The 115,343-nt window shown below is 58.5% G+C and carries 82 protein-coding genes, 1 pseudogene and 1 riboswitch (2 of these 84 cut by a window edge); of the genes and pseudogenes, 34 read left to right on the forward strand and 49 right to left on the reverse strand.

The window, feature by feature from the left end:
• The 6 genes from aspS to pgeF form a co-directional block, all read right to left on the reverse strand.
• Window positions 1–1,264, reverse strand: the 5' portion of a protein-coding gene (aspS, locus tag PYK22_RS08830; protein WP_041976294.1) for an aspartate--tRNA ligase. The gene continues 542 nt to the left of window position 1, outside the view; only the first 1,264 of its 1,806 coding nucleotides appear in the window; its start codon is at window positions 1,262–1,264; its stop codon lies beyond the left edge, outside the window.
• Between the two features lie 104 nt (window positions 1,265–1,368).
• The gene (gene hisS / locus PYK22_RS08835; protein ID WP_041976296.1) at window positions 1,369–2,727 is read right to left on the reverse strand and encodes a histidine--tRNA ligase; all 1,359 of its coding nucleotides are present in this window, start codon (window positions 2,725–2,727) and stop codon (window positions 1,369–1,371) included.
• Window positions 2,728–2,779: 52 nt separating this feature from the next.
• Entirely contained in the window at window positions 2,780–3,295 is a 516-nt protein-coding gene (locus PYK22_RS08840) for a gamma carbonic anhydrase family protein (protein WP_041976300.1), read from the reverse strand.
• A 34-nt stretch (window positions 3,296–3,329) separates the two neighbouring features.
• On the reverse strand, window positions 3,330–3,920 hold the full coding sequence (dcd, locus tag PYK22_RS08845) for a dCTP deaminase (RefSeq protein ID WP_041976302.1): 591 nt from the start codon (window positions 3,918–3,920) through the stop codon (window positions 3,330–3,332).
• Between the two features lie 178 nt (window positions 3,921–4,098).
• Window positions 4,099–4,644 carry a 3D domain-containing protein gene (locus tag PYK22_RS17255; RefSeq protein ID WP_162199824.1) on the reverse strand — a complete coding sequence of 182 codons (546 nt, stop codon included), beginning with the start codon at window positions 4,642–4,644 and terminating at the stop codon, window positions 4,099–4,101.
• A gap of 445 nt (window positions 4,645–5,089) precedes the next feature.
• Window positions 5,090–5,938: a peptidoglycan editing factor PgeF gene (gene pgeF / locus PYK22_RS08855; protein ID WP_060635499.1), complete on the reverse strand. Its 849-nt coding sequence runs from the start codon at window positions 5,936–5,938 to the stop codon at window positions 5,090–5,092.
• On the opposite strand from pgeF, the gene PYK22_RS08860 reads away from it, so the two are divergent.
• On the forward strand, window positions 5,919–6,299 hold the full coding sequence (locus PYK22_RS08860) for a holo-ACP synthase (RefSeq protein ID WP_041976305.1): 381 nt from the start codon (window positions 5,919–5,921) through the stop codon (window positions 6,297–6,299). The genes pgeF and PYK22_RS08860 overlap by 20 nt on opposite strands.
• Window positions 6,300–6,567: 268 nt before the next feature.
• Here the strand turns inward: PYK22_RS08860 and PYK22_RS08865 are convergent, their stop codons facing one another.
• The 12 genes from PYK22_RS08865 to PYK22_RS08920 form a co-directional block, all read right to left on the reverse strand.
• Complete coding sequence (locus PYK22_RS08865) at window positions 6,568–7,443, reverse strand: patatin-like phospholipase family protein (RefSeq protein WP_060635500.1); 876 nt, start codon at window positions 7,441–7,443, stop codon at window positions 6,568–6,570.
• A gap of 123 nt (window positions 7,444–7,566) precedes the next feature.
• Window positions 7,567–8,367, reverse strand: coding sequence for a SurA N-terminal domain-containing protein (locus PYK22_RS08870; RefSeq protein ID WP_157770778.1), 801 nt, complete (start codon window positions 8,365–8,367; stop codon window positions 7,567–7,569).
• 22 nt (window positions 8,368–8,389) lie between these two features.
• A complete protein-coding gene (locus PYK22_RS08875; protein ID WP_041976310.1) occupies window positions 8,390–11,686 on the reverse strand; it encodes an outer membrane protein assembly factor in 3,297 nt (1,098 codons plus the stop codon).
• A gap of 6 nt (window positions 11,687–11,692) precedes the next feature.
• Window positions 11,693–16,534 (reverse strand): translocation/assembly module TamB domain-containing protein, encoded by a 4,842-nt coding sequence (locus PYK22_RS08880; RefSeq protein WP_041976313.1) that lies wholly within the window; start codon window positions 16,532–16,534, stop codon window positions 11,693–11,695.
• A gap of 108 nt (window positions 16,535–16,642) precedes the next feature.
• Window positions 16,643–17,809, reverse strand: a complete 1,167-nt coding sequence (gene ribB / locus PYK22_RS08885) for a 3,4-dihydroxy-2-butanone-4-phosphate synthase (protein WP_041976315.1) — start codon at window positions 17,807–17,809, stop codon at window positions 16,643–16,645.
• Between the two features lie 48 nt (window positions 17,810–17,857).
• On the reverse strand, window positions 17,858–18,478 hold the full coding sequence (locus tag PYK22_RS08890; RefSeq protein WP_041976318.1) for a riboflavin synthase: 621 nt from the start codon (window positions 18,476–18,478) through the stop codon (window positions 17,858–17,860).
• Between the two features lie 22 nt (window positions 18,479–18,500).
• Window positions 18,501–19,199, reverse strand: coding sequence for a (d)CMP kinase (gene cmk / locus PYK22_RS08895; RefSeq protein WP_041976320.1), 699 nt, complete (start codon window positions 19,197–19,199; stop codon window positions 18,501–18,503).
• A 9-nt stretch (window positions 19,200–19,208) separates the two neighbouring features.
• The gene (locus PYK22_RS08900; RefSeq protein ID WP_041976323.1) at window positions 19,209–20,240 is read right to left on the reverse strand and encodes a threonine aldolase family protein; all 1,032 of its coding nucleotides are present in this window, start codon (window positions 20,238–20,240) and stop codon (window positions 19,209–19,211) included.
• Window positions 20,241–20,274: 34 nt separating this feature from the next.
• Window positions 20,275–20,688, reverse strand: coding sequence for a gamma-glutamylcyclotransferase family protein (locus tag PYK22_RS08905; protein ID WP_060635501.1), 414 nt, complete (start codon window positions 20,686–20,688; stop codon window positions 20,275–20,277).
• Between the two features lie 34 nt (window positions 20,689–20,722).
• Complete coding sequence (gene hemW, locus PYK22_RS08910; protein ID WP_041976325.1) at window positions 20,723–21,856, reverse strand: radical SAM family heme chaperone HemW; 1,134 nt, start codon at window positions 21,854–21,856, stop codon at window positions 20,723–20,725.
• Window positions 21,857–21,917: 61 nt separating this feature from the next.
• On the reverse strand, window positions 21,918–23,210 hold the full coding sequence (locus tag PYK22_RS08915; protein ID WP_060635502.1) for a membrane dipeptidase: 1,293 nt from the start codon (window positions 23,208–23,210) through the stop codon (window positions 21,918–21,920).
• A 375-nt stretch (window positions 23,211–23,585) separates the two neighbouring features.
• Window positions 23,586–26,831, reverse strand: coding sequence for a TonB-dependent receptor (locus tag PYK22_RS08920; protein WP_328286921.1), 3,246 nt, complete (start codon window positions 26,829–26,831; stop codon window positions 23,586–23,588).
• A gap of 442 nt (window positions 26,832–27,273) precedes the next feature.
• Between PYK22_RS08920 and uvrA the strand changes: the two genes are divergently transcribed.
• Complete coding sequence (gene uvrA / locus PYK22_RS08925; RefSeq protein WP_041976329.1) at window positions 27,274–30,186, forward strand: excinuclease ABC subunit UvrA; 2,913 nt, start codon at window positions 27,274–27,276, stop codon at window positions 30,184–30,186.
• Complete coding sequence (locus tag PYK22_RS08930) at window positions 30,158–30,604, forward strand: GatB/YqeY domain-containing protein (protein ID WP_041976331.1); 447 nt, start codon at window positions 30,158–30,160, stop codon at window positions 30,602–30,604. Before uvrA ends, PYK22_RS08930 begins: the two co-directional genes overlap by 29 nt.
• A gap of 192 nt (window positions 30,605–30,796) precedes the next feature.
• On the opposite strand, the gene PYK22_RS08935 is transcribed toward PYK22_RS08930, so the two are convergent.
• Together PYK22_RS08935 and PYK22_RS08940 are read right to left on the reverse strand one after the other, a co-directional pair.
• Window positions 30,797–31,615 carry a CheR family methyltransferase gene (locus tag PYK22_RS08935; RefSeq protein WP_162199825.1) on the reverse strand — a complete coding sequence of 273 codons (819 nt, stop codon included), beginning with the start codon at window positions 31,613–31,615 and terminating at the stop codon, window positions 30,797–30,799.
• A gap of 174 nt (window positions 31,616–31,789) precedes the next feature.
• Window positions 31,790–32,266: a chemotaxis protein CheW gene (locus tag PYK22_RS08940; RefSeq protein ID WP_041976335.1), complete on the reverse strand. Its 477-nt coding sequence runs from the start codon at window positions 32,264–32,266 to the stop codon at window positions 31,790–31,792.
• A 165-nt stretch (window positions 32,267–32,431) separates the two neighbouring features.
• On the opposite strand from PYK22_RS08940, the gene PYK22_RS08945 reads away from it, so the two are divergent.
• From PYK22_RS08945 to PYK22_RS08975, 7 genes are all read left to right on the forward strand, one after another.
• Entirely contained in the window at window positions 32,432–32,809 is a 378-nt protein-coding gene (locus tag PYK22_RS08945) for a carboxymuconolactone decarboxylase family protein (RefSeq protein ID WP_041976338.1), read from the forward strand.
• A 13-nt stretch (window positions 32,810–32,822) separates the two neighbouring features.
• Complete coding sequence (locus tag PYK22_RS08950) at window positions 32,823–34,886, forward strand: thioredoxin-like domain-containing protein (protein WP_211197654.1); 2,064 nt, start codon at window positions 32,823–32,825, stop codon at window positions 34,884–34,886.
• Window positions 34,887–35,020: 134 nt separating this feature from the next.
• A complete protein-coding gene (locus PYK22_RS16645) occupies window positions 35,021–36,307 on the forward strand; it encodes a rhomboid family intramembrane serine protease (protein WP_157770779.1) in 1,287 nt (428 codons plus the stop codon).
• Between the two features lie 150 nt (window positions 36,308–36,457).
• A complete protein-coding gene (locus tag PYK22_RS08960) occupies window positions 36,458–37,357 on the forward strand; it encodes a 3-hydroxyacyl-CoA dehydrogenase family protein (RefSeq protein ID WP_041976341.1) in 900 nt (299 codons plus the stop codon).
• Window positions 37,358–37,533: 176 nt separating this feature from the next.
• Entirely contained in the window at window positions 37,534–37,998 is a 465-nt protein-coding gene (gene ribH, locus PYK22_RS08965; RefSeq protein ID WP_041976620.1) for a 6,7-dimethyl-8-ribityllumazine synthase, read from the forward strand.
• A gap of 68 nt (window positions 37,999–38,066) precedes the next feature.
• Complete coding sequence (gene nusB, locus PYK22_RS08970; protein WP_041976344.1) at window positions 38,067–38,516, forward strand: transcription antitermination factor NusB; 450 nt, start codon at window positions 38,067–38,069, stop codon at window positions 38,514–38,516.
• A gap of 31 nt (window positions 38,517–38,547) precedes the next feature.
• Window positions 38,548–40,551: a chemotaxis protein CheA gene (locus tag PYK22_RS08975; protein ID WP_041976346.1), complete on the forward strand. Its 2,004-nt coding sequence runs from the start codon at window positions 38,548–38,550 to the stop codon at window positions 40,549–40,551.
• Between the two features lie 190 nt (window positions 40,552–40,741).
• Here PYK22_RS08975 and PYK22_RS16650 read toward each other — a convergent pair whose 3' ends face one another.
• From PYK22_RS16650 to PYK22_RS08995, 5 genes are all read right to left on the reverse strand, one after another.
• The gene (locus tag PYK22_RS16650; protein ID WP_060635504.1) at window positions 40,742–41,260 is read right to left on the reverse strand and encodes a hypothetical protein; all 519 of its coding nucleotides are present in this window, start codon (window positions 41,258–41,260) and stop codon (window positions 40,742–40,744) included.
• A gap of 137 nt (window positions 41,261–41,397) precedes the next feature.
• Entirely contained in the window at window positions 41,398–42,807 is a 1,410-nt protein-coding gene (locus PYK22_RS08980; RefSeq protein ID WP_041976622.1) for an amidase, read from the reverse strand.
• A gap of 8 nt (window positions 42,808–42,815) precedes the next feature.
• The gene (locus tag PYK22_RS08985) at window positions 42,816–43,376 is read right to left on the reverse strand and encodes a Uma2 family endonuclease (protein ID WP_041976347.1); all 561 of its coding nucleotides are present in this window, start codon (window positions 43,374–43,376) and stop codon (window positions 42,816–42,818) included.
• A gap of 96 nt (window positions 43,377–43,472) precedes the next feature.
• Window positions 43,473–44,030: a Uma2 family endonuclease gene (locus tag PYK22_RS08990; protein WP_041976348.1), complete on the reverse strand. Its 558-nt coding sequence runs from the start codon at window positions 44,028–44,030 to the stop codon at window positions 43,473–43,475.
• Window positions 44,031–44,086: 56 nt separating this feature from the next.
• Window positions 44,087–44,428 carry a hypothetical protein gene (locus PYK22_RS08995; protein WP_041976351.1) on the reverse strand — a complete coding sequence of 114 codons (342 nt, stop codon included), beginning with the start codon at window positions 44,426–44,428 and terminating at the stop codon, window positions 44,087–44,089.
• 260 nt (window positions 44,429–44,688) lie between these two features.
• Here PYK22_RS08995 and PYK22_RS09000 point away from each other — a divergent pair, with 260 nt between their 5' ends.
• On the forward strand, window positions 44,689–48,405 hold the full coding sequence (locus PYK22_RS09000) for a multifunctional oxoglutarate decarboxylase/oxoglutarate dehydrogenase thiamine pyrophosphate-binding subunit/dihydrolipoyllysine-residue succinyltransferase subunit (protein ID WP_083437759.1): 3,717 nt from the start codon (window positions 44,689–44,691) through the stop codon (window positions 48,403–48,405).
• 1,661 nt (window positions 48,406–50,066) lie between these two features.
• Here PYK22_RS09000 and PYK22_RS09005 read toward each other — a convergent pair.
• The 3 genes from PYK22_RS09005 to PYK22_RS09015 all read right to left on the reverse strand — a co-directional run bounded on the left by PYK22_RS09005 (window position 50,067) and on the right by PYK22_RS09015 (window position 54,345).
• Window positions 50,067–50,795, reverse strand: coding sequence for a sulfite exporter TauE/SafE family protein (locus PYK22_RS09005; RefSeq protein WP_041976626.1), 729 nt, complete (start codon window positions 50,793–50,795; stop codon window positions 50,067–50,069).
• A 180-nt stretch (window positions 50,796–50,975) separates the two neighbouring features.
• On the reverse strand, window positions 50,976–52,466 hold the full coding sequence (locus PYK22_RS09010; RefSeq protein ID WP_211197655.1) for a formimidoylglutamate deiminase: 1,491 nt from the start codon (window positions 52,464–52,466) through the stop codon (window positions 50,976–50,978).
• A gap of 112 nt (window positions 52,467–52,578) precedes the next feature.
• Window positions 52,579–54,345, reverse strand: a complete 1,767-nt coding sequence (locus PYK22_RS09015; RefSeq protein ID WP_060635505.1) for a DUF885 domain-containing protein — start codon at window positions 54,343–54,345, stop codon at window positions 52,579–52,581.
• Between the two features lie 324 nt (window positions 54,346–54,669).
• On the opposite strand from PYK22_RS09015, the gene PYK22_RS09020 reads away from it, so the two are divergent.
• The 3 genes from PYK22_RS09020 to PYK22_RS09035 all read left to right on the forward strand — a co-directional run bounded on the left by PYK22_RS09020 (window position 54,670) and on the right by PYK22_RS09035 (window position 60,951).
• On the forward strand, window positions 54,670–55,677 hold the full coding sequence (locus PYK22_RS09020; protein ID WP_041976354.1) for a VWA domain-containing protein: 1,008 nt from the start codon (window positions 54,670–54,672) through the stop codon (window positions 55,675–55,677).
• 11 nt (window positions 55,678–55,688) lie between these two features.
• Window positions 55,689–56,900, forward strand: coding sequence for a VWA domain-containing protein (locus PYK22_RS09025; protein WP_083437738.1), 1,212 nt, complete (start codon window positions 55,689–55,691; stop codon window positions 56,898–56,900).
• Window positions 56,901–57,282: 382 nt separating this feature from the next.
• The gene (locus PYK22_RS09035) at window positions 57,283–60,951 is read left to right on the forward strand and encodes a response regulator (RefSeq protein ID WP_041976361.1); all 3,669 of its coding nucleotides are present in this window, start codon (window positions 57,283–57,285) and stop codon (window positions 60,949–60,951) included.
• A gap of 111 nt (window positions 60,952–61,062) precedes the next feature.
• On the opposite strand, the gene PYK22_RS09040 is transcribed toward PYK22_RS09035, so the two are convergent.
• The 3 genes from PYK22_RS09040 to PYK22_RS09050 are packed head-to-tail and all read right to left on the reverse strand — an operon-like array spanning window position 61,063 to window position 63,412.
• On the reverse strand, window positions 61,063–62,001 hold the full coding sequence (locus tag PYK22_RS09040) for a hypothetical protein (RefSeq protein WP_157770780.1): 939 nt from the start codon (window positions 61,999–62,001) through the stop codon (window positions 61,063–61,065).
• Window positions 62,002–62,033: 32 nt separating this feature from the next.
• Window positions 62,034–62,837 carry a hypothetical protein gene (locus PYK22_RS09045; RefSeq protein WP_157770781.1) on the reverse strand — a complete coding sequence of 268 codons (804 nt, stop codon included), beginning with the start codon at window positions 62,835–62,837 and terminating at the stop codon, window positions 62,034–62,036.
• Window positions 62,825–63,412 (reverse strand): RNA polymerase sigma factor, encoded by a 588-nt coding sequence (locus tag PYK22_RS09050; protein ID WP_041976369.1) that lies wholly within the window; start codon window positions 63,410–63,412, stop codon window positions 62,825–62,827. Before PYK22_RS09050 ends, PYK22_RS09045 begins: the two co-directional genes overlap by 13 nt.
• A gap of 103 nt (window positions 63,413–63,515) precedes the next feature.
• Between PYK22_RS09050 and queG the strand changes: the two genes are divergently transcribed.
• The 5 genes and pseudogenes from queG (at window position 63,516) to PYK22_RS09070 (ending at window position 69,402) form a co-directional block, all read left to right on the forward strand.
• Window positions 63,516–64,484, forward strand: coding sequence for a tRNA epoxyqueuosine(34) reductase QueG (gene queG, locus PYK22_RS09055; protein WP_041976372.1), 969 nt, complete (start codon window positions 63,516–63,518; stop codon window positions 64,482–64,484).
• A 156-nt stretch (window positions 64,485–64,640) separates the two neighbouring features.
• Window positions 64,641–64,721: pseudogene (locus PYK22_RS18035) on the forward strand (30S ribosomal protein THX); the annotation flags it as partial.
• Between the two features lie 293 nt (window positions 64,722–65,014).
• On the forward strand, window positions 65,015–65,869 hold the full coding sequence (locus PYK22_RS09060; RefSeq protein ID WP_041976376.1) for a LolA-like protein: 855 nt from the start codon (window positions 65,015–65,017) through the stop codon (window positions 65,867–65,869).
• A gap of 118 nt (window positions 65,870–65,987) precedes the next feature.
• Window positions 65,988–66,722, forward strand: a complete 735-nt coding sequence (locus tag PYK22_RS09065) for a hypothetical protein (RefSeq protein ID WP_041976378.1) — start codon at window positions 65,988–65,990, stop codon at window positions 66,720–66,722.
• Between the two features lie 46 nt (window positions 66,723–66,768).
• A complete protein-coding gene (locus tag PYK22_RS09070; RefSeq protein WP_041976381.1) occupies window positions 66,769–69,402 on the forward strand; it encodes a M1 family metallopeptidase in 2,634 nt (877 codons plus the stop codon).
• A 45-nt stretch (window positions 69,403–69,447) separates the two neighbouring features.
• Here PYK22_RS09070 and PYK22_RS09075 read toward each other — a convergent pair whose 3' ends face one another.
• The 3 genes from PYK22_RS09075 to PYK22_RS09085 all read right to left on the reverse strand — a co-directional run bounded on the left by PYK22_RS09075 (window position 69,448) and on the right by PYK22_RS09085 (window position 73,062).
• On the reverse strand, window positions 69,448–70,212 hold the full coding sequence (locus PYK22_RS09075; RefSeq protein ID WP_041976384.1) for an inositol monophosphatase family protein: 765 nt from the start codon (window positions 70,210–70,212) through the stop codon (window positions 69,448–69,450).
• A gap of 192 nt (window positions 70,213–70,404) precedes the next feature.
• On the reverse strand, window positions 70,405–72,051 hold the full coding sequence (gene hutU / locus PYK22_RS09080; RefSeq protein ID WP_041976632.1) for a urocanate hydratase: 1,647 nt from the start codon (window positions 72,049–72,051) through the stop codon (window positions 70,405–70,407).
• Window positions 72,052–72,111: 60 nt separating this feature from the next.
• Window positions 72,112–73,062: a tetratricopeptide repeat protein gene (locus tag PYK22_RS09085; protein WP_041976386.1), complete on the reverse strand. Its 951-nt coding sequence runs from the start codon at window positions 73,060–73,062 to the stop codon at window positions 72,112–72,114.
• Window positions 73,063–73,227: 165 nt separating this feature from the next.
• A riboswitch (cobalamin riboswitch) is annotated at window positions 73,228–73,440 on the forward strand.
• 212 nt (window positions 73,441–73,652) lie between these two features.
• Here PYK22_RS09085 and PYK22_RS09090 point away from each other — a divergent pair.
• From PYK22_RS09090 to metE, 4 genes are all read left to right on the forward strand, one after another.
• Window positions 73,653–74,093 carry an acyl-CoA thioesterase gene (locus PYK22_RS09090; protein WP_041976389.1) on the forward strand — a complete coding sequence of 147 codons (441 nt, stop codon included), beginning with the start codon at window positions 73,653–73,655 and terminating at the stop codon, window positions 74,091–74,093.
• 11 nt (window positions 74,094–74,104) lie between these two features.
• A complete protein-coding gene (locus PYK22_RS09095; RefSeq protein WP_060635507.1) occupies window positions 74,105–76,855 on the forward strand; it encodes a ribonucleoside-diphosphate reductase subunit alpha in 2,751 nt (916 codons plus the stop codon).
• A 29-nt stretch (window positions 76,856–76,884) separates the two neighbouring features.
• Window positions 76,885–77,892 carry a ribonucleotide-diphosphate reductase subunit beta gene (locus PYK22_RS09100; protein WP_041976633.1) on the forward strand — a complete coding sequence of 336 codons (1,008 nt, stop codon included), beginning with the start codon at window positions 76,885–76,887 and terminating at the stop codon, window positions 77,890–77,892.
• Window positions 77,893–77,986: 94 nt separating this feature from the next.
• On the forward strand, window positions 77,987–80,287 hold the full coding sequence (metE, locus tag PYK22_RS09105) for a 5-methyltetrahydropteroyltriglutamate--homocysteine S-methyltransferase (RefSeq protein ID WP_041976393.1): 2,301 nt from the start codon (window positions 77,987–77,989) through the stop codon (window positions 80,285–80,287).
• A gap of 9 nt (window positions 80,288–80,296) precedes the next feature.
• Here the strand turns inward: metE and PYK22_RS09110 are convergent, their stop codons facing one another.
• Together PYK22_RS09110 and PYK22_RS16660 are read right to left on the reverse strand one after the other, a co-directional pair.
• The gene (locus PYK22_RS09110; protein WP_041976396.1) at window positions 80,297–82,603 is read right to left on the reverse strand and encodes a lytic transglycosylase domain-containing protein; all 2,307 of its coding nucleotides are present in this window, start codon (window positions 82,601–82,603) and stop codon (window positions 80,297–80,299) included.
• 154 nt (window positions 82,604–82,757) lie between these two features.
• On the reverse strand, window positions 82,758–84,038 hold the full coding sequence (locus tag PYK22_RS16660; RefSeq protein ID WP_157770782.1) for a coiled-coil domain-containing protein: 1,281 nt from the start codon (window positions 84,036–84,038) through the stop codon (window positions 82,758–82,760).
• A gap of 371 nt (window positions 84,039–84,409) precedes the next feature.
• Between PYK22_RS16660 and PYK22_RS09120 the strand changes: the two genes are divergently transcribed.
• On the forward strand, window positions 84,410–84,694 hold the full coding sequence (locus PYK22_RS09120) for a hypothetical protein (RefSeq protein ID WP_041976398.1): 285 nt from the start codon (window positions 84,410–84,412) through the stop codon (window positions 84,692–84,694).
• A 29-nt stretch (window positions 84,695–84,723) separates the two neighbouring features.
• Here PYK22_RS09120 and PYK22_RS09125 read toward each other — a convergent pair whose 3' ends face one another.
• From PYK22_RS09125 to eno, 5 genes are all read right to left on the reverse strand, one after another.
• Window positions 84,724–85,674, reverse strand: coding sequence for a TonB family protein (locus PYK22_RS09125; protein ID WP_041976400.1), 951 nt, complete (start codon window positions 85,672–85,674; stop codon window positions 84,724–84,726).
• A 28-nt stretch (window positions 85,675–85,702) separates the two neighbouring features.
• Window positions 85,703–86,818, reverse strand: a complete 1,116-nt coding sequence (locus tag PYK22_RS16665; RefSeq protein ID WP_157770783.1) for a TonB family protein — start codon at window positions 86,816–86,818, stop codon at window positions 85,703–85,705.
• A 311-nt stretch (window positions 86,819–87,129) separates the two neighbouring features.
• Entirely contained in the window at window positions 87,130–88,155 is a 1,026-nt protein-coding gene (locus tag PYK22_RS09135; protein ID WP_235789160.1) for a glycosyltransferase family 9 protein, read from the reverse strand.
• Window positions 88,156–88,188: 33 nt separating this feature from the next.
• Complete coding sequence (gpmI, locus tag PYK22_RS09140) at window positions 88,189–89,736, reverse strand: 2,3-bisphosphoglycerate-independent phosphoglycerate mutase (RefSeq protein ID WP_041976405.1); 1,548 nt, start codon at window positions 89,734–89,736, stop codon at window positions 88,189–88,191.
• Between the two features lie 74 nt (window positions 89,737–89,810).
• Window positions 89,811–91,184, reverse strand: a complete 1,374-nt coding sequence (gene eno, locus PYK22_RS09145; RefSeq protein ID WP_041976639.1) for a phosphopyruvate hydratase — start codon at window positions 91,182–91,184, stop codon at window positions 89,811–89,813.
• A 377-nt stretch (window positions 91,185–91,561) separates the two neighbouring features.
• On the opposite strand from eno, the gene PYK22_RS09150 reads away from it, so the two are divergent.
• On the forward strand, window positions 91,562–91,816 hold the full coding sequence (locus tag PYK22_RS09150; protein WP_041976407.1) for a hypothetical protein: 255 nt from the start codon (window positions 91,562–91,564) through the stop codon (window positions 91,814–91,816).
• Between the two features lie 78 nt (window positions 91,817–91,894).
• On the opposite strand, the gene PYK22_RS09155 is transcribed toward PYK22_RS09150, so the two are convergent.
• From PYK22_RS09155 to PYK22_RS09175, 5 genes are all read right to left on the reverse strand, one after another.
• A complete protein-coding gene (locus PYK22_RS09155) occupies window positions 91,895–93,286 on the reverse strand; it encodes a deoxyribodipyrimidine photo-lyase (RefSeq protein WP_060635510.1) in 1,392 nt (463 codons plus the stop codon).
• Between the two features lie 104 nt (window positions 93,287–93,390).
• Window positions 93,391–95,820, reverse strand: coding sequence for a TonB-dependent receptor (locus PYK22_RS09160; RefSeq protein WP_041976410.1), 2,430 nt, complete (start codon window positions 95,818–95,820; stop codon window positions 93,391–93,393).
• Window positions 95,821–95,917: 97 nt separating this feature from the next.
• Window positions 95,918–96,355 carry a nickel-responsive transcriptional regulator NikR gene (gene nikR, locus PYK22_RS09165; RefSeq protein WP_041976413.1) on the reverse strand — a complete coding sequence of 146 codons (438 nt, stop codon included), beginning with the start codon at window positions 96,353–96,355 and terminating at the stop codon, window positions 95,918–95,920.
• Window positions 96,356–96,624: 269 nt separating this feature from the next.
• Window positions 96,625–97,170 (reverse strand): CarD family transcriptional regulator, encoded by a 546-nt coding sequence (locus PYK22_RS09170; RefSeq protein ID WP_060635511.1) that lies wholly within the window; start codon window positions 97,168–97,170, stop codon window positions 96,625–96,627.
• A 169-nt stretch (window positions 97,171–97,339) separates the two neighbouring features.
• A complete protein-coding gene (locus PYK22_RS09175; protein WP_041976418.1) occupies window positions 97,340–98,173 on the reverse strand; it encodes an ABC transporter permease in 834 nt (277 codons plus the stop codon).
• Window positions 98,174–98,362: 189 nt separating this feature from the next.
• Between PYK22_RS09175 and PYK22_RS17555 the strand changes: the two genes are divergently transcribed.
• The 5 genes from PYK22_RS17555 (at window position 98,363) to PYK22_RS09200 (ending at window position 104,872) form a co-directional block, all read left to right on the forward strand.
• Window positions 98,363–99,667 (forward strand): ABC transporter ATP-binding protein, encoded by a 1,305-nt coding sequence (locus PYK22_RS17555; RefSeq protein WP_041976420.1) that lies wholly within the window; start codon window positions 98,363–98,365, stop codon window positions 99,665–99,667.
• Window positions 99,649–100,257 carry a hypothetical protein gene (locus tag PYK22_RS09185; RefSeq protein WP_157770784.1) on the forward strand — a complete coding sequence of 203 codons (609 nt, stop codon included), beginning with the start codon at window positions 99,649–99,651 and terminating at the stop codon, window positions 100,255–100,257. Before PYK22_RS17555 ends, PYK22_RS09185 begins: the two co-directional genes overlap by 19 nt.
• Entirely contained in the window at window positions 100,254–101,564 is a 1,311-nt protein-coding gene (locus PYK22_RS16670) for a class I SAM-dependent methyltransferase (RefSeq protein ID WP_060635512.1), read from the forward strand. The genes PYK22_RS09185 and PYK22_RS16670 overlap by 4 nt, the downstream gene beginning before the upstream one ends.
• Before the next feature lie 294 nt (window positions 101,565–101,858).
• The gene (locus PYK22_RS09195; protein ID WP_162199826.1) at window positions 101,859–103,862 is read left to right on the forward strand and encodes a hypothetical protein; all 2,004 of its coding nucleotides are present in this window, start codon (window positions 101,859–101,861) and stop codon (window positions 103,860–103,862) included.
• Between the two features lie 38 nt (window positions 103,863–103,900).
• Entirely contained in the window at window positions 103,901–104,872 is a 972-nt protein-coding gene (locus PYK22_RS09200) for a glycosyltransferase family 2 protein (RefSeq protein ID WP_041976645.1), read from the forward strand.
• 195 nt (window positions 104,873–105,067) lie between these two features.
• Here the strand turns inward: PYK22_RS09200 and PYK22_RS16675 are convergent, their stop codons facing one another.
• Window positions 105,068–106,261, reverse strand: coding sequence for a class I SAM-dependent methyltransferase (locus PYK22_RS16675; protein WP_157770786.1), 1,194 nt, complete (start codon window positions 106,259–106,261; stop codon window positions 105,068–105,070).
• Between the two features lie 719 nt (window positions 106,262–106,980).
• Between PYK22_RS16675 and PYK22_RS17560 the strand changes: the two genes are divergently transcribed.
• Window positions 106,981–107,514, forward strand: coding sequence for a DUF4214 domain-containing protein (locus tag PYK22_RS17560; protein ID WP_157770787.1), 534 nt, complete (start codon window positions 106,981–106,983; stop codon window positions 107,512–107,514).
• A gap of 101 nt (window positions 107,515–107,615) precedes the next feature.
• Here PYK22_RS17560 and PYK22_RS16680 read toward each other — a convergent pair whose 3' ends face one another.
• Complete coding sequence (locus PYK22_RS16680) at window positions 107,616–108,791, reverse strand: glycosyltransferase family 4 protein (protein ID WP_060635514.1); 1,176 nt, start codon at window positions 108,789–108,791, stop codon at window positions 107,616–107,618.
• Between the two features lie 105 nt (window positions 108,792–108,896).
• On the opposite strand from PYK22_RS16680, the gene PYK22_RS16685 reads away from it, so the two are divergent.
• The 3 genes from PYK22_RS16685 to PYK22_RS09230 all read left to right on the forward strand — a co-directional run bounded on the left by PYK22_RS16685 (window position 108,897) and on the right by PYK22_RS09230 (window position 112,915).
• Window positions 108,897–110,543 carry a class I SAM-dependent methyltransferase gene (locus tag PYK22_RS16685; protein WP_157770789.1) on the forward strand — a complete coding sequence of 549 codons (1,647 nt, stop codon included), beginning with the start codon at window positions 108,897–108,899 and terminating at the stop codon, window positions 110,541–110,543.
• Between the two features lie 3 nt (window positions 110,544–110,546).
• Window positions 110,547–111,593: a glycosyltransferase family 4 protein gene (locus PYK22_RS09225; protein WP_041976431.1), complete on the forward strand. Its 1,047-nt coding sequence runs from the start codon at window positions 110,547–110,549 to the stop codon at window positions 111,591–111,593.
• A 215-nt stretch (window positions 111,594–111,808) separates the two neighbouring features.
• Complete coding sequence (locus PYK22_RS09230; RefSeq protein WP_060635516.1) at window positions 111,809–112,915, forward strand: glycosyltransferase; 1,107 nt, start codon at window positions 111,809–111,811, stop codon at window positions 112,913–112,915.
• Between the two features lie 116 nt (window positions 112,916–113,031).
• Here PYK22_RS09230 and PYK22_RS09235 read toward each other — a convergent pair whose 3' ends face one another.
• A protein-coding gene (locus tag PYK22_RS09235; RefSeq protein WP_041976433.1) for a S8 family serine peptidase crosses the window boundary here: on the reverse strand, window positions 113,032–115,343 show its 3' portion. 886 nt of this gene lie beyond the right edge of the window; the window shows 2,312 of its 3,198 coding nt (coding positions 887–3,198); its start codon lies beyond the right edge, outside the window; the stop codon is at window positions 113,032–113,034.

The following is a 115,343-nucleotide window of genomic DNA, read 5'->3' on the forward strand; positions in this document are numbered from 1 at the left end:
GGGCGATCTCATTACGCAAAGCGCCTAAACTCGCTGCGACCGTCTTCGCTTTACCCGCGACGAGCAGGACCAGATCGCCCCTTTCCGCGCGCGCGCAGTCCGCGATTCGCACCACCGCCTCCTGTCCCAAAGCCTTCAGGAGCGACGAAGAGAGATCATCTCCGAGCTTGATCCACGCCAGCGCTGAAGCGCCATACCGCTTGGCGAACTCTTGTAATTCGTCGAGCGTCTTGCGCGAATAGCCAGCGCCACCTTTGACGACGATCCCCTTTATCTCACCTCCATCCTCGAGCGTTCTAGCGAATGGAGCGAAGCTAGTCCCGGCAACGGCGCTTCGCAAATCGCACAACTCCATCCCGAAGCGAAGATCCGGTTTATCCGTCCCGAAACGGCTCATCACCTCAGCGTAGGAGAAGCGCGGGAACGGGACGGGAAGCTCGACATCGATCAGGCGAAAGATGCGCTGGAACAAGCCTTCGATCAGACTGTAGATCTCTTCCGGCGTGATGAAACTCATCTCGATGTCGAGCTGTGTGAATTCCGGTTGCCGGTCGGCGCGCAAATCTTCGTCGCGGAAACAGCGCGCGATCTGGTAGTACCTGTCGAGCCCAGCGATCATGCAAAGCTGCTTGAAAAGCTGCGGCGATTGCGGCAAAGCGTAGAACTTGCCGGGATGCAAGCGCGAAGGGACGATGAAATCGCGCGCACCTTCGGGAGTAGATTTGATGAGGATCGGCGTCTCTATCTCGGTGAACCCCTGTTCATCCATGTAACGCCTGATTTCAGCGATCACGCGATGGCGCAACCGCAAGTTAGCTTGTAGTTGCGGGCGGCGCAGATCGAGATAGCGATAGCGCAGGCGTAAATCTTCACCCGCCAACGGCTCGCCCGGCGCAGGTTCGATCTGAAATGGTGGCGTGCGCGCATCGTTCAAAATCCTTATCTCACGCGCATGGACTTCGACATCACCGGTCGCGATCTTCGGATTGCGCTGCGATGCGGCGCGGGCGACGACCGGACCACGCACGGCGATGACATATTCGCTGCGCACCTCTTTAGCGCGCATGTGCGCTTCCGGCGATCTTTCCGCATCGCAGACGACCTGCGTTACGCCATCGCGATCGCGCAGATCGATGAAGGTGAGTGGGCCGAAATCGCGCCGCCGCGCCGCCCATCCCATCAATGTCACAGTTTGACCGACATGATCGAGACGCAATTCTCCGCAAGAATGCGTGCGTCGCCAATCTCCTAGATTATCGAGCATAAGATCCAAAACGCGCTTTCACCTCACCTTCTCGAGGAGATTCCCGAAGCTCAAAACCTAATTCAACCGCCCCTCGATCTTTTCGAAAAGATCTCACCGCGCTCTCAAAAGGTCACGAGCGATTCTTTTATCGCTTCCGCGAGAGCCTCACGGCGCACAGCTCGTTGTTCGCCCGTGCGCATATCCTTGACCGAAACCTCGCCGCGCTCCTTCTCATCCGGCCCCAACACGACGACGAATGGGATGCCGCGCGCCGCCGCATATTTGAACTGTTTGCCGAGCTTGTGCGCTTCAGGATAGAGATCGACGCGCAAACCGCGCTGGCGCAAAGCGCGCGCCAACGCGAGCGCTTCTGCGACGCTCGCCTCATCCCAAATCGTGACCAACGCATCGACCGACGCGCGATCCAACTCCGGCGGGAACATCCCCCGCTCGCTCATGACGACGATGATGCGCTCCAACCCCAAAGAGAAACCGCACGCCGGCACATCGCGCCCCAAGAACATGCCGATCAGGTTATCATAGCGCCCGCCGCCGCCTAAGCTGCCCGACAGATCGGGCACGTTTATCTCCATGATCGCCCCCGTGTAATAGGAGAGGCCGCGCGCTAGATTGGGATCGAGTTCGAGACGCGAGCTGACGCCGCTCGCTTCCGCATAACAGAGGATCTGTTGCAACTCAGCGACGCCGCGCTTCCCGCCCTCATGTTCGCCGATGAACTCGCTCAATCGGGCGAGGATCGCGTGATTCGCCCGTTCATCCCCTCTCAATCCGCTTATCTCTTCAAAGAATCCGAGCAGGCGATGCGCCGCTTCATCCGAGATCCCGCGCGCCGCGAGTTCGCGCGCGACCCCTTCGACGCCTATTTTATCCAGTTTATCGAGCGCGACGAGCGCCGATTCGTGCTGTTCGACAGAGATCCCGGCGCGCTCCAGAATGGCCGTCAAGGTCTGACGATGATTCAACCGAATGCGGAAGTCACTGAACCCTAACCGTTCGAGCGCGTCGCTCGCGGCAGCGCACAACTCAGCCTCAACAGCCATCGAACGGCTGCCGGTCACATCCACGTCGCACTGGTAGAATTCGCGGAAACGCCCGCGCGCCGGACGATCGGCGCGCCACACCGGTTGAATCTGGTACCGCTTGAAGAATGGCGGCAATTGATTCTGGTATTCGGCGACGACACGCGCAAGCGGCACCGTTAGATCATATCTCAAGGCGAGATCGGCTTCACCGCTCCTTTCATGCTCGCCGCGCTTTAAAATCTTGAAGATGAGCTGATTGCCCTCCTCGCCATACTTCCCAAGCAACGTCTCGATATTCTCCACCGCCGGAGTTTCAAGCGGTTCGAACCCGTAACTTTCGTAGACCTCCTTAATGACGCGAATGACATACTCGCGCCGCCGCACATCGGCGGGCAGAAAGTCGCGCATCCCGCGCGCTGGTTGAGTCCTACTAGCCATAACGCCCCTCGTTCACAACCGATCGGCAACGCGATCCGGTCACGGATCTGCGTCACGATCGCTCACCTTTGTACGCCTTTGCGTAATCAATGTAATTTCGCCAAAACCTTTCCAGAGTCGCCAGCTCTTCGTCGTCCAACGCGCGCGCCACTCGCGCCGGCATGCCCATCACGAGCGAGCCCGCAGGGACGATCGTCCCCGGCGTTACAAGCGCGCCCGCGGCGATTAGAGATCGCGCGCCGATCCTCGCTCCATCCAACACGATCGCCCCGATCCCGATCAAACTCCCGCGCTCGATGTGACAACCATGGATCGTCGCCCGATGCCCGATCGTCACTTCATCCTCGATGATCGTCGGATGCTTCTCCCGCGTCACATGCACGATCGCTCCGTCCTGGATGTTGACGCGCGCGCCGATCCGTATGAAGTTGACATCGCCGCGCACAATAGCTCCGAACCAGACGGAAGATTCCTCGCCGATCACGACATCGCCGATGACGCAAGCGTTTTCGGCGATGTATGCCGTCGGATGAATCTGCGGACGTTTGTCGCGAAAATCCCGGATCATCCTCCACCCAAGAGCTGTGCGAAACGCTCCTCCATCAAACTCGCGAATAGGTCAATCCGGTCTGATTCTGATACTTGCCGGCTCGATCTTCGTAAGAGACGTCGCACTCTTCATCTGACTCGAAGAAGATAACCTGCCCGATCCCCTCGCCTATGTACACGCGCAACGGCAAGTCGGCTAAATTCGCCAATTCGATCACCAGCCGCCCACACCAACCGGCTTCAAGCGGAGTGGTGTTGACCAGCAATCCGGCGCGCGCGTATGTGCTTTTGCCCATGCATATGCCAGTCACATTACGCGGCAGGCGAAAGGTTTCAACCGAAACGCCCAAGCCGTAGGAATGCGGCGGCAACAGGTAGTAACGCGATCCATCCTCGGCTTCCCTTACTGGCGGCTCTATCAAAGATCCCTCGTCGAATCTTTTGGGATCGATCTCGCGCCCATGGATAGGCGAAAAGACGCGAAAGCCATCATCGGCTAAACGCATGTCATACCCATAGGACGATGCGCCGCAGGAGATGATGCGCCGCCCATCGACTTCGCGCAGCAATTTCGGGTCGAAAGGCGTGATCAATCCATACTCTTCAGCCATGCGGCGAATCCAACGATCTGATTTGATAGTCATCGCTCGTCCTCGCGCAAAACCTCTCTCGGCAGTTCGGGATCAAACGGACTGTGCAGAATAATGCGAGTTCGCAGGCCTAGTCCAGCGGTGAGACCGCTTTTCACCTTCAGCCAAAGAAAAGAGCCCGCCAGATGAGGCAAGCTCTTCATCGCATTGAAGATAAAGCGTTCGCTTCAGCTCAACGGCTCATCTTCACTCGCGGCGCCCTCTTCGCCGGGCGTTGCAGCACGATCAGTTTCACACGTCGCCGCCCGAATCGCACAGCCTCGCTTTCGCTCGGCACCCAAATGTCAATCTCACGCCCGCGAACTGCGCTGCCCGTATCAGCGACGACATATTCGCCAGTGTACGGCCCAGCTTCGAGCCGCACTCGTGTGCCCAAAGGCAATACGCGATGATCCGCAGCAATCACGCCATGACCCGCACGTCTGCCGCTCGCCGTGCGCCCACGCAGACTGTAAGCTGTCGCCATGAAGTGATGTGCCAGCTCTTCAACGGCTGGAGGCTGACCGAGTTGTTCGAGATTTACGGGGTTGTCTTTCGAACGGTCAATCGAGAGGGAATGGCCAGTTAACGGCGGGACGGCGCTCGGCGGCTGAAGTCCAACTTGATCCGGCTGCGCCGTGGATTGTGTCTGGTAGGATTCAGCCAATGATTGTCTATTGAGAAGCACCCCCAAACATAAGGCGCTCACGAGAATTCCACCAACCAAAGGGTTTTTCATCATCGGGTCTCCTATCCGACTCGTTTTTTGCCCTTCAACGCCGCGCGGACCCTCATAGCAGAGCCCCCTCGACTCAAGGAGATGAACGGTCAGTCGAGGCCAAAGACCTCAGCTTTTGAACGAGACGTTGAAAAAGCGGTAACAAAAAAATCAAGCGGAACTAACCATTCCGCTTGATTCGGGTGAAAAAGCTAACACATTTCGGGTTCTTTGTCCAGCGCTGGGAAAGGAAGCAGTTTCAACCTGAGCGGCGAAGCTCGATGGCCGAGTGCTGTTAGCCGCCGCAACTATTGACCTCCCCTCAGGTAGCTGAGCGGCGAAGCTCAATAGCCGAGTGCTTCCCAGTTTAGCGTACCGTCACTTTCCGCCGTTCAAGTAATTTGGACGATCTCAAAGGTGAAGGGAGCGAAATCCATATCCACCTGGCTAAACTCGAGTGACAATCTTAGCGGTCTTTTCGGCGTCCGATGACCGCCATCGATCTTCCGACGCGACCATGGATCGCCTTTTCACGGCGGTAGGAGAAGAACAGGTCCGTGCGGCACATCGTGCACAGCGGAGCGATATGTATCTTTTCGGGCAAGACGCCCTCTGCCATCAACTGTTCAGCATTTGCGCGTTGAAGATCTATGCGCGCGAAGTCGGGACGGGTCGGAGTCAATAAATGCTCGATTTCACTGAACTCTTGGCGAAAAGCGGCGAGAACATCGGGGCCGACTTCATAGCAGCAGGCGCGGGCAGCGGGGCCGATGCTCACGCGCAGATCTTGCGCCCGCGTCCCATAGGTCTGGCGCAAACTCCAGAAAGCGCGCGCGACGATCCGCTTCAAGGTGCCGCGCCAACCTGCATGTACGGCGGCGACGGCGCCTACTCTCTCATCCGCGAGGAGAACAGGCACGCAATCAGCGGTTTTGACTCCGAGCAGGATCCCGGGCGTGGCGGTCATCAACGCATCGCAGCGGTGGTTCTCCTTAGCGACTTCGAGGGAATCGTCTACGCGGCGCACTTCAATCCCGTGCACTTGCCAGCACGTGGCCAATGTCCATTCCCCGCCGATGACGTGCAAGAAACGGCGCCTATTCTCTAAAATGTTCTCCGCCGCGTCGTCATTGAAACCGGCGAGGTTGAGCGCAGCCTGTGGGAGCGGGCTGACGCCGCCGCTCCGCGTCGAGAAGGCGCTGGCGAATCCGGCGTCCTCCATGGGCGCGCAAAATAGGATTGTGACGCCATCTTGCGTGCGCCACCGGAATCCGGCGGCGCTTAAGATTTCATCCGTGATCGTCTCCGTAGGCATAGACATTATCGAAGTCGAGCGCGTGCGTCGCGCTTTGCAACGCACGCCGCGATTTGCCGCGCGCGTCTTCACCGACCGGGAACGCGCCTATTGCGATGGCCGCGGCAAGGCTTCCGCCCAACATTATGCCGCACGGTTTGCGGCCAAGGAAGCCGCGTTCAAAGCGCTGGGGACCGGTTGGGTGGGATCTTTGAGCTGGCACGATATCGAAGTTACGCGCGATGAAGCCGGCAAGCCGCTTCTGCTCTTTCACGGCCATGCGCGCGCTCTGCTTGAAGCCTCTGGAGCCACTGCCGCACACCTCTCCCTCTCCCATACGGCCGAGCATGCTGTTGCGATCGTAGTTCTGGAGAAGATCTAGTTCGACCGGATCTTGGCTGAGGCTCCCGTCAAGGACCGTCGCAGCGCAAATGTCGGTTAGACTCCGGTTGACGATGATGGCTGTGCGATGCGCATTGATGCACGCAAACGTAGTCGCAGCGCAAATGTCGGTTAGACTCCGGTTGACGATAGCGGCGCTTCTCATCCAAATGAATTTGAGCTCCGAGCGCGCGTGAGACTGAGAACCTCCAATCTAGCTCGTCTCGTGCTTAACATTTGAGCTCCGAGCGCGCGTGAGACGGGATGATTCAACCGCCAACCGCCGCGGCAGCGCGCGCGCGCAACCAACGCAACCAACCGTTCGCGCTGCCGTGCGACTTAGCCGGTTCGACGATCCTCTTGATCTCATCGAGCGCCGCGCGAGCCGCCTCTTCTCCAGCTTGGATCAGCTCATCGGCGCGCCCCATCTCATCCCAACGAATATGGCCGACTGCCGGCTTGATGACCACATCGGCCTGCGCGAGCTGATGAGCGGTGGCGATCCGTTGAACGCAGAAGATGGACTGCACGATCACGCCGATGGCCGATTGCGGTGCGCCCAGGAATTTCGCCCCATCGGCATTGACATCGACGGCGATCACCACCTCTGCGCCCAATTCGCGCACGATCGTCACGGGCACGTTGGCGACGAGCCCGCCATCGACGAGCCTTCGCCCCTTCTCATCCACGACCGGCACATACCATCCCGGCAACGCGCAACTGGCACGAATGGCGAAAGCCATATCGCCTTCGTCCCGCATGACGACGGGGGCGCCCGTCTGCAGATCGGTAGCGACGGCGGCGAAGGGGATACGCAATCGCTCGAATCGCGTCACAGGAAAGCGCGCACGGATCATCTGCTCCAATCTCTCGTTCGATTGGATGCCAAGGCGCGAGAATGCTACACGCCCAATATCGCGCCAACGCAAACGGCGTCCGAGCTCCTCGAGCTCTTCGAGCGACATCCCGGCGGCGAAGGCCCCGGCGACGATCGCTCCGGCTGATGTCCCGGCAAGACAGTCGATCGGCACCTTGTTCTCCACCAACACCTTCAACACGCCGACGTGCGCAATGCCACGCGCCGCTCCCCCCGAAAGCGCCACCCCGACACGCGGCCTCGACCTCTTCTGCGACCCTCGCCACATACTGAACGTCCTCTCGAGAAGGGCTAGGGGGCGAACGGTCCTCCGCTCCCAAACAAAGTTTAACTCAATCGCGCAAGGATTAGCGAGGGCGGCTCGTCAGAAGCGGCTTCGTTGAAGCTCCATCTACTTTCCGCCGACCGGTTCGAATTCCGGGCTCAAGATGATGATATCAGCACGCGCCCGCGCTTGATCTAGAAAGTCGTTCATCTGTGCGGCCACCTTATCTTCGGTCAATTCGCGCTCGATTTCACCGCGCGCTTCGTCCAAAGTCGGGACGACTAACCCGGGATGCAGGCGGCGGAAGCGCGGCGCGTAAACATCGCGATAGTAGCTCGCCACCTCTTCGGGCGTGACGATGGTGAACGAACGGAAGCGGAAATCGAGGTATTTTTCGATCTCCACGCGCTGGCGCATGATTTGGCGCAGACGTTCGGACGTCAAGCCGACCTTCTCGAGCCGTTGACGGAAATCGGCCTCTGATGGGAAACGCTTGATCAGATCGGCGAGCGCGGCGTCGATCTCCGCATCCGTAGGCGTGATCGCTGGCAACTGCTCCGCTTCCTGCGCGATCAAACGCTGATCGATGATGAGGCGCAATGCGCTCTGCAGGTCTTCGATGCTGGGCTTTTCGATCGGCGTGTTAGGCTGCAGGGCGAGCTGCCAGACGAGATCGGAATAGGTGATGAGGTCGCGCCCGTTGATGCTAGCGACCATCCGATCGACGAGCGTCTGCGCGCCCGTCGGCGCCCAGAAGGGACAGAGCAGAGAGAGTAGCAGAACGCCGAGCGCGCGCAGGCTCCAACGCGCGCGCGGCGAAGGGGAAGTTCGCCAACTGCGTTGAATCGTCATCAAACGAAAGAGGTTCATCCCATCAGCGTCTTGGCCGCCTGCCGTTGGCGGACGTTCATCCATTTTGGTGTTCATCTCCTCGAACTCGCGATCCACCTCAGAACGATCTTCCGAAACGGATGTGGAAGCGCGCGTGCGGCAAGCGGATGTTCGCGTTCGGTCCACCGATCTGCGGGATGCTGAAACTCGGCGGATTGAGCAAATAGCCGAAGTCGAGTCCTAGCGGACCGAACGGCGTGTTGAAGCCGAAGCCGATGCCCAACGTATGGGTCCAATCGGCTTGCGCGTTGCGATCCAGTCCCGGCACGCTGCCGAAGATGTCGCGCGCGCGCGCAAACACGTTGCCGCCGTCATAAAAAGGCGTGATCTGAAAGTCGCGCGTTAAGGGGACGCGCGCCTCCAGATTGACGATGGCGAGCGCGTTGCCGCCGATCGGTACGGTGAATGGGCTGAGGGTCACAGGGTTGCCGTTACGATCGCGCAACTGACCGCAGTTTGTCGGGATCGGACTGAGCAAGTAGCAAGATGGGACGACGAGGCGAGGCCCGGCCTCTTCGAAACCGAAGCCGCGCAAGCTCGTCGCGCCTCCGGCGAAGAAACGCTCGCTGATCGGCAGCCTTCGATCGGCCTCGTCGATCACGCCATCGCCATTACGATCGCGCAAGTTGAAGAGATTGGCCGCGCCGAAGGAGAATCCGCCCGCCAACGTGACGCGCCCGACTTTGTGGTAACGTCGATAGGTCGATTCGAAACGATTGAACGAGATGTTGCCGCCCAACTTATCGAGCGCGAGCGAGTAATTAAGCGTCAGATATTCGCCGCTCGTCGCATCCACGCGGCTGTTGCGCGTATCGCGTGCAAAGTCGAAGGCCAAACGTGAGATGCGCACGACGCGGTCGGGCCGCAAAAGGTCGGCGATGAGCAGGCTGCCGATGTTGTACAATCGCACATCCTCATAGCTATAGCGCAAGACGAGCGTATTCTGCCGTGCGACCTCTTCGGGTATTCCGGCGCGCATTCCGCCGAAGTCGCGGCGCGTTTCGATGTTGAAGCTGAAGCGATTGATGCTCGGTTCGCCCGTGCGCTCGGTCGGATTCTCACACAGAACGGGTTGCCCTTTATCATCGAGGCACTGCACGATGCCAAGACTCCCGCGATCGATCGTCGAACGGAAGAAGCGCGTCACGCTCGTGTCGCGCTGATATTGCGCCGAGATCGTCAGCGGCGCAAATAGACGCCCCCCATAACGTTGGAATCTCGGGTTGAAATACTCCAAGCGCAAGAGCTGGCGGCGTTGACTGGCGCGCACGCGCAATGCCCCTTGTTGCAAGCGTCCGAAGAGATTGTTGTGTTGGATTTCGAGAAGGCCGAGCGGCCCGTTGTCGGTCGAATAACCGAAGCCATAGTCGAGCACGCGCGGTTGACGTTCTTCGAGATCGATGATGACATCGCGCTGTCGGAATCCGGCGGCGTTCTCCCCAGCGGGTCTAGTGCGCACGATGACTTGGCGGAAAGCATCCGTCGCGTAAAGCGCACGTTCCGTCGCCGACAGATCATCGGCGCGCAACACAACTCCCTCGCGCAATGGGATGATCTCGAGGATCGCTTCGCGCCGCGTTCGCACGTTGCCGTTGATGTAGATGCGCCCGGTGTAAACCTTGTCGCCCTCCGTCACGGTGTAGATCAAGCGCACCTGCTCATCATCTTGGCGAAGGCGCGGCAGTTCGACGACATCCAACCGGACATCCGCATCCAAGTATCCGTTGCGTCCGTAAAAAGCCCGCAACGCATCGGCGTCGGCGCGCGCTTGCAAGCGCGAATATGGCCCGCCGACGACCGTCTTCATTTCACGAAGCAAACGCTCCGCGGTGAAGACCCTGTTGCCGCGCAACTCGATATCGGCGACGCGCGTCAGCGGGCCTTCGGTGACGACGAAGGTGATGATCAGACTTTCGCCATCGAGCGAGACGCCTTGCCTGACTTCGACGTTCGCCTGCCGATATCCCAGATCATTCAGGCGCGCCCTGATCAGACGCTGATCCTGCTCGAGATCGTCGAGGCTCGTATAACCGCGCCCGTAACCGAGGAAAGGGATGATACCGAGCACGGTCGCCTCTTGTGAGCGCAACTCATCGCGCAGATCCTCGATCTTCAACTTATCCGTCCCTTCGATCCGGATCTCGCTTAGCCGGAAACGACGCCCCGGCACGATCTCATATTTGATGGCGACGGTGCGCCCGCTCAACTCCCCCGGGTCGAGGCTTTGACACGTCTCAGCCTCGCCGTTCGGAAGGCCGGCGAGCGGCGGCGTAACGGTGCAACGCGGTGTCACTTCGGCGAAGAAGTAGCCCTCTTCCTGAAGCCGATTTTCCAAACGACGCTTCCCTTCCTCGATGGCCGAATATTCGATGGTCCCTTCGCGCAAGATGGGCAGCAATTCGCGCTTCTTTCGCTCGCTCAACTGATACCCTTCTAGCTCGACATTGACCCGCGGGCCGACCGATCCCGTCAAGCTGATGATGACCGCATTCTTGGCCGAATCGAGCACGACGCGCGGCTCGTCTAAAGTCGGCGCGAGAAAGCCAGCGGAGATGATCGTCTGACGGATGCGATTGAGATCGCGGGCTAAATCTCGGCGTGTGAACGGTGCCCCGGGTTGCAGTTGGAGCCCGCTTTCTAAGCGCGCTCGATCGAAGCCAGCGATGCTGATGTTGAAGGCCTCGACCGTCGCCTGTTCGCCCGGCGCGACACGGAAGATCACCGTCGCCCGCAAACCGCTCGGATCGAGCTGTTGGACGTATTCGACGTTCGCCCTGAAAAATCCGCGGTCGCGCAGATAGGCTTGAATCAAATCGGCGTTGGCGCGCAACGTCTGTTCCGAAAGGCGCGTCTCCGGCTCGAGCATGTTCAAGCGCGCGCGCAACTCATCTTCCGTGATCCCCGTCCCAGGCGGCGCGTCGAGTTCAATGCGCACTTCGCCGATGCGCGGTTGAGGACGTACGACGAATCGCAAGGCGACTTTCCCCGAAGGCTCTTCCCTCACCTCGACGCGCGCGTTCGCGACGCGCTCGGAATCGAACAACGCCTGCAAGGCGTCGCGCACGCGCACGGCGGAATAGGCCGCGCCCGGCGCGATGTCGATCAGGCCGCGCAACTCGCTCTGCTCCGCCTCGTTAGGCGGCGCGCCTTCGAGCCCGACCTGCACAGAGGAGATCGTCCGCCCTTCGTAACGACCGATCTCCTGCGCATACAGAGGCGCCGGAGTCAAACATGCGAGCAGGCAGAGGATATCGAGACAGAACTTGCCCAACCTTGACTTTTCACTAAACATCAATGTGGTGCCGAGATCGAGCGCATCGCACATATGGCGTCTCGCTCCGCTGACGATGCGCATCCCTCTTCAGAACCTCTTCCGGAATCTTATTTCAAAGCTGAAGTTGTTATTGCGCGATGAAGCGATGTTCGCCTCAGGCCCCTGCGTGTACTGCGCGATGAACGACAACCGATCCGACACGCGATACTCGACGATGACCACTTGATTCTGCTCCGCCGTTAAATTGGTCGAATATGTCACCGACAGATTGCGATTGATTTGGCGACCGACGGTCAAACGAGCCGTCGGAGTAGAACCGCTTCGCCCGGCGATCAGCGGGTTGATCTCGAAACGGTTCAAGCCGAAGAGGCGATCGGTCGCACGTTGCGCACGTACATTGATGAGCGCATCGGTCAAAAGGCTCGCCGCCGTTCCCAGCCCGGTCTGCGAGAGGGTCGAAAGCGTGCGCTCGTCCGAAGCGAGGTTGCCGGTCGTGATCAACGAGACGACGTCCGCTTGCGGCAACGATGGCTCCGATCGAACGTTGGCCTGCAACCCGGAAGAGAGCGGCCCGTTCAGATTGACGATGATGCGATAGCCGCGGATTTCGGTCTCGGCTTGAATGTTCAATAATGGATCGCTCACGCGCGGCAGAAGATCTATATTGGCGCGCACTATGTCGTATCGATCGTTGCGGAAATTGAGCGTCCCGCGCGTCGCCGTGATTCGCCCTGAAATAATCGGATCCTCAAGCGAGCCGCGAATCTGCAGAGCGACCGAGCCGACCGCATCGGCCAGGTTGTTGCGCACGATGAGGGCATCGCGCCCTTCGATGTGAAGATCGAGCTGCGTCGCCGTCCCGAACATGCCGCCGCCTTCCGTAAGGCTCGGTTCTCGTCGCCGGTTAATCAGATCGGCAAGATCTATGTCGCGACGGTATTCAGCGCGACGCAAATTGATCGTCCCAGAGATGATCTGCGCTTCAGTCGAACCCTGCACGATCAATTCGCCGTCAGCCGTCGATCTGAAACCTTCGGGGAAAGGCACCGTGACATCGTCGGCGCGAACGGTGAAGCGAAACTGCGGCGGCACATCGAGCAGGGCGCCGCCAGCGACCGAAACGCGCCCGCCCCCGAGTCGCCCGACGAGCGATTCGATCTGCGCCTGATTCGATGTGAAACGGATCGAGCCGTTGATGCTCGAAACGGTCAAACGCTCGTTGGCGAGCAGCGTCGAGAACGAGGCGCCGCTTACTTGCGCCGTGCCCGTCAAACGCGGGTCCGTGTAAGTGCCGTTGACGCGCAAGCCGATGCGCGCAAGCCCGGCGAGGAAGATGTTCGGCGACAGTCCGTTGAACAGACGCAAATTCAATTCACCGTTAGCGGTGAACTCTTGCTTCCCTTGCGGTCCGAGCGCGAGCGTGCCGCCCATCACGATGTTCGTGCCCGGTCCAGTAAAGCGCGTCTCATTGAGCGTCACCTGTTGCGGCGAGAACTGCACGCTGAGCGGGGCGGTGGCGGCGATCTGCGTATCGCCGATGATGACGACGAGTTGCGACAGCTCCGCCGTGCCGCGCAACGCTTGAAGGCTGAACCCCTCGGCTCCGTAAAGCGGCCCGCTCGCGCGGATCGTCCCGCTCACACGCCCTGCGACGCGCACGCCCGTAGAAGGAAAGAGCGCCGCAAAGAGCGGCCCCAGATCGGCGTTGGTCAAAGTCGTCTCGATCGCCGCCGGCAATTCCTCTTCGCCCAAGTTGATGCGCGCCGTAAGGACATGCGGCTGGCCGAAGAGTCCGGTCGTCAATTGCAGCGTGAGTTGCCCATCCGCGGTGCGCCCGGTAAGCGTTAACTCTCCCGCTGGGCGACCATTGAGCGTCACCTCTTTCCCGTGCCCATCGATCGTGAGTTGATATGTCCGAGGATCGGAGAGTTTTCCGGATGCGGAAGCGGTGAAATCGATCACGCCTTCAATGGGCCACTCCGTTCCCGCTAGCGCTTCAAGCAGACCGAGCCGAACGCCTTCGCCGCGCGCGCGTAGATCGAAACGGGCATCCTGCAGCGCGTTCGCGCCGAGCGCGATGGTTCCGTCAGCGGTCAAACGTCCCGCTTCGAACTGCGCCTCGAGTTGCGCGAGGCGGATCTCGTTCACATCAAACGACAACTTCGCGGTCAATTCGCGTAGCGGCTCATCCTTGACGCGCCCTGGCCCGACATGAAGTTCGGCTTCGCCGCGCATCGCATTGGGGAATCCATCGAGCGTGAGGCGTCCGGAAGCATCGCCTAAAGCAGCTAGCTCCGCACGTTGCGCCTCGCTTACCCCCGGAATGAAGGCTGCGATGTTGCCTGCATTGGCCCGGTCCAGCGTCGCCTGCAGCTGTATGTTGTTTTCGCCCATACGCGGCGCGACGAGCGAGAACGAGATGCCGCCCCCATCCGGCTCGCTCAACCTTCCGTCGAGCAGGCGCAACTCGCCCGCATCGCGCTCGATCGTCGCGCTCAAGGCTCCAAGCTCGCGCCCGTTGACGATGAGCGGATCAAGGCGCGCGCGCCCATCGATCAGCGGATCGGTTAACGCCCCGCGCACCGTACCATCGAAGTTGAACCGGCCAGCCAATTCTATGCCATAGCTCGCCAAACCATCCGCAAGCTGCGGCACAAGACCGCTCGCAGCAATCAGTCTTTCGAATTCGCCAGCATCCGTCGAAGCGATCGAAAGCCGCAGATCGGATTCGCGCTCGATGCCGAAATTTCCAGAAGCGCTCAAACTGGTCGCACCCGCTTGCAACTTGGCGCGTTCGATCGCGAAAAGGCCGCGCTCAGCCCGCAAAGCGAGTTCGCCTTCGACCGGCGTGCGCCCCTCAGCGCTCTCAGCCGCAAGTTGCGCGCGCAGCGTGCCTGTGGCAGAGCCGAACTCCAGGCCCGGAAACGTGAGATCGACCTCCCCGCTCGCCTGGCTTGCGACGGGCATGGCGCGCCCTGAGAGAAGAGCTAAAAGCCCGCCGATGTCCACATCGTTGAACTTAGCTTGCACGCGCGAGGCGACGCCGCGCGTCGTGCCGATGGTCATCTCGCCGCTGGCACGGCCATTGAATAACTCCGCGTCGAAATCTTGAAACTGGACCCGACCGTTAGAGGCGATGACCCGACTCGAAGCGCGACCGAGTCTCATCTCGCCAAGCACACCGCCGCCTAAGCTCAGATCGGCGCTCGCGCGATAATTCCCCCGCGTATCAATAACGAAGATCGGACGCGCCAGTTTGACATCCTCGATTCGCCCGTTATCCAAGCTGACTGGGCCAACTTTTATGTCATCGGTTGCGCCTTCGATTCGCCCGCCGATGATCCTCAGTCGCACTCCGGCGATGTTCAAACTTCCGGTATGCGCTCCCGCCGCAGCTAAAGAATCGAGGCGCAAGTTTTCCGCAGTGACGCGCGATGCTCCGCCTTCTTGCTTGAGAGAGACGCCGTTCACCGCGACGCCCTCGGCCCGAAGATTCGGCGCGACGACGGCCTTCGCGCCCAGGTTCTTTACCGAAGCGCTCGCTTGCCCGCGCTCGACGCGCAATCGGAGACCGGAAACGCGCGCCCCTTGAATCTTGGCGGAAGAGATGGCCATGGAAGAAGCCGATCCGTTCGAAGAAAAGGCGCTGAGCGTTTGGTCACGAAGCTCAGCGCGTACGTCCTTGAAGATCAGATCGGCGAGCGAAAGATTGCCGCTTCGCATGGCGGCAGCGCGCAATTCGCCGAGCCAGCGAAAATCGGTCCCCGTCCCCATTACGCCACCCGCAAGCTGGACCATGTTCAAGCGGATGGCTCCGACGTTGAGCAGCTCGGCAATGGCGCGCCCCTGAGCTTCATAGCTCGCCCTCTGTCCGGAAGCCCGCGCCGTCACGTTCAACCCTTGTAAACGAACGCCATCTATGGCAGCACCATCGACGACGATCCGTCCATCGACACGATAGCTCGATCCTTCGCCTTCGATATGCCCGGCAAACGTACCGGCGCCGCGCAAGGCGACCTCTGGGCCGAGGACTTCGGAGAGGCGCGTCAGATCAACGTTTGAATTGACTTCGAAGCGGTAGCGCAAGCGGCGCCAATCATCGAACGTGCCCGTAAGCTGCGCCTCCATTACGGGCGAACGCAAGATCAGATCGTCAACGCGCGCGCTCGTTTGGTTGATCAGGCCGCGTGCCGCGATGCTCAGATCGGCGATCCGTCTATCGTCGAAGGCGAAGTTGGAATTAGAGAGAGCGAGCGTGAAGCGATTGGCCCAACCAACGGTCGGCACCTGCGGATTCTCCGGCTCGAGCGTCAGTCTAACGTCGCGCGCTTCGCCCGCCAAGCTGTGTTGCGCGTCATCGTAATGAATGATCGAATCTTTCAAACGGATCTGCGCCGTCGAATACGAGAAGAGGATGCGGCGGTTCGGCTCCGGCGGCGGCAATCGCAATCCATCGAAATTCGACCGACCGTGTTCGTCAAACGTCACCCATAGCTCCAGCCCTTCGACGTCGAGCGACTCGAGATCGATGTTACGTTCGAGCTTGAGCGCAAACAGATCCCTGATCGCCACGCGCGCAATCAGGCGACGGACGCGCCCGATCAATTGACCGGTCGCGGCGTTGTAAAGGACGAGTCCGCGAATTTCCGCCGTCCGCAGACCGATCTGAAAATGGAAACCCTCGATCTCCGCGCGAATGTTGTAATTGCTCAATGTGTTGATGATCTGTCTGGCGATGAGCGCATCCAACTGCCCGCTGCGATAGAAGATGACGCCCGCAAGCAGGACAGCCATGACGAGAGATGTCAGAACGATGAACGTCCACCACGCGCGGCGGCGCGTCATCAAAGGCCAGCGCGTTTTCCGAGCGCGCCCATCCTGTTCTGCCTTCAACGCCTCTTGCTGTCCGTCATGCTCATCCGTCGGCATAGAGAGCCATCCACCATCCGAGGATCTTTGATAAACTACTGTCCGCGCGCACAAAGCGCAAGGCGGAAACCGTTTCGGATGCTTAGCGGTGGGGGAGAGCCTGAACGCTCAATCGTCGGGGGTGCGCGATGCCGCCAACTCCTCTTCCGCGCCGAGCGGCAGATGGCCCACTATCTCGAGTTCAAAACCTTCGAGGGCCGAAAGCTGTGGCGGATGATTCGTCAACAGTAGGATGCGCCGTAATCCCAATTCATGCAGTATCTGGGCGCCGACGCCATAGTTGCGATCCAACCCGTATCCGGTCTCGGCGCTCGCCTCTTCGAACGATACGCCGCGTTCCTGCATCACGGCGTAAGTGCGCAATTGATGGATGAGATCGAGACCGTGCTCGCGCTGCTTCAAGTAGAGCACGACGCCACGCCCAGCTTCCGCGATCTTCCTTAACGCCACTTGCAATTGGCGTCCCGTGTCGTTCAAGAGCGAACCGAACACGTCGCCCGCGACGTTCTCCGTATGGACGCGCACGAGTACGGGTTCGGGCGTCCGCACGTCGCCCATCACCATCGCCAAGTGCACATCGCCGTTGATGACGTTCTCAAACGCGATGGCGCGGAAGGTCCCATGCACGGTCGGCAGATCCGTTTCGACGACGCGCCGCACGAGCACCTCCTTGCTCATACGATAACGGATCAGATCGGCGACCGAGACTATCTTCAAATCGTGTCGTCGCGCAAACTCTTCGAGCTGCGGCAGCCGCGCCATCGTCCCATCCGGGTTCATGATCTCACAGATGACGCCCGCCGGATAAAGACCGGCGATGCGCGCCAGATCGACGATCGCCTCCGTTTGCCCTGGGCGGACGAGCACTCCGCCACGCCGCGCGCGCAGCGGGAAGACGTGTCCAGGGCGCGCCAGATCCGATGGCTTCGTTTTCGGATCGACCGCCGTTAGGATCGTCGTCGCGCGATCCGCCGCCGAGATGCCGGTCGTCACGCCTCGCCGCGCATCGATCGACACGGTGAAAGCCGTGCCGAAATTCGAGGTGTTGTCCTCGGTCTGCATCGTCAGATTGAGCTCACGACACCGCTCCTCCGTAAGAGCGAGGCAAATGAGGCCGCGCGCGTGCGTCGCCATGAAATTGACGATTTCCGGCGTCACCTTCTCCGCCGCGCACGCGAGATCGCCTTCGTTCTCGCGGTTCTCGTCATCGACGATGATGATCATGCGGCCCTCGCGTAAATCCGCCGCCGCATCTTCAATCGAAGCGAAAGGCATAAGCGCATCCGGTATCCGACAGGAAGACTTCACTGCGATGATCTTAACTTAACCCGAGGCGTTACGGGAAAGCTCTCCGCGGCCAACCGTCAGGAGCCGCTCGACGTACTTGGCGATTATATCGACCTCGAGGTTCACCTCATCGCCCGGCTGTAGGTGCCGCAAATTGGTCAACTCCCACGTCTTCGGGATGACGGCGACCTCGAAGTGATCATCGGCCAATGCGGCGATCGTCAAACTGATCCCCTCGACCGCAATTGAACCTTTAAAGACAAGATACCGCCCCAGTTCCGGCGGATAACCGATGCGCACGGTCCACGATTCGCCGTGGCTTTCGACTCGGAGCAACCGCCCGCGACCATCGACATGTCCCTGCACGAGGTGCCCGCCCAGCCTGGTCGCAAGCGTCACCGCACGCTCCAGATTGACGAACGAACCGCGGCGCAATCCGCCTAAGGTCGTGCGTTGCAAAGTCTCGCGCGAACAATCGGCGGCGAAGGAATCGGCTCGCACGTCGAAGGCCGTCAAACAGACGCCGCTCACGCAAACCGATTCCCCTTCGCGCAGATCTTCGGTCACCGTCCGCGCCTCGATGACGAGGCGGCCGTTCTCACCGCATCGGGTGAACTCGCGCACGCGACCGAGTTCTTCGACGATCCCGGTAAACATACTCTCAAACGCTCACGTGATTTTATGGGGCCGATTGACTCTCCCCCGCCGCCCGCTTCTCACGGATCACCTTCATCATGCGCTCGAAGACCTCATCGATCGACAGCTCCGTGGTATCGATGACGACGGCATCATCGGCGATGCGCAACGGGGAGTCGGCGCGCGTCGAGTCGCGCTCATCGCGGATGTTGATCTCGCGCAGGACATCATCAAAAGTCAAATCCTGTGCGCGCGCGCGGTCCTCTTCATAGCGTCGCTGCGCCCGTTCCTCAGGGGTCGCCGTCAGGAAGAACTTCACATCGGCGTCCGGGAAGACGACCGTTCCGATGTCGCGCCCAACGAGGACGCCGCCGCGCGCCCCCAATTCGCGCTGCTGCTTGACCATCTCGCGCCGCACTTCGGGGATCGCCGAGATCAACGATGCCACATGACTCACCTGTTCGGAATGGATCTCATCCGACACATCTTCGCCGTCGAGCATGACGCGCAGACTGCTCGGATCGCCGGAAAGTTCGATGCGCGCGCGGCGGGCCAGCTCAGCGATAGCCGCAGTGTCCGTAAACTTCGCCCGCGAACGCAAAACGGCCAAGGCGATGGCGCGATACATCGCTCCGGTGTCGATGTAAAGGAGACCGAGGGCGCGCGCGATCATGCGCCCTAAAGTCGATTTGCCCGCCCCGGAAGGGCCATCGATCGCGATGATCGGGAGATTTCTACGCATCGTTCGACCTCAATGGAGCGCTTCGCGAAAAGCCCGAAGCGCTTTTTCGATATCTTCGCGCGAGATGTCATAGTGTGTCACGAAGCGTATCCGATCGCCAAAGCTTGAGGCGAGGACGCCGCGTTCGCGCAGCCGCGCGCAAACCGTCGCGGCATCCTTTCTCGCACCCGATAAGTCGCAGATGACGATGTTCGTCACGACGCGCTCCAAATCGACGGAGACGCCCGGCAACTCCGCCAGCCCTTCGGCCAATCGGCGCGCTTTCAGATGGTCTTCGAACAGGCGCGGCGGCGTCTCCTCCAGCGCGACGAGCGCGGCGGCGGCGAGCACGCCAGCTTGACGCATCCCCCCGCCTAGAAGTTTACGCCATCGTCGCGCCTCTTCGATGAACTCCCTCGAACCAAGCAGCATCGAACCGACGGGAGCCCCCAATCCCTTCGACAAACAGAACATCACCGAATCGGCTGGACCAGCGAGCGCGGCTACCGTCTCGCCCAGCGCGACCGCAGCATTGAAGATGCGTGCCCCGTCGAGATGAACCGGGATACCGAGCGCGTGTGCGCGACGACAGATCTCCTCCATCTGGGCGCGCGGCATCACCGTCCCGCCCGCCAGATTGTGCGTGTTTTCGAGCGCAATCAAACGCGTCGGAGCGATGTAATATGGCCCACCCGCATGAAGCGCCGCTTCGATCTCATCCCACGTGAGATGACCGCTCCCATCTCGACTTCTGACGGGGCGCGCGAGCGCGCCCGAGATGACCGCCATCGCCGCCATCTCGAAATTGAAGATGTGGCCGCGCTCTTCGATGATGACTTCCGAACCGGGGCTTGTGTGGAGCTTGACGGCGATCTGATTTCCCATCGAACCGGTCGGCACGAAAAGCGCGGCCTCCTTATCGAAAATCTCCGCCGCCCGTTCCTGCAAGCGATTGACGGTCGGGTCCTCCCCGTACACGTCATCGCCCACCTCGGCTTCAGCCATCGCGCGCCGCATCGCCGGTGTCGGTCGCGTGACCGTGTCGCTGCGTAGATCAATCATCGCCTCTTCCTTCGGAACGCGCTCGGGCGCGCACCTACCGCCGCCCCGCTTTCTCGCGCAAATAATCGAGGTAATCGCCGCCCGGGATCAAACGGGCGGCGTCAACTCGTCCGTTGTAGAAGTAGATCCAACATTCGATCCGCTGCCCATCATCGAGCGTGGCGATCGTTCGCCGTCGCACAAAGAGACTGCCACGTTCGTCTCGCGGATCATACCCTTCATACTCGTCCAAAGCGCGCAACCTGTCTGCGGGCAAAGCGAAAAGATCGCCCCTGATCTCCGCCGATTCGTCATCACAAGCGACCGCGCCCGGATACGGGCCGAGATCGTAAAGCTTCCCACGCACGCGCGCTTGCCCCACGAAGCTCAAACCGCGTATCAGGGCCTTCACCTCTTCAGGCGCACATTCCGGACGCAGCGTCCCGTAGACGAAGATGTGTTCTTTCATGATCGTCGGCGCGAGCCATCTATCGCGTTATCGTTCAAATGAGCGCGACGAAGACCTCGTTCGACAACAACGCCCCCCTGTTCGTCAAGCGCAACCGATCGCCTCGAATCTCGATCAAGCCGGCTTCGTTCAGCCGCGCCAGTTCGTTTCCGCGCTCGCGCCGCACATCATAACCGAACCGCGCGGCGTAAGCTCGCAGATCGATCCCACGCATCAGGCGTAGACCGAGGAACAGCGCTTCGGCGCGCGCCGCATCATCATCCAACTCGACCTCCTCGACGATCGCGCGCCCTCGCTCTTCGATCGAGCGGATGTATCGCGCGGTCGAACGTTCATTGGCCCAACGCCTGCGCCTCCCATCGAACGAATGAGCGGAGCAGCCGAAACCGTAGACGGGCGCGCCGGTCCAGTACTTCATGTTGTGACGCGCAACCCGCCCGGGCAGACAGAAGTTCGAGATCTCGTAATGTTCGTAACCGGCCTCCTCCAACCGCTCGATCATCGCTTCATACATTCGCGCCGCAAGATCCTCATCGGGCGGCGGAGAGATGCCACGCTCGATTTCACGAGCGAGCGGCGTCCCCGGGTGCACCTCGAGCAGGTAAAGCGACATATGCTCCGGACGAAGACTGAGCGCAAGCTCCAGATTGCGCCGCCAACCGGCGAGCGTTTGGCGCGGCAATCCGGCGATCAGATCGAGGTTGAGGTTGCGGAAACCGACGGCCCGCAACTGCGCGACGGTTCGAACGGTGTCCGCCGCCGTATGAGCGCGGCGCAAACGGCGCAACTCCTCATCGTCGAAGGATTGCGCTCCGACGCTTATGCGATTGACGCCGAGCTGACGGAACTCATCGAGCGATGGCCGATCCGCCGTCGCCGGATCAACCTCCATCGTCACCTCTGCCTCGTTCGACACGCGGAAGCGCGCCCGAACGGCTTCAAGCAGAAGGGCCACGTGCGAGGGCGCGAGCGTGCTCGGCGTCCCGCCGCCCAAGTAGATGCTATCGCACTCCGGCCTTTCATCCTGCGCCGCGAAGTTTTCGATCTCGCGAACGACGGCGCGGACATAGCGTTCGACCAGTTCGCGGTGGTAGCGCGTCGTCGCGAAATCGCAGTACGAGCAACGCGCCACGCAGAACGGGATATGGATGTAGACTCCGACCCGCATCCGGCTGAACGATTGTAAGATTGTAACACGTGCAGGATGGCAGCGGCGCGCTCAAAACCCTCTAATCGTTCGAGGCCGACGTCTTCTCCAGTCGCTTCACGCTCCCTTCGCCGCTGATCGAATGGCTCATCTGCCGCGCGACGCGCTCGGCCTCTTCCATCACGCGCAGCAAATTCCCGCCGAGGATCTTGCGTATATCCTGCTCGCTGTACCCACGCCGCAACAGTTCGTATGTGATCTTCGGGAGTTGCGCGACATCCTCCATGCCGACCGGTAGACTCGTCACGCCATCGAAATCCGAACCGAGTCCGACGTGATCCACTCCGGCTACCTTGGCGATATGATCGATGTGATCGATCAGCACGGAAAGAGGGGTGGGCGGCAACGGATTCGCCGCGTAGAGTTTTCGGGTCTCTTCCTCGAGCCGTTTCGGATCGCCTTTGTACTTCTCGCGCAACGCTTCGAGCTGCGGCTTGAGACGAGCTTCCCGTTCTCTGGAAGCGTTGATCGCGTTCTGATCGATGAAGAGCGGGTAGAAGTTGACCATCACGACGCCGCCGTTTTTAGCGATGCGGCGCAAGATGTCGTCGGGGATGTTGCGCGGATGGTTGGCGAGCGCGCGCGCCGAAGAGTGCGATGCGATGACAGGCGCACGCGAGATGTCGAGCACGTCGCTCATCGTCTTATCGGAAACGTGTGAGATATCGACGAGCATTCCGAGCCGGTTCATCTCGCGCACCACTTCCTTGCCGAAATCCGAAAGCCCGTTGTGGCGCGGCGTGTCGCAACACGAATCGGCCCAATCGTTCGTGTTGTTATGCGTCAAAGTCATATAGCGCACGCCCAGGCGATAGAAATCTCTGAGCGCCATCAGCGAATTCTCGATCGCATGACCGCCCTCGATGCCCATCAGCGCCGCGATCTTGCCCTCTTTCTTCGCCCGCCGAATGTCCGCCGCCGAAGTCGCGATCATCATCTCGTCCGGGTGGCGTTCGACGGCGCGATAGACCATATCGATCATGTCGAGCGCGCGCCGCGCCGATCCGCACTCTTTGACGAACCGGCGATCCACATAAATGGAGAAGAATTGCCCCGTAATGCCGCCTTCCTTCATCCGTTGAAGGTCCGTGTGATATTTCCCCTTCGAGGGTTGGCCGATATCATAGCCCTCATCGACCATCGGCGTCGTAATGTCATTGTGCCCATCGACGACGATGGCCGAACGATGAAGGCGCAACGCGCGCTGCCAGAGCTTTTCGTCGCGCGGCTCAGTCGCACTTGTCCCTTGCGCCCGAGCCCCCCCTATGAAAAATAGGGTGATGATCGCAATAAAAAACGGTTTGCTAGCCACCATCCGCATGCTCTCCTTCTAGAAACTCGATTTAGAACTTCCGATCTACGGCTCCCCAACCACCATCCTAACTCGATGAGAGAGTTACCATTTAACCAAGCATAACCCAACTTCACCTAACCGCGAAGGATAGATAGCCATGACCAAACGGACGCCTGTGATGATCGCCAGATCTCCTCAAACTCAAAGGGGTAGATCCTCAGATTATGACCACGCGCCGCCTTTAGCCCTGATATGCGGTTCAGCTCTCCATCTGCGCCTTCGTTCCCACTCAGACTTGCCCTCTCAACATCGCTTTACAAAGAGAGCGAAGCGGAAAGGATTCGAATCCTTTCCGCTTCGAATCGCCGGAGTTTACTCGGACGGCCTACCGCTCGGCTAGAAGATAAGCTTCAATCCCATCCGCATTGTTCTTCCACCGCCGTCTATCAGATTGTAGTTTAGGAAACTGCCTGCCTGCGTCGAAGTGACGTCGTTCGATGGAACGCCGGTAAATTGCGGATGGTTGAAGATGTTAAATGTTTCGAGCCGGTATTCGAGCTTGATGTTTTCGCGTAAGCGGAAGATCTTGAAGAAGCTCATATCGAAATTCTCCACCGGCTTCGAGCGTTCGGTGTTCCGGCCAAGCGTGGCTGCGCCGGGGAATCCGGAACCGGCTGGAACTTGAATCACGTATACGTCGTTGCGCGTAACGCACTGTCCAGTGTCCGGATTGCGCAACCCGGTCGCGCATACGGATGTCGCCACAACTTGAGCGCGCGTGTTATGTGGCGCGTTCGGGTTGCCGACATCTGGCCGGTCCGAAGTCGTTATACCATCTCCATTCCGATCCAACCCGTTAACGATCGTAAATGGTGCGCCAGATTGAAAGACGGTGATACCGGTGATCTGCCATCCGCCCAGAACTTGGCCAAGGAAGCCCCGCGTCGGACCAGGTATCTCCCAAATATAGCTGATCGTCAACCGGTGCGCCCGATGATAATCCGACACAGCGCGGTCCAGTTTGAGTCCCCCTTGAAAAGCCGGCACAGAAGCCAACGCTGAATTGGTCTGTCCCGTCGCAAAGATTTCACTGATCTGGTCGATCAACTTGGACCAAGTGTAGGAAGCGTTGACTTGAAAACCTCGCGCGAATCGCCGATCAACGCGCAGCTGCATCGCGTGGTAATCGGAGTTGGCTCCGCTCGACCGATATCGGCGAATTCCAAGATTCGGGTAAAGGCGCGCGCCAGTCGCCGGATTGACTACGGGGTTGAGATCTTCGGTGACGAAGAGCTTCCTTCCAGCCGAACCGACATAAGATAGATCCATCACGAGATCCAACGGCAACTGTCGTTGTACCCCGAGCGACCAACGCTGCGTGTAAGGATTGCGGATCTTCGGATTGAAGACCGAGGTCTGTGAATCGAGCGGCGTCGGGGTGCGCGGCGTCGCTGGTAGCGCGCCCGGATAGAAATTAGCCAAGCCGCGCCCCGAAGAGGGAGCGGTGGTGGTCGTTGATGTGTTGTTCGGCGAGTCGGCGGCGATATTCGACAGCATGTTGTTGAAGAAGGTGTCGTAGCTCACTTGGTAGCCACCGCGAATGACGCTACGGTCCTTCCGCAAAAGGTGACCGAGGATTCCCGAATCAAACCCGGGAGAGTAAGCGAAACCGACCACCGGCCCGAAGTTATTGTTATCGACTTCGACTTTGTTCGGGATGAGGAATCGCGCCGGATCGAAGCCAGCGAAGGCCGGATATTTGAAGGCGCTATTGGCCGGTTGACCGAAATTCTCGTAACGCAACCCAAGCGTCAAGGTCAGATTCGGCGTCGCTTTCCATGTATCTTGGAAGAAATAGCTGTGGCGGAAGAGATTTGGACGGTAGAACGGTGTGCCGAAGTTTATGTTCGCGTTGCCGCTCGAACCGCTGAAGTTATCGATGAAGTTTGCCAATCCCGTATACCCACCGCCGGGGTTGAAGGTGAATGAACCGCGTTCGTTAAACGGTGGACGCTGTCGCGCGCGCTGCCAGAGCAGTTCGACGCCGAACCGGAAGGTATGGGCGCCGAAGACTTTGGTCATCGTATCTTGCACGAGGTAATTATTCGCGCGACGGAATTGCGGGATGTTCGTATTGATCCCAATCCCGGAGACCTCGCTGATGGCAATCCGTTGCAAGGTGAAGGCGAGCGGCGGATCCGACGGCGAGATCGGAAACTCGAAATCTATCTTGCCATACGGAGAGACGCGCAACTCGTTGGTAATGGTCGGGTTCACGATCCATGTGTAGGTGACGAGGAAGTTACGCGAAATGCCGTTGAAGTCGGTGGTAAAGAAAGGCGAATTCATCGCGCTCGGCGTCGTGATCGAATCATCGTCGAGGTAACGGAAGGCCAACTTGTGACGCTCGTTGATCGAGTGATCGATGCGAATCACGTACTGTCGATCGTTCGACTTCTGCCCGGCAGAAATGCCGATCAAACCGGTTTCGATCTGGCCGCGATCGATCACGGCTCCCGTCCCTGTGGGTCCAACCCCGAGCGCGATATTCCGCAAAGTAGTCACGCCCCGTGCCGCGCCGATCGCGTTCAGATAGAGGTCAACTCGCGGGTTCGTGCCTGCCGGAAAGAGTTGACGCAATCTGGCCACCCCCGCTTCCGTCGGCACGCGGAATGGGCCGAAATTGGCTGTCGATCGATAGCGATCCCACTGAATCCCAAAGAAGAAGAAGGTTCGATCGCGCCCGTTTATAACTACCGGTCCACCTTCGCCGAAATGCGGGAGAGGGAGTGGACCGCCAATGGTCCCGCCGAAAATATTTTCGGTGAAGACCGGCGGCTTGCTCAACCCAGCGAGTCGCTGGCCATTGGTCGTCGCATTAAAAGCCTGCGAAGAGATGAGCCAGCGAGCGGTGCCATGAAACTCATTCGTGCCCGATTTAGTGATCAGATTGAAAATGCCGCCGCCAGCGCGCCCGAACTCGGCGCTGAACAATCCGGTTTGAACCGAAACTTCAGCGATCGCATCATCGTTGTTGATCTGCGTTGCCGGTCCAGTGACCGAAATATCGTTATTTTCCGTCCCATCGATCAGATAGTTGTTGCCGCGCGGGCGCTGCCCGTTGACGGAAAACTGCGAGGCGTTGCCAAACGACGCTCCTCCAGTCGCCGTGACAACCCCAGGCAATAAACGGGCAAAGTCATACGGATTTAGACCGCTCGATGGCAACTGCGTCACCTGCCGCGGTGTAAAGTTGCCGCCACGAACAGCGTCGCTCTTTTGCAATATCTCGGTCGCGCTCGCATTCACGTCTACGACGACCGAAGTGGTGCCGATCTCCAACTGAACATCGAACGTCGCAATGCGGTTGGCTTGAACCTGAATGCTCCGGATGCTTACGGGCTTAAATCCATCGGCGGAGATGCTCAGATCGTAAATTCCCAAATCGACCGCATCGAAGCGGTAAAGCCCCGCCTCGTTCGTCGTGGTGGTGCGCGTTTGATTCGTTTGCGTATTCAATAACGTTACCGTCGCGCCCGCGATCACCGCGCCGTTAGGGTCACTGACAGTCCCAGTGACCGTGCCGCGGCTCGTCTGCGCATAGGTCAGCGGCGGTAAGCAATGCCGCCAGCAGAAGAACAGAGACTCGCTTGACCATTAACCTTCCCTCCAAGGTCTAAGTTAAAGACGAACTCTGATGAGCCACGGCAAGTCGCGTACCATAGATTATGGGCTGAAAGAATCGCTCAAATGGCCCATCATCTCGCAAAATGAAGGAAGCTGCCATCCGAAATTTCGGATATCGTCCGAAATCTCGGATGGCAGCTGGACTCGCCAATCTCAACTTTTCAACATGACTACGGATCCATCGCTTATGTGCAGCCCGCCGGGAACAGCCGCAGAAGGGCTCTCAAAAGCGACGAGAAAGGCGTGTGGCGATCGCAGAACCAAGCGGAAGACCTCCCTTCATGCTGATAGCGAATCTCCCTTCATAGGCAAAAGCTTCCTCTCGCTTGCTTCATGACCGCGGCGTTTTGCGCTATCATCTCTTTTTTCCCCGCTTAGCTAAGGGAAGCATTGGGTGATGCAAGAAATGGCTCAAGATGCGATCATCGTGCGCGGCGCGCGCGTCAATAACCTGAAGAACATCACCTTCTCCATCCCCATCGAACGTTTAACGGTCGTCACCGGAGTTTCAGGTTCGGGCAAATCTTCGCTCGCCTTCGACACGATCTATGCCGAAGGGCAACGCCGCTATGTCGAATCGCTTTCGGCCTACGCGCGCCAATTCCTCGAACGCATGGATAAACCCGAGGTCGATGAGATCTCGAGCATCCCGCCCGCCATCGCCATTCGCCAGAAGAACTCGACGCGCAATCCGCGCTCGACCGTCGGCACGCAAACCGAGATTTACGATTACCTGCGACTTCTATTCGCGCGCGTCGGCACGACCATCTGCCGCGTCTGCGGGCGCGCGGTCCATCGCGACTCGCCCGAATCAGCCGCCGCTGAGACGCTCAGCGCTCTTCCCGAAGGGACGCGCTTTTACGTCCTCTTCCCGGCTGACGCGGGCCTCTATTTGGAAGAGAACGGGGCGAATAGACCGCGCGCGCGCAAAAAGGTCTCGCGCGACGAGGCGCTTTCGGCTAATGCCGTCAAAGCTCACGTGATGAGCTTGATGCAGCGCGGTTTCACGCGCTTCCGGCGCGGCGCAGAGACGTTCGAACTGCGCACGCCGGAAGATTACAATCTCCCGGATTTCAACGGCGTTTACGTCCTCGTCGATCGGCTGGTCGCCCGGGCCGATGCGCGCGGGCGGCTCGTCGATTCACTCGAAACATGCTTTCGCGAAGGACACGGGACGGCCATCATCGAGACGGTCGAGCCAGAACCACGCTTCTTGCGCTTCTCCGAACGGTTCGAGTGCAAATACGACGGCACGGTTTACGCCCAACCGGAGCCGCGCCTATTCAGCTTCAACAACCCGTATGGCGCTTGTCCGACCTGCCAAGGCTTCGGCAACATCATCGGCTTGGATCTCAATCTCGTCATCCCCGATCCGAGCTTGACGCTGGAGCAAGGGGCGATCGAACCGTGGACCAAACCGCAGTTCGATTGGGCCAGAGATGAGCTGCGCCGCTTCTGCCGCGCGGAGAAGATCCCGATGAACGTGCCGTTCAACGAACTGACGCGCGCGCAGCAACGCGCGATCATCGAAGGCAAAGGGGAATGGGGCGGCGTGCGCGGTTTCTTCGATTGGCTCGAAACGAAGAAGTATAAACTTCACGTGCGCGTCTTTCTGGCCAAATATCGAGGCTACACCGTCTGTCCCGACTGCGGCGGTGGGCGCCTCAGGCAGGAAGCGCGCGATGTGCGCGTCGGCGGCAAGACCTTGCCCGAAGTGTGCGCGCTGTCGATCAAGGACGCGGCGGCCTTCTTCAACTCGCTGCAACTTACGCCCGAACAATCGGCGATCGCCGAACGCTTGCTCCTCGAGATCAGAAGCCGCCTTCAGTTCCTCATCGACGTCGGGCTGGAATATCTGACGCTGGACCGATTGGCTTCGACCCTGTCGGGCGGCGAAGCGCAACGCATACAGCTCGCGACGAGCCTCGGTTCATCGCTCGTCGGCGCCCTTTACGTTCTCGACGAACCTTCGATCGGGTTGCACCCGCGCGACAGCCAACGTCTCATCCGTCTGTTACAGAACTTGCGCGATCTGGGCAACACGGTGCTCGTCGTCGAACACGATGCGGAGATGATCCGCGCCGCCGATCACATCCTCGACATCGGTCCAGCCGCCGGAGAACTCGGCGGGCAGATCGTCTACGAGGGGAACTACGAAGGGCTGCTGCGACATCCGACGTCACTGACGGCCCGTTATCTGCGCGGCGACCTCGAGATCAAAGAGCCGAAACAGCGGAAGAAGCCGGGCAAACGCAAGTTGCAACTGCGCGGCGCGAGCGAGCACAACTTGAAGAACATCGATCTCGATATCCCGCTCGACCTGCTCGTGTGTGTGACGGGCGTCTCTGGCTCCGGCAAATCGACGCTCGTGTACGATTGCATCTATGCCGGATTGAAGAAGCAGCGCGGCGAATGGCAAGGACCTGTCGGCGCGTTCCGCCGTCTCGATGGCGGTCAATATCTGGATGATGTCGTCATGGTGGACCAATCGCCCATCGGGCGCACGCCGCGCTCCAACCCGGTCACTTACATCAAAGCCTACGATGCGATCCGCGAGGTCTTCGCGGCGACGCGCGAAGCGCGCGCGCAGGGGCTCGATCCCGCCCACTTCTCCTTCAACGTTCCGGGCGGTCGCTGCGATGTGTGCGAGGGCAGCGGTACGGTGACGATCGAAATGCAATTCCTCGCCGACGTTGAACTCGTCTGCGAAGAGTGTAAGGGGACGCGCTTCAAACAACACATTCTCGACATCCGCTATCGCGGCAAGAACATTCACGAAGTGCTCAACATGACGGTGCGCGAAGCGCTCCTCTTCTTCCGCGATGTGCCGAAGATAACGAGCCGCCTGCGCGTGCTCGATGAAGTCGGTTTAGGTTACTTACGACTGGGCCAATCGGCAACGACCTTGTCGGGCGGCGAAGCGCAGCGCGTCAAACTCGCGGCGCATCTGGCGAAGAAGACCGGATCACACGCGCTCTACATCTTCGACGAACCGACCACAGGACTCCACTTCGATGATATCAACAAACTGCTTCACGCCTTCCGCTCGCTCATCGAAGCCGGAGGCTCTTTGATCGTCATCGAACATAACCTTGACGTGATAAAGGCCGCCGACTACATCATCGACCTCGGGCCGGAAGGCGGCGAGGCCGGCGGTCATGTCGTCGCCTGTGGCACGCCGGAGGAGGTGGCGCGCGTCGATCGTTCACACACCGGGCGTTTCTTGCGCGCGCACCTAGCGCGCGTCAAAGCCGAGTTTTTCGAAAGGAGGGAGAGAGTCGATGAGTTTGAAGAGACGCATTCTATCTGACATGACCGCCGCGATGAAAAGCCAAGATGCGTTGCGGACCTCGACGCTTCGGATGGTCAAGGCCGCCCTCACCAACCGGGAGATCGAGAAGGGCGGCGAACTGAGCGATGATGAGATCATCAAGATGCTCCGGTCGCTCATCAAACAGCGGCAAGAGGCCGCCGAACAATACGAGCGCGGAGGGCGGCAGGAACTGGCGGACAAGGAACGCGCCGAGATCGAAATCATCGAATCCTATCTGCCGCAAGCCGCTACGCCAGAAGAGATCGAGCGGGCCGTCGCTGAAGCCATCGCCGAAACGGGCGCGACTTCGATCCGCGACATGGGCAAAGTGATGAAGGCAGCTCAAGCGCGCTTGGCCGGCAGAAGTTTCGATGGGCGCACCGTGAGCGAGCTCGTCAAAGCGAAGCTGAGTTAGGCGGCGCGTGAGGGTTTTGCGGGTCGTTGATTTCAATCGAAAGAAGTCAAAGCGAAGCTGAGTTAGGCGGCGCGTCCCTCTCGGCAAACGACCTCAGGAGCCAACTGGCCATTCTCGCGCCTCGCAAGAGCGATCCGCGGTAGAGGGCCATCTCCCGAAATCGCAAACGGGCGAAGCCACTGCCCGGCCCGCTCACTTTTGATAGACGAAGTCGTTTTGCAAGCGGACCAGTTTGAAGGGCGTATCCGAAGCCATCAGCGACTCGGCGGCTCCGAGCACGAGATAGCCGCCGTCGCGCAAAGCGCGATGAAGCGTCGAGATCGCGCGCTGGCGCGCGCGCTGATCGAAATAGATCAGCACGTTACGACAGAAGATGACATCGAAGTCGCCTAGGCTCTCGTCCGATCCTTCGGCTATCAGATTGACCCGATTGAACGTCACCATCCGGCGCAATTCGGGGATCACCTGCCACGAACCATCCGCTTGCCGTTTGAAGTACCGGGCGCGTAATCTGCGCTCCATCGCGCGGAAGGCCGTTCGCGGATAACGCCCGAGGGTCGCTTTGGCGATCACGCGCGGCGAGATGTCGCTCCCGATGATCTTCACATCCCAGTCGACAAAAAGGCCGGACTCGAGCACGAGCATGGCGAGCGTATATGCCTCTTCGCCCGTCGAGCAACCGGCGCTCCAGATGCGGAGCGCGCGGAGATCCGAATTACTCCGTTCGAGCAGCGGAAGGATCTCTTGGCCGAAGGCCTGCAGCGCGCGCTTTTCGCGGAAGAAATATGTTTCATGCACGGCGAGCGCATCGATCGCGCGTTGCAACTCCTCGCCATCGTGATCGGCATAGCGAAGGTAAAGGTAGTACCGTTCGAAACTGTCGAAACGCAGCGCCTCAACGCGCAAGCGCAGGCGTTGTTCGAAGGTCTGTCGGTTCAGCTGATCGAAGAAGAGGCCCGACGCCTCGTAGATCAGATTACGAAGGCTCAGGAAGGTCTTCTCTCGCAGCACCAACGCGGACCGCGTTTCGGGGAAGATGGGCATAATCGAAAGTCGAGCGGATCTTCTACGAGCCGGCATCCCCCACCGCTGAACTCGTTCGGTGGACGCGACAACCTTGATCCAAGATGATCCTCGATGATTTCACGGATCAGAAGGCTCGACCGAGACCGCCGTTCAAAGAGATCATCCGATCGCCGCTTCGAAGATGCGCGATGTATCGAGGATGGCAATCAACTGATCGCCGTACTCGACCGCTCCGCGCATCAATTTCGGGCTCGTCGCCAGCACCTGTAACTCACTTTCGCGGACTTCGATCACGCCTTCGACCGCATCGACGCTGAGCGCTATCTGTTCATCGCCGCGCAGAGCGACGATAAAACCTCTTCGATCGCTTTCCCCTTGAAGATCGAGAAGCTCGTGCGAGGCGATGACGGTGTACATCTGGCCGCGAATGGCGACCACGCCACACACCGCGCGCGGCGCCCGCGGCAAAGGCGTCAGTTTTTTATGCCGAACGATGTACCACGCTTCATCGGCGAAGATCCCGATCAGACGCGCGCCGACGCGCATGATCAACAGTTCCCGTTTCGCGGCTTCAATCTCGCCGGGGAGACCGAGCGTCCGGGGCAGAATGGCGATCGCATCGAAATCTTCGCTCATGGCGAGCTGAACGGACCCGTTCGGAAGAAAGCTTAAAGAGAAAGGATCGCGCCTCGCGCGCTATGTCTTCTAACATGCGGACCGGCAAGTGTCAATAGATGAGCGCGCACGGCTGACGGGATTTCGCGCCCGCGGACGTGCTAAACTATCCGGGTGAGAAGATGTGTGTCGCCCAAAGATGAGGGGATTTCGATGGATGAATTCGACCGCTATCGCGCCGAGATGAACGAACGGCTGCTGGGCAGCGGCCATTTGGGGATCAAGCGCTTCTTCGCGCTCGACACGCAGGCCTACGAGCCGGGCGCGCTCGACAGCCGGACCAAAGAGTTGATGGGACTTGTCGCCTCTCTGGTCCTGCGTTGTGACGACTGCGTGACTTACCATCTGAAACAGTGCGTCCGTTTGGGGGTGACGCGCCCGGAATTCCTCGACGCTTTCAACGTCGCTCTGGTGGTCGGCGGCTCGATCACGATTCCACATCTTCGCCGCGCCATCGAACGTTTGGACCAGCTATTGTCCGAATCAAAGCGGAGCGAAGGCTAGAGGGCGCGAGACCATGGTTGGGCTCCAGATCGCCGTCCCCAATCGCACGGCGCCGCGGCGACTCGTTCGCGCTTCGCTGGCGATCTTGAACCTCGGCCTGCTGCTGATTTTGAGCGGCCTCGCATGTTCACCGAAGGCTCAAACGATGCGAACCCAAGCGCGTGTACGTGCGCCGGAGCTTGCGCCAAACAGCGGGTGGCTCAACACGGATCGTCCGCTATCGCTGACCGCGTTGCGCGGCAAGGTCGTCCTGCTCGATTTTTGGACCTACGGTTGCATCAACTGCATCCACATCATCCCCGACCTCAAACGGCTCGAGAAGAAATACGCTAATCAACTGGTCGTCATCGGGGTTCACTCCGCCAAATTCGAGAACGAGCGCGAGACGGAGAACATCCGGCGCATCATCCTTCGCTATGGCATCGAACATCCGGTGGTCAACGATGCGTCGTTCGCTATCTGGCAAAGCTATGCGGTGCGCGGATGGCCGACGCTGGTTTTGATCGATCCGGAAGGTTACATCGCCGGAACCGTCACGGGCGAAGGCCACTACGAGCTTTTGGATCGCGCGATTGACGAACTGGTCGCCGAATTTCGGCGGCGCGGCAAACTGAACGAAGAGCCGCTCAGCTTCGCTCTTGAGCGAGCTAAGGTCGGCGATACGCCGCTCGCCTTTCCCGGCAAGATCCTCGCGGATGAGAAAAGCCAGCGGCTCTTCATCGCCGATTCGAACCACCATCGCATCGTCGTCGCGCGTTTTGACGGCACCCTCATCGAAACCATCGGCACGGGCGCGGCGGGGATGATTGATGGGCCAACCGATCGCGCGACGTTTAAAACTCCGCAAGGGATGGCGCTCGATGGCGACATGCTCTACGTTGCCGACACGGGCAATCACGCGATCCGTCGCATCGATCTGAAGGCGCGTCGAGTCGAAACCATTGCCGGGACCGGTGAGCAACTGACCGATTATTCGATCCGCGAAGGCGACGCGCGGGCGACGGCGCTCTCTTCGCCATGGGATCTGCAGCTAATCGGACGCAAGCTCTACATCGCCATGGCCGGACCACATCAGATCTGGCAACTGGACCTCGACCGAGGCAAGCTAAGCGTCTTTGCTGGCTCCGGCGTAGAGGCGCGCGCCGATGGGACGCGCGAAGAGGCAGCCTTCGCCCAACCGTCCGGCCTGGCGACCGATGAGCGCACGCTCTATGTCGCCGATAGCGAATCGAACATCATTCGCGCGATCGATCTCGCGACAGATGGGCGAGTGCGCACGCTCGCTGGCGGCGACCTTTTCGATTTCGGCGATCGTGATGGGCGCGGAGACGAGGCGCGTTTTCAGCATCCTCTGGGCATCGCCTATCGCGACGGCGCGCTCTACATCGCTGATACTTATAACCACAAGATCAGACGGCTCGATCCGCTAACCCGCACCGTGACCACTTTCGCCGGCACGGGAAGACCGGGCCATGATGATGGTCGGCGCCCGAGTTTCTATGAACCGGGCGGGCTGAGCGTCACTAGTGATAAGATCTACGTCGCTGATACAAATAACCATGCTGTGCGCGTCATCGATCTACGCAGCGCGCAGACGAGCACGCTGCCGATCAAAGGGCTCGCCCCGCCACGACCTACTGAGGAACGATCTACGGCATATGTCCCGGCGGTCGCTCCGGTTACGCTCCCGCGAAAGCGCGTCCGAAAGGGCGAAACGGCAGTTTTGGTGCTCGATATCGCGTTGCCTTCCGGATACCATCTGAACCCATTCGCTCCCCAACGCGCGAGCGTGAAGATCGAAAAAGGGGATGGGATTCTGGAGTTAGGCGCGGCGACGAGGGAGTTGATTTGGCGCGGCCAAGAAGTCGCGCTCCCGCTGCGCGTGCCTTTGCGCCCGTTTCGATCCGGAGAAGCGGAGATCAATGTGCAGGCGACGCTCTACTATTGCCGCGAAGACAACACGGGACTGTGTCGCGTAAGATCTTTCGCATGGCACATTCCGCTCGAATCGGTCGCGGATGAAAGCGCCCCGCACGAGGTCCGTCTCCAGGCCCAAATCGATGCCGATGGACCTTAGAAAGCGCCCAGGTCAAACGATTCACTTAGGTCACGCAACCGATGGAATGCGGATCGCGCTTCGCCCCCTTCGGTGTTAGAATCGTGAACGAGCGACGCTGAATCGAGCGAGGTTGACTCTTGGCGGAAGAACCTGTGGACAGAACGGCATACGTCGGGCGACCGAGCGTTTGCCGCCACTGTGGCGCGCTCGTCGGCGCAGACGAAATGTTTTGCATGCAATGCGGCGCTCCCGTTCGATTTGCGCCAGCGCGCGAATCGGAAACGCGCCGTTTCATCTACGCGATCTTCTCGCGTCCCGCCCCGTTCACGATCATCTTTCTGACGGTCAACATCTTCTTTTCCGTACTGATGGCGCTTTCCGGCGGGTCGGAGAATTACAGCGTGCTCGTCGCCTACGGGGCGAAGCTCAACGCATTGATCGATCGCGGCGAGTGGTGGCGTTTCGTCACGCCCATATTCTTGCACGCCGGCCCGATTCACCTTTTCTTCAACATGTACGGTCTATGGGTTCTCGGCCCGTATGTCGAACGGCTCTACGGTTCGGCGAAGTTCGTCGTCTTCTGGATCGTATCGGGGATCGTCGGCGTAGCGGCAAGCTATCTGACGGTGAGGCCCGAACTGGCCACAGGGCGATTGACGAGCTTTCTCTTCCGCGCGCAGGATGCGCCATCGGTCGGCGCCTCGGGCGCGCTGTTCGGGTTGATCGGCGTCCTCTTCGTTTTCGGCATCAAATATCGCCGCGAGCTTCCCGAAGGGTTCAAACGCGCTTTCGGTACGGGGATGCTGCCGATCATCATCGTCAATCTCATCATCGGATACGCCGGGCGCGGCTTCATCGACAACGGCGCACATATCGGCGGACTTTTAAGCGGAATCGCGCTCGCCCTCATCGTCGATTACAAACGCCCCGGCGAGAGCGCCAATTTCGCTCTGTTCTGGCGCGCGCTACAGGTCTCGCTGCTCCTGCTAGTCGTCTCGAGCTTTTACATGATCGCGACGCATTTCAGCGCGCCGCCTCCGACCATCGAGAACGCCGTCAACAAGATCAAGATGGGCAAGGGCGGCGTCGAAGCCTACGTCGAAGCGATCAATCGAGGCGAACAAGCCTTTCTCATCGCCTTCACCAAAGGCGACGCGCAAGCCGCCGAAGATGGTCTACGCGCGCTCGATTATGCGCCCTACCTCGATGACCAAGCCGATCAACTGCGTTATGAGCTCAAGGCGCTGCTGATGCGCGCGCGCGCGCTGGCCGAGGCCACACGAAACCAAGCGCGCTCGCCGGCTCTGGGGACGGAACGCGAGAATCTTCTGCTGGCCTTCGAATCTTGGCGCGAACGGTTCAAACTCTGGGTCGAGCTTGACGGACACCGCTACGGCATCACGCTCGAACCAGCGCCGAACGGGCGCGAGAGGAGTTAACGCTCTCCGCAAGTTTCGAGGCGCGCTTTTTCAGCCGCCTTCAACCGAAATCGCACGAAGGTGCCGTCAAACTCTTCGCCTCTCAGGCCTGATCCTCGACGAGGGAAGGGATTAGGCGGCGAACTCTAAATCTCAACGAGGAGGAAGAGCATGGAGATCAAAAAAGTCGGGGTCCTAGGTTGCGGGCTGATGGGGTCAGGGATCGCGCAAGTGGCCGCGACAGCCGGGTTCGAAACGGTGGTGCGCGAGGTGGCGGAAGAGCCGCTCGCTAAAGGGTTCTCGGCGATCGAGAACTCGCTCGCCAAATTCGTCGAGAAAGGGACGCTCACCGCCGAGCAACGCGAGGAGATTCGCAAGCGATTGCGCGGCACGACCTCGCTCGAAGAGCTATCAGATTGCGACATCGTGATCGAAGCCATCATCGAAAATCTCGAACTCAAGTGCGATACCTTCAGGCATCTCGATTCGATCTGTAAACCGGAGACGATCTTCGCCTCGAACACCTCGTCGCTTTCGATCACCGAGATGATGACGGCGACCTCGCCCGAACGGCAGAGACGCTTCATCGGGCTTCACTTCTTCAATCCGGTACCGATCATGAAGCTCGTCGAAGTGGTCCGCACGATTCTCACCGATGATGATGTCTATGAACAGGCGGTCCGCTTCGCCGAACGGCTCGGCAAGATCCCAGTGCGCACGAGCGATCGCACGGGTTTTATCGTCAACCGCTTGCTCGTGCCTTATCTGCTCGACGCCATCCGCGCGCTCGAAGAAGGTGTCGGCAGCATCGTCGATATCGATACGGCGATGAGGTTAGGGTGCGGCCATCCGATGGGGCCGCTCACGCTGTGCGATTTCGTCGGACTCGATACGACCTACTACATCGCAGAGATCATGTTCAACGAGTTCCGCGAAAAGCGCTTCGCACCGCCGCCGCTGCTCAAACGTATGGTCAAAGCCGGCCTCCATGGTCGCAAGAGCGGACGCGGGTTCTACGACTACACGAAAGATCCGAAGAATCCGGTCCCGATGGATCTGCTCCGCCTCTGAACGCCGAGAGCGATCGAGATCAGGGCGAGATCTTACTTCTCCAAACCGGCCCGAGCGACACCGCTTCGCTGTGCTTGGAGCGAATGGCGAACGACTTGTAACTCAGGCAAGCTTCTCCTATACTGCCAGAGGCTTGAGCTAGATTCGAAAAAGTTCGTAAAGAAGAAGTGCAACCGATCGTTCATCAAGGGAAGTTGAACGCGGCTGGATTTCGCTTCGCCATCATCTCCAGTCGTTGGAACGAACCTTTGACGATGCGGCTGGTCGAAGGCGCGCTCGATGCGCTCATCCGTTTAGGCGCAGATGAGAGCGCGATCGAGCATTTTCGCGTTCCCGGCTCATTCGAGATCCCGCCGCTTGCACGCAAGCTGGCCGCAGCGGGGCGTTTCGATGCCGTCATCTGTTTAGGCGTGATCATTCGCGGCGAGACGCCGCACTTCGAATACGTCGCCTCGTGTGCGGCGACGGGGATCGCCCAAGCGGCGATGGAGACCGGCGTGCCCATCACTTTCGGCATCGTCACCGCGGAAACGGTCGAGCAAGCGATGGATCGCGCCGGATTGAAGGCTGGGAATAAGGGGTTTGAAGCAGCTCTGGCAGCAGTCGAACTCGTCAATCTGTATCATGAGATCGACAGATAAGCTGATCTCGTGCGGCAACACCGCAAACGCGGGTTTCGCGTTGAGACTCGCCCTTCGTCACGTCAATTATGGGTTTAAGGCGTAAGGCGCGCGAATGCGCCTTGCAAATGCTCTTTGCGGCTGATATCTCGAAGGCGCGTACCGATGAGTTGGTACGCACCTACTGGACCGAGCTCGCAGATGCGGACTTGGATGAAGAGGCGCGCCAGTTCGCCACCCGGCTCGTAACCGGAGTGCTCGCGCATCTTCCGGAGCTCGACGAGCGCATCAGGCGGCGCGCCGAACACTGGCGCATCGAGCGCATGGCGGTGGTCGATCGCAACATCCTACGCATGTCAGTCTACGAGTTCCTCTACGAATCGACGCCGCGCGCCGTCGTCATCAACGAAGCGTTGGAGATCGCGCGCCGATTTTCGACCTTCGAAGCGACGCAGTTCATCAACGGCATCCTCGACGCCATCAAACGCGACCTCGACCTAGAACAGCCGCGTGCCGAAGAAGCCGAAGGGGACGAGTGATCCATGTCGCGCGACGCTTTGAAGCTTGACTATGGATGAACTTCTACAGATCTTCTTCGCCGAAGCTGAAGAGCTCACCGAAGCCCTCTACAACGACATAAGAGCGCTCCGCGATCCCCAAACGGAGGGGCATGAACGGCGCGAACTTCTGGCGCGCATCTTCCGCCACACTCACACCCTGAAAGGGTCATCCGCAGCCCTCGGCTTCAATGAGATATCGCAACTCGCCCATGAATTCGAATCGTTGCTCGACGCTGCGCGCATGGGTCGCATAGAGATCGACGAGACAGCCCTAGATTGCTTCGAACAAGCGGCGCATGCGCTCGATGGCGCGCTCGCCCGAGTCGCGCGCGGCGAGCCCGTCCCTTCGGCAAGCGATCTGATCGAAAGCCTGCGCCGTCTTACGATGCCGCGCCCAACCATCGACGCAATCCTCGCCGCGCTCCCTTCCGAAATCGCCAGCACGTTGACCGACTATGAACGCCACCGCATACGCGAAGCGGCAAAGGAAGGATCGCGTTTTTACCTGATCAATGTCGAATTCGAACTAGCGAGCTTCGATGAGAAGTTCAGACAGTTGCGCGATGCGCTCAGCGAATGCGGCGAAGTCATCTCAACGCTCCCGAGCGCGGAAGCGAGCGCCACGGATAAGGTGCGCTTTCTGATCCTCTACGCCAGCGAGCGCAGCCGTGACGCGCTCGAACAGATCGGATCCTCTTTCGCCATCAACCTCGACGAACTCTCGCTGCACACGCCGCCCAAAGAGGCGCCCGAGTCGGAACGAGCCGTTACCGAGAGCGTAGATTCCGCGGCGAAGCCTGAAAGGGGCGCCGCCGAGATCGTTTCACCGAGCGCGATGGTCCGCGTTCCGCTCGATGAACTTGACGAGATAGTCTTCGCTCTGCATGAGCTTTTCACCGATACGGTAAGCGCCCTCAACCTATCCGGCGCCCGGATCGAAGCCGAACTGCTGCAGCCTCGCATCCACCGCCGTTTCCTCGAACTCGAAGAGCGGCTAGTGGAACTGCGCATGATCCCAATCGCGCAAACGCTGGAACGGACCGCGCGCGCAGCACGCGCGACGGCGCGCGCCGCCAATAAAGATATCGAGATCGAAATCGGCGGCGGCGACGTTCGGTTAGACAAATCGCTCGCCGACAGAATATCCGATCCGCTTCTCCATCTAGTTCGAAACGCCGTCGATCACGGCATCGAAACGCCCGAAGAGCGTCGCCGGGCGAACAAGAGCGAACGCGGCAAGATCAGCATCGAAGCGGTTTCCGAAGGCAGCCGTATACTGGTCCGCATCAGCGATGATGGACGAGGCATAGATCCCGAACGTGTGCGCCGAGTCGCCGTTGAACGCGGCCTCATCGCCGAAGATGCGCCGCTGACCGAACAACAGATCTTGCGCCTGATCTTCCGTCCCGGGTTCTCGACGGCGGCGACCGTCTCCGAAGTATCGGGACGCGGCGTCGGTCTTGACGTAGTCGAACGAACCGTGGAACAGATGGGCGGAGAACTGCGCCTTTCGAGCCATATCGGTCGAGGGACGACCTTCGAGCTTGTCCTGCCGACGACGCTCACGCTCATGCCCTCGCTGATCGTTCGTTCGCTGGACCAGCGATATTGCATTCCAGCCAATCACATCATCGAAGCCGGCTTCATCAAAAAGTCCGAGATCGAGAAGATCGGGACAGTAGAAACCATCCGCTGGCGCGGCGCGCTTCTGCCCTTCGTTCATCTGCGCACCTTGCTCGCGCAACCTCCCGACAAGAGCAAGCGCGCCGACGAACGACTCCCCGTGATCATCTCGCGCATCCACCAAGGCCACCGGTTCGAATCGAACGGCCCGATGCAGACCTTGCGCGTCGCCGTAGCCGTCGATAGCTGGGAGGGGCACAGCGAAGTTCTAGTCCGCGGCCTCGGTCGCCACGCCGCACATTGGCGCGGCATCAGCGGCGCCACCGAACTTCCCGATGGCACCCTTGCGCTCATCCTCGACCTCCCGCGCCTGCTTGAAATGAATCTCTGAGCGAAACGGCGCGCGCTGAGGCGGTCCGATCGAAAGTCGCCCTCCGATCATAGGTCGAGCGGCATAGAGCTTTCGCCCAGAGCCCCGCGTTTAGAGACGATTCGCCGACTGAGTAACGCTGGGCTACGGGCCAACTTTCTGTTGGCCCTGCGACGGAAAGCGTCTATCGCTGATTGGTTAGCGATTGATGCTACGGTCCAACTCTCTGCTGGCCCTGCGAAGCCGTTTCGTAGATCAGCTTGCGCGATCTCCTCTCACCGATCTTTCGCCCGATGAGTCCGCCGACGACCGGCGCTCCTAGTAATAAGAGGCTGCCCGTGACACCGCCACCGCGCCCTCCGCTTATGCCCAACCCGATGAAACTGAGCAGCCCAACCGCCCCACCGATGGCTCCGCCGATCGCACCGTAGGTCTTCGCCTCTTTCGAATCCTCAGGCAGAAGATAAATCTTCGCCACCTCCTCACGCTTCAACACCAAGATCTCTTCCCTGCGCGAAAGGCGCAGCATCTCATCCGTAATCTGCAGCAGCCGACCTTCAACGCTTTTGCTAGTTTTCAACCGCACTAGCAACCTCTCGCCAACCCGCAGAGATTTAACGGTCATCCAAGCATCCAACTTCGCATCGGCCGCGCCCTGTGCGATGCCGCTTTGCGCGAGCAGCGAAGTCGCGACAAGGAGACACAAGCTCGATCGCACCAGACTCAGCATACGGCCAACCTCCCGATCGCCAAGCTTTGGCAAAGGCGATGCCACAAAGGTCGCCCCGTTGAATTACAGCGGGAGACCAGCGCGCTGAAGCCCTTGGGTGCCGTAATCAGTTGACAGGTGTGATCGCTTTCAGGCGCTCAGCTCAACTTCGGATGCCGCTCATGCCAAGCGGTCATTTGCTGATAGCGATGGGCGACTTCGATCAAGAGATTTTCGCTGAACGCTGGGCCGATGAACTGTATGCCAGTGGGAAGATCGCTCTGACCGAAACCATTCGGCACGGAGATAGCCGGAACGCCCACCAAATTGCTCGCCCCGATCGGCGACGAAGCCGCGATGCCCGGATAGGCTTGATTGAAAGGCTTATCGAGCGGGTAGGCGACGGTCGAGCGCGACGGCGCGACGAGCACGTCGTACTTTTTGAACATCGCGGCCCACGCCCGACGCATCGGCGCGCGCATGCGCATCGCGTGAAGATAATCGACCGCCGTTACGAGCGAAGCCGCGTATCCGCCGACGCGCCCTTGCGGCGAGGCTAGTTCACGCACGCGCCCCGATTCGATCAGATCGCGAAAGGCGCTCGCGCCTTCGGCATCGACGATCGTTCCGACCGCTGGGCCATATGGGAAGTCCGGCAGCGCGACATCCATCTCGACAGCAGCGAAGCGGCGGAGAACGTCGAGCGCACGCAGGAAATTTTCGCGCACCTCGCGCTGCGCTTTCTCGTATGAATCCTTCATCACGGCGATGCGCAGACGCCGCAAAGGCATCGCGCGGCGCCGGAACGGATAGGAGAATTTCACATCGCGCGTCGTCGGATCGAGCGGGTCCGGTCCAGCGATCGCCGCAAGCACCAGACCGCAATCGTCCGCCGTGCGGCACATCGGGCCGAGCTTGTCGAGCGTCCACGAAAGGGCCATCGCCCCATGCCGCGAAACCAGACCGTAAGTGGGGCGCAAACCCGCAACGCCACAGAAAGCCGCCGGCGTGATGATTGAACCGGAAGTCTCCGAACCGATGGCGAAGGCGACGAGTCCAGCGGCGACCGCGGCGCCCGGCCCGGAAGACGAACCGCCGCTCCAGTAGTTCAAGTTCCACGGCGTGCGACATGGACCAGTGAAGGAAGCGCTCGCTTCGTTGTAACCCATGCCGCCCGCAAGCTCGATCATCGCCAGCTTCGCCACGAGCACGGCACCCGCTTCGCGCAGGCGGCGAATGACCGTCGCATCGTAGTCGAAGCGTTGATCTTTGTAAGGCGCCGCGCCCCACGTCGTCGGCGCGTTGCGCGTCGCAAGCAGATCCTTCGCGCCGTATGGGATGCCGTGCAGCGGCCCGCGCCAGCGTCCACGACGCAACTCGCGCTCTCGCTCGCGCGCCTCTTCAAGAGCCGCCTCGCGCATCACCGTGACCACGGCTCCAAGCCGCGGTCCGATACTCTCTAAACGGTCGAGATATATTTCCGCAAGTTCGACCGGCGAGAGCCGCCGCGTGCGTATCTGTTCGGCCAACTCGCGCACGGGAGCGAACGGAATCGTGTCGGGAAGCATGGTTTTCGTCAAACCAAAATTTGGGCAACTTCTAAATGAAGATCGGGGAAAGCCTGCGGCGCGAGCGCATCGCCATATTTCAGACGTTTGAAGACTTGGTATGCGCCACTAACCGGTTGCGCATAAACTTCGATTAGGCTCTCCGTAAGATCGATCAACCAGACTTCGACGACGCCTGCACGCGCATAGAGCGGGACTTTCAGCTTTCGATCGTACTCGACTGACGAATCCCCGACCTCAACGATCAACAACACATCTTCAGGCGTCGGAGCGCTTTGCGAGTAGAAATCTTCGCGCCGCCGAAGAAGCGCGATGTCCGGTTCCGGCTCCGAACGTTCATCCAAACGAACTGGATTCTGCACCCAGATGATCGCCGCGCTCTGCAAATATCGGCTGAACACTTCAGCGAGCTTTGCGACGCACGCGGCATGCCGCACACCGATTGGTGCCATCTCGATGATCTCCCCGTCGATCAACTCCACACGATCGTCTTCTGTAAAGATACCCGCTGTAGCCATACGGTGATATTCGCTGACGGTGAAATGACGACGCTCGATCTGCACGGACATCGCTCTCGCTCCTTGAAGATCCTTTCGCAAAATTCTATAACACAACGCTTCCGAGCATAAGCTCCACTCGACGGCCTGCGATTGTCCGTCCGCGCCTCAGAAAATATCCGCGACTTCGAGATGAAGATCGGGGAAAGCCTGCGGCGCGAGCGTGTCGCCCCGTTTCAAATTTTCAAATTTTAAGTAACCTCCGCCAAACGGCTGGGCGTAGACTTCGACCGACTCTTCGACAAGATCGACCAGCCAAACTTCGGTGACCTGCGCTCGCGCATAGAGCGGAACTTTGACCTTCCGGTCGTATTCAGCGGAAGAATCGCTCACTTCGACGATCAGAAAGACGTCGTTTGGCGTCGGAGCGCTTTGCGAGTAGAAATCTTCGCGCCGCCGAAGAAGCGCGATGTCCGGTTCCGGCTCTGAGTACTCGTCTAATCGAATAGGGTTTTGCACTCGAACGATCGCAGCGCGACCCAGCCGTTCCCGGAACCAATCAGCCAGCTTGTCAACGCACGCGGCATGTCGCACGCCGATTGGTGCCATCTCGATGATCTCCCCGTCGATCAACTCCACACGATCGTCTTCCGTTAAAATGCCCGCCTCGGCCATACGGTGATATTCGCTGACGGTGAAATGACGACGCTCGATCTGCACGGACATCGCTCTCGCTCCCTAACAAGTACTTCTCGTTAATCAAGCCAACAGCGCGTAACCTTTTAAGCGCGGAAGATGAAATCGGGTTCGTCGCTGTTCTTCAGCTTGAATGCACGCAGTCGTTCGCTCGAACGCGCGTAGCCATCGAGTTCACGCTTCAACCGATCCATCTCCTCGGAAGTCAACTGCTGGCCGAAGCGCGCGCGCGCAACTTCCGCATAGGCCTTGACAAGAGCTGAGGCTTTGGCCGCAGTTGAAGGCGCACTCTGAGCTGTGGCCGCCTGTTTCGCCTGAGCCTCGCCGCGGTGGGTCGTAAGTAGCGGCGCTGAGATCAGCGCCGCCGCTACGGATTTCGCAAAACGTCTCCGTTCGGGCCGCACATCCTGCCGCTTGCACTTCCCCATTTTGGGCCTCCACTCCGCATTTTCGCGCCTAAGATATTAGCGACCGCGCGCCTTCCCGTCCAGATCAACAGCGGATGGCGATGACGGCGGCGTGGCATAGAGCGAGTTAGCCACAACGCGCCTTCCCGTCCAGATCGCCACACTCGCACCCCATGCGCTTCTCCGGATGCAATCTGCATCGGTTAGTGCTACTCTATTAGTTTAAGCGGTTGGCCTTTGACATGCGCATTACCGCGAAAGTTCACGAGGACGCTGGCGAGATGAACCCAAACGGACGAAACGTGGATCTATCAGAATATATCGCAGAACATTTCGGCGCCAACGCCACCTATGTCGAGACGCTCTTCAATCGGTTTCGGAGCGATCCGAGCCTGGTGGACGAATCTTGGCGCGCCTATTTCACAGAGCTATTGAGCGAACTCGGCATCAACGGCGAACAATTGCCCGAAGCGGTCGCCACACAACCGCCGAAACCGAAAGCGGTCGCCACCTCTGCAGCGACGGCCGTGATCGCTGAAGGCGAAGCGGAGCCGATTCGCGGGCCGGCGCTGAAGATCGTCGAGAACATGGAGACGAGCCTGTCGGTGCCGACCGCCACTTCGCAGCGGAAGGTGCCCGTCAAGGTTCTTGAAGAGAATCGCCTCATCATCAATCGCCACCTGCAACAGAAAGGGCGCGGCAAGGCCTCTTACACGCACTTGATCGCGTGGGCCATCGTGCGTGCGCTCGAAGCCTTCCCACGCCTGAACGATGCTTACGCCGTGGTCAACGGCGTTCCTTCGCGCATCCGTCGGCGCGAGATCAATCTCGGCATCGCCGTCGATCTCGAACGCAAAGACGGCACGCGCTCGCTCGTCGTGCCGAACATCAAGAACGTCGGCGCGATGCGTTTTTCAGAGTTTCTCGCCGCCTACGACGACATCATCCGGCGCGCGCGCGACGGGAAACTCCAGGTCGCCGATTTTCAAGGCACCACCGTCTCCTTGACCAATCCGGGCACTATCGGCACGGTCGCATCCATGCCGCGCCTGATGGCCGGTCAATCGGTCATCATCGCCACGGGCGCGATCGAGTACCCGGCTGAGTATCAAGCGATGGCGCCTGAACTGCTGTCGCAACTGGCGATCAGCAAGGTCATCAACATCACGAGCACATATGACCACCGCATCATTCAGGGGGCCGAATCGGGCGCGTTCTTGGCTCGCATTCACGAACTGCTGCTCGGCGAGCACGATTTCTATCAAGAGATCTTCGCGGATCTTGGCATCCCCTATAAACCGATGCGCTGGTCGGTCGATCGTCTGCCGCCGATCTTCGATGCCGAGCATCAGCGCGAGCAGATGGTCAAACAGGTGCGCGTGCGCGAGTTGATCAACGCCTATCGCATTCGCGGCCACCTGATCGCCGATCTCGATCCGCTCCATGCGATGCCCGTGCTCTATCATCCGGAGCTTGACATTGAAACTTACGGGCTGACGATCTGGGATCTGGATCGCGAGTTTGTCACCGGGGGGTTGGGCGGCGTCGAGCGCGCGACCTTGCGCCAGATCCTCGACATGCTCCATCGCTCCTACTGCGGCACGATCGGCGTCGAGTATCGCCACATCCAGAGCCTCGAACAGAAGCGCTGGTTGCAGGAGCGGTTGGAAGCGCCGCCCGAACCCGTGCCCGTCGAGGTCAAGAAGCAGATCCTCTGGAAGCTCATCTCCGCCGAGCAGTTCGAGCGTTTCCTGCACACGAAGTATCTGGGCCAGAAGCGTTTCTCGCTCGAAGGGACGGAGACGATCATCCCGCTCTTGGACCAGCTGATCGAAGGCGCGGCTCGGCGCGGCGTCGAAGATATCACCATCGGCATGGCCCATCGCGGGCGTTTGAACGTGCTGGCCAACGTCATCGGACGCTTCTGCGAACGGATCTTCGTCGCCTTCGAAGGATCGGTCCACCCGAACTTCCCGGCTGACGAGGGCGACGTCAAATACCACCAAGGCGCGACCGGCGTGCGCGAGACGGCTGACGGGCGACAGGTGCGTTTGACCGTCTCGCCCAACCCGAGCCATCTCGAAGCTGTCGATCCGGTGGTCGAGGGCATGGTTCGCGCCAAACAGGACATCGCCAAGGACGAACAGGGCCTCTCGCCGGAAGAAGCCTGGGCGCGCTACTTGCCCGTGCTGCTTCACGGCGATGCGGCCTTCGCCGGGCAGGGCGTCGTCATGGAGACGCTCAACCTCGCCGACCTCAAAGGGTATCGCACCGGCGGCACGATCCACATCATCATCAACAATCAGATCGGCTTTACCACTTCGCCTGAAGCCGGACGTTCGACCATCTATTCGACCGACGTGGCGAAGATGACGCAGCTTCCGATCTTTCACGTCAACGCTGACGATCCGGAAGCGGCCTATCGCGTGCTTCAGATCGCGCTCGATTTTCGCCAGAAGTTCCACAAGGATGTGGTGATCGATCTGGTCGGTTTCCGCCGACTGGGCCACAACGAAACGGATGAGCCGAGTTACACGCAACCGCTCATGTACGCGCGCGTGCGCGAGCACGAAGGCGTGCGCGTCAAATACGCGCGCCAGCTTATCCGCGAAGGCGTCATCACCGAAGAGGAACTGCAACAACTCATCGAAGAGCGCGTGCGCCGCTACGAAGAGGTCTGGGCGCGCGCCAAAGAGCAGGTCAAGCTGCGTCCGGCGCCGAAAGAGCTTCCGCCGCCCGTGCCCGAAGAGGACGGCTCAACGGTGATCGAAACGCCCGTCTCGGTCGAAGTGGTGCGCGAGATCGGACACAAGATCGCCGTTGTACCCGAAGGCTTCCACGTCAACCCGAAGATGGTCAGCCAACTGACGCGCCGTGCCAAGATGAGCGAAGGGCAAGCGCCGATCGATTGGGCGTTTGCCGAAGCGGTCGCCTTCGGCTCTTTGGTGATCGAAGGCCGGCGCGTGCGCTTGAGCGGGCAGGATTCCGGGCGCGGCACCTTCAGCCAGCGCCACGCCGTGCTCTACGACACGCAAACGGGCGAAGCGTGGTCGCCGCTTGCGGAGCTTCGTTCGCCCGTCAATCCGACGGCGCGCTTCGAAGTCTACGATAGTTCTCTTTCGGAAGAGGGCGTGCTCGGCTTCGAGTACGGCTATTCGGTGGTCGCGCGCGATGCGCTCGTGATGTGGGAAGCGCAATTCGGCGACTTCGCCAACGGCGCGCAGATCATGATCGATCAGTTCATCGCTTCAGGCCAAGACAAATGGCAACAGCCGTCGCGCCTCACTCTGCTGCTCCCGCACGGCTACGAAGGGCAGGGGCCGGAGCATTCGAGCGCACGGCTCGAACGCTTCCTGCAACTGTGCGCCGAAAACAACATGACCGTCTGCTACCCGACGACTCCAGCGCAATACTTTCACCTTCTGCGCCGACAAGTGAAGCAAGAAGCGGCGCGTCCGCTCGTCGTGATGACGCCGAAGAGTTTGCTCCGCTTGCCGGCAGCGAGTTCGACGCTGGACCAGTTGACGTCGGGCGGGTTCCAACCCGTGCTCGATGACCCGGAGGTGAAGGATGCGTCGCGCGTGCATCGCGTGATCTTCTGTAGCGGCAAGGTCTATTACGATCTGAGCGAAGCGCGCAAGCGCTCGGAAGACGTGCGCATTGCCATCGTGCGTTTGGAGCAGCTCTATCCTTTCCCCGAAAGCGCTTTGCGTGCGGCGCTCGCGCGTTACGAACGAGCGCGCGAGTTCCTCTGGGTGCAAGAGGAGCCGAAGAACATGGGCGCTTGGACCTTCGTCCAACCGCGCATCGAAGCGCTGCTTCCCGAAGACGCGCGCTTGCGCTACGTCGGACGCGCACCGTCGGCCAGTCCGGCGACCGGTTCGTACACGATTCACGAACTCGAACAACGCAAACTCGTGGACGAAGCGCTGATGGAAGACGCGCCCATCCTGTCCGAAGCGAGCAAGCGCACGCTCGCTGGCCAAGCGGCGGGATAAAATCGACGCCCAAAGCTTGGGCTTTCAGCAAAGAGGCCGCCTGAACTATTTCAGAAGTTCAATGGGGAAATCCGGAGGCGGAAGGATGCGCTGCAAGAATCCTTCCGCCTCGATCCTTTAGACATGGACTTTCGTCGGCGCTTCGAAAGCGCGCGGTTGAAGGCCGCCCTGCCATCTATTTGAAGTCGTTTGGCTCGATCCGCGCCGCGACTCCCGCGCGCTCTAAATGGCCGTCTCGCTCTCGATTGAAACCGTTTGCCCTTTTCGAGCGTAGGGCAGGTTTTACTAGTCTTCGACCGGCGAGCGAGTTTCGCTCCTCTATTGAAACCGTTTGCCCTTTTCGAGCACAACCACTTCACCCTGCGCTAGGTCAAACGCGAATGCGCGTTGATGTCAAGCATTGCCGAAACTGACAACCACTTCACTCTGCATCCAGATCAACGGTCTCCCGACTGAATCTTTCGATCAATCGTTCGATCAACTCGACCAAATAACCACTTTGCCATACATCTAGATCAACCGCGCTCAGACGGCTCAAGACGCGACTGTGACCGAGACAACCACTTTACCATACATCTAGATCACCCTCATTCGGAGTCATGCGGTCGCTTCTGGCACCTCGATGCCGCCATCCCCAAGCCTTTTCGAGCAAAATCAGGCCCGCTAGCGACCGAGCAAGGTGTGTGCCGCCGCGCTGTCTTAAAAATCCCCCTTGACACCGCAAAAAAAAACGCTACATTGGCGTCCACGTTGTCAAGAAGGCGTGCCGCAGATCAATGTGATCTGCTGGTACAAGGTGCAGAGTTGATCCTTAACGTCAGACTCTCGCTGACGTATCGTACAGATAGCTTGGGCGCGTGGTCACCCCACCACCCTCGGAAGCGGCAACTCGATAGCCCCTGAACGCTCTCTCACTTGCGTTCGGGAAGCGGGACGAACAACCCAGGAGCAAGTCTAAGATGTTCACCTCGCCGCCTTCGCCTCCACCTGCCCGAAATGCCACTGTAAGCCATTGCTGGCTCACGATTCATCCAGAGAGAAGTTGGCCCGCGTGGTCGCTAGTGCGCGTTGCCACTGCTAACGGCTCAGCGCTCAGGAGGGCAGCCTTGTGGCGAAGGGCGACGAGATGGATGAGCGACAGCGGTCAAAGAAAAGCCTCGCCAGCACACCAGCCAGTGCACTGACGAGGCTTGCTTATCAACCATGACCTCTGCGCCACCCTTGCGCAAAGGTGCAGGCACGCGACACACATCTTAGCGCAGGGCGGCGCAAGGTCCCAAACACAGAAAGGGGATTTCAAAAATGCGTGGACACTTCGCGCCCCCTACCAGCCTAATAATGACTCTGGTGCTTCTTTCCTTAACGCCAACTGATGCGCCCCTTCGATCCCTCTTAACTACGAGACAAAGCGGGAGAGCGGACGCGCCTTGCCTAGCTAATAGCCAAGGCCATTTACCCATACAACTCGGCTATTCCACCTCCAATTCGGCTTTTACTCACATATCGCCAATCCTAGCCGAGTTCGATAATCCTAGGCAACACGTTAGGCTCTCGCCATAGGGTCAAGGCGAAAACTTCTAGATTTTCAGCTCAATTCCAGTTCGGTATAAAGTTAGATGAATGTGCGCGCCTAACGGTTAAGACCGATGCCACTATTACAGCTAGCCGAAGATCATCTTCAATCCAGCGACCACCAGCACGAGCGCTAGCACGCGGCGGAGCGTTCGCGGAGGCAAACGACGTCGCCCCAACTCTGAACCGATCAGTCCGCCGATGAGCGCAGCAGCGGCCCAGAACGGGAAGGAACTCGGAAGCAATCGCAGGCTCGCCGGATTGCCCATCAACCCGGCTGCCGAATTGACGAAGATGAAGGCAGCGGAAATGCCTGCGGTCTGTCGCGCCGTCGCCCACCCGGCCAATATCAACAGCGGACTAAGGAAGATGCCACCGCCGACGCCCGTCAATCCTGACAACAACCCGATCAATCCGCCGAGCAGAAGCGCGAGCGCAAGAGGCGGATCTTTCACCTCTTCGCTCCCTCCGCGCAGGCTGGTCCACAAACGCCACGCAGCGAAGAGCAGCACGCACCCGACGAGCGGTTTATAAACGCGCGTCGGAAGGTGTATGCTCCCGCCGAGATAGGCTGCCGGAATGGACGCCGCGGCGAACATCGAGAAGAGGCGCCACGAAAAGTGGCCTTCGCGATAGAATTGCAGAGCGGCGATCAGCGAGACGATCAGGTTGAGCGTGAGCGCGCTCGGGCGCATGATCTCTGGCGGAACGCCGAAAAGGGCCATCGCGGCTAGATAGCCCGATGCTCCACCATGCCCGACCGAAGAGTAAAGAAGGGCCATTAAGAAGATCGCCATCGGCAAAAATAGCAGCTTCATGAAGCAGAACCTCGGTGCGAAATCCCGCTCGACCGTCGGATCGAAACGACGCAAAGGTTACGCGACCGGACCATAAGTTTACACCAATCCGATGAAATCCGAAGGTTCGGCGTCGCGGTCAAAGACGTTTTTGAAATGCGGCGGACCGCTTCAAACTTCCGCCCTTTTGCGGAGCGTGCGTTATGACCAGAGGCGCTTTTGCAGTGCGGCGAACTCCGCCGCGATCTCGTCTTGCGCTTCGTGCTTTCCGTCGCGCACGATCATCTTCCCGCCTACGACGACATCACGCACGGCGCTGCGCCCGGCGGCGAAGACGATATGCGCAAGGAGAGATGAATCGTCCGCGCCGACGATGGCCGGATCGTTCAGGTCCATCGTAAAGAAATCGGCCCACGCTCCGGCTGCGAGTCGGCCCGCCTCACATCCTAGGCTTGATGCCCCATTCTCCGTCGCCGCTGCAAACAATCGCGTCGCAAGGCTCTCGCCTTCAGATTCGTCCCCACCGCCGGAACCAATCGCTGAGTTTCGCTCGTCCTTCATGGCCGGGGCAAGCAACGCGCGCCCTAAACGTTTGAGGCGCAGATTCAACTCAAGCTCGCGCGCGTCTTCGAAAAGATCGATCTGCGCGTGGCTGTCCGTCCCAAGAGCGATCCTCGCGCCGTGACGCAAGAGCGTATCGGCAGCGACGATGCCATCGCCGAGATTCCTCTCCGTCGTCGGACACGCGCAAACGTGCGCCTTGGCTTCGCCGAGAAGTCGAGCTTCGTCTTCATCAATGTGAATGGCATGGATCGCCGTGAAGCGTTCGTTCAGCATCCCCTCTTCGGCGAGCAACCGGACGGGCGTGTGCCCGTACTCTTGCAGACATGCTTCGATTTCGGCTGGTTGCTCCGCGACGTGCATGTGGACCGGAAGACGCTCATGCGCAGCGAACTTGGCGACTTCACGCAACGCCTCTCGCGGCACGGCACGCACGCTGTGCGGCGCAACGCCGACGCGCACGCGCTCTTCGTCGCGGAATTCGCGGCGGAGCGCCTTCACTCCCTCGAAGTACGTCTCAACGTCCTCGTGAACGAAGCGCCGTTGCCGCTTGTCGAGCGCGCGGTCGAAGCCAGCGCGCATGTAAAGCGCGTGCAACAAACTGACCCTCAATCCAACGTCGAGCGCGGCGCGGATGACCACCTTGGCTAAAAGCACCGGTTCGTCATAAGGCGTCCCTTCCGGCGCGTGGTGCAAGTAGTGGAATTCGCCGACCGTGGAGACGCCGCCGAGCGCCATCTCCAAAAAGGCCATGCGTGAGATCGCGCGCAGTTCTTCCGGTCCGAGCCGCGCCGCAAGCTCATACATCATCTCGCGCCACGTCCAAAAGGAATCGCGCTCAGCGGTGCGCCGTTCCGTTCTCGCACGAAGCGCGCGATGAAAAGCGTGCGAGTGCGCATTGACCAGTCCCGGCAAGATCACGCGCCCGCGCAAACGCACTACGTGAACGCCATCCGGCAGAGAACGAGTCAGTTGAACAACGCGCCCGCGCCGGTCGCAAACGAGCGCGAGGCTCCGTTCGAACCGCCCATTCACGTAGACTAGATCGGCGAGCCACGCCATCTCTCCGCGCGGCGAGTCGAAACTTTCTTGTTCAACTGACAGTTCGCTCGACATCGTCACTATGGTCATTATGAAGTGCAAGCCGCCGCTCCAGATGAGCGGACGGCTTGCGAATCATGACCGTGGCAAGCTGAAAGCGGCCCATCGACGGCGGATCGATCGCGCTCATGAAGACCGGTCATCATTTTTGCCCTTTCTTCTGCGCGATCCAATCGTTGACGTTGCGCTCTAGAACGTCGAGCGGCACGGCTCCGGCGCCGAGCACGACGTCATGAAATTCGCGTATATCGAAATCAGGGCCGAGTTCGCGGCTGGCGCGCGCGCGCAGTTCCTTGATCTTGAGTTCGCCGATCTTGTAGGCGAGCGCTTGCCCGGGCCACGCGATGTAACGATCGATCTCGTTCGTGATGTCGAGTTCCGTCTTCGCAGCGTTCTCCTTGAAGAAATTGATCGCCTGCTCGCGCGTCCAGTGCATGTAGTGCATCCCTGTATCGACGACGAGGCGAACGGCGCGCCACATCTCGTAGGTCAATTGCCCGAACTTCGAGTACGGATCGTCGTAAAGGCCCATGTCGTCGCCGAGCGATTCGGCATACAGCCCCCAGCCTTCGATGAAGGCTGTATAACCGCCGTAGCGCCGGAATTTCGGCACTTCTCCCAATTCTTGCGCGAGCGCGATCTGCAAGTGATGACCGGGCACGGCCTCGTGCAGGCTGAGCGCCATCATCTCATACTTGGGGCGCGTCTCGGGCTTGTAGAGGTTGACGTAGTATGTCCCGGCGCGCGAGCCATCCGCCGCTGGCTCTTGATAATAAGCGGTCGTCGTGTCGGGCGCGATCTTCTCCGGGATGGGTTCGACGCCATACGGCATGCGCGGCAACCGGCGAAAGACTTTCACCAAATTGGGATCGATCCGTTTGGCCGTCGCGCGGTAAGCCATTAACAGCTCTTCCGGCGTCTTGTAGTAGAAGCGCGGATCGGTGCGCAGGAATTGGAAGAAATCTTGCAACGAACCTTTGAAGCCCAATTGATCGATGATCCGTTGCATCTCGGCCCGAATGCGCCGAACCTCGTTGAGACCGAGTTCGTGGATCTCGCGCGGCGTCAGGTTGGTCGTCGTGTAGCGACGCGCGAAATAGGCGTACATCTCTTCGCCGTTCGGAAGCTGCCAGATGCCGACCTGATCGAGCGACGCGGGCAAATATTCACTGACGAAGAACTCTTTGAACTTTTTGAACGAAGGGATGATGTTCTCGGCGATCGCTTGACGCGCCGCTTGCGCGAGCCGCTCGCGTTCGGTTGGCGGGATCGAATCAGGGAAACGTTTGAAAGGTTTGTAGAATGGGCTCTCTTGCGGATCGGCGACGATCTGCTTGTCTATCTGCGCCGGAACGCGCTGCATGATGATCTTAGGAAGCAGCATGTGCGCGCGTATGCCTTCGCGCATGAGCGCGATCGTCTGATCCATGTAGCGCGGGAAGCTGCGCAGACGCGCGATCCAGTCTTCGTAATCCTTGACGGTGGCGAAACGGAGCGAATCGGCGAGTTCATCCGCCGTCTGAATGCCGTTGCGCTGATTGAGCGGGATCAAGTACCACTGATATTTGAAGCCTTCGACCTCTGTCTCATACTGCTTTTTGAAGAGGTCGTAATTGAGCTGATCTTGAGGCGACAATTGGCGACGATCTATTTGGGCCAAACGCGCCAACACTTCCTTGTAATGCTCATGCCGTTTGCGGATCGCGTCAAGGCTCACATCCCGCCAACGGTCGTTCCAACGTCGATCGCCGAGCAACGAAGCGCGAACCGGGTCCTGCTCCATTTGATAATCCCACTCGGCATCGAAAAGGGCATGGAGCGCTCTGGTCGCTTCATTGTTTCGATCTTGCCCGTGGATCAGTCCAACCATAAGGATGCAAGCGAAGACGGAAAGGATCCTCAAGCGCATTCGATTTCCCCCTGAATCTCGCAGAGATGCAAAGAACGAATCGGCCAAAGCATATAACAGAGAGGCTCGCGGATGAAATCGCGACGCTATTATCAGTAACAAGCGCGAATGGGATAGCTTGAAAGGCTTGAAGCGTGGCCGTTCGATCGAAGCGCGCGCTCGACTCCGCATCTTTGATCGAGCGGCCACTCTCCTGCGGAAAACTCGAGCGCTGACTTCAAGCCGAGCTTGATCATTGCTATACTTTACGAGCAACAGCCGCGAATCAGCAGGCATCACAGTTGCGAACGCTTCTCAGGTCGCTTCGCCAACGAAGAAGTAGCTATGAAGAGCGCGATCAGATTGTCCGCAACCCTACTCGTCCTATTGGCGCAAGCGGTGTCCGCGCAGCAGAACAGACAATCGAAAGCCGCCGCGCCGCCCGACGAAGGCCCGCAAACTCAAGACAGGCAAGGCGTCGAGCGCGTCTTCATCCGCCGCGTGCAGCTTCCCGTGACGGTTCTCGATAAGAAAGGGCAACCGGTGTCAGGTTTAAAGCAGAGCGATTTCCTCGTACTCGAAGACAAACAGCCCCAGCAGATCGAAAGCTTCACGGAGAGCAGCGAGTCGCTTCCGCTCTACATCGCCGTGCTTTTGGACACTTCGGCTTCGACGGCAGGCAAACTGAAATTCGAACAAGAGGCGGCGCTCAACTTCATCTACACGATCGCACGCCCCCGCCGCGATAAGGTCGCCCTCGGGACGTTCGATGATGAGGTGCGGCTTCTGCAAGATTTCACCGACCGTTACGATCTGGTTGACAAAGCCATCCGCAGCATCAAGAAGCCGGGGACGCAAACGTCGCTTTATGACGCCGTGTGGCAGTTCTGCAACGAGAAGATGCGTTCCGTGCCGGGCCGCCGCGTGATCGTCATCATCACCGATGGCGATGATACTTACAGCCGCGCGACGTTGCGCGACGCCATCGACATCGCACAGCGGACCGAGACGCTCGTCTTCGCCATCTCCACCAAAGCGGGCTTTTCCGGCGTCGTCCCCGGAGTCGAAGCGGGGACCGTCGCCGACAAAGGCGATCGCGATCTCGAACGGCTCTGCGAAGAGACCGGCGGGCGCGCCTTCTTTACGGGCGACATGCTGGCTTTGGAGCGATCCTTTTCGCGCATCGCGCACGAGCTGCGTTCGCAATACATCATCACCTATCGCCCGAGCAACGACCGTTACGATGGCAGCTTCCGCCGCATCGAGGTGAAGCTCGTGAACAATCGCGACGGGTGGAAGGTGCGCACGCGGCGCGGCTACACAGCAACTGCCGATAGCGCCAGCGCGCAATGAAAGGGTAGAAGATGAACGTCGAGCGTGGATCGCCGAAATTATGGATGGATCGCAAGAACCCTCGTCTCTCCATCGCTTTAATCGCGCTCGCCATCCTCTCTCTCGCGCTCGATGCATCCGCCGCGCAAGATCCGACACACGTGACGCGCCCGCGCCGCGTCGAAGCGCCTTCTGCTCAAACGTCTTCCGAACAGGCGGGACGCTCTCAACAGCCCGCGGGTCCAGAGCAAAATCCGCCTCAACGTCCAACACAACAAGGCGAGCCGGTCGGCGAAGACGAGGTCGTGCGCATCGAAACGGATCTGACCAACGTGCTCTTCAGCGTGCGCGATAAGAATCGCAGGTTCGTTACCACCTTGCAACGCGACGACATTCGCGTTTACGAAGATGACATCCCGCAGGAGATCTTCACCTTTGAACGGCAGACCGAACGCCCGCTCTCGCTCGCGATCTTGATCGATACGAGCCTCTCGCAAGAATTGACGCTGCCCGTGGAGAAGATGGCGGCGCGAGCCTTCGTCCGCTCGGTCATGCGCCCCGACAAGGACGAAGTCGCCGTCATCTCGTTCACAGGCGATGCGACGCTCGAGCAGGGATTGACGAGCAACGTCGAACGCATCCAACGCGCCATCGACCGCGTCAGTCTATCTGTGCCCGCAGGTTACGTCGGCGGAGGGATGACCGTGCCGGGGACGCCGCCCATCTCCGGTCACACGACTGAAGGGACGACGGCCATCTGGGATGCGATCTGGGTGACCTGCGATGAGGTTCTGGCGCAGACATCCGATCGGACCAGACGCGCGATCATCCTCCTCTCCGATGGACAGGATACGAGCAGCCGCTACAAGATCCAACAAGCGATCGATCAAGCGATCAAAACGGAGACTTCGATCTACGTCATCGGCATCGGCGACCTTTACAACTTCGGCATAGATGAGAAGGCGCTGCGGAAATTGGCTGAAAACACCGGCGGGCGCGCCTTCTTCCCGCACGATGAGAGGGAGTTGCACGCCGCCTTCGCGCAGATCCAAGAGGAGCTGCGCTCGCAGTATCTCGTCGCCTATTCACCAACGAACAAGCGGCGCGATGGCTCCTATCGTCGCGTGCGCATCGAAATCGTCAATCCCGAACTCCGCAAGCAGAAGTTACAACTCTCCTACCGACAGGGGTATTTCGCTAAAAGCGACGCGCCGCAGAGCAAGAAGAACGGCGCGACACCGTGAATTTGAAAGCCTCGACTCAGAACCTTCAGGCGCATCATCAGGCATCCGAGTTTCGCCATCAAGGTGATGACAAACCGCCACGCGACTTGCTATACTGTCCCCCGCTTTGCGGCGTTTTCGCTTCAGATCGCGGCAAAGCGGGAGTTCTCCTCGAAGTCGATCATCTCTCGTCCGAGGCGACGTCTCAAAGGATTCTTTAAAATCGCGTCAATATCGCTATGGGTAAAATCCGGATCCGCTCTTCTCTTCCTTCATCGCGCGCCGAATCCCTCGCGCCCGGTTCATGATCGCGATCGGGCGAAGCTCCTGCGATGAAGCGAACGCGATAGCGTTCACCGAGACCGGCTTCGAGTTAACCTGCAGATCGAACAGCCACGGGTTTATGAACGATCAAGCATGTCGAGCCACGGTGCTCATCGTCAACGATGAGCCAGAGACTCTGGAAGTCCTGACCGTACTGTTACAGAATGAAGGCTATCGCACCATCGGAGCAATTAGCGGCGAAGAGGCGCTCCAGCGCGCGCGCGAGGTCAATCCCGACCTGGTCATCAGCGATGTGGTCATGCCCGGCATGGATGGCATCGAACTATGTCGTCGCCTCAAAGAGGATGTGCACACGAGCAGCATCCCGGTGCTTCTGGCCAGCGCGCGCCACTCGGCGAGCGAAGCGGGAGTCAAAGGTCTCGAAGCCGGGGCCGATGATTTCCTCGAAATGCCATTTCGCCTTCAAGAGCTTCTGATCAAAACGGCCCGCCTCGTCGAAAGGAGTCGCGTCGAGCGCCACTACCGTGATCTCGTCGAACAAGCGGCGGACATCATCTTCACAGAAGACCGTCATGGGCGGTTGACGAGCATCAATCGCGCGGGGACGCTCCTTTTCGGACGCTCGACCGCGGAATTGATCGGGACGCCGACCGAGCGGCTCTTCGGCACGCCGCAGGAGGCACCTCAGGCTGAGCAACGCGAACGATCCGAGCGAGGGGTTCACCGCATCATAGACGCCAATCAATCGATCCGCTATCTCGAAGTGATCACCACGCCGATTCACGATTCGCGCGGCGAGGTGATCGGCAAACGCGGCATCGCGCGTGACATCACCGAGCGAAAGCTGCTCGAGAAACACCTAGCCCGCCAACTCGAACGCGAAGCCGTCATCGGGCGCATTACGCGCGCCGTCCACCAATCGCTCGATCCGGCAGAGGTGTTCCGCGCAGCGGTCATGGAACTGGGCCAGATCCTCGAAGCCGATCGCTGTGTGCTCTTCATCCCGGATGAGGAGAGCGGGATCGTGCGCGCCGTCGCCGAATACTCCGTGGATTGCGTCGCCCCGCCGATACGCGAATACAAGCTAGAAGATCTCGAGGAACTGCGCCGGCAGATCAAAGCCGCAGGCTTCCTCGCCAGCGACGATGCCGCTAACGATCCACGACTGAGCTCGATCTACGAACGTTTCTTGCTCAAATCTGGGATCCGCTCGGTGCTTTACGCGGCGATCAAAGTGGGCGAAGACATGCACGGCGCCTTCGCCATCTCGACCGTCAGATGTGTGCGCCGCTGGAGCGAGATGGATATCGCGCTCGCCTGCGCCGTCGCCGAACAGACAGGTTTAGCCATCCGCCAAGCTCAGCTCTACCAGCAGGCCAACGCCGCTTCCATGCGCGAAGCGTTAATCAATCGCCTCGGCCAAACGATTCGCGCGTCGCTCGATCTTCCCGAGATACTTCACACGGCGACCCATGAGCTGGGGCGTGCGCTCGGAGTGTCGCGCGTGCACTTGAGCTTGTATGAAACCAATTCCGAAAAGCTGCTCCACGAATACACATACGCGACCGATGGGACGAGCGCTCGACCGGAAAGCGAGGGGCATCTCGTGGAATCGATCCGGCGACGCTTGAAAGTTGAACTTCAACCGCTCATCTTCGATGAACTGAGAACGGACGGCGAGCGCGATGAAGCATGTCAGATCCTCACGGAATGCGGCGCGCGCGCGGCGATCTTCTATCCGCTCATCATCCAAGAGAACTTTCGCGGCATCCTGTCAATCTATCAACTCGACCGCGCGCGGCGTTGGAGCAAAGACGAACTGACGTTGATCGAAGCCGTCACCGCGCAACTTTCGACGGGGATCGCGCATGCGGAGACGTTCGGCATGGTGGCCCATGCCAAACGCGAATGGGAAGTGACTTTCGATGCGATGTCCGATGGGATCTTCATCTTCGACGCGCAGAAGAGGCTCGCGCGCGTCAACCGCGCCGGAGCGGCGCTGGAAGATTCATGGCCGCACCTGCTGATCGGACGTCGCTGCTGCGACGTTCTGCGCTCCGCCGATCAGACCTGTCTCGTCGAACGAACCTTCCATGAAAAGCGTCGCATCGTTCAAGAGTACATTCTAGAAAGCTCTGTCCGCCCGCTCCTCGTCATAGCCGAACCTCTGCTCGACGAGCACGGGCAAGTCAACGGAGTGATCTGCACGGCACGCGATCTGACCGAACTGCGCGAAGCGCAAGCGACGGCGCGGCAGCAACAGGCGCTTTTGCTCAGCGTCCTGCAGACCTCACGCGAAGCGATCTATGCCACCGATGCCGAAGGGCGCGTGCAGTGGGGCAATCGCGCCGTCTTCGAACTGATCGGGCGCACGGGGGATGAATTGATCGGACGCCATATCGGCGATTTCATCCACGAGGATGATCGCGAGCTCGTGCGGCGCTGCATCCAAAAGACTCTCGATGGTCAATCGCAGTCCTATGAAGCGCGCTATTGCTCCGCCGACGGCAGCGTGCGCAGCGCGCTCGTCACCTGCACCCCGCTGCGCGTCGATGAGCAGATCACCGGCATCCTCTGTTTCGCTCACGATATCACCGAACAGAAGCAACAACGCGAACGTCTGGCGCAGGCCGAAAAGCTTCGCGCGCTCGGCCAACTCGCCTTCGGCGTCGCGCATGACTTCAATAATGCGCTGGCCGCGATCCTCGGACGAACTCAACTGATGCGCCGCTATATAGACGACCCGAAGCTCCTTCAAAGCCTGGATGTGATTCAAACCGCCGCCGAGGACGCCGCCGCCATCACCCGTCGCATTCAAACCTTCGCTCGCCAATCTCCGCTCGAGAGATTTGAACGGCTCGACGTCGCCCTGCTCGTGCTCGACGCCATCGAGATCACGCGCACACAATGGGAAGACGAGGCTCATGCGCGCGGCGTGAACTACGATGTGAAGATGCAGATGCCGAACGATCTGTTCGTCGCCGGCAACGCTTCCGAACTCCGCGAAGTCTTCGTCAATCTGATCATCAACGCGATCCACGCGATGCCGAACGGCGGACGTCTCGCCATCTCAGGCGAACGGCGCGACAATCAGATCGTTCTGCAATTCAGCGATGAGGGGATCGGCATCCCTGCCGACTCCCTCGAAAGGATCTTCGAACCTTTCTACACAACAAAAGGCGTGCATGGGACCGGATTGGGTCTCTTCGTCAGCTATGGGATTATCGAACGCCACCGCGGCCTGATCGAAGTCGAATCGGAAGTCGGACGCGGCACGACCTTCACCATCAAACTTCCGGCCACCTGCGCCACAGCCCCGAAGAGACGCAAGCGGCGGCGAGAGATGACAGAATCGCTCTGCATACTCGTCGCCGATGATGATCCAGCCGTGCGCGAAACGCTCGCCGATATGCTCACCGCAATGAACCATCGCGTCGTCGAAGTAGACGGCGGACACGCCGCGTTCGCCGCGCTGGCCACGCAGCCTTTCGATCTAGTCTTCACCGACCTTTCGATGCCCGAGATAGATGGTTGGCAGTTGGCGCGTACCATCCGCCGCCATCAACCGGAGATAGGCATCATCCTCGTCACCGGATATGGGTATGACGCCCTCGCCCAAACGGAAGAGAGGAACCTAGTCGACGGCGTCATCGCCAAACCGTTCAACTTCGACGAACTGGCCGAGATCATCGCCCAAACGATCGAACGCCGCAACGCCATCCTCGCCTCGTTCGACGATCGTTTGACGGGAGAGGTCGAAACGGCGCTGGACCATACGAGCAACTGAAATTGAAACCGCTCGTCATTGAAGAGGGGCGGTGGCTGACGCCACCACCCCCACTTCTCGCTGATTGCTTTCCCCCTTGTTCAATCGTTGCCCGCCCGAAGCTGAAGGCGATCAACCGCGCCTCTTTATCCGAAACTCCCTCTGCGGCACCGGCAACTCCTCGATCGTGTAGTTGGAAGGGACCTCGAAAAGCGAGCGATCCGGCTCGCCGCGTTTGATGTTCGTCAATCTATAGGTCGTCTCACCAAAACGCGGATCGCTGTGTCGCGTCATCACGACCATCTGCAACTCGGGCGAATACCAGCGCTCGAAGACGACCTCAATCGGCCTCTCGTTCCCGATCGCGCCCGCCGGAATGGTCAGCGTAAGGCGCGTGCCCTCGGCTTCGACGCCTTCGATCACCTGCTTGCCGAGCGATTCGCTTTTGACCTCTTCGGAACCGAACTTTTCGCTTGGTCCTACCGCCGTGATCGTAGAGATCGGTCCGGGCGGCGGTAGAGGCGTGGCATCCGGCCCCGGCTTCCCCTCACCGTGCGGCGGCGGACTCATCGGACCGAGGTCTTTGGGCAACTCGAGGAAAGCGTGCTTACGCGCCGTATTCGTTCGCGGGTCGAGGATGTAGTTGACCTTCGCCACCGGATCGCTGATGAAGATCAGATGCAGCGGCTCAACTTTCGCCGGAAACGGGCCGATCATGTCCAACACCTGCTCGCGCCGCACGCGCCCCTCGCCATCTCGATAGATGGTCGCCGTCGAACGCCGCGCGATGCGATTCCCGTCGGCTAATGTCTGGACCGATTCCGTCACTTCCTCCGCGGCAAAAGGGGCGCCTTTGACGATCTTATTGAAGCTCATCTCGGATGAGATGAAGACGAATGTTCCACTGGCCGGACCTGGGCCGGTCTGAACGCTGACATACCGCTTCTCGGGCGGCCAGCCTTTCGCCCCTTGATCCTGCGCTTTGGCGAAGCTGACAAACGACACGAGCAATAAAGATGAGATCATGACGGCATATCTCTTCACACATGGGGTCGAGTTCGACAGTCTCATAAGTTTCATGCCTCCGTTCGATTGACTAGCTTTCAACGCACAAACCGCACGGCACGCGCCAGTCCATCAGCGCCGATGACGACATCAGCCCTCACCCACTCTCCGGATCGCTCTGCGTTTATCGGCCACCCTAAAGAGACCAGAGCCGCGCGCGGGAGCTCTACGCGCACGATCTGACCGCTCTCGAACGGGAGAAGTTCAGGCGGCACGAGCGGAATGAATTCCGTCGCGATCTCTCCAGCGATCGAATCCCCATCGATCGCTCTTCTTCCCGGCGCGCGCTCTCTCCGTTGCCGAAGCGATTCGCCCCTTCTGACTCCTTTCCTCACCACATTGAGCGAACCCTTCTTTGAAACGGCCTTCTCAGGCACGACGGACTCGATTGCGGGCGACCCGCTTGCCCGCAACTCATGCCGCTCGGCCCGCGCCGCACGCTCATCCTGAACGGACTGTGACCGATTCGATCCCGATTGTCTGTATGCGATGAGGAGACCGGTGACAAATAGAGCGCAAACGGCCAACAGCCAAGCGTAGCGCAAGGATCGCGCTCTTGCCGGAAGAGATCCGATCGCCACACGCTCCTTCGAAGCGAAATGCTGGCGGAAGGCGATGACCAGATCTCGTTCTAGTTCTTCCGGCACGCCATCACGCTCATCTTCGACCGCCAGCCCGTGGAGCGCGAGCGCAAGCGCTTGCGCGCTCGCGAGTCGCCGCGCGCACTCTGCGCATTCGGCAGCATGCGCGAGCGCAGCTTCGAATCGTTCAGCGTCCGCCGGGCGATTGCGCACCAGATCGTGCACTGACGAAGCGAACTTTTTGCACCTCAAGCGTAACATCTCTTCGTCTCCACCGGAGCGCTTGTGGAAGAGCCCAATCTTTCGCTGAGCAACGCACGCGCCCGATTGAGCCGCGAACGTATCGTTCCGACTGCGCATCCCAGCGCCGCAGCCGCCTCCGCATAGCTCATCCCATGCAGATCACAAAGGATCACAACTTCGCGATAGTGCACGGGCAAAGCGAGGATCGCGCGGCGCACGCGCGCAACCGTTTCGGCGCGTTCCATCTCGGCAAACAGATCGCCCGCTTCGACCTGATCGAGCGCGCCATCGCCATCTTGCATCGTCACGAAGGATGACGCGCGCTCGATGGCACGCCGCACCAGATTTCGCGTCATCCCGTAAAGATAAGCCGGAAACGATCCCCGATCCGCATCGAACCTTTCCGCCTCGCGGATCAACGCCAGGAAGACATCTTGCGTCACGTCCTCGGCAATCGAAGTCGAGCCGCTCATCTGACGGGCGAACCGGTAAACACAACCGCTCCACCGCCTGTAGAGCGTCACGAAAGCCTCTTCGTCTCCCGCGGCCATGCGCCGAAGCAGGTCCTGATCGCTGAGAATTTCGGCTGCCATCGGATCGCCTTTTCGTCAGATAATTCCCCGCGAGGCGTGGAAAAGTTCCAAAATTCGCCAGCCATCGCGCCTTCGCTTCTGTTATACTCGAACCCGAAGTTGGATGCAGGGAACGATCTCAAAAGACGCTTCCCCTCGAACGCGCGCGGCGAAGATTCGCGAGCGCGCCCTCAATCTGGGCTTTCACAAAGTCGGGATCGCACGCGCCGAACCGCTCACCGAAGAGCGAGCGCGGCTCGAGGAGTGGTTGGCGCGTGGATTTCACGCGACGATGCAATGGATGGCGCGCGATACGGAACGCCGCGCGGATCCGCGCCATCTTCTGCCTTCGGCAAAATCGGTTGTCGTCGTCGCGCTCAACTACTACACGCCCCACGAGCATGATGAAGATCCCGATCGAGGGAAGATTTCGCGTTACGCTTGGGGCGACGATTACCATGAGATCATCGGCGACAAATTGCGCACGCTGCTCGATTGGATCAGAGCCGAATGGCCTGAGGCTGAAGGGCGCATCTGCGTCGATGCCCAGCCGACGATGGATAAAGCGTGGGCCGTCCGCGCCGGATTGGGCTGGATCGGCAAACATTCGAATCTGATCACGCGCGAATATGGATCATGGGTCTTCTTGGGCGAACTACTGCTCAATCTGGAGCTGGAACCAGACGTTGGTCCAGCAGAAGATCACTGCGGCACCTGCACGCTCTGCCTAGAAGCTTGTCCGACCGGGGCGATCGTCGAACCGCGCGTAGTCGATGCGAACCGATGCATCTCGTATGCGACGATCGAACTCCGCGCCGCACAAATCCCCGAGGAGATCGCGCGCAATTTGCGCGGTTGGCTTTACGGTTGCGACATCTGCCAAGACGTCTGCCCGTGGAATCGCTTCGAAAAACCGACCGATGAGCCGCGCTTCGAACCGCGATACGGACAAACGACGTTGCCGCTTGCTGAAGTGATCGCGATGGATCATGAAACGTATGTCGCGCGGTTCCGCCGCAGCCCCATCAAACGAGCTAAACTCGCCGGATTGCAACGAAACGCGCGCGCGCTTCGAAACAGAAGCGGCGATTAGAGCGCCGCCGCCTCGCGCGAAGAACAGGCCAATCGAACTCAAACGTTAGCCCCCAATCGAGGATCGAAAGATGAGCCTTTCGCCTTGCACTTTCGCCATTCCCATGTTGATAATTATGGGTTTCCAAACTAACGCGACCGATTAGGAGGAGATTGAATGGGTAAAGGAGATTTGCGGACCAGGCGTGGGAAGCTCTTCCGCGGCACTTACGGTAAATCGCGCCCGAGGAAGAAAAAGAAGAAAGCGGCGGCGCAAAAGCTTCAATCCGCAACCGCTCAACCTCCCGCGACGGAGAACCGCGCCCAGCAAGCCGAAAGCTAAGTCCAAATAGTCGCCCTCTGAGAAGCGCCGGGCCGCCCGAGCGCAAGGCGAATCTTGCGCTTCCGCCATTTCCGCAGCTCGGCGCTTCGGGCGGTTCCGTCAACTCTGCCTCACTCTTCCATCGAATGATCCGAGCGTGATATGCTCGCAGACGGCTTCCCCCAATCCACCTTCCCCCGCAGTACGAAGCCTATTTGAGGAGAAGGACCATGTCACGTTTTAACCTTTTCGCGATCTTCGTCGCGATCGTCGCGTTTTTCAACTCCTGTCAGCAACAGACGCCGATCAACAATGCGAACCTGAGCACGACGAACGCCAACACCTATGCCGGTCCAGTCGAATCGCCGAGCCCGCCGATCGAAGCGCGCGAACCGGACACCTACAGCGCGACCGTCACCTTGACGGCCCAAACGGCGGGCAGCGAGCGCGTGCTCGGCATTCCGCCTTTGACTTTCGAAGTGTCGCGCGACGGCGACTATCGGCGTTACGCTTTCCGCTTGCCTAACGGTGAACAGGTCATCTACCTGGACCGCGGCGACCAACGTTACCTCCTCTTGCCCGATCGGCGACAGTACGTCGAATTGAATCGTGAAACGATCGGGTTCGAAGTGCCCCGCGTGATGACGCCAAGCGAGATGGTTGACGAACTGCGACGGCGCGGCGGTTATGAGCGCGTCGGCGAAGAGGAGATCAATGGGCGCACCGTCATCAAGTATCGCTATGCGACGACGACGCGCACCGACACGCAGGCGGGCAATGTGCAGGCTGAGAACTTCGTCTACGTCGATAAAGAGACCGGGCTTCCGCTCCGCTCCGAACTCTTCTCCGAAGCCGAACGCGAAGTGCAAGGCGTCAAAAGCGTGCGCATCGTCGCCGAGATGCGCGATCTCAGGATCGCGGCGGATCCGAAACTCTTCGAGGTCCCGCAAGGCTTCGCGCGCGTATCCGGCGAACAGGTGAAGCAACAGATCGATGCGCTCGCCGCATTGATAAGCGCCACATTACAAGGTATCGCGCAAGCCGCGGCGCAACCATCGCCGACCGCGTCGCCGACAGGCCGATGAACGGTTCGCGACCGCTTTCGGCGCCGAAAGCGAGGCTGAAAGCGATCGCCTTCGATGATGGCGGATATCGAATGATTTTGCGGTCTATGCGCCGCAAACCTTACGAGGAGGATAGCAGATGAGATATGCGCTCGTTCTCCTGTTAGGCGCGCTCGTCGGTGGGGCGCTCGTCTATTTTCTGCTCGCCAATGCTCTTTACGCGAGAAAGCTTCCCGATCTGCCTCCGCCCCATCTCGACGAGGGCGAAGATTCAACCGTCGCCCACATCACGTTCGACGAACGATTCTTCAATTCGGCACTCGAGACCATCTTCAAAGAGATCGGCGCGCCGACGTTCCGCCTAGCGGCGAATGGCAGCGCGCCGCAACTTATCGGCGTTCAGGACAGCGCTTGCCCGAGCCAGATCACCATCATGCCAGAGGGGACGAACACGCGCACCTTTGTTCGCTTGACCGATGGTAAGATCGCCGTCCCTCTCGCTTTCGTCGGCAATTACAACGTCTTCGGGCGTTGCCTGAATTTCCGCGGTTCGGCGCAAACCGATTTCCAACTTCGCTTCGACCCGACTCGACAAATACTCTACGGGCAACTCAACGTTGAAGGCGTCTCGCCCGAAGGTATTTCGCCCGCGTTCGCCGGGCTGATCACGCTTCTAGTGCAACGCGCGCTTAACGAGCGAGTCAATCCGATCGCGATCCTGCACGGCGAGCAGCTAGCCCTCGATCTACCGGTACAAGCCGCAGGCGGCAGTTTGCGCGCGCGCGTCAAAGACATTCGCGCCGAGACGGGCGATGGGACATTGCGATTGAATATCGTTTACGATTTCAATGGGCATCGCTCTCCCGTAAAATGATGTCCGGCGAAGATAGACCACTACACGCGCACCATTTGAGCGTTCGATGAAACTCCTCGTCCCACTGCTGTGCCTCTTTTCGATGTGCACCGTGATCTATGCTGCGGGATCCTCTTCGCTGCTCGAACCGGGAATAAGCCGCGAACTGGCAGAGTTTCGCGCCGCGCGCTACCGCCACGTCCGGTACGACCTGCGCATAGAGCTGAGTCCGATGGCCGAAAACCTTCGCGGCGAGGAGGAGATTCGCGTCACGCTCGATAGGGTGACCGGCCCACTTATACTCGACTGGCGCATCGATCCTCGCCAAGGTCGCTCACCGGCTCGCGTATGGGACCTCATCGTTAACGGTCGCGCCGTCACGGTCAATCACGTCCAAGATCACATCGCGATTTCACAAGAACATCTGACCGCGGGGGAGAACATCATAAAGCTCGCCTTTGAATCGCCGATCAGCGCTTCCGGCAGTGCCGTCACGCGCTACATCGATCATGAAGATGGCAGCGAATATCTTTACACGCTCTTCGTGCCAGCCGATGCCAGCACCGTTTTCCCCTGTTTCGATCAACCCGACTTGAAAGCCCGCTTCCGCCTCCGCGTCACGCTACCGCGAGATTGGCAGATCATCTCGAACACCGATCCGGAGAGCGTTTCGTCCGAAGCGAACGTAAAGCAGGTCCGCTTCGCGGAGACAGCGCCGATCAGCACCTATCTCTTCGCCTTCGCCGCTGGCCCATTCGCCGAATTTCGCGATGAGAAGTCACCATTCGATACGCGCGTCTACGTGCGCCGATCAAGGCGCGAGCGCGCGATCAAAGAGATGGATGAGATCTTCCGTTTGAACCGCGAGGCCTTGGAGTTCTTCGCTCGCTACTTCGCTCATCCCTATCCGTTCAAGAAATACGATCTGGTCATCGTGCCCGAATTCGCTTACGGCGGGATGGAACATGCGGGCGCGACCTTTTTACGCGAAGAGGCGATCCTCTTCCCTTCCGACCCGACGGCCAACGATCTACTGTCGCGCGCCGAAGTGATCTTCCATGAAGCAGCCCACCAATGGTTCGGCGATCTCGTGACGATGCGTTGGTTCGACGATCTGTGGCTCAAAGAAGGATTTGCGACCTTCATGGCCTATAAGGCAATCGAAGCGCTCTTGCCACATAGCAACGCTTGGAAAGCCTTCTATCAAAGGACCAAACCGGCTGCCTACGCGACCGATGCGACCAAGGGGACGACGCCGATCTATCAAGAGATCGCGAACCTTTCGGCAGCTAAATCAGCCTACGGCAACATCGTCTATCGCAAAGCCCCATCGATGCTTCGCCAGGCCGAGTTCTTCCTCGGATCGGAGGTCTTCCAGCGCGCCATCCGTTCGTTCGTCAACGAATACGCCTTCGGCAATGCGACTTGGTCTGATCTGGTGCGCGCCTTCGAACGCGCTTCCGGGCGCAAACTCGACCGCTGGGCTGCGGCTTGGGTGAAGAAGCGCGGCATGGCTGACGTTCGCGTCAGTCTGGCGTTGGACCAACGCGGGCGCATCGCCAAACTTACGCTCACTCAACATGACATCCTCAACGAAGGCGGCATGTGGCCGATGCGACTGAAGCTTCTTCTCGCCTATGATGCGCCGCTTGCGCCAAAGGTGCTGACCGTCATGCTCGAAGACGCTCGACAAACGCCCGTGCCCGAAGCGACGGGACTCCCTCGCCCGCTATACATCTTCGCCAACTACGAAGACTACGGCTATGGCCGTTTTCTGCTCGATCGAGAGAGTCGCGAAGCGGTGATCGAAAGACTCGGCGCGATCGAGGATGATTTCCTTCGCGCGCTGTTGTGGGGCGCGCTCTGGGATAGCGTGCGCGAAGCCGAGCTGGCACCGATGAGGTATCTCGAGCTTGGGCTCAAGCTGCTTGCGCGCGAACGCGATGAGGTGACGGCCCAGAGCATCTTGAATCGCATGCAGATCGCTTTCAATCGCTATCTCTCTGACGCGCAACAGCGCGCCATCGCCCCGCGCTTGGAATCTTTTCTCGCAGAACAGGCGCAACTCGCCCCGTCGCTGGGATTGCGAATCACCTATTTTCGCGCCTTCCAAGCAGTGGCGATGACCGACGCCGGTCGCGGTTTCCTCAAGAGGCTACTGCGCGGCGAAGTCTCCATTCCCGGGATGACGCTGCGCTCGCGCGACCGCTTCGCGATCATCACAGCTCTTCTCGCGCGCGATGACCCGGACGCTTCTGCGTTTCTCGAGGAGGAGAGCCGTCAGGATAGAACGGACGATGGTCGGCGCTATGCTTACGCTGCGCGCGCTGCGCGCAAAGACGAAGATGTGAAGCGCGAGTATTTCAACGCCTACTTGAATGATGAGAAGCTACCTGAAAGCTGGATCGAAGCGAGCCTCCCCTCCTTCAACACCATCCATCAAGCGGAACTTACCTTGCCTTATCTCGAACCCGCATTGCAACAACTGCCGCGCTTGAAACGGACGCGCAAAATCTTCTTCGTCAACAACTGGCTCGCCGCCTTCATCGGCGGTCAATGCGATGAACGCGCGATGACGATCGTGCAAAAGTTCCTCGAGCGAGAACACTCGCTCGATCCAGATCTTCGTTTGAAAGTGCTCGAAGCGGCTGATGAACTCGAACGTTGCGTGCGCATAAGAAGAACGTTCGCTACGCCCTGAAAACTTGCGTCAAAGAACCGCAGGCTCGCTCGTTCAATCGGCAGATCAGGTCGGAGCTAGCACGCGCATCATCGCCTCATGGATCAATCCATTACTTGCAAGGACCGGCGCGTAGTAGCTCGAGAACGGATGCCCTGCATAATCGGTCACACGCCCGCCGGCTTCTTCAACGAGCAAAACTCCAGCCGCCACATCCCACGGATTCAGCCCTTCTTCCCAGAAGCCGTCGAAGCGCCCGCAAGCGACATACGCGAGATCGAGCGCGGCGCTGCCATCACGTCTGACGGCCTGCGCCGTCATGATGAAATTTCGAAAGTGGCCGATTAACTCGCCGCGTTCGCGCACGTCGTAGGGGAATCCTGTGCAGAGCATCGCTTTGCTTAAATCTTCGACATCGGAGACGCGCACTCTTCTGCCGTTCAACGTCGCGCCCGCGCCGCGCTCGGCGGCGAACAACTCGTCGCGCATCGGATCATAGACGACGCCGAGCACGATCTCGCCTCGATATTCGAGCGCGATGGAAACGGCGAAGACCGGATAGCCGTGCGCATAGTTGGTCGTCCCATCGAGCGGATCCACGATCCAAACGTAATCGCTCCCGCGTTCGACTGACGCGCCTGACTCTTCCGCGAGAATGGCATGCCGCGGGTAGTAGCTTTTGATGCGTTCGATGATGAAGCGTTCGGAAGCGAGATCCGCTTCCGTTACGAGATTTATCTCACCTTTGTGCGAAACTTCGGTGACGCGCCCGAAGCGCTCGGCCAAGATGTGCCCCGCCTCGCGCGCTGTTTGAACTGCAAAATCGAGCAAGTTTCAGCTAATCCCTCCGTCCTTAAAGACTATTCGAAAAGGCGCCGTCGCAGTGAATCAATCGCTGCGCGGCGATCAATTAAAGATCTCTCGCCAAGGCGCACTCGCTCGCCTTAGCACGACGCCGCGCTGAATAGAACGGAAGCGCATCTTTCGCGGCGCTTCTAGATCCGTCAAACGCAAGCCCTGCATTTAAAGCATGGGGATTTTGATCCCCTTCTGCCGAGCCGTCTCGATCGCCTCATCGTAACCGGCATCCACGTGGCGCGCGACGCCCAAACCAGGATCGTTCGTCAGGACGCGCTCGATCCGACGCGCGCTTTCGTCCGTGCCATCAGCGACCGTCACTTGTCCGGCGTGCAGGCTGTAGCCTATGCCGACGCCGCCGCCGTGATGGAACGAGACCCAACTTGCTCCGCTCGCGGTATTGAGCAATGCGTTCAAGATGGGCCAGTCGGCGACCGCATCCGATCCATCCTTCATCCCCTCCGTTTCGCGAAAAGGCGAGGCGACCGATCCGGCATCGAGATGATCGCGCCCGATCGCCACCGGCGCCTGAAGTTCGCCGCGCCGGACCAGTTCATTGATCGCTTCGCCCATCTCCGCTCGTTCGCCGTAACCGAGCCAGCAGATGCGCGCCGGCAACCCTTGAAACCTCACGCGCTCGCGCGCTAACCGCAGCCACCGGGTCAACGTTCGATCCTCAGGGAAAAGCTCGAGCGCCAAATCATCCGTGCGCTGTATGTCGCGCGGATCGCCCGACAGCGCGACCCAGCGGAAGGGACCGCGCCCCTCGCAAAAGAGCGGGCGTATATATTCGGGCACGAATCCCGGAATCTCGAAAGCATCCGCGACGCCAGCATCGAAAGCCTGCTTGCGTATGTTGTTGCCGTAGTCGAAAGCGACGGCTCCAGCCCGCTTCAAAGCGAGCATCGCTTCGACATGCCGCGCGATGGATTCCAAAGATCGTTTGACGTAACCTTGCGGATCGCGCTCACGTAACCGCGCCGCTTCTTCCAAGCTCAACCCAGCCGGGACGTAACCGTTCAGCGGATCGTGCGCGCTCGTCTGATCCGTGACGGCATCGATCGGCACGCCGCGCCGGACCAGTTCGGGAAGAACTTCGGCGCAATTTCCGACGAGGCCGATCGAAAGGGCGCGCTTCCGCTGACGCGCCTCTTCGCACAGACGCAACGCTTCGTCTAAATCCTCGACGAGCAGATCACAGTAACCGGTGCGCACGCGCCGCGCGATCCGTTCGCGCTCCACTTCGATCCCGAGGAAGACTGCGCCGTTCATCGTCGCCGCCAGCGGCTGCGCGCCGCCCATCCCGCCCATGCCCCCCGAGACGATGAGTCTGCCGGAAAGATCGCCGCCAAAATGCTTTTCGCCCATCGCGGCGAACGTCTCGAACGTCCCCTGCACGATGCCCTGCGTGCCGATGTAGATCCAAGAGCCGGCGGTCATCTGACCGTACATCATCAAACCCTTACGCTCAAGCTCGTGGAAGTGTTCCCAGGTGGCCCACGCGCCGACTAAGTTGGAATTGGCGATGAGCACGCGCGGCGCCCAGTCATGCGTGCGAAAGATGGCGACGGGCTTGCCAGATTGGACCAGCAAAGTTTCATCGTTTTCGAGCCTTTGCAACTCGCGCACGATCGCCTCGAACGACGCCCAATCGCGCGCCGCACGTCCACGCCCGCCGTAGACGACGAGATCTTCGGGCCGCTCGGCGACCTCTGGATCGAGGTTGTTCATCAAACAGCGCAGCGCTGCTTCTTGGTGCCACCCTTTGCAACTCAGTTGCGCGCCGCGCGGCGCCCGCACAACCCTTTGCATGGTCATCGACTCCCCTCTATTACTGCACACTCTGATTTCGCCATCTTCACAACCATCGAGTCAAAACGGAAGCGTCCGCTTGCCCGCCGCTTGCTGACGCAATTGCTCGATGATGGAACGAATCGCTGGAGCGAAGCTCCCATTGGGCGCAAGCTCCAAGTACTTCTCGTAGGCGGCGATGGCCTCTTTATACCTCTCCATCTTCTCATACGCTGCGCCGAGCAACTGGTAGAGTGCGGGTTCCGTATCGAAGAGCTGCGCGATGGCGCGTTTGAACGACGCTGCGGCTTCTTCATACTTCCCTTGATCCTCGAAGATCAGCCCGATGCCGGTATAGGCTTCAGGTTGGAACCCTCGCCCTTCGCGGATCGCGCGCCGGTAAGCAGCGAGCGCGGCCACATAATCGCCCGTCGCGCGCATGATGCGACCTTCGACCGCCGAGGCTTCCGGATAGATGGGCCGCACGCGACGCGCCGCGTTGATCTCTTCGAGCGCCGCATCGTATTCGCCAAGCTCCATGGCGACGCGCGCTAGCCCGACGTGAGCTTGCGCGAAACGCGGTCGCAATCTGAGGGCCTGACGGTAAAGCTCTGCGGCGCGGCGTCGATCATCTTCGCTCTTCGCCCTCTCGCGGAGCTCCTCGGCTTGTTGAAAGGCGAGTTCCGCTTCATCGTCCGTCGGCACGAGGATGACGCGCACCGGACCGCGCGTTGGCACGCGCACCTGCAAGGCTTTCTCCTTGAAACCGCGAGCTCGTACGCGCAAAGTGTAAGCGCCGCGCGGGACGCGACGGATGATGAGCGCGCCCATCGCATCGGTGACGCCACAGCGCACGTCGTTCAACCAAACGACGGCGTTCGGCTGCGTGCGCACGACGAGCGTTGAAACTCCAAGCGGCGCAGCGCTTTTGCGTTGCGCCGCGCTCGCGCCCCCAAACACGAGCGCGCAACAGATCAGCCCCAAGAGCCGCCCCTTCGAAAAGCTCACTCTCGTCAAGACGTATGCGCCCATCGCGCCTTTACGATAACCCGTTACGCGGCTTGGATTCCAATGCGGAGACGCCCACTACAAATTGAACTTCCATCTTCCGCTGGCACAATCTGTTGTATCCACCGACGCCATCCCCCTTGACTATGGTGACGCCGTCGTCTATATTCATGCGCGCTCTCGTTCTTTAAAACACGAATGCGGTTTGGTGCCCCGTAGAGGGTGAAAAGGGAATTCCGTGCGATGCGGCGACATCAAATCGGAAGCTGCCCCGCAACTGTGATCTCGATCTCGCGTGCGGCGAGATAAAAGTCCCCGATCTCGAAAGCCACTGTCCGCTGGATGGGAAGGCCGATCGGGGATCGAGAAAGCCAGGAGACCTGCCAAACCGCCAGAGGCAAAGGCCTTCGAGGGGAGGCGCTTGCGAGTCTCGATAGCGGGCGACGCTCCGCCATCGCGAGTTTACGGTTGTCGGGCCACACCCCATCCCGACCGGAAGAGGTCACGCCAAAAGGCTCGACATAGCACAGGGGCGCGCTCGCAGACGATGAAAGTAAAGCGTGGCCCCGCCTCTTTGAAGGCGGGGCTTTTTCATCTTCAGAGGCGAGGCAAAGATGTTGGCAGAGACCGAAGCGGGCGAGACGCGAATCGTCGAAATGGTCTTTCCTAATCAAACGAACCACTATGGGACGCTCTTCGGCGGCCACGCCTTGCGTTTGATGGACATGGTCGCGTTCATCACCGCTTCGCGCTTCGCCCGGCAAACGATGGTGACCGCCTGTTCGGAGCGCGTGGACTTTCAAGCTCCCATTCGCCAAGGCCAGATCGTCGAACTCACCGGGCGCGTGATCGCCACAGGGCGCACGTCGGTCACAGTGGAGGTTGAAATGTACGCTGAAGAGCTTCTCACCGGCAAGCGCGATTTGTGCACGCGCGGGCGTTTCATACTCGTCGCCGTAGATGAGCATCAACGTCCTGTCCCGCTCCGAAAGACCTTGAACTCAAAGACCGCTTCGCTTTCCGCAACTGAGGGCGCGGACCAGCAATCCACCTAGGAGAAAAGAAGATGCCCATCGAAAAGATCAAGAAACGGACGCAAGAGGTCGTCGATTTCGATCGCACGAGAATAGAACTGGCGATGAAAAAAGCCTTCATCGCCACGAGAGTGGCCGCCTCCGATGAAGAGATCGCCGCCATCACCGACAAAGTGATCGAGGATCTGGAGCGGCGCTTCGTCGAGAGCTTTCCCGGCGTGGAAGATATTCAAGACGTGGTCGAAAGGAAATTGAGCGAAGCCGGCCATTTCGAAGTCGCCAAAGCATACATCCTCTATCGCAAAGAACGCGAGCGCGTGCGCCTTGCGCGCCGGCGCGAACTGCTGGAGCGACTGCGGCGAAGCGAAATCACCGTTCGCAAACGTAACGGCGCGGCTGTCCCCTTCGATTTGAGCGAACTTGAGGCGAACGTGCAACGATACGCCTCGCTCTTCCCCGAAGCCAAGATCGATGTCGCGGAGATCGTCGATGAGACCTGTTTGAACCTGTATGACGGGGTATCGGCGAGCGAGATCAACCGCGCCATCGTCCTTGTGCTCCGCGCGCGCATCGAACGCGATCCCATCTATTCGCAACTGGCGGCGCGCGTGCTGTGGAACGATCTTCGCAAAGAAGTGCTCGGCGTAGACGAATTCGCCGCGGAGTTCGCTGACAGGTATCGCCAACATTTGAGACGCGCCATCGAATCGGGCGTGCGCGCTCGCCGTATCGATCCGCGGCTTCTCGAATTCGATCTCGAACGTTTGAGCGCAAGCCTAGCTCCGGAGCGCGATTCGCTCTTTGAGTTCATCGGCGCGCAAACGCTTTACGATCGCTATCTGCTGCGCGACCACGAGCAACGGATCTTGGAACTCCCGCAACATTTCTGGATGCGCATCGCGATGGGACTGGCGCTCAATGAAGCGGACCGCGAAGGGCGCGCCATCGAATTCTACGACTTGATGTCGAAGCTGCTGTACGTCCCATCGACGCCGACGCTCTTTCACGCCGGCACGACCCATCCGCAGATGAGCTCATGTTACATCACGACGGTGGAAGACGATCTCACGCACATCTTCAAGTGCATCGGCGATAACGCGCAGCTTTCCAAATGGTCCGGCGGAGTGGGCAATGACTGGACCAACATCCGCGGCACCGGCGCGCTGATCCGCAGCACCAACGTCCCGAGCCAAGGCGTCGTGCCGTTCCTCAAGATCGTCGATGCGACCACGGCGGCGATCAATCGCAGCGGCAAGCGGCGCGGCGCGACCTGCGTCTATCTGGAGACGTGGCACTACGACATCGAAGACTTCCTCGAACTCAGAAAGAACACGGGCGACGAGCGCCGTCGCACGCACGACACGAACACGGCCAACTGGATCCCGGATCTGTTCATGAAGCGCGTCATCGAAGATGGCCAGTGGACGCTTCTTTCGCCCGACGAAGCGCCCGATCTTCATCACACGTATGGACGCGACTTCGAACGGCGTTATCTCGAGTATGAGCGGCGCGCCGAGCGCGGCGAGATGCGGCTGTGGCGGCAAGTGTGCGCGCGCGACCTGTGGCGCAAGATGATCAACATGCTCTTTGAGACGGGCCACCCGTGGATCACTTTCAAGGATCCGTGCAACATACGCTCGCCGCAAGATCACGCCGGCGTGGTCCACTCTTCCAACCTCTGCACGGAGATCACGCTCAACACATCGCGCGAGGAGACGGCCGTCTGCAACCTCGGTTCGATCAACCTCGCGCGTCACGTCGCAGGCCGGGCGATCGATTGGGCGCAGCTTGAGCGCACGGTCAAAACAGCCATGCGCATGCTCGATAACGTCATCGACCTGAACTTCTACCCGACCGTGGAAGCCGAACGCGCCAATCTCAAGCATCGCCCCGTCGGGCTTGGCATCATGGGGTTGCAGGATGTCCTTTACATGCTCGACTGCGATTTCGAGAGCGAGCGCGCCGTCGCGCTTTCCGACGAATTGATGGAGTTCATCTCGTATCACGCCATCCTCGCCTCATCGGAACTGGCGCGCGAACGCGGCGCGTATGAGAGCTATCGCGGCTCGAAGTGGGATCGCGGCCTGTTCCCGCTCGATACGCTCGAGATGCTGGAGCGAGAGCGCGGGATCGAGACCGGCGTGGAGAAGCGAGCGCGCATGGACTGGGAACCGGTGCGCGAACACGTCCGACAGTTCGGCATGCGCAACTCGAACTGTTTGGCCATCGCGCCGACGGCGACCATCGCCAACATCGCCGGCTGCTTCCCGTCGATCGAGCCGATCTACAAGAACCTCTATGTCAAATCGAACGTCAGCGGCGAATTTACGGTCATCAACCGGTATCTGGTCGAAGATCTGAAGCGGCTCGGATTGTGGGACGAAGAGATGGTCCGGCGACTCAAACAGCACGACGGCAGCATTCAAAGCTTCACGGATCTACCTCCGCGGCTGCGGCGCAAATACAAAGAGGCATTCGAAATGGACGCGCTATGGATCATCCGCCATGCTGCTCACCGTGGTAAGTGGATCGATCAAAGTCAATCGGTCAACATCTTCACGGCGAGCACTTCGGGCCGCTATATCTCGGACATCTACATCACGGCTTGGAAGATGGGGCTTAAGACGACCTACTACCTGCGCACGCTGGCCGCTTCGGGGATCGAAAAGAGCACGCTCGATGCGGCGAGCGCGCACGCGGTTCCCGAGACGACCGAAGAAGTGCCGAGCGAGACGACCAGCGCCGTCTGCTCGTTGGATGAAGGGTGTGAAGTCTGCCAGTGAAAGCTCATCGTTTGGAGAGAGAGGCCATCATGATGGAGAAACGGATTCTCAATTGCTCGATCACCGATCCGAACAAGATTCTGCCGATCAAGTACGATTGGGCGCGCCGGTATTATAAAACGGGCGTGGCGAACAACTGGACGCCCGAAGAGGTGAATATGCAGAAGGACGTTGAGATGTGGCGTTCGCCGACGGCCTTGACGCCCGATGAACGGCGCGTCGTGATGTGGAACATGGGCTTCTTTTCGACCGCCGAGAGCCTGACGGCGAACAACATCGTGCTTAGCATCTACAAGCACATCACCAATCCGGAATGCCGGCAATATCTGCTCAGGCAAGCCTTTGAAGAAGCCATTCACACCGACACCTTCATCTACTGCTGCGACACGCTCGGACTCGACCCGGACGAGGTCTATACGATGTACATCAACATCCCGAGCATCCGGCGCAAGGACGAGTTCGTCGTCGAGATGACGCGAAGCCTTCTCGATCCCGGCTTCACCACTCGAGGGACGCGCAACATCCAACGCTTCGTGCACGATCTGGTCGGCTACTATCTGATCATGGAAGGGGTCTTCTTCTACGCCGGTTTCGCCATGATGCTCTCTTTTCTCCGGCGCAACAAGATGGTCGGCGTCGGCGAGCAGTTTCAGTTCATCCTGCGCGATGAATCGGTCCATCTCGCCTTCGGGACGGATTTGATCAACACGATCGTCGCCGAGAACCCTGAGATCTGGACCGAGGATTTCCAGAAGGAGATCACGGCAAACATCATCCGCGGCGTCGAACTCGAATGTGAGTACGCGCGCGATTGTTTGCCGCGCCCGATCATGGGGTTGAACGCGGAGACGGTTGCGGAATATGTCCGCTACATTGGCGACCGCAGGCTCGAGAAGATCGGGCTTGACCGCGTCTTCTACGCAGAAAATCCTTTCCCGTGGATGAGCGAGATCATAGACCTGAGGAAGGAGAAGAACTTCTTCGAAACGCGCGTTACAGAGTACAAGAGCGCGGGCGCGTTACATTGGGATGATTGAGAAATCTCAAAGCGAGCGGAAAGGGTTTAGCGCGTCTGACAGAAGCCATCGGTGAGGCAAGCCGAACATCGTCGGTCATAAAAAGGAGTTGAAGATGATCATCACGCACACGCTCGGTTTCCCGCGGATCGGACCGCGCCGCGAACTGAAAAGAGCGCTCGAAGCTTATTGGGCCGGCGCGATCACGGAGAGCGACTTACGCGAAACGGCGGCGACGATTCGCCGCCATAACTGGCTCATGCAGAGGGATGCGGGCATAGATCTCATCGCCTCGAACGATTTCTCGCTCTACGATCACGTGTTGGACACGGCGGTGCTCGTCGGCGCCATCCCTGCGCGCTACGGTCGAGATGAAAACTCCCTTTCGACATACTTCGACATGGCGCGCGGATCCGCTGAACGAGATCTGCCCGCCATGGAGATGACGAAGTGGTTCGACACGAACTATCACTACATCGTCCCCGAGTTCACTCAAGAGCAAGAGTTCCGCCTCGCTTCGACCAAACCGTTCGACGAATTCGAGGAAGCGAAAGCGCTCGGCATCATCACCAAACCCGTCATCCTAGGTCCGATGAGTTTCCTCTTGCTCGGCAAGACGAAAGGGGCGCGTTTCGATCGTCTCGCTCTGCTCGATCGCTTGCTGCCGATCTACGCCGAAACGCTCGCGCGCCTCAGTTCGCTGGGGGCTGAGTGGATCCAGCTGGACGAACCATGCCTTGCGCTCGATCGAACGGCAGAGGAACTCGAAGCATACAAGGCGGCTTATGAGACGTTGCGCGAAGCCGTCCCCAACGCGAAGATTCTCCTTGCGACCTATTTCGAGAGGCTCGACGAGAATCTTCCGACCGCTCTCAGCCTGCCGATAGATGCGCTGCATCTCGATCTCGTCCGCGCGCCGCAACAACTGGAGCAGGCGCTCGCTTCCGTTCCCGAGCGGATCGCCCTCTCTCTCGGCATCGTAGATGGGCGAAACGTTTGGCGGAACGATCTCCGTTCTTCGCTCGCGCTCATTGAAAGGGCCATTCAGAAGCTATCGCCCGAAAGAGTGCTGATCGCCCCGTCGTGTTCCCTTCTTCACGTCCCCTATGATCTCGCGCTCGAAACGAAGCTCAGTGAGGAGTTGAGGTCGTGGATGGCGTTCGCCAAACAGAAGCTCGATGAGCTCTCCTGGCTAAAGCGCGCGGCGAGCGGGAAGGATGGGATAGTCGAAGCCGAGTTCGAACGTAACGCGCGCGCGATGCAAGCGCGGCGTTCGTCGCCAGCGGTCTACGACCAAAGCCTAAGAGCGCGCGTCAACGAAGCGCGGCGTGATCGGCTTCAACGCCGCGTCTCCTATCCCGAGCGCAAAAGGCGGCAACAGCGGAAGCTGCGGCTTCCGCTATTGCCAACGACCACGATCGGATCCTTCCCGCAAACCGCAGAGGTGCGCTCATGGCGCGCGAAGCTGAGACGCGGCGAACTGTCGGTGGAAGAGTATGAGCAACGAATCCGCGCCGAGATCGAACGCACCATACGCTGGCAGGAGAGCGTCGGCTTGGACGTTCTGGTCCACGGCGAATTCGAGCGAAGCGACATGGTCGAATATTTCGCCGAGCAGCTCGACGGCTTCGTCCTCACTGAAAACGGTTGGGTGCAAAGTTACGGCTCGCGCTGCGTAAGGCCGCCGATCATCTACGGCGATGTGCGACGGCGCGCGCCGATGACCCTCAAATGGTCCACCTTCGCGCAATCTCTGACGGACAAACCGGTGAAAGGGATGCTGACTGGTCCGGTCACCATGCTTCAATGGTCGTTCGTCCGCGACGATCAACCGCGCAGCGAAACGGCTTTTCAGATCGCGTTGGCATTGCGCGATGAAGTGAGCGATTTGGAACGGGCTGGGATCAACATCATTCAGATAGATGAACCGGCGCTGCGCGAAGGGTTGCCGTTGCGCCAATCCGATCGCCCGGATTATCTAAGCTGGGCCGTTGACTGCTTCCGCTTCATCATCGCCGCGGCGCATGATGAGACGCAAATACACACGCACATGTGTTATGCGGAGTTCGATGACATCATCGAAGCGATCGTCGAAATGGATGTTGATGTCATCTCGATCGAAAGTTCGCGTTCGGCGATGGAATCGCTCGACGCTTTCGTCCGATACGGTTATCCGAACGAGATCGGCCCAGGAGTCTACGACGTTCACTCCCCGCGCGTCCCCTCGGTGGAGGAGATCCTAACGCTTCTGCGGAAGGCGACGGCGGCATTCGACGCGCATCGCCTCTGGGTCAATCCCGATTGCGGATTGAAGACCAGGGCGTGGGAGCAGATCAGACCTTCGCTCACCAATATGGTCGCGGCGACCAAACTGCTGCGCGTCGAGCTGGCCGATAAGGCGAAGCCTGTTGAATGAGGCGCCGAATCACTCTCGCTCTTCCCGCCGCTCATCGGTCAACGCGCGCCTTGCGCGCACAGGCGCGCCGGTGGGGCTGATGGGCGCGCGCCCGACCTCTGGTCGAAAATTTCCATTTTCATCATAAAGGCGCCTGTACTGTAACATGTTGCGCACGACGCCCTGCACGTAACCGCGCGTCTCGCTCAGAGGGATGGCTTCGGCCCATTCATCGAGATCGGCGGGCAGAGAGGTCAACCACTGAGCCACACGGTTCGGTCCGGCATTGTACGCCGCAGCGGCGTATTCTAATCTCCCGAAACGCGCCATTTGATCTTTGAAGTACGCTGTGCCGAGGCGAATGTTCAGGTTCGGATCGTGAAGCGCATCGGCATCTATCTGATCCGTCAGCCCATAACGTTTCGACACGAGTCGCGCCGTCGGCACAAGCAACTGCATCAGGCCGCGCGCGTTAGCCCGCGAGACGGCGCGCGTATCGAAGACCGACTCCTGGCGGATGAGGCCGGCGATCGCGTAAGGATCGAGGCCGCGCGCGCGCGCTTCGCGTTTGATCGTCTCCCAATACATGAGCGGGTAGAAGATCTCCCACGCCTCGCGCGATAGCTCTTCGGGCTTCATCTGCGCATAATCCGGGTAGCTTTGCCGCAACGCATTGAAGGCTTGAAAGGTCTCACCGCGCAGCCGATAAAGACGAGCGAGCGCGAGATTGACGCGCGGACTATCGGGAGCTTTCGCTTGAGCCAAGCGCAACTCATCGAACGCCCACTCATCGAAACCGAGCGTGGCGAGATTCTCCGCCCGCGCGATGCGCTCATCCTCCGATGGACCAGCGGTCTCCGGCGCAACGCTCACCGTCCCGAGATTCGCGACGGCTTTTGCCAGAAGGCCATCGGTCCGCTCTTTTTGCGCCGCGTCTCCCCTCAAGCCCTCAAGACGTTGTCTCGCCAGATAGCCATACCATGTCGCCTCATACCGTTCCTGTAAAGCTTCATAAAGGGCGCGAGCTTCGCTCATATGCCCCGTGCGCTCGGCGTCGCGCGCGGCCCAGTAAGCCGCACGACCGCGGAAATCGGCGTGCCGATCCGCATAATGCGCTAAGTATTCGACGAATCCAGCAAAAGCCGCCGCGTAATCTTTCGCTTGATGGTCCAGCCATGCGAGCTCGAACTGCGCCGCGGCAACCTCTTCCGAACCCGGGAAACGCTCGACCGCAATGCGCCAAAACCTTCTGGCTTGCCATTCGTCTTTCGCCTCACGCGCCGCGTATCCGAGCGCGGTGAACGCGCGGCGCGTCCAAGAGCTTTGAGGGAACAGGCGAAGCATCTCATTCGCAACATCCCAAGCGACACTCCACTGGCGAGTCCGCGCGTGAACGAGCGCGGTGTAATAGAGCGCCTCCGCTTTCAGCTCGCCAGCCGACGCAGGGACCGCGATGAAGGATGAGAGGGCGCTAGGCAAACGCCCGAGGTTGAAGGCCGCGATCCCGCGCCGCAAATTCGCCTGCGCATCCAACCTTTGCGGGAAACGAACGGCAAGCTGATCATATGCTTCAGCCGCCTCCTTGAAAAGCCTCGCTCCGAAGAGGCGGTCGGCGCGCACGTAGGCCTCCTCCGCAGTTTCCGGAGCGAGCGTCCCGTTCAAACGAAGGATGGAAGAGATAGCTTCACCGCTCTCCGCCGAGGCCGGGGCGAAGAAATAGATGCGGCGATAGAGCGCCAGCGCGCGCGCCAGGTCGCCGCTTCTTTCCAGAGCTTGAGCAGCGAGCAACAACGCCGCCGGATCGTCTTGCGACAATAGATCCTTCAAAAAGGTCGGCACCGCGCTCCCCTGGCCGCCCTCCAAAGCGAGCTTCGAAGCGCGTAGCGACGCCTCTTTGGCGCGCGGAGACGAAGGGAAGCGGCGAACCAGCGCCTCGTAAGCGGCGCGGGCCTCCACAGATCTGCCGGATTCCTCTAGGGCGCGCGCGCGCAGAAAGAGCGCATAGTCGCCGATCTTCGTCGGCGCGAAGTCGCCATCGAGCAAGGCTGCCGCGCCAGCCCAATCCCTCCGTTCAAAACGAAGGCGCGCGCGCGCCAATCGCGCCAGCGCTCCCAAAGGCGTCTGCGCATGCGCCACCTCGATCTGTTTGAGCGTCCCTTCATCGGGCAACCGCGAAGCCCGCATCAACGCCCGCAAGCGGGCCAGATCATCCGCTTCGCTTCCCGGCACCACGTTACAACTGCTCAAAGATGAGCCAAGCAGCAGAGCGCTGATGAAAGAGCCGCAAACGAGAGTTGAGACCGCCCGAAAGTTAAGTTGTCGAGTGAAGATCAGCATCTGCGTTCGGCGTAAGATCGAAGAAGTTCACGCCCCCTTCGTCGATTAGGATGCCATTGCCAAAGGGCCCCGTTCGCTTTCGGCGCAAGAGCAAAGCGCGCTTCGCAGCACGTCCCACGAAGCGCGCTTTGAATGCGGCGTCTCTGTCGACCCCTCAATTCTGTCCCGGCACCGTGGCCCCCGGATAGTTCGGCCCCAATTTGGATGGATCGCCTTCCGCCAGGGTATTGACCAATTCGTGATGGAAGTAATCGAACCGCGCCGCGACGGGCGGGGCGACGCGTTTCTCATACATTTGGCGCGAACGCTCTATCTCCTCGCGCAAACGCGTATAGAGATCGCCTCGTTCGCGCCCTTCGCGCACCTTCTGTTCGTTGTAGAGCTTGATTTCGGAGACGAGCAAGCGCGCGAAACGTCGCGCATCGGTGTGCAAGCGTCGCTCCTCTTCGCCGTGAACCTCGATCGGAAGATCTATCTCGGCGCTGCTTCGACGGCGCGAGGCGAGCGGTGCCGTGTAACCGGAGAGCGTTCCGGTCTGAGCGGCAGAAGGGGAAACGCTCGCCGCCGTGCCGTTCGCTTCAACCGCAACCGGTGAAGGCGCTTCGACCTTTTCGCTTGCCTCAGCAGGAGCGGGCGGAATCTTGTCCTCGCGCTCCGCGGGCGTTTCCGCTTGCCGCGCGGGCTGCTCGGCGACTTGCGCCGATGCGCGCGTTGGCGTCGTACGCTGCGCGAGCAATTCGACGGCCATGCTCGCCACGCGCGCCAGCATCTCTAGGGCCTCGAGGTTGATCGCTTCGGAACCGAGAGCGGCCGAATCGGCATAGAGGACGGCGACCGTTTTGCCGCGCGCGACCAATGGCACGGCGGCGACCCATTCGGGTTTCTCCTCGCCCAATCGGGCGAGTAAAGCCTCATCGCCTTCATGCGCTCCGGGCTTGCCGCTCCAAGCGCGTCCCGAACGGATCACCGCGCTGAGCAAATTGTTCGCCGTAAGCGGGAAGGAGATCTCGCGCACACGCGCGTCGCCCACCGACCCTTCGAATCCGCGCGCACGCCATCCTTTGACCTGATCGCCTTTGACGACGAAGAAGGCCACACGCGGCGCGAACGATGCCGCCCGTTCCACCAGCGCCGATAAGACTTCGGCCTGCGTGCGCCGCGCATTAAACTCCTCGACGGCAGCTTTTAAGATGGCGATATCGCTCGAAGCTTTGGCGCGGGCCGATTCGTTGGCGGCATCCTCTAACCCTTGGTTATAAGCGGCGCGTAGATGTTCGACGATCGAGAGCGTCAAAGGCGTCCCGCTGCCCGCAACTCCATTCAAACGCTCGAGCGCCTGCGCGAAAGCCTCGTTGATCTGCCCCTGCAATCGCGCGATCTCGCTCTGCAAGGCGCTCAACCGAGACGCGATGACATCCTCGACCTCGGCGCGCATCCTTTTTTCCAATTCTTCACTGACCACTTTGGAGAGCCCTCCGTTAAGGCGTGTGGTGCCGGATGGATCTTCCGCGGCGAAGCCACATAGGCTTCGCGCCGGATTATGCTTGCCCATGAGGAATGGTGTCAAGAGATTTCTTCGCCTTGGATCAACTTCAACGCTTGATTGGCTATTGCGCCAAATATGCGCGTTTATCGCGTCAAGAGATTTCTTCGCCCTGGATCAACTTCAGATCAACTTCACAACTTCAACCGCGAGCCATTAACCCGAAGATTTGCGCTCAACCTGTAACCGCGATATATTTGCAGACACTCTCACTGACCCAGCTTGCGCGCCATCCCTGCCGATTCAAATCTGGAAGGTGAACGATGCGCGAAGAACTTGAAGAAGATGGCGTCAAACTCGCCACCGAAGAGATTTTGAGAGCTTACGCGAAGCTTTTCGCCGATGAACGCATCGTGCGGCGCTTTAAGCGCTCGGGCGTCCGCTACATCGAACTCGGCGCCGGGCTGCGCCTCGTCGAACAGAACCCAAACAAGGAGAGCCGCTGGGCAGCTCTCGCCCGCCAGGGTCATCGCATCGCGTGGGTCATGCGCGATGGCGAATATCTAGCGCGGATCGTTGATGATTCAATTACGATCCTCAGAGACTGAGGCGATCCTCCTTTGGAGCGATAGACCGCTCAGTTGAACTTGATCGGAACCGTAACCCAACCGCTCTTGCCGCTCGGGTAACGGCGTTGCCGCGCGATGCGGAGAGCCGAAGCCTCATAAGCCTCCATGCCGGGCCGCGAGTTGGCCACCGTCGCCTGTGAGACGCGCCCTTGTTCATCGACGAAGACGCGCACGATGACCGTCTGACCGCCGGATGTCTCGACGCGTTTCTGCGCGCTGGCCGTCTCGCCGCTCGTCTGTGCCGTATCGCGCGCAATCCTTTCCATCTGCCGACGTTCCAACTTCTCGTGCTGGCGCTGAACCGCTTCCGCCCTGCTCGGCTCTGCAGCTTGAGCCTCTTTGGGCGAAGCTTCCGCAGTTTCGCTCGGCGGCGCAAGCGGCGACGGCGAACTCACCGGCTGTGGCGTGACTGCAGGCGGAGGCGCGACCGAAGCGGCGTTCGTCCTCTTCAAACCGAACCAGTCGGTCAGAGCTCCCACCGCCGTCGCACAGACCAACACGGCGACGGCTGCCACGCCGACGCCTAAGGCTCGACGCCGCCCCTCCTCACCGGCGACCGCCGAGAATTCGGTCTCCCCTGTCTCTTCATACTCTTCGCGCAGCCTTTCGATCTCTTCCTCGGTCAATCCGGCAAACGGATCTCCGACCGGCACGCCTTCGTCCAATCGTCGCAGACCTTCGAGCACCACTTGGGCCCAAGGTTCGTTGATAGTTCTCTCCGGAGCCTCGCGCTGTGGTTGAAAGTCGAACTTCACGTTAGGCTGGCGCAAAGCGTAATAGACAGCCTCCACCCCTTTGAGCGAACCGATGCGCGCGTCAACTAGCTCGCCATCCTTGATGTAGAAGATACCGGGCAAAGGCGAGTAAGCGACCTTGAGGCGGCCCGTCTTACGCTGATTGCAGAAGAACTCGATCAGTTCGGCAAGAGAGAGATCGCTCAGTTGTCCGGTTAGTGCCATGCGACTTCCGTTCCTTTCCGTAGGGCGTTCACTGCTCGTAAACGAAGTTATAGGTGATGACTCCCGCGACCTTGACTGGTTGACCGGAAAGCAGAGTCGGCGTAAATCGCGCCTGACGCGCTGCCGCGACAGCGGCCTCATGCAGCAAAGCCGGCCCGCTGACGGCGCGCGCGGAGATCACCCTACCCGACACATCGACCACAACCTCGACATTGACGACGCCTTGAACATGAGCGCGCCTTGCCGCTTCAGGATAGATGGGCTTCGGCAAGCTGATCGCGCGCCCGTTCAACACGCCGCCGGAGATCGGTTTGAGCAGAGGTTTGGGCGTCGGCGGGGGCGCATCAGCCTCGACTCGCACCGGAGTCCCGGCATCGGCGGCCACCTCGACCGGAACCTTGGGCGCGGGCGCAGGCGTCAACGAAGCCACACGGTCGGGCGAAACCGTGGTCAAAGGCGGAACGGCTTTGCCATCTTTCGCCCCACCGCGCGAATCAGCGACGGGTTTGTTTGCCATCCCCACTGCCCCCGTAGAGGGCTTGACGGGGGCGACCGTCGGATTGGCGACATTACTGGCAGCGTTGCTGGCGGCATTATGGCCGGAAGCGAGCGCGCTCGAAGTTTGAACTATCTTGGCGACGTTATCCTCGTAAAAGTAGGTGATCGTCCGGTAGGTCACTTCCGTCGGCTCATAGGTGATCTTTCCGCCTTCGATGACAGCGACGGATGTCGTCATCTTCACCCAATTTCCCACGGCATCGAACTCGTATGAATAGACCTCCTTGCTGAGGATCGTCCCATCGCTGTTATAGAGCGTCATCTCCGTGATGTTGCCGCGGTCATCGTATTTATAGACCTCACGGCCCGTCAGATTCGAACTCTCCACGGAGTAATAGGCGTTGTCGATCTTGTTGCCCTTCAAATCGTAGGTCGCCGTCTCTAAGAGCACGCGCGGCCCTTCGACAACCTTCCCTCCCTTGACGGCTAACTTTGCCGTTTCAGTGCGCACACGACGCACAGGACCGATCAATCCATCGCGGATCCGGTCGTTGTCGGCCGTCCCTTGCGCCCATGTCATGCCGAAAAGACCGCCACATACAAACAGAAAGAACAGGGCTGTTATGAGGTTGCTGCGTCCAAACATCTTGAGAATCTCCTTCCGTTCGTCGGGTGATCCCAAATTCGCGCTTGAAGACCGATCTCGCAGCGAAAGAGAGCGCTCCGAAGCTAAACGCATCGCGCGATAACTCCGGATGAGGTTCCCATCCCGTTCGATCTTTGAAAGAACTCGCCGCATAGTGCTGATCTACACGTGGAGAGCACGACGCCGTCTTGGTTAAGAAGTGCCAAACCGTAGGAAGGTCGCGCTGCCGGCACCAAGCAGCGGCGGGATAATTATTACACCAACAAACCTGTTTTGTCTAGTTAAAAATGTTTTGACAAGAGCCCGGATGCTCAGCGGCGGAAGAGGTCGGCGGTACGCGGCGCGGCGAGAAGCTCCCGGACGGCGGCGTGGACCTCTTCGGGCGCGATCTCTTCGATCGCGCGGCTGTAGATCACCCGATTTTTGACGCCGAACGGGATGAAGCTATTGGGCGTCGGGCGGTCAAGCAGCATGACGACCGGAGTGCCGACCGCCGTTGCCAGATGCAGTGGACCTGTATCGTTCGAGACGAAGACGGAGAGGCGGGCCAGCGCCGCGGCGAGTTGTGGAATGCTCAGACGATCGAGGATGATGGTCGATCCCGTGAAACTCTCGCGGATCGTCTTAACCAACGCCCGCTCTTCCGGTCCGAGGAGAACGACCACCTGCACCTCATCGCTTCGCTCCAATCGCGTCGCCAGTTCGGCGAACCTGTCGAGCGGCCAACGACGCGATGGGTGGCCCGCGCCGGGGAAGAGTCCGACGAGTGGCACCATCCTCTTCGCCTTCGCCTTAGTCAGCAGCTCCTCGATCGCCTTCTCATCTTCGACGCGCGTGTGAAGGCGCGGCGTGCGCGAAACGTTCTCGATGCCGAGCGGTTTGAGTACGTCCAGATAACGATCGACGGCGTGTTTGCTGGGATCCTCGATGGGCGGTTGCGGGCGAAAATTTGAGAGGAAGTCGAGCGACCGCCCCGGGCGTCGGGCATAGAGCCTGACGGGCGCGCCTGACAGATAGCCGAGCAAGTTCGTCTCGTAGAGGCTATGGAGATCGATGACGAAATCGAATCTCGCTTGTCTGACAGTTTTGACGAGCTGCGCGATGCGCCAGATGGCCATCGGTTTCGGTCCATCGCGCAGCGCGACGCGATCGACCGCCAACACGCTATCGGCGCACCCGGACAATTCGACGACGGGCGCGCCGGGGCGACCGGCGACGACCGTGATGCGCGCTTGAGCGAACCGTTCGCGTATCGCGCGCAACGCGGGAAGGCTCAGAACGACATCGCCCAATTGACCGAAGTCGATGACGAGGATGTTTCGCGGCTCGAACTTCACGGCGCTCAACGGCGTTCTTCGCGCGTAATCCGTCTAAGTTTCACGCAAATCGCGCCCGGTCATCTCCGCGGGCTTATCTATCCCAAGCAATCCTAAGATCGTCGGCGCGATATCTTCGAGCGCCCCGCCTTCACGAAGCTTGACGCCGCGCGCCTCTTCATCAACGAGGATGAAAGGCACAGGGTTGGTCGTATGCGCCGTATGTGGTCCGCCCGTCAGCGGATCGATCATAACTTCAGCGTTACCGTGATCCGCCGTGACGATGCTGCGTCCGCGCACAGCGCGGATCGCTTTCGTGATCCAACCGATGCACGTATCGACGTACTGGACGGCTTCGATCGTCTTCTCGAGGTTGCCGGTATGTCCGACCATATCGGCATTCGCGAAGTTGACGATGAAAACATCGGTCTCGCCCTCATCTATCGCGCGAAGCACCTTATCCGTTATTTTGAAGGCCGACATCTCCGGTTGCAGATCGTAAGTCGCCACTTTCGGCGAAGGGATCAGCAAGCGACGTTCACAGATGAACTCGCGTTCGATCCCGCAGTTGAAGAAGTAGGTGACGTGAGCATATTTTTCCGTCTCGGCCAGACGGTAGTTGCGCACCGAGGTGCGCGCGAAGACCTCGGCCAAGATGTTACGCGGATGCTCGGGCGGGAAGGCGACCGGGAACGGATAGGTTTTGTCGTACTCCGTAAAACAGATCATCTCGACCTTCGGTCGGCCATCCACAGGGAAGGCATCGAATCCAGGGAGCGCGAGCGCGCTCGTCAACTGGCGCGCGCGGTCAGCGCGGTAATTGAAGAAGATGACGGCGTCACCATCCCCGATCGTCGCCACCGGTTCACCTGTTTCGCGACGGATCGAGACCGGTTCGACAAACTCGTCCGTTACGCCGCGTTCGTATGAGCGCTGGATGGCCGCGATCGGATCGGTTGACGGCTCGCCTTCGCCACGGACCAGAAGATCATACGCGCGTTTGGTTCGTTCCCAACGCTTATCGCGGTCCATCGCATAGTAACGACCGATGATCGAGGCGACCTCGCCGACTCCAATCTCCTTGCACTTTTCCAGCAACTGTCGCACATAACCGACGCCCGAGGTCGGCATCGTATCGCGACCATCGAGGAAGGCGTGAACGAAGACGCGCGTCAGACCACGTTCCTTGGCCATGCGCAAGAGCGCGTAAAGATGTTCCTGCGACGAATGGACCATTCCGTCAGAAACCAAACCGATCAGATGCAGAGCGCGATCGCGCCGCTTGGCCCCTTCCATCGCTTCGGCGAGCACAGGGTTATGGAAGAATTCGCCGGTTTCGATGGCGTAATCTATCCGCCCGACATCCGTGCGGATGACGCGACCGGCGCCGATGTTCATGTGGCCGACTTCGGAGTTGCCGATCACGCCGCGCGGAAGCCCGACGCGCACGCCCGAAGCCTCTAGCAGCGTGTGCGGATAGTTCGCCATCAGCTCATCGAAATGAGGCGTCTTAGCGAGCGCGATAGCATTGCCTTCGCTTTCGGCGCGATATCCCCAACCATCCATGATGATTAAAGCCAAAGGTCCTATCTTGCCGCTCAATTCTTCTCCTCCGTAAAACTAGATTTCGTTCGAGCTAGACCTCCCCCTTCGACCATCGCCCTTGAAAAGGAAGATCACTTCCCTCTTTTTTGCGCCCCTCCGTTACGCCGCCGCGTTGCGGCTGCCGTCGCAGCTCGTGCGGCGACCTTTCGCAGCAATTCGTTCTCCACCTGATAGAAGGCTTCCGTCCCCAGAAAGACGCTCGCTTCGCCCAACTCCTCTTCGATGCGCAGCAACTGGTTGTACTTCGCCGTCCGATCCGTGCGCGACAACGATCCGGTCTTTATCTGCCCCGCGTTGGTCGCCACGGCCAGATCGGCGATGAAAGTGTCTTCGGTCTCACCCGAGCGGTGCGAGATGACGGCGGTGCGCCCGTGCTTTCGCGCAAGCTCGATGCATTCAAGCGTCTCGGTGAGAGTGCCGATCTGGTTGACCTTGATGAGGATCGAATTGGCGACGCCGCGTTCGATGCCGCGGCGCAAGAACTCCGTGTTCGTCACAAACAGGTCGTCACCGACCAACTGCACGCGACGGCCAAGCTCATCCGTCAATATCTTCCAACCATCCCAATCGTTCTCCGCCATCCCATCCTCGATCGAAATGATGGGATACTGTTCGACCCAAGATTTCAAATAGGCGACCATCTCATCGCGCGAAAGGCGCCGCCCATCGCTCTTCTTGAAGACGTAGGCTTTGCCGTCGTAGAACTCGCTCGCCGCAGGATCGAGCGCAAGCAGAACGTCGCTTCCAGCGCGATAACCCGCCTGCTCGATCGCTTCGAGGATCGTTTCGATCGCTTCCTCATTAGAACGCAAGTTAGGCGCAAACCCTCCCTCATCGCCGACGCTGGTCGCATAGCCGCGTTTCTTCAACACGCCTTTGAGCGCGTGGAAGACCTCGGCCCCGATGCGCAACGCATCGCGGAAGGTGCGCGCGCCGACGGGGACGATCATGAACTCCTGAAAATCGACGTTGTTATCCGCATGCGCGCCGCCGTTCAAGATGTTCATCAAAGGCACCGGCAGGACATGCGCGTTGACGCCGCCGAGATAACGGTAAAGCGGGACTTCAAGATATGCCGCTGCAGCGCGTGCCGTCGCCAAGGAGACGGCGAGGATGGCGTTTGCGCCGAGCCGTTTCTTGTTCGCCGTCCCATCGAGCGCGATCAAGGCTCGATCCACCGCAATCTGGTCGAGCGCCGTAAAACCCTTGAGCTCGCGCGCGATGATGCCGTTTACGTTCTCGACAGCGCGCATGACGCCTTTGCCGCCGTAACGCCTCTTATCCCCGTCGCGCAACTCTATCGCCTCGTGCTCTCCGGTTGAAGCCCCCGACGGCACCGCGGCCCGCCCCACGTGTCCGCTAACCAACCTCACCTCAGCTTCGAGCGTAGGATTTCCGCGCGAATCGAGGATCTCGCGTGCGTGCACAGATTCGATCGAACTCATCTTCAACATCGTCTCCTCATCGAATTAAGTTAGAGGAAAACAATTGCACAGGACTCCGTTTCGAGTCAAAGAGTAACGGGAAAACTCGCCGAGAATAGTTGCCCGAGAGAACTATTCCGATAAAGCTGGCACAGCGTTTGCCCTGTTAGCCCATAAGCAGGTCTGGCTGTATGTATCCGGATCGAAGGGAGCCAGCGGCAGAAGGGTGCGCTCTGAAATCCGATCCAGAGATGAGGATCGTAGTAGATACATATGAGGGGGAGACGAGCGGCCAACCGGTGCAAGCTAGAAGGAAACAACACACCGCTCGCTCCTTCGGAGCCGGCCCATCCGTGGTCGCGTTAATTAACGGGCATCAAATGAAGGAGGTTAAAGCCATGACAACGCCACAAACCGCTCTCGCCGAAGAAAGGGTGCGCTCGGATCGAGCTGAAGAGCTATTGCGCACCGTCGATGAATCGACCAAGCCATCTCTCGGGATAAGCCTTTTTCACCTTCTGACGCTCGGATCGATTGGAGCATCGATAGCTCTCTTCCTCTCAGGGAAGAAAGAGGCGGGGATCTTCGTCGGCCTCTGGCCGCCGACCTTTCAAGCGCTGAAGTCAGTGGTCGACAAGATGGAGAAGCGATAAAACCTTTGCGCTTTATGGCGGAAGATTCAACTGGAGCTGAATCTTCCGCCGTATTTGAAACGCGCCTCTTTCCCGCCATCATTGCGCGAGACTCTCGGTCCACTCGATATATGCCTGCGCAGCGAATTTCCTGCTCATGCTGCGCGAAGACATATAACGCACCAGACCGAAGATCGGTCTTTCTGGCCCCCACGGACGATCGTGCTTGCCGAAGCACCAGAGGATGCCAGCGTATGAATTGGGATCGCGGCCGTCGAGCGCGTACTTGTTGTTCAGATGTTCGAGCAGATGAAACGCTTCGTCGTGCGTCGGGCGCCACTCGATCACCTTTTTGCCCCACAGCATCCGTACATAGTTGTGTATTTCGCCCGTCCAGAGAAGTTCGCGTTGCGTCGCGTTCCACAACTCATCGTAGGTTTGCGCCTCTTCGATCTGTGCGGGCGAGATGATTGTTGGACGCGGATCGCCGTCGTGTGCGCGAAGCGTGCGCTTCGCCCAATCCGGCAGCGCTTCGAGCGAAGCATAGCGTGGATTGAAGCGCGTGAAGTTGTACGCTAGTTCCCGCCGCACGATCAACTCTTCGAGATAAGTCTCCTTGGCCTGCTGTGGCGCATCCGCGGCCTGCACGGCTTCAGCGATCTCTTGCGCCGACAGATAACCGAAATGGAGGTACGAACTCAGACGCGACGTGCCGTCCACCTCCGGGTGCGTCCGTTGCTCGTGATAGCGCGGCAGGATCTTCTCGACGAAGTGCTGCAATCGAGCTAGCCCCGCGCGCCGTCCGCCGCGATAGACGGGCGAAGGCGCGACGTTGTGATCGATGGCGCATCGCGCGACGAGCGCGCCGATCTCGCCATCCTCGAAAACGGTCTCTTCCGGGCAGTTGACCCGCAAGTGTGGATCTTCGACGGCCACTTTCTCTTCGCGAAACGGGACGAAGTAGCGCGGCAACAGTCGCTTGATCTTGGGACGAATTGTGCGCGCGGCATACTCTTCTTTGGCGAAGGCCGACAGCGGCACTAATCCGTTTGAATCGACGGCGAAGACAGGGATGCGCACGCGCGCGGCGATGCGCCGGTTGTGTTCCGGGATGATGAAACATGGGAAGTCGTCCGTGACGAGCAAAGCCGCCTCTTCAGCTAAGCGCGCCACCGTATCGCGCGGATCGCGCTCGTTCTTCTGCAAGTAGAAGACGTAGCGGATGCCGAGGCGTTGAAACTCGCGGCGGTTCTCGTTCACGCCTTGGAGGATGAAGGTGTGCAAGCGATCGTTCGCCCACGGGTAGTTGTATTTCAGACCTTCGTAAACGACAAGCGGCAAACGTCGTTCGTTAGCTGCGCGAATGGCGAAACAGAGCGCATGGTTATAGCGCGGACGCTTGTAAACCTGCATCCAATAGAGGATATACCGCGCGCGGCGGTTCTCCTCGCCTCGATTGAGTTGTCTCACGCGGTCGGTCAGATCAACCATCGAACCTCAATCGCCCACACTCAGCCTCCACTGTCGGCGTGACGCCCCCACCTCGCACAAGCAAGCGCCGCGCCGCAACCGCTTTTTCGCCCGCACACAGGGGATCACTTCTCTCCTAGCCGGAAAGTCAGTCCGATCATGACGCTTCGCGGATAACCCGGCGTCGCGTGTATCCGCGCTCTTGGCACATCCGCAGGATGCACGCGCGAGACGAAGAAATTTTGCGTCTCGTAGTACCTTTTGTCGAAGAGATTATCTATCGCAAAGTTCAGGTCCAACCTGCTCAGCAAACGCTTACTCACGTAAACATCCACTATATCCAAACCCGCAGCGCGAATGCCAGCGTCGAGCGGGTCCAGCCGATAGCTGCCCGCATGCCGGTAGCGAAGCGATCCGGCAAACCCTCGCCAACCGGAAAGCGTAAATCCAGCGTTAGCCACCGTATGCGGAGCGCGATCGACGTATTCGCGCGGGTTCGTGCCGCGGAAGAAGGCGTTCATCACCTGCGTCAACCCGCCGTTGAAAGATAGATAAGATGATAGGCGAACCGACAGTTTCACTTCGTACCCATAAGCGCGGCTCGGGCCAACGAACTCCGTGCTCCCGTCATCCGGCACATAGACCTGTTGATTCGACGTGTCGATCAAGAACAGATCGGTCGTCATCGAAAGGCGCTTGTAGTTGTGCGAAGTCCCCACCTGGTAAAAATCCGTCGTCGCGACCTTCGGGCCGTTGGGATGCTGGACCACTCCGCGCGCATCTTGACTGCTGATGCCGCGCCCGTAATTGAAATGAAAAGTTAACGGCACGCTATCGAACGGAGCATAAGAGACGGCGGCTTTGGGTTGAAAGCGCCCCGCGCTTTCGGCGCCCGAAAGCTCCGGCGCGATTTTATCATCGACGGCGAAACGAAACAGATCGTAACGCGCACCGCCTACGAGATGCAGTCTTCCGCCGAGCAGGTCCAGCGCCTGCTGCGCATACCAACCGACGTTTGTCACGCGCGCGTGCGCGCTCGTCAACGGGCAACACTCTTCATCAGGCAAAATGCGCGGCAAAAAGGCGCGAACCGGATCGCGACCGATGGAAGGATAGAGCCCGACGTTCGTCTGAAAAGCGTTGAAGTTACCGCCGACGGTTAGCACTCCAGTTACTCCAGAAATCCGATCGAGCCGCACATACTGCAGATTGGCCCCTTGCTGCAAGCGCGAATCATGCTGCTGTATCTCATCCCCGTATTCTGGATCGACGAGGAAGAAAGTGAAATTGGACCACAGGTCGAAGAGCGACCGCGTGATGAACCCATCGACCTTGAGGAGATCTCCGCGCGCGTTCTCTCGCCTATAATAAACTCCGATCGTTCCCGCCTCGACTTTGCCGCCATTGTCCGGGTCGATGAAACCGAAACGGTCGAGCTCTCCGGCGAAGACCAGATCGAGCGGGATCTGCCCGGAAGAGAAGAAGCTGTTGCGACCCGCGTTCAACTTCACGCTCACGCTCGATCGCGCGTCAAGCTCCCGCGTGTAATTGCCCGTCACATTATCCCTGTGATACCGAAGGGGGTTCAGGAAAGGACCATCGGTGCGCGACGCCTCGTAAGCGACGAAAGCGCGCGCGCGCGCAAGCTGCGGACTGTAAGCGAGAAAGCTCCTGAAAGCATCGAACGAACCGACTTGTACCCGCGCGCTCAAGACGTTCGGCAAACTCTCCTTCGTGCGGATATGGACGACGCCGAGACCGGAAAAGTCGCCGTACTCGGCGGCGAATGGGCCGTTTAAGATATCCACATCGGCGATCAACTCCGGCGTCAAGCTCTTCAACGCGCCGAGATACCCTTGCCCATGCCCTTGCGTCGCTTGATTCTGCTGCACATCGTCGACTAAAACTTTCAAACCGCCGAACAGTCCGCCGTGATCTAGATTGAAACCGAAGCGGCGGATTTCGAGCGATTTGCCGCCTCCTTCGTGCTGCCCGGCGTTGATCCCGGCATCGAGCGTGTGGAACAGTTGATCGTCACGCAAGAAGAGACCTTCGCGATAGATCGCGTCGTTCCTCCGCTCGATGGATGGATCAGTGATCGAAGCGACGATGACGACCGATTCGTGAATCGGCGGGGCCAGCAACTCGACCGTGATTCGCAGATCATCCGCCCTCTCGTCAGCGCCGATCTCGCGCACGGTTCGCTTGATCCCTTTACCTTCGAAGGCGAGCGTTATCGGGCCACTCGGCACTTGCAGCCGGAACCTCCCTTCGGCATCGCTCATCGCCCTCTGCTCGCCCAAACTCGTGCGCGCCGTGACCGCAACGCCCGGGACCAACTCGTTGCGCTGTGACGTGACCGTGCCGGAGACGATGCGCCACGCACCTCGCTCCTGTGGCGCGGCGGCAACCCGAAGTCCTAAGAGCAAAACGAGAAGCGCGATGCCTGCCGGCAAGATGAGGCGCGACGCGGATCGACTCGATGATCCCGACGCGAGCCCGCTCTCCACCAAATGGTGTCGCTCGCGAAACTTCTTCGAAAACGTTAAAACCATCGCGAACCTCCGATTTGATAACATTAATTTTAAATTCGTAATACGAAGATCAAGCACAACCCTCCGCCCGCCAACGATCATCTTGCCCTTTAAATTTCTATTTCCTCCGATCCGTGATCTTCTTCGCCGGGATGGTCAAAAAAAGGCGCCCGTGTTTGACGCCTTTGATGCTGATGAGCGCGTCGGCGAGCGCGCGCACTCTCCTGGCTGGCCCCCTTAGGACGATCACTTCCATGCAATCATCGTGACTGATGTGAACGTGTAAGACCGAGATGATCAATCGATAGTGGTCGTGCTGTAGGGCCGTGAGGCGGTCAGCGAGATCGGTCGCATGATGGTCATAGACGATCGTCAGCGTGCCGAGCACATCCGCTGCCTTCGGCCTTTCGTCGAGATGGGCGCGCACGAGCGCGTCGCGCATCAGATCGCGCAGCGCTTCCGAACGGTTGCCGTATCCTTGTCGCTCGATCAGACGATCGAAGCTTTCGAGCAGGTCATCTTCAACGCTCACGCTGAAACGAACCAACTCTCCCATCCGTTTCCTCCATCATCTTCCTCGAGCGCATCCCGTTATAGCACTAATTTAGAATTCGTGCTACTGAATTTCGCGCGGACGGCCCATCCCGAGATCTCGATTTGAGGTGAGCTCGCTTATAGGCGAAGCGATGGCGAGATGTCTTGGAAGCTTTCCGGATCGAGCGTCGCAGGGGTGATTCAAGTTATACAGGCACGGTCACGCGCCGAAGGAGCGCGATGTAAGACCGCTTAGCTTCAAAAACTTTGCTGATAATCCTGCCCGAGCCTTCAGTGTCCGGCGTTCGCTCCGGCAGCGCGCGCCCGCGTCGTGCGGCGCGCATGTTTGGCACAGGCTGCCGCCAATGCCTCATCGACACGCTGCACGATATCGCACTCGGGCTTGCGGCAAACGGTGCTCAATTCAGAGATGACCAGATAACGGGCCCGCTCCAACATCCGCTGTTCGCGGAAAGAGAGCGGCTTGAACTGACTGAGATACGTCAATGTCTTCAGGACTTCGGCGACGGCAAAGATATCGCCCGTCCTCATCTTCTCTGAAAACTCCTTGAAACGATCCTTCCAATCGGTCGGCGGCGAGGCGAAATCATCCGCCAGATTCTTCAAAAGCATCTCCCCTTCAGCCGCCGAGATCGGCGATCGAAGACCAACTTCACGCGCGTTATCGACGGGAACAAGGACGACGGAATTGGTAGACGCAAGACGGAGTGTGTAGAAAGGAAGGACTGTTGATCCGATCTGTTTCTGTTCGATCTGTTCGATGATACCAATTCCGTGATTGGGGTAAACGACCTTTTGGCCGACCTTGAAACCCACCACGCACCTCCTGCGGTTGTCCATCAAAATTATAGGGCGAGCCGAAGAGATCCCCAATTTAAGCCCCTCCTTGCTCGCCTCTTGTGTTGCGACTCTTAATCAGAGTGTAACAATCCGCTCTGCGAGCGTCAAGCTCCTTATTCTAAAAGGCGACGCGGCTTTCCCGAATTCAAATCACATCGGCGAAACCTTTTCTCGTCCGCGCAAACCACCAATATCCACCGACGAAGATGATCGTGGCGACCGCGCTCGCGTAGACCAGGCCGCCCCACTCAGGTTCCATCCCATCCAAGAAGATGCGCCGATGATTCCTCACGAGCGCGGTGAACGGATTGAGATCGATGAGGGGGCGATACCGCTGCGGAACGACCGTCTCCGGATAGACGACCGGCGTCAGGAAGAACCACGCCGTGAGCACCAAACCGAGCGCTTGCGCCGTATCGCGCACGTAGACTCCGAGCGAAGCGATGAACCAACTCACCCCTAACATGAGCAAAGCCTGCGGCAACAACAGGAGCGGGAACCAAAGCCAAGTGAGATGCCCCTCGCGCTGAATGGCGAGCGTGGCAGCCAACAGCGCGACCGTCCCGTACAACTGATTGCCGAGCGCGGCGAGCGCGTGAGCCACGGGGAGCGTCTCGAGCGGGAAGATGACCTTTTTGACCAGATTCGAGTGCGCGACGATCGTGTTCGCCGAAGTCTGCGCGCTTTCTTGAAAGGCCGTCCATGGCAGCAGTCCGCAGAAGAGGTAAAGCGCATAGCTCCATTTCGAACCGCTCGCGCCGAATCGCGCGCCGAAGACGCCGGCGAAGATGAAAGTATAAATCGCGATCATCATCGCCGGAGTAATGATCGCCCAGATCGGTCCAAGCGCTGAACTGCGATAACGCGCCAGCAATTCGCGTTTGGTCAACGAGAGGATGAGGTTGGAGTGGCGCGGAAGCTCCACCAGCGCGCGCCACGCGCCGCTTTCCCGTTGCGACTTCGCCTCCAAACTCACCATATCCACGGTTGATCATAATGGCGAGAGCGCGCGCGATCAAAATGGCCGCAAGCTAGAACTCTCGCTCCGAGCCTTTAAGCCTTTGCCGTTGCGTGATGTGAAGAGTTTTTGTAGTATTTCGCCATTCGCGGGATCACCTAACGCCCCGACTTCATCGCCGACGATCGTGCAAAGGGGCGCAAGACGACCATGAGCATAGCGCTACGAGTCGAGGGCGTCTCCAAGCAATATCGCATTTACGACCGACCGAGCGATCGGCTGAAAGAGACGCTGACGCGCGGTCTATTGAAGCGCCATCGTGAATTTTGGGCGCTGCGCGACGTCTCCTTCGAGGTCGAGCGCGGGACGACCGTCGGGATCATCGGGCCGAACGGCTGCGGCAAATCGACTCTTCTTCAGATCATCGCCGGCACGCTCGAGCCGACTCATGGGCGCGTTTGGCGGGATGGGCGCGTCTCCGCGCTGCTGGAACTCGGCGCCGGTTTCAACCCGGAGTTCACCGGAATCGAGAACATCTTCATGAGCGCGGCGCTGATGGGCTTTTCGCGCGCCGAGACGGAGCGCCTGCTTCCAGCCATCGAACGCTTCGCCGAGATAGGCGATTTCATCCATCAACCGGTCAAGACCTATTCGAGCGGCATGTACGTGCGCCTGGCCTTCGCCGTCGCCGTCAGCGTCGATCCGCAGATCCTGCTCGTCGATGAAGCGCTGGCCGTCGGCGACGCCATCTTTCAACACCGCTGCATGCGCCGCATCCGCGAGATGCAAGAACGCGGCACGACGATCCTCTTCGTCTCTCATGATCCAGCCGCCGTCCGTCACCTTTGCTCACGCGCTATCCTGCTGAACGACGGTAAGATTATGGCCGACGGTGACCCACGAGAGACGCTCAGCGTATACAGGCGGCTCATTTTAGATCGCGAGGAACATTACGACAGCGATCAAACCGATCGCGACTCGATCGCAGCAGCCAGCTTCTCTTCCCCCTCGCTTCGATACGTGCGTCGGCACGGCGACGGAAGCGCCCAGATAATAAACTTGGAGGTGCTTAACTCAGCTCACGTTCCAGTCACTGTCGTAGAAACTGGCGAGGAGATCTTGATCCGAGCGCACGTCCACTTCAATCGCGATATAGTCAAACCCGTATTCGGGTTTATCATCATCAATCGCCACGGCGTTCACGTTTATGGCACGAATACTGAACAGCAAGGGACCGATCTGCACCTAGTGCGCCAAGGTAGCATCGTAGAAGTCACGTTCTCCTTTAACTGCTGGCTCGGAACGGATATCTACTCGATCTCATTCGCTGTACACAGTAGCGCCCTTTCCGCCAAACCTACGGCATATGACTGGGTTGATGGGGCAGCATTTATCCGCATCACAAGCCCGATTCTGATCGAAGGATTGGTGAACCTAAACGCTACTGCGACGGCACGCGTGATCAGCAGTACGAATCATTTGCAGGCGGAGCAGCGATGTCTGAAAACAATTTAAGTGATCGAGAAATGAGCTCGCACACGCGTGTGGGTGAACGCGACGCGCTTGATCCAGAAAGCGAATTCAATGAGCTTCTGCTTTGTCTAGAAACGGCTCGGCGTGCTCATGATCAGCTTCCGCCGCTCACCACTTATCGGCATGGTTGGTTGGCACGTTTCGAGATCTGGTTAAAGAGGAAATCCAAGAAACTCACGCACTGGTATATCTGGGAACAGATCAATTTCAATTCGGCGCTTTGCGAGGCTCTGGCGCGGATCTCGAGGCTCCTCTACGATCAGGAGCAGCGTCTGGCCCACTTGCAAAGAATTTTTCCCTTAAAGCAACGCATCAACACCCATGAGGCCGCAGATGTTCCGCGAGACACAGCGCCCAATAAAAGATGGGAAGAATTAGAACGGGCGATTGGCGAGCGAGATTCGCGCTTTGAAATGTTCCGAGAGGAAAGCAGAGTCCACCTCAAACAGATTTCGCTCGAAATACTAGAGCTACACTCTTCCATCAGCGCCCTTCGCGAACAGATCTTCAAACTAGCGCAGGAACTGGAAGAGTTAAAGGCGAATTCGCTCGAGAATTTGAAGAGGCAATGAATTCCCTCGAAATGTATAAATCGCTCGGGATAGAGGACGTCCCTAGCTTCTACTACAAGCGAGTCTTCACCGGAGGCGTCCTCGATGCTCGTTACTTTGACGCTGTCGACCGTTTCAGCATGCGCTTTGCCCGCACCATGTGGGTTTATAACAACGTGCGCCGCGGCGCGTCGGTGCTCGATTTAGGTTGCGGCGAGGGTCAATTGGCCCTTCTTCGCCGCAAAGGCGTATATATAGCCGGAGTAGACCTCTCTCCCCAATTGGTCGAAATAGCGCGCCGGAACGGGTACGATGCCGTATGCGTTGCCTCCCTTCATGCGCTGCCTTTTGCTGATCACTCCTTCGATTATGTGGTAAGTCTCGATGTGCTTGGTCACATCGCGCCAGAAGAGAAACCAGAGGTACTCAAAGAGATCAAGCGCGTCCTGCGCCCTCGAGGGGTGACCATGCACGGCATAGAGTGCCTTAATCCGACCTTGCATGTAAGACGGGACTCCCCAAACTACAAAGACTTCGTCAATATAGATGGCCATATAGGCCTCGAAGAGGAAGAGATCACGGCGGCTAGATTCAAATGTCTGTTCGCCAACGTTCAATGGGAACCACGATACACTCTATGCTTGAGTTGCGAAGAGATAATCAAACAGGCCGAGCGATATGGGATGCGATTTGACGAAGATTTACTTGTGCATCTGCGCAGCCTCTCTTATAAAGAGAGGCGCGCTTTTGATCTGGCGATGGGATATGTTTTCAATAAAGTTTCAGAGCTAAATCTGAAGCTCCCCTCGAACGGCTTATACATGCTGCTTAAGGCATCTGATGCGCCTTTAGGCCCATTTTATGACGAGCACAAAGACGAATCCCTTCTAACGGCAGAGCGTGCGTCAGGGCGCTCCTTTTGTCTCGACCGCAGTGGCGCAGCGCAGTTCGATGCGGGCTGGTATGCAGCTAACTACTTGCCGCCCGTCGCCCGCTGGATGAGCGACCGGGCGACGGTTCATTTCAGTGCGGAGCGTATATCTAAGATACGCATGGATTTGACTACTCACCTGCCGGATCTCGACGCGCGACCGATGGGATTACAATTTAGATTGAATGGCGAACTGATCTGTGCTTTTTCTCTCTGTCGCTATGGGTGGCTTGAGCTAGAGATGGATGTTCCCGAGCGCATCAGCGAAAATGGCCGAAACGGCAAACACTCCCTTGAGATAAGGGCAAATCAGACCTGGAAACCGAGCGATTACGCTGAGGTGAACGATGACAGAGATCTTTCGATCGCCGTCTGTAACATCGAAGTCTTCACTTAAAGCTCCCGGCGAGATTGCGGGATCGATTCTTCAGCTCATTCATAACCGGCTTAGCGCAAGAGGATGAGGTCTTCGATGGAACTCGCTCCGTACTGATCGGTAAATTTTAACCTTTATCTAGGGTCCACGATAATGAATCGAAGGCTCTGCCTTACCCCAATACTTCCTTACACTCTCGCAGCGGTCTTGAGCATCTTAGCCCTCATCTTGGTCCTACGCTTATGGCGCGCTGATCTTCACGTCCCCTTAGCCTATTTCGGCGACGCCATCTACTACTCGGCGCTCATCAAAACCATGACGGAAACGGGATGGATATTACACAACGATCGTCTCGGGATGCCGCTCGGATCAGACTTCCACGATTTTCCATCCGCAGATATATTCAACATTTTCTTGCTCAAGCTTCTGTCTTACCTCATTCACGACCCAATCATCCTCTTCAATCTCTTCTACTTGGCCACATATCCTTTAGCCGCCATCTCTTCGCTTTTCGTCCTAAAACGTTTCGGAATATCCAATGCAACTGCGATATGCCTATCGATTCTTTACGCTTTCATTCCATTCCATTTTTTGAGTGGATGCGGCCATATGTTTCTCTCCTCTTACTATATGGTCCCCTTAGCTGTGATGATCGCTTTGTGGATCGCGATGGGAGAGGGCGCGCGCGTTGGACTACGCAACCGAAAAGCCATCTTCAGCATCGTCTTCTGCCTCATTCTTGGAACGAGCGGCATCTTCTATTATCCATTCTTCGCTTGCTTCTTCTTCCTCATCGCCGGAATATCGGCGACCATCTCGAGCAAAAACCTTCGCCCGTTGCTCACCGCTGCCGCTCTCATTCTGCTCGTCCTGACATCGTTGACCATTAGCCTGTTGCCTCAAATCGCCTACTTGAAGCGCAATGGCGATGTGCGAGCGGCTCGCCGAACAGCCGTGGAAGCAGAAATCTATGGACTGAAGCCCGTGCAGATGATCCTGCCTGTAACCGGGCACCGGATATCGAAGCTGGCGGAACTAAAACGTAAATATAATGCTGCTCCTCTTTCACAAGAGAACGATTTTGCATCCATCGGCACCGCTAGCACGATTGGCTTCCTATTTCTTATCGGCTGGGGGCTCTTCTTCCGCCCGAATTCGACTGAGCGAAAGTTCCAAGTGCTCGATAAGCTCGGCTTATTCAATCTCGCAGCGGTACTTTTAGCAACCGTTGGTGGATTCGGCTCATTGTTCGCACTGCTCATCTCGCCGCAGATAAGGGTTTATCACCGAATATGCGTCTTCATCGCCTTCTTCTCACTCTTTGCGTTAGCGCTCTTCATCGAAATGCATGCCAAGCCGCGGTTCTTCTCGAAAAAGAAGAATTCGATCTTCCACGCATTTCTAATCACCATCACTATCCTCGGCTTACTCGACCAAACGACCGATGGGTTCATACCGACCTACGAACAAGATCAGCGAGAAGAAAGAAGCTATCGAGCCTTCATCAATGAAATAGAACGCCGAATGCCGTTTCACGCGATGATTTTTCAATTACCATATATGCCTTTCCCCGGCTCGCCGCCAATCAACCAAATGCAAGATTCAGATCACTTCAAAGCTTATCTCTTATCTAGGACGTTGCGTTGGAGCTACGGAGCGATCAAAGATCGTCCGGCTGATCTCTGGCAACGGCAAGTGGTAACACTGCCAGTTGAGCGTTTCATCGAAGAGCTATGCGTTGCCGGATTCTCTGGGATTCTCATCAACCGAACTGGCTATGCCGACCATGGAGCGGCTATTGAAGCTCAACTAAGCTCCTTTCTCGGTCCTCCGCTGGCGAGCGATGACGATAAGCTTTCTTTCTTCAGCTTGCTCGACTACAAGACGAAGCTAAAGGGTCAGATCCCAGATGTTCTGTGGCAAAAGAGGGAAGACTCAATACTGCATCCGATCAAACTCATCTGGGAAGATGGATTCTCAAATTTAGAGGGAACGCCGGAGAATAACTGGCGATGGTGTTCTTCACAGGGCCGACTTCAGATTCGCAACGATCAACCTCGAGCGAGAGAGATCGTCATCGAAATGGAACTAAGCACCGGATACGGGGAAGCTTCCGATATATGGATCAATGGTCTATCGTTGAACGACCACCTGCGTATAAATGCGGACGAGACTCGATACGTGCGCCGAATCGTCGTCCCTCCGGGCACGCATTACTTGGAATTCTCCTGCAATGCGCCGTTAGTAAGAGCGCCGCGCGATGCGCGCGATTTGGTTTTTAAGGCAGGCAACTTTAAACTGACTGAAATCGTTCAATGACTCGAGCAGGCTTTGGAAACATCTCCGAGGATTCGAAGATGTGCGAAGTTGCGGCGCAACGCTCCAGACCGATTCTGGCGATCGTCGTCCCTTGTTATAACGAAGCCCCCTTGATCGTCGATACCGCCCGAAAGTTGGTGGAAATACTAGAAGAACTCTCCTCACATGGGGAGATAGATAACCAAAGCTTCATCTACTTTGTAGATGACGGCAGCCAAGATGAAACTTGGCTGAAGATATGCCATCTGCATCAAATGAATCCGCAGAAGATCAAAGGATTAAAGCTGGCCCGCAATTTCGGCAGTCAAAGCGCAATTTTGGCCGGAATCCTAAGCGTTCGCGAGCGGGCTCATTGTGCCATCACGATCGACGCGGATCTGCAACAGGATGAACGCGCCATCCCGCTTTTTTTAAAATCTTACAAGCGCGGCGCAGAGATCGTCTTCGGCGTGCGGTGCGATCGCAGCGCCGATTCTTTTTGGAAAAAGTCGACGGCTTTGATCTTTTATAAATGCATGAAGGCGATGGGCGTAAGGATTATAGAGAATCACGCTGACTACAGATTGATCTCACGCAAAGTAATCGATTCGCTGGCCGAGTTCCGCGAGTACAACCTATTCTTGCGCGGCATATTCGCCGACCTTGGATTTAAAACTGAAACAGTTTACTTCAAAGCTGGAAGACGCCAAATTGGCGAGACGAAGTTCTCTTTCAAGAAGATGGCATCGCTCGCCTTGAACGGCATCACATCTTTTAGCGTCATGCCACTAAGGTTGATCTCTATCCTAGGAGCAGGGATTTTCATATTTAGTTGTGTGATGTCAATCTGGATCCTTTTTAAGGCCCTTTTTGGTAAGGTCGTACCCGGTTGGGCCTCAACGCTGATTCCCATATACATCCTTGGCGGTTTGCAGATAATGTTGCTGGGGATTTTGGGAGAATATATCGGGCGCATCTATAAAGAAGTCAAGGCGCGTCCCCGCTTCATCAAAGATATAGAACTATTTTGAACCGCAGAAACAAAGTGCACCCGCCCAACTGAAACCAAGACCTCCAAGAGCTATTCGAGTTAGCCACCAAAACCCCTTAGACGAACGATAATCTCCCAGAGGCCATCTAAAGAATGGCAAAAAGCCGAGGGAACTTTGGCCGAAAAGAAGCTTTAAGCGATAGCTTCTAATCGCAACTTTGAACGGCGACCTTGACTACTCCAATTGCACGCTGTGTATAGCGATGCCCAACTCCCGCTCATCGTCCGTCCCCAATTCTCGTTTAGGTATCCAGCCCCTTGAAATCAGCAACTTAAAGCATGCCTCTCCCAATGTTTCATCACCTTCCAACTCGAAGGTGATCTTGCTCCATCCCGCCCAAGAGATCTCCTTCTCCCCGACGACGCGATCGTTAAGCAAAAGTTTGATGACGACCGGCAGGGTCTGAACATCAGGGTGATTGCAAAGGGCGTGTATCGAAAGCCTCTTGAATGGTCCCTTAGGCTTGAGGAATATTTCTGCTTCCCTACCGGTCCACCGGTAGCAGAAGTCGTGCCTTTCTCTTTCATACCAACCGCGCCCAAGATGTCCCATCTCATTGACCCCCATGACTATTCCTGGATAGAGGACGTTTTTGTATTCATCCATGAGCACATACAACTCTGATGGGAAACCTGTGCATCTCTCCCCTTTTGGTTGAGCGAGAGCGAAGATCGTGTCTCGCCATGCGGGGGGACAGAGCCAGCGGGTCAAGGCCGAATCGCTATATACATCGCAGAGGTCCAGCCTCTCAATTTCAAATCCATTAACGCGCAACAGGTTTCTCAACTCATCGGCTGTATATTCGCGATTATGCCGCCCGTAAATGCCATTGCCGTGGTAACGGTCATACACATTGCGCCCAAACAATAAAGCTAGCAGATTCTCCCGGCGCATGACGTTCGGCGTAGTCAACAATAAGTATCCTTCGGGTTTTAAGGTGCGATGTATTTCAGAGAGCATATGGCTCGGGTTGATCAGCAAATGCTCCAGCAACTCGCAACAGAGGACTAGATCATAAGTGTCGTCATCGAACGGTAAGACGTCTCTTTCGAGGTTCAACGAGAGATTCTTGAACACGAACTTCTCCCCATACTTACGGCTCTCTACGAGATGTTGCTCCACCTGCGCCCTTTCCACCTCGTAGAAACTAACGGTGTCAACCTGCAACCCATAATAACGCTTCAATAAAATGGTCAAATAGTAGGGTATCGCGCCGAGTTCGAGGACTTGTGCAGCATCGGTAAGCGGCGGTAAATAATCCAATGTCTTGAGGAGTCTTCTGATGTGAGTTTCAACGTACCACTCCCCCTCTTGGGGATTGCCGACATATTTCTCGAAGAAGTCGAAGCTCTTCAGATAGCTCTTCATCTCTTCCATATCCCGGTTTAACAACTCCTAACTCACCTCCGCATCCTTGGAATAGGTAATTTAAACCGGTCTTGGACGGGATAAACGACTGCCGAATTATTAGAGCTAATCTCGGCCCGAGAAGAGTATATTGACAACATTCTTCTCCATAAGTATACTTGGCGCAAGTGGGCAAGCCCCGCCCGCTATTAAAGCCGCGACAAACGCGCACAATTCCTCACCTGAAAAGTAGCATCTCATAGCTAACTCGATCAATCTTTGTAAGTATGGAGCTGGTCTTAGAGATGAAAAGGTGGCACTTGATTATCTTGTTCACGCTCTCCATCCTAGCCACGGCACAGGCCCAAAATCCGCCGACGCTTCAAATAGTGAGTGAGGATTCTAACTTGCCCGCCGAGCTTCGTTATGGGAGCTTGAAGGTCAGGCCCGTCCGTTTGCGGCCCGGAACTAACATTCCCGTAACGATCGACGATCCTGATTTCTTCGTTTTCCAACATTACGTCGACTTTCTCGGGCGGGTGCCTGACGCGCCGGGATTAGCGCATTGGACGAGAGAGATAACGATGTGCTCAGACCCAGCTAATCGGCGCCCTGGGGAGACTGTGGAAAGCTGTGTCGATAGGAAGAGAGAGAATACAAGTGCCGCTTTCTTCCTCTCAGCTGAATTTCAGAACACTGGCTACTTCGTCTATCGCCTTTACAAAGGCACTTTAGGCAGGATGCCAAGATATGACGAATTTATCCCAGAGATGCGCCAAGTGGCGCGAGGCATCGTCGTCGACAATAGACTCTCGCCCGATGTGATCAATTCCAACCGCATGAACTATGCGATGCAATTCGTTAACAGGGCTGATTTCAAGGCCATTTACGATGGTCTATCGAACGAGCAGTTCGTCGATCGGCTTTTCTCTACTACGGGGATCACGCCGACTTCCGATGAGCGAACGGCGTTGATCGATGGGCTCAATTCCGGGGCGGAGACCCGCGGCAGCGTCGTTTTCAAAGTTATCGACGGATCCCAGTTTCTACCGAACGGACAGATGGCATTCCAAACGAGATATGGCAAAGCATTTTACGATAAAGAGTTCAACGCCGCCTTTGTTTTGATGGAATATTTCGGCTATCTGCGACGCGATCCGGACCAAGCCGGATATGACCACTGGTTAGGCAAGCTGAACAGATATGGCAATTTCGTTGATGCTCAGATGGTGCGCGCCTTTATCGTCTCACCTGAATATCGGTTAAGATTCTAATGCCCGCTCTATCCAAAAGCTTTGCGTTGCCGAATCAGGTCAGATCATCATCCCCTCTCGTGATCGGCTTGCCCCGCCGACTCTCGGGTTGACTTTATGGTTCATTCCCCAACATCACGCCAAGCCTCTCTCTTTTTGGCAACCGATTTCACCTCCTTCAACGCTTCCATATACACATCATAAGTCAGATGGGCCGTCTTCTCCCAAGTGAATAAGCTTGCACGTCTTAGTCCAACGGTGGATAAAGACCGCCTTTTACTCTCATCTTTTAGCAATATCGAAATCCCCTCCGATAAGGCTCGAACATCCATCGGATCAATGACCAGCGCAGCTTCTCCTACAGTCTCCAGAATCGCACTATTGCGGCCAGCGATTACGGGAGCGCCACACGACATCGCCTCTAACAAAGGCAATCCGAATCCCTCATACAGCGAGGGATAGATGAAGATCCGGCAAGCTGAATACAAAGCGCGTAGTTCTTCGTCTGACACGTAACCTAACCATTTGACCGTCCCCCTCTCTTTCAGTATTTCTAATCTCTGGCAAAACTCACCCATCATCCAACCGTAACGCCCGGCGATCACCAATTGTAAATCCTCATCTTTATCTCCGCTTACCAAAAGCTCAAACGCATCGAGGAGCCGCGACAAATTCTTGCGCGGTTCAATCGTACCAACGAAAAGGACATAGTTCTTCTTGAGCTGAAACCTCTGTAGCAAACGAAACGCCTCTTTTGAGGGCATGGGGGTGAAGCATTTGCGCGGAGCTTCCGGTATGATGGCTATCCTCTCGGAGCTCACTTTAAGATAGGAAGTGATTTCGCGTTTCACCGCACTCGTAGGCACGATGATGTAAGTAGCGGATTTGATCATCAGGGGCAGTCGCCAGCGAGCGCGGCTAACGACGTGTGGACGATGCGTTTGCGGATAGAGAAGAGTCGACAGATCATGCACTGTTAGCACGCGCGCCCCGCGAAAGAAGAAAGGCAGATCGAAGTTGGTCCCGTGGAACAACGCGGCTTCGCTTCTAGCCAAGTATAGAGGAAGCCCCACCGCCCACCAGTGTTTGGTTAAGCGGTTGACCCTCGCCTCTGTGAGAAGCAAATTGTCGGGTTTCATACCAGCACATTTGATGGGTTCTGTAAATGGGAGCGGGGAGACGACTTCCACTAAATCATCGACAGAGCTAGTCGCCAAAGCATATGCGAGTTCGTACGTGTAACGCCCCACTCCCGTCAACGGCTCGGTCAGCGGCAATCCATCGAGAACCAATCTCATGCCCAACGCGTTGCCTTCAATCTTTCACCTCACCGGTTTGACTTCACAGCTTGGGCAAAGATAATTTACCCCGATTGATAACGCAAATGCGGAGCTTCTTTTGGCGTGGAATGTCCCAAATTCGGAGTCGATAAGCTTAAAGAAGAGATTCTTCTGGCAGTGAAGAAAGGGAGGCGGGGGCTACCTGTCGACGATGCCATCCCTACCCCCTCGAATGAGGGCATGTTGCGCCTCTCTCGCCTCAAGACCGGATTCGATCACCTTCTCGAAAGGAAAGATTCTTATAAGCTCGATGATTTAACCCAGTTCTATGGAACATCTTTCCTTAGAAATTCTTACCGGGCTCTTCTCGGAAGAGAGCCTGATGAGGAGGGGCAAAAAGGTTATCTTGAGGCGCTACGGACTGGGAAGATAAACAAGGTGGACGTGCTAGCGAGGCTGAATTTCTCCGCTGAAGGTCAGCTCCAAAGAGTCCGCGTCCACGGGTTATGGGGGCGAGCGCTCATCAGAAAATTTGAACGCATCCCTCTCTTTGGCTATCTCATTCGGCTAATTACCAGCACCCTGAGGCTCCCCAAGTTAAGCCAAGAACTACAGAAACTCGAATTCTTCTTTTCCGAGCAGATCATCTCGATCACTAACTATCTCAATCAAGGGGTTGATGAGAGCGCTAATTTTCGATCCGCTTTAAAAGCACGCCTCGAAAGACTCGAGGCCGATCGGCAGAGACTGGAAGGAGAAGTGGCGCAACTACAACGGAAGTTAAATTCGGTTTGTGAGACATCGGAGGTCTTGCGAAGCGAACTCTACCGCTTAGAACAGAGTCTTGACCGACTGAGATCCGCAATCGAAGATGAACGCACGGAACGAAGAGAGTTGACTGATCATATAAATTCGATCATCGCTCGCTTCGAGCAAATCCAGCGGGGGATGTTTTCACAGTTGCGCGAAGAACTAGAGAATCGAATGACCGAGATGAGATCTCAAATCCAGCGATTTCGCACTGAACTGACCGAGCGCGATAACATCTTGGCGACGCGACTGAGGGACACGTCACGGAAGCGAGAAAAACAGCCAACGTCTGCACCTCAAACCGCCGCCCCATTCTATACGGCACTCACCGATCGATTCCGCGGTAGCACCGCCGAAATCAGAAGAAGATGCCAATACTATCTGCCATATGTCCAGAGCGCGCCATCGATTACTGAGGCAACGCCCCTGATAGATCTGGGATGCGGGCGTGGCGAATGGCTTTCACTGCTGCATGAAAGAGGCATCAAGGCGATCGGGGTTGATACTAATCCGACCTTCGTTGACCGCTGCCGTGCGGCCGGACTTCAGGTAGCTGAGGGAGACGCGCTTAAATACCTATCTACTCTGCCCGCTGCAGGGGTTGGGGCTATCACCGCTTTTCATCTTTTCGAACACTTATCGCTTGATGAACTGCTTGCCTTGATGTCCGAGATCATTCGCGTCCTTCGGCCCGGCGGTTTTCTCCTAATCGAAACGCCTAATCCGGAGAACGTCCTAGTGAGTAGCAACTACTTTTATCTTGATCCGACCCATCGGCATCCGATTCCGCCCCAGCTTATGCACTTGATCTTCGAATGGCACGGATTGGATCGCATCGAAACACACTATCTCCACCCTTGGGAATCAGCGAAATTCCACTCCGGGGGGGAAGCCGAAGCGCGTTTGAACGAACTTCTCTACGGGCCGATGGATTACGCACTGATCGGTTGGAAAGTCTGAAAAATGAGGATAGTCATTGCCACAACCCAGATCCCCTTCGTATATGGAGGAGCCGAGGTACACGCCGCGGAGCTTTGCTCAGTTTTGAGGAAGCATGGGCATGAAGCTGAGATCGTCACCATACCATTCAAATGGTATCCGCCAGAGAAGATTCTCGATCACGTATTAGCATGCCGTCTGCTGGATCTGACCGAAACCAACGGGTTGCCCATCGATCTACTGATCGGGCTTCGGTTTCCTGCCTATCTCATCGAGCATCCCAACAAAGTGCTCTGGATATTGCATCAACATAGGTCTGCCTACGAGCTTTGGGATCATGAGCTAAGCGACATGGTCCACTATCCTAACGCTCTGTCCATAAGAGACGCTATCAGAGAGATAGACAGACATTTCATCAAACAAGCCAAGGCCGTCTTCGCCAATTCTCGCAATGTGGCCAATCGGTTAGAGAGATTCTGCGGCATCAAAGCCACGCCTTTATACCATCCACCGCGCAATGCAGAGAAGTTCTACTCAGCCGACGCAGAAGATTTCTTCTTTTTTCCGAGCAGACTGTGTCGCCCCAAACGACAAGAACTAGTGCTCAGGGCAATGGCGTTGACTCGACATCCCGTTAAAGTGCGCTTCGCCGGTGTAGCGGATCATCCGCTTTACGGGGAGGAGTTACAAAATCTATCTCGGAGCCTAGGCGTATCGGATCGCGCCACTTGGCTAGGGCACATCTCGGAAGAAGAGAAAATAGTCAATTACGCTCACGCCCTCGCGATCATATATCCGCCCATCGATGAAGATTACGGCTACGTCACTTTAGAGGCGATGCTCGCAGCCAAACCGGTCATCACCTGCTCAGATTCAGGCGGACCATTGGAATTCGTCTCAGACGGAGAGACGGGGTTGATCGTTGAACCGACGCCTGAATCATTGGCTGCGGCGCTCGATCTGCTATGGGAGGATCGAGTTAGAGCGCGACTTCTTGGGGAGCGAGGGCGAGCAAGATATACTGCTTTGGGTATTTCATGGGATAAGGTTCTCAGCTCACTCCTGTCATGAAGATAAATTGGTTCTCGCCGCTACCCCCAGCACGTACAGACATTGCATCCTATACCAAACTCCTTCTTCCATTCCTTTGTGAACAAGCCGAAGTCTCACTGTGGACGGATCAAAAGGAGGTCGATCCCGACGTCGCTAAACATGCCAGAATACAACGTTTCTCCGATCTACCAGACTGGCCCACGCTCAATCGAGCGGATATAACTTTTTACAATATGGGCAACAACTACGCCTTTCACGGCTCGACGTGGCGCGTGAGCCAGAAGCATCAGGGCATCGTGATACTTCACGACCTGTGCTTTCATCACTTCTTCGAGACCATGTATCGCTCAGCGCTCATGGATGAAGAAAGCTATATTGAGTTAATGCAAGAAGAGTATGGCGAACAAGGGCGGGCCGACGCGTTAAGATTTCTCGCGCATCCGTCCAAATTGATCAATTTCATGGCCGAACGTTATCCGTTAACGGAGCGCATAGTTTCAAATGCTTATGGCCTCCTAGTTCATACAACCGAAGCTAGGCGTGCGCTCGAAAAAGAAGGCAGATGGTATATCGCTCAAGCCCCTTTGCCTTTTCCAACGAAGAAGCGTTCACATCCCCTGAGGATTGACACCCCTCCCTTCAACCTTATCATTTTCGGATACCTGGGCCGCAATCGACGTCTGCCGCAATTTCTCGAAGCCTTTGCCACATTTCCCGAGAAAGAGAAGTTTCGCTTGAAAATTTATGGTCAGGTCGAAGAAGAGACCACCGTTCGGAATCAGATCGAGAAACTTGGCCTCGATTCGCTCGTGAGCCTTAAAGGCTTTGTCTCGGAGGGAGAATTGGAGGCTGCGCTCGATGCAGCTCACCTGGCGATAAATCTCCGGTATCCAACTATGGGCGAAGTTTCAGGGAGCCAGTTGCGCATCTGGGATCACGCTCTTCCCTCGCTCGTGACGCGCGTCGGATGGTATGCAACCATACCTGAAACGATCGTCGCCCACGTTGATCCACAAAATGAAATTACAGACATTCATAACCATCTCAGATCTTTTTTGCGCAACCCGCGACATTTTGCCGAGATGGGCCTCAGGGGACGCGCGTTTCTAGAAAGCGCGCATCGCCCGGAAGACTATGTCAAAATATTGTTCGATCTAGCCGCAGAAGTCACCAAAAGTCGCGCTTGGTTCAATGCCTTCAAGCTCGCCAGCAGAGTCGGAGCGGAACTTTCGTGCATCACCAATCTGACGCTTCTCGATAAGATTGCCGAAAAAGCGGCCCAACAGATAACTGAAGTCTTCGCTGGAGAAACCTGTAGATCTCGTCGCAACCGCCTTTAAGTGCCCCGCCATAAAGAGCCGGCTCTTAGCTCCCAAGGCGCCCCCCCATGATGCTTACTCTCCTCATGAACAAGCTCTCAACCGCTCGACCTTGCTTTCATCCGCAGCCCACGCGGTCATGGCGCTCCGAAGCGCGATCGATATTCCGGCGAAACGATGAAGGCGCGGACCATCTGTGCGTCTATGAAGTTCCCGTAGGTGTTTAATTTAGTCAGCCAATAGTTATAACCCGCTGGGTCAGGATCCCGCCTCAGGTAACCGAAGTACTGCATCAAGACGAAGGCGTTGTTGAACTCTTTCCGATAGAAAAACTGTCCATAAGAAGTTAGAAATTGCATCGTCCCATCAGGCAAAAAGGTAGTGCCGTCGATTATTTGGTACACGACTTGTCCGCGAGTCATTGCACCCGTATTCAGCGCATTGATCAACGCAGCGCGCTCGTCCGACGAAGCGTTGTACGTGATATTCGTAAAGAGCGTATTGACAAAAGTTTCGTTCGACATGGCATCGTATCGAGCTTTGAACTCCGGCCTCGTCACCCACTGCTCCGCAAAAGCCCTTTTGTTGGCATTGATCTGATCGGCAAAGAGCCGATTATCGACGACGATGCCCTGCGCTACTTGCCTGACATCAGCCATGAACTCCTCATAGTATGGCATACGTCCCAACGTTCCCTTGTAAAATCGGTAAACGAAATAGCCGGTGTTCTGAAACTCTAGGGACAAGAAGAAAGCTCCGCTAGTATTCTCTCGCTTGCGATCAACGCACATCGCCTCGGTCTCATTCGGGCGGCGATTGCTCGGATCGGCGCACATAGTGATCTCATTTGTCCAGTGATCCCATCCAGGTCCATCGGGCTCACGGCTAAGGAAATCTACGTAATGCCATCGAACGAACGTCCGCGCATCATCTATCGGGTTAGGTGGTGGCGGAGTTGAACTGACGGCGAAGGGAAAGATCAACACTATCCCCCCGCGTCCCTTTATAATGAGGTTATAGTTGCCCGGATTGAGCTTGCCGAGTTCATAAATGCGAGCAGTGGAAGTTGTCACTTGCACAGATGAGTTGATGTGACACTCGATGTACAAATCCAAGGTGAAATCGCTATTTGATGAACGAGCCAGCGACTCCCAAGCGACCCTCCCCTCATACCCAGGGAAGACGAGCTTTACGTAGATGGATGTGACTCCGTTTAACTCCCAATATCTAATCTCCAACTGATTGGGCAACAGATCTATAGCCTCCCACTGTGGGAGAGAATAGGGCGGCGGAGGAGGGCTAGGGGTCGGGATCGGAGTTGGCGTTGGAGTCGGAGCGACGACCGCGCTGATGGCGGCTGCAGCATTCAGTTTCCCATAACCGAAACGCGCATCCCAAGTTGACGATCCGGTAAATTGATCGCGAATCGCGGTATTGCGGATAATATCCTTGATCTGTCCGCTAGTTAAGCTCGAGTTTGCTTGCAACAATAGAGCGACAACGCCTGTGACAACCGGCGTTGACATGCTTGTGCCAGCGGCGCCCGCATGGTAACTATCACCTGGCGCTGGGTTGCTCGCGCCGAAGTTCGAATCCCCTGACTTCGATGAGTAGAGGAAATAACCGGGCGCGCTGATCTCCGGTTTCGGTCTGCCGTCTGCCGTCGGCCCAGGGCTGGTGAACGGCGCCGCGCTCCCGATCGGATAGACCGATGAACGCGAGACGAAAGCACCAACTGTGATCGCCCCGCGCGCCGTTCCCGGAGAGCTCACTCGCTTCGAACCATCGACGTAGGTGAGGAACCGACCGCCCCCCAACCAGGCGTCGAACTGCCCGCCGGATCGCACGTCATCGCCGCGCAGCGTTATCGTCCAACTTGAGCCAAGATTTTTGGCGCTATCGCTGAAGACGATGAAGATATTGTTCTGATCATTGGTCGGATCGCTATCGCCTTTATCGTCCGTCGCGTTGTAGATCCTGATATACGGATCGCCCGCCGCACCGTTGATGAATCCGCTTGGGTTATAAGGGACTGGCCCGACGATCACGCCATCGGGGCGCGTCACCTTGACCGTCATCCGATCATCCTTCGCGTAATAAAGCTCGAGGAAACGCGGCGAGTCGCCCCCGGCATCAACCTGCAACTGGATCTCGGCGCCCAATGGGACGCCGCCGCTCGCGTGTATATCTTCATCGCCCTCATTACCCGCCGCTACACAGATGGCGCGTCCCGGCCCACCGCTGACGATCTCATCGATCACGCGCTCATCAGGGTTGGTCCCATCATGCGGCCCCTGGTGGCCGCCGAGACTCAGATTGATGACAAAGGGCTCGCCCAACTCCATCGCCTTCTGCTGAATGAAGCGCATCGCGTTGATGATATCCGTCGTGCGAAAGCCATCGCTCCCATCTTCCTTGCGATTAGCCTTGACGACGATGAGATCGGCTT

The sequence above is a fragment of the Pyrinomonas methylaliphatogenes genome (assembly GCF_000820845.2).
Classification (GTDB): domain Bacteria; phylum Acidobacteriota; class Blastocatellia; order Pyrinomonadales; family Pyrinomonadaceae; genus Pyrinomonas; species Pyrinomonas methylaliphatogenes.

Bases quoted from the DNA above. Each gene is read 5' to 3' on its own strand.
- hisS (WP_041976296.1), bottom strand. From the start codon at position 2,727: ATGGCTAGTAGGACTCAACCAGCGCGCGGGATGCGCGACTTTCTGCCC.
- PYK22_RS08840 (WP_041976300.1), bottom strand. From the start codon at position 3,295: ATGATCCGGGATTTTCGCGACAAACGTCCGCAGATTCATCCGACGGCA.
- dcd (WP_041976302.1), bottom strand. From the start codon at position 3,920: ATGACTATCAAATCAGATCGTTGGATTCGCCGCATGGCTGAAGAGTAT.
- PYK22_RS17255 (WP_162199824.1), bottom strand. From the start codon at position 4,644: ATGAAAAACCCTTTGGTTGGTGGAATTCTCGTGAGCGCCTTATGTTTG.
- pgeF (WP_060635499.1), bottom strand. From the start codon at position 5,938: ATGCCTACGGAGACGATCACGGATGAAATCTTAAGCGCCGCCGGATTC.
- PYK22_RS08865 (WP_060635500.1), bottom strand. From the start codon at position 7,443: ATGTGGCGAGGGTCGCAGAAGAGGTCGAGGCCGCGTGTCGGGGTGGCG.
- PYK22_RS08870 (WP_157770778.1), bottom strand. From the start codon at position 8,367: ATGAACACCAAAATGGATGAACGTCCGCCAACGGCAGGCGGCCAAGAC.
- PYK22_RS08875 (WP_041976310.1), bottom strand. From the start codon at position 11,686: ATGCGCATCGTCAGCGGAGCGAGACGCCATATGTGCGATGCGCTCGAT.
- PYK22_RS08880 (WP_041976313.1), bottom strand. From the start codon at position 16,534: ATGCCGACGGATGAGCATGACGGACAGCAAGAGGCGTTGAAGGCAGAA.
- ribB (WP_041976315.1), bottom strand. From the start codon at position 17,809: ATGCCTTTCGCTTCGATTGAAGATGCGGCGGCGGATTTACGCGAGGGC.
- PYK22_RS08890 (WP_041976318.1), bottom strand. From the start codon at position 18,478: ATGTTTACCGGGATCGTCGAAGAACTCGGTCGCGTGCGCGAGTTCACC.
- cmk (WP_041976320.1), bottom strand. From the start codon at position 19,199: ATGCGTAGAAATCTCCCGATCATCGCGATCGATGGCCCTTCCGGGGCG.
- PYK22_RS08900 (WP_041976323.1), bottom strand. From the start codon at position 20,240: ATGATTGATCTACGCAGCGACACGGTCACGCGACCGACACCGGCGATG.
- PYK22_RS08905 (WP_060635501.1), bottom strand. From the start codon at position 20,688: ATGAAAGAACACATCTTCGTCTACGGGACGCTGCGTCCGGAATGTGCG.
- hemW (WP_041976325.1), bottom strand. From the start codon at position 21,856: ATGCGGGTCGGAGTCTACATCCATATCCCGTTCTGCGTGGCGCGTTGC.
- PYK22_RS08915 (WP_060635502.1), bottom strand. From the start codon at position 23,210: ATGGTGGCTAGCAAACCGTTTTTTATTGCGATCATCACCCTATTTTTC.
- uvrA (WP_041976329.1), top strand. From the start codon at position 27,274: ATGCAAGAAATGGCTCAAGATGCGATCATCGTGCGCGGCGCGCGCGTC.
- PYK22_RS08930 (WP_041976331.1), top strand. From the start codon at position 30,158: ATGAGTTTGAAGAGACGCATTCTATCTGACATGACCGCCGCGATGAAA.
- PYK22_RS08940 (WP_041976335.1), bottom strand. From the start codon at position 32,266: ATGAGCGAAGATTTCGATGCGATCGCCATTCTGCCCCGGACGCTCGGT.
- PYK22_RS08950 (WP_211197654.1), top strand. From the start codon at position 32,823: ATGGTTGGGCTCCAGATCGCCGTCCCCAATCGCACGGCGCCGCGGCGA.
- PYK22_RS08960 (WP_041976341.1), top strand. From the start codon at position 36,458: ATGGAGATCAAAAAAGTCGGGGTCCTAGGTTGCGGGCTGATGGGGTCA.
- nusB (WP_041976344.1), top strand. From the start codon at position 38,067: ATGGGTTTAAGGCGTAAGGCGCGCGAATGCGCCTTGCAAATGCTCTTT.
- PYK22_RS08975 (WP_041976346.1), top strand. From the start codon at position 38,548: ATGGATGAACTTCTACAGATCTTCTTCGCCGAAGCTGAAGAGCTCACC.
- PYK22_RS16650 (WP_060635504.1), bottom strand. From the start codon at position 41,260: ATGCTGAGTCTGGTGCGATCGAGCTTGTGTCTCCTTGTCGCGACTTCG.
- PYK22_RS08980 (WP_041976622.1), bottom strand. From the start codon at position 42,807: ATGCTTCCCGACACGATTCCGTTCGCTCCCGTGCGCGAGTTGGCCGAA.
- PYK22_RS08985 (WP_041976347.1), bottom strand. From the start codon at position 43,376: ATGTCCGTGCAGATCGAGCGTCGTCATTTCACCGTCAGCGAATATCAC.
- PYK22_RS08990 (WP_041976348.1), bottom strand. From the start codon at position 44,030: ATGTCCGTGCAGATCGAGCGTCGTCATTTCACCGTCAGCGAATATCAC.
- PYK22_RS08995 (WP_041976351.1), bottom strand. From the start codon at position 44,428: ATGGGGAAGTGCAAGCGGCAGGATGTGCGGCCCGAACGGAGACGTTTT.
- PYK22_RS09000 (WP_083437759.1), top strand. From the start codon at position 44,689: ATGAACCCAAACGGACGAAACGTGGATCTATCAGAATATATCGCAGAA.
- PYK22_RS09005 (WP_041976626.1), bottom strand. From the start codon at position 50,795: ATGAAGCTGCTATTTTTGCCGATGGCGATCTTCTTAATGGCCCTTCTT.
- PYK22_RS09010 (WP_211197655.1), bottom strand. From the start codon at position 52,466: ATGACCATAGTGACGATGTCGAGCGAACTGTCAGTTGAACAAGAAAGT.
- PYK22_RS09015 (WP_060635505.1), bottom strand. From the start codon at position 54,345: ATGCGCTTGAGGATCCTTTCCGTCTTCGCTTGCATCCTTATGGTTGGA.
- PYK22_RS09020 (WP_041976354.1), top strand. From the start codon at position 54,670: ATGAAGAGCGCGATCAGATTGTCCGCAACCCTACTCGTCCTATTGGCG.
- PYK22_RS09025 (WP_083437738.1), top strand. From the start codon at position 55,689: ATGAACGTCGAGCGTGGATCGCCGAAATTATGGATGGATCGCAAGAAC.
- PYK22_RS09035 (WP_041976361.1), top strand. From the start codon at position 57,283: ATGAACGATCAAGCATGTCGAGCCACGGTGCTCATCGTCAACGATGAG.
- PYK22_RS09040 (WP_157770780.1), bottom strand. From the start codon at position 62,001: ATGAGACTGTCGAACTCGACCCCATGTGTGAAGAGATATGCCGTCATG.
- PYK22_RS09045 (WP_157770781.1), bottom strand. From the start codon at position 62,837: ATGTTACGCTTGAGGTGCAAAAAGTTCGCTTCGTCAGTGCACGATCTG.
- PYK22_RS09050 (WP_041976369.1), bottom strand. From the start codon at position 63,412: ATGGCAGCCGAAATTCTCAGCGATCAGGACCTGCTTCGGCGCATGGCC.
- queG (WP_041976372.1), top strand. From the start codon at position 63,516: ATGCAGGGAACGATCTCAAAAGACGCTTCCCCTCGAACGCGCGCGGCG.
- PYK22_RS09060 (WP_041976376.1), top strand. From the start codon at position 65,015: ATGTCACGTTTTAACCTTTTCGCGATCTTCGTCGCGATCGTCGCGTTT.
- PYK22_RS09065 (WP_041976378.1), top strand. From the start codon at position 65,988: ATGAGATATGCGCTCGTTCTCCTGTTAGGCGCGCTCGTCGGTGGGGCG.
- PYK22_RS09070 (WP_041976381.1), top strand. From the start codon at position 66,769: ATGAAACTCCTCGTCCCACTGCTGTGCCTCTTTTCGATGTGCACCGTG.
- hutU (WP_041976632.1), bottom strand. From the start codon at position 72,051: ATGCAAAGGGTTGTGCGGGCGCCGCGCGGCGCGCAACTGAGTTGCAAA.
- PYK22_RS09085 (WP_041976386.1), bottom strand. From the start codon at position 73,062: ATGGGCGCATACGTCTTGACGAGAGTGAGCTTTTCGAAGGGGCGGCTC.
- PYK22_RS09090 (WP_041976389.1), top strand. From the start codon at position 73,653: ATGTTGGCAGAGACCGAAGCGGGCGAGACGCGAATCGTCGAAATGGTC.
- PYK22_RS09095 (WP_060635507.1), top strand. From the start codon at position 74,105: ATGCCCATCGAAAAGATCAAGAAACGGACGCAAGAGGTCGTCGATTTC.
- PYK22_RS09100 (WP_041976633.1), top strand. From the start codon at position 76,885: ATGATGGAGAAACGGATTCTCAATTGCTCGATCACCGATCCGAACAAG.
- metE (WP_041976393.1), top strand. From the start codon at position 77,987: ATGATCATCACGCACACGCTCGGTTTCCCGCGGATCGGACCGCGCCGC.
- PYK22_RS09110 (WP_041976396.1), bottom strand. From the start codon at position 82,603: ATGCTGATCTTCACTCGACAACTTAACTTTCGGGCGGTCTCAACTCTC.
- PYK22_RS16660 (WP_157770782.1), bottom strand. From the start codon at position 84,038: ATGCGCGCCGAGGTCGAGGATGTCATCGCGTCTCGGTTGAGCGCCTTG.
- PYK22_RS09120 (WP_041976398.1), top strand. From the start codon at position 84,410: ATGCGCGAAGAACTTGAAGAAGATGGCGTCAAACTCGCCACCGAAGAG.
- PYK22_RS09125 (WP_041976400.1), bottom strand. From the start codon at position 85,674: ATGGCACTAACCGGACAACTGAGCGATCTCTCTCTTGCCGAACTGATC.
- PYK22_RS16665 (WP_157770783.1), bottom strand. From the start codon at position 86,818: ATGTTTGGACGCAGCAACCTCATAACAGCCCTGTTCTTTCTGTTTGTA.
- eno (WP_041976639.1), bottom strand. From the start codon at position 91,184: ATGAGTTCGATCGAATCTGTGCACGCACGCGAGATCCTCGATTCGCGC.
- PYK22_RS09150 (WP_041976407.1), top strand. From the start codon at position 91,562: ATGACAACGCCACAAACCGCTCTCGCCGAAGAAAGGGTGCGCTCGGAT.
- PYK22_RS09155 (WP_060635510.1), bottom strand. From the start codon at position 93,286: ATGGTTGATCTGACCGACCGCGTGAGACAACTCAATCGAGGCGAGGAG.
- PYK22_RS09160 (WP_041976410.1), bottom strand. From the start codon at position 95,820: ATGGTTTTAACGTTTTCGAAGAAGTTTCGCGAGCGACACCATTTGGTG.
- nikR (WP_041976413.1), bottom strand. From the start codon at position 96,355: ATGGGAGAGTTGGTTCGTTTCAGCGTGAGCGTTGAAGATGACCTGCTC.
- PYK22_RS09175 (WP_041976418.1), bottom strand. From the start codon at position 98,173: ATGGTGAGTTTGGAGGCGAAGTCGCAACGGGAAAGCGGCGCGTGGCGC.
- PYK22_RS17555 (WP_041976420.1), top strand. From the start codon at position 98,363: ATGAGCATAGCGCTACGAGTCGAGGGCGTCTCCAAGCAATATCGCATT.
- PYK22_RS09185 (WP_157770784.1), top strand. From the start codon at position 99,649: ATGTCTGAAAACAATTTAAGTGATCGAGAAATGAGCTCGCACACGCGT.
- PYK22_RS16670 (WP_060635512.1), top strand. From the start codon at position 100,254: ATGAATTCCCTCGAAATGTATAAATCGCTCGGGATAGAGGACGTCCCT.
- PYK22_RS09195 (WP_162199826.1), top strand. From the start codon at position 101,859: ATGACGGAAACGGGATGGATATTACACAACGATCGTCTCGGGATGCCG.
- PYK22_RS09200 (WP_041976645.1), top strand. From the start codon at position 103,901: ATGTGCGAAGTTGCGGCGCAACGCTCCAGACCGATTCTGGCGATCGTC.
- PYK22_RS16675 (WP_157770786.1), bottom strand. From the start codon at position 106,261: ATGAAGAGCTATCTGAAGAGCTTCGACTTCTTCGAGAAATATGTCGGC.
- PYK22_RS17560 (WP_157770787.1), top strand. From the start codon at position 106,981: ATGCCAAGATATGACGAATTTATCCCAGAGATGCGCCAAGTGGCGCGA.
- PYK22_RS16680 (WP_060635514.1), bottom strand. From the start codon at position 108,791: ATGAGATTGGTTCTCGATGGATTGCCGCTGACCGAGCCGTTGACGGGA.
- PYK22_RS09225 (WP_041976431.1), top strand. From the start codon at position 110,547: ATGAGGATAGTCATTGCCACAACCCAGATCCCCTTCGTATATGGAGGA.
- PYK22_RS09230 (WP_060635516.1), top strand. From the start codon at position 111,809: ATGGGCAACAACTACGCCTTTCACGGCTCGACGTGGCGCGTGAGCCAG.